General features: G+C 61.8%; 100 protein-coding genes (1 of these 100 running past the window's edge). 51 read left to right on the top strand and 49 right to left on the bottom strand.

Features of this window, described 5'->3' with window-relative positions:
• Positions 1-362: 362 nt before the first annotated feature.
• From lhpI to ADU59_RS20040, 7 genes are all read left to right on the top strand, one after another.
• Entirely contained in the window at positions 363-1,307 is a 945-nt protein-coding gene (gene lhpI, locus ADU59_RS20010) for a bifunctional Delta(1)-pyrroline-2-carboxylate/Delta(1)-piperideine-2-carboxylate reductase (protein ID WP_068955928.1), read from the top strand.
• Between the two features lie 141 nt (positions 1,308-1,448).
• A complete protein-coding gene (locus ADU59_RS20015; RefSeq protein WP_162493787.1) occupies positions 1,449-2,654 on the top strand; it encodes an ABC transporter substrate-binding protein in 1,206 nt (401 codons plus the stop codon).
• 61 nt (positions 2,655-2,715) lie between these two features.
• Positions 2,716-4,359 (top strand): ABC transporter permease, encoded by a 1,644-nt coding sequence (locus ADU59_RS20020; protein ID WP_068956190.1) that lies wholly within the window; start codon positions 2,716-2,718, stop codon positions 4,357-4,359.
• Entirely contained in the window at positions 4,360-5,025 is a 666-nt protein-coding gene (locus tag ADU59_RS20025) for an ATP-binding cassette domain-containing protein (RefSeq protein ID WP_068955930.1), read from the top strand.
• Positions 5,022-7,490: an ATP-dependent helicase HrpB gene (gene hrpB, locus ADU59_RS20030; RefSeq protein ID WP_068955931.1), complete on the top strand. Its 2,469-nt coding sequence runs from the start codon at positions 5,022-5,024 to the stop codon at positions 7,488-7,490. The genes ADU59_RS20025 and hrpB overlap by 4 nt, the downstream gene beginning before the upstream one ends.
• Before the next feature lie 13 nt (positions 7,491-7,503).
• Complete coding sequence (locus ADU59_RS20035; protein ID WP_425332040.1) at positions 7,504-8,826, top strand: ActS/PrrB/RegB family redox-sensitive histidine kinase; 1,323 nt, start codon at positions 7,504-7,506, stop codon at positions 8,824-8,826.
• Between the two features lie 78 nt (positions 8,827-8,904).
• Positions 8,905-9,489, top strand: a complete 585-nt coding sequence (locus tag ADU59_RS20040; protein ID WP_068955932.1) for an ActR/PrrA/RegA family redox response regulator transcription factor — start codon at positions 8,905-8,907, stop codon at positions 9,487-9,489.
• A 27-nt stretch (positions 9,490-9,516) separates the two neighbouring features.
• Here ADU59_RS20040 and ADU59_RS20045 read toward each other — a convergent pair whose 3' ends face one another.
• Entirely contained in the window at positions 9,517-10,050 is a 534-nt protein-coding gene (locus ADU59_RS20045; protein WP_068955933.1) for an MmcB family DNA repair protein, read from the bottom strand.
• Positions 10,051-10,231: 181 nt separating this feature from the next.
• On the opposite strand from ADU59_RS20045, the gene ADU59_RS20050 reads away from it, so the two are divergent.
• A complete protein-coding gene (locus tag ADU59_RS20050; RefSeq protein WP_068955934.1) occupies positions 10,232-10,894 on the top strand; it encodes a L,D-transpeptidase in 663 nt (220 codons plus the stop codon).
• Between the two features lie 819 nt (positions 10,895-11,713).
• Here the strand turns inward: ADU59_RS20050 and ADU59_RS20055 are convergent.
• Positions 11,714-13,888, bottom strand: coding sequence for a malate synthase G (locus tag ADU59_RS20055; protein WP_068956194.1), 2,175 nt, complete (start codon positions 13,886-13,888; stop codon positions 11,714-11,716).
• 109 nt (positions 13,889-13,997) lie between these two features.
• Positions 13,998-15,998 carry a hydantoinase/oxoprolinase N-terminal domain-containing protein gene (locus tag ADU59_RS20060; RefSeq protein ID WP_068956196.1) on the bottom strand — a complete coding sequence of 667 codons (2,001 nt, stop codon included), beginning with the start codon at positions 15,996-15,998 and terminating at the stop codon, positions 13,998-14,000.
• A gap of 143 nt (positions 15,999-16,141) precedes the next feature.
• Between ADU59_RS20060 and ADU59_RS20065 the strand changes: the two genes are divergently transcribed.
• Positions 16,142-16,750, top strand: a complete 609-nt coding sequence (locus ADU59_RS20065) for a hypothetical protein (protein ID WP_068955935.1) — start codon at positions 16,142-16,144, stop codon at positions 16,748-16,750.
• Here the strand turns inward: ADU59_RS20065 and ADU59_RS20070 are convergent.
• The 4 genes from ADU59_RS20070 to hslV form a co-directional block, all read right to left on the bottom strand.
• Complete coding sequence (locus tag ADU59_RS20070) at positions 16,713-18,107, bottom strand: cytochrome P450 (RefSeq protein WP_068955936.1); 1,395 nt, start codon at positions 18,105-18,107, stop codon at positions 16,713-16,715. The genes ADU59_RS20065 and ADU59_RS20070 overlap by 38 nt on opposite strands.
• 95 nt (positions 18,108-18,202) lie before the next feature.
• Positions 18,203-19,153: a DUF1402 family protein gene (locus tag ADU59_RS20075; RefSeq protein WP_068955937.1), complete on the bottom strand. Its 951-nt coding sequence runs from the start codon at positions 19,151-19,153 to the stop codon at positions 18,203-18,205.
• Positions 19,154-19,333: 180 nt separating this feature from the next.
• Entirely contained in the window at positions 19,334-20,641 is a 1,308-nt protein-coding gene (gene hslU, locus ADU59_RS20080; RefSeq protein ID WP_068955938.1) for an ATP-dependent protease ATPase subunit HslU, read from the bottom strand.
• A 45-nt stretch (positions 20,642-20,686) separates the two neighbouring features.
• The gene (gene hslV, locus ADU59_RS20085; RefSeq protein ID WP_068955939.1) at positions 20,687-21,211 is read right to left on the bottom strand and encodes an ATP-dependent protease subunit HslV; all 525 of its coding nucleotides are present in this window, start codon (positions 21,209-21,211) and stop codon (positions 20,687-20,689) included.
• 226 nt (positions 21,212-21,437) lie between these two features.
• Here hslV and hisB point away from each other — a divergent pair, with 226 nt between their 5' ends.
• From hisB to coaA, 7 genes are read left to right on the top strand one after another with little or no spacing between them, the layout of a single operon-like run.
• Positions 21,438-22,046 (top strand): imidazoleglycerol-phosphate dehydratase HisB, encoded by a 609-nt coding sequence (hisB, locus tag ADU59_RS20090; protein ID WP_068955940.1) that lies wholly within the window; start codon positions 21,438-21,440, stop codon positions 22,044-22,046.
• 27 nt (positions 22,047-22,073) lie between these two features.
• Positions 22,074-22,550, top strand: a complete 477-nt coding sequence (locus ADU59_RS20095) for a DUF2628 domain-containing protein (RefSeq protein ID WP_068955941.1) — start codon at positions 22,074-22,076, stop codon at positions 22,548-22,550.
• Entirely contained in the window at positions 22,550-23,200 is a 651-nt protein-coding gene (hisH, locus tag ADU59_RS20100; RefSeq protein WP_068955942.1) for an imidazole glycerol phosphate synthase subunit HisH, read from the top strand. The genes ADU59_RS20095 and hisH overlap by 1 nt, the downstream gene beginning before the upstream one ends.
• A 1-nt stretch (position 23,201) precedes the next feature.
• Positions 23,202-23,945, top strand: coding sequence for a 1-(5-phosphoribosyl)-5-[(5-phosphoribosylamino)methylideneamino]imidazole-4-carboxamide isomerase (hisA, locus tag ADU59_RS20105; RefSeq protein WP_068955943.1), 744 nt, complete (start codon positions 23,202-23,204; stop codon positions 23,943-23,945).
• Complete coding sequence (hisF, locus tag ADU59_RS20110; protein ID WP_068955944.1) at positions 23,942-24,718, top strand: imidazole glycerol phosphate synthase subunit HisF; 777 nt, start codon at positions 23,942-23,944, stop codon at positions 24,716-24,718. The genes hisA and hisF overlap by 4 nt, the downstream gene beginning before the upstream one ends.
• 19 nt (positions 24,719-24,737) lie before the next feature.
• The gene (locus tag ADU59_RS20115) at positions 24,738-25,052 is read left to right on the top strand and encodes a phosphoribosyl-ATP diphosphatase (RefSeq protein ID WP_068955945.1); all 315 of its coding nucleotides are present in this window, start codon (positions 24,738-24,740) and stop codon (positions 25,050-25,052) included.
• A gap of 6 nt (positions 25,053-25,058) precedes the next feature.
• On the top strand, positions 25,059-26,054 hold the full coding sequence (gene coaA, locus ADU59_RS20120) for a type I pantothenate kinase (protein ID WP_068955946.1): 996 nt from the start codon (positions 25,059-25,061) through the stop codon (positions 26,052-26,054).
• 3 nt (positions 26,055-26,057) lie between these two features.
• Here the strand turns inward: coaA and ADU59_RS20125 are convergent, their stop codons facing one another.
• From ADU59_RS20125 to ADU59_RS20145, 5 genes are all read right to left on the bottom strand, one after another.
• The gene (locus ADU59_RS20125; protein ID WP_068955947.1) at positions 26,058-26,669 is read right to left on the bottom strand and encodes an alpha-ketoglutarate-dependent dioxygenase AlkB family protein; all 612 of its coding nucleotides are present in this window, start codon (positions 26,667-26,669) and stop codon (positions 26,058-26,060) included.
• Positions 26,670-26,676: 7 nt separating this feature from the next.
• Positions 26,677-27,117 carry a hypothetical protein gene (locus ADU59_RS20130; protein ID WP_068955948.1) on the bottom strand — a complete coding sequence of 147 codons (441 nt, stop codon included), beginning with the start codon at positions 27,115-27,117 and terminating at the stop codon, positions 26,677-26,679.
• 2 nt (positions 27,118-27,119) lie between these two features.
• Positions 27,120-27,590, bottom strand: a complete 471-nt coding sequence (lysM, locus tag ADU59_RS20135) for a peptidoglycan-binding protein LysM (RefSeq protein WP_068955949.1) — start codon at positions 27,588-27,590, stop codon at positions 27,120-27,122.
• A gap of 87 nt (positions 27,591-27,677) precedes the next feature.
• On the bottom strand, positions 27,678-28,112 hold the full coding sequence (arfB, locus tag ADU59_RS20140; protein WP_068955950.1) for an alternative ribosome rescue aminoacyl-tRNA hydrolase ArfB: 435 nt from the start codon (positions 28,110-28,112) through the stop codon (positions 27,678-27,680).
• 139 nt (positions 28,113-28,251) lie between these two features.
• Positions 28,252-29,862, bottom strand: coding sequence for a phosphoenolpyruvate carboxykinase (locus ADU59_RS20145; RefSeq protein ID WP_068955951.1), 1,611 nt, complete (start codon positions 29,860-29,862; stop codon positions 28,252-28,254).
• 341 nt (positions 29,863-30,203) lie between these two features.
• On the opposite strand from ADU59_RS20145, the gene ADU59_RS20150 reads away from it, so the two are divergent.
• The 13 genes from ADU59_RS20150 (at position 30,204) to trxA (ending at position 48,158) form a co-directional block, all read left to right on the top strand.
• Entirely contained in the window at positions 30,204-30,935 is a 732-nt protein-coding gene (locus ADU59_RS20150; protein ID WP_193427096.1) for a response regulator transcription factor, read from the top strand.
• Between the two features lie 262 nt (positions 30,936-31,197).
• Positions 31,198-32,952: a sensor histidine kinase gene (locus tag ADU59_RS20155; RefSeq protein WP_244506472.1), complete on the top strand. Its 1,755-nt coding sequence runs from the start codon at positions 31,198-31,200 to the stop codon at positions 32,950-32,952.
• The gene (locus ADU59_RS20160) at positions 32,949-33,416 is read left to right on the top strand and encodes an HPr kinase/phosphorylase (RefSeq protein ID WP_068955954.1); all 468 of its coding nucleotides are present in this window, start codon (positions 32,949-32,951) and stop codon (positions 33,414-33,416) included. Before ADU59_RS20155 ends, ADU59_RS20160 begins: the two co-directional genes overlap by 4 nt.
• A 145-nt stretch (positions 33,417-33,561) precedes the next feature.
• Complete coding sequence (locus tag ADU59_RS20165; protein WP_068955955.1) at positions 33,562-33,963, top strand: PTS sugar transporter subunit IIA; 402 nt, start codon at positions 33,562-33,564, stop codon at positions 33,961-33,963.
• 13 nt (positions 33,964-33,976) lie between these two features.
• Entirely contained in the window at positions 33,977-34,249 is a 273-nt protein-coding gene (locus ADU59_RS20170; RefSeq protein WP_068955956.1) for an HPr family phosphocarrier protein, read from the top strand.
• A gap of 191 nt (positions 34,250-34,440) precedes the next feature.
• Complete coding sequence (ahcY, locus tag ADU59_RS20175) at positions 34,441-35,841, top strand: adenosylhomocysteinase (RefSeq protein WP_068955957.1); 1,401 nt, start codon at positions 34,441-34,443, stop codon at positions 35,839-35,841.
• Between the two features lie 40 nt (positions 35,842-35,881).
• The gene (locus tag ADU59_RS30700) at positions 35,882-36,130 is read left to right on the top strand and encodes a hypothetical protein (RefSeq protein ID WP_158515741.1); all 249 of its coding nucleotides are present in this window, start codon (positions 35,882-35,884) and stop codon (positions 36,128-36,130) included.
• Between the two features lie 117 nt (positions 36,131-36,247).
• On the top strand, positions 36,248-38,728 hold the full coding sequence (locus ADU59_RS20180; protein ID WP_068955958.1) for a sensor histidine kinase: 2,481 nt from the start codon (positions 36,248-36,250) through the stop codon (positions 38,726-38,728).
• Positions 38,728-40,218: a tRNA (adenosine(37)-N6)-threonylcarbamoyltransferase complex ATPase subunit type 1 TsaE gene (gene tsaE / locus ADU59_RS20185; RefSeq protein ID WP_068955959.1), complete on the top strand. Its 1,491-nt coding sequence runs from the start codon at positions 38,728-38,730 to the stop codon at positions 40,216-40,218. Before ADU59_RS20180 ends, tsaE begins: the two co-directional genes overlap by 1 nt.
• A gap of 42 nt (positions 40,219-40,260) precedes the next feature.
• Entirely contained in the window at positions 40,261-40,992 is a 732-nt protein-coding gene (locus ADU59_RS20190) for a nucleotidyltransferase family protein (protein WP_068955960.1), read from the top strand.
• A gap of 4 nt (positions 40,993-40,996) precedes the next feature.
• On the top strand, positions 40,997-44,188 hold the full coding sequence (gene addB / locus ADU59_RS20195; RefSeq protein WP_068955961.1) for a double-strand break repair protein AddB: 3,192 nt from the start codon (positions 40,997-40,999) through the stop codon (positions 44,186-44,188).
• Positions 44,178-47,744, top strand: coding sequence for a double-strand break repair helicase AddA (gene addA, locus ADU59_RS20200; protein ID WP_068955962.1), 3,567 nt, complete (start codon positions 44,178-44,180; stop codon positions 47,742-47,744). The genes addB and addA overlap by 11 nt, the downstream gene beginning before the upstream one ends.
• Before the next feature lie 90 nt (positions 47,745-47,834).
• Positions 47,835-48,158, top strand: coding sequence for a thioredoxin (gene trxA, locus ADU59_RS20205; RefSeq protein ID WP_068956198.1), 324 nt, complete (start codon positions 47,835-47,837; stop codon positions 48,156-48,158).
• A 60-nt stretch (positions 48,159-48,218) separates the two neighbouring features.
• On the opposite strand, the gene ADU59_RS20210 is transcribed toward trxA, so the two are convergent.
• The 6 genes from ADU59_RS20210 to ADU59_RS20235 all read right to left on the bottom strand — a co-directional run bounded on the left by ADU59_RS20210 (position 48,219) and on the right by ADU59_RS20235 (position 54,062).
• On the bottom strand, positions 48,219-48,848 hold the full coding sequence (locus tag ADU59_RS20210; protein ID WP_068955963.1) for a GNAT family N-acetyltransferase: 630 nt from the start codon (positions 48,846-48,848) through the stop codon (positions 48,219-48,221).
• A 37-nt stretch (positions 48,849-48,885) separates the two neighbouring features.
• Positions 48,886-50,229: a bifunctional folylpolyglutamate synthase/dihydrofolate synthase gene (locus ADU59_RS20215; protein ID WP_068955964.1), complete on the bottom strand. Its 1,344-nt coding sequence runs from the start codon at positions 50,227-50,229 to the stop codon at positions 48,886-48,888.
• Positions 50,230-50,349: 120 nt separating this feature from the next.
• Positions 50,350-51,264 (bottom strand): acetyl-CoA carboxylase, carboxyltransferase subunit beta, encoded by a 915-nt coding sequence (gene accD, locus ADU59_RS20220; RefSeq protein ID WP_068955965.1) that lies wholly within the window; start codon positions 51,262-51,264, stop codon positions 50,350-50,352.
• A 50-nt stretch (positions 51,265-51,314) separates the two neighbouring features.
• A complete protein-coding gene (trpA, locus tag ADU59_RS20225; RefSeq protein ID WP_068955966.1) occupies positions 51,315-52,154 on the bottom strand; it encodes a tryptophan synthase subunit alpha in 840 nt (279 codons plus the stop codon).
• A gap of 4 nt (positions 52,155-52,158) precedes the next feature.
• On the bottom strand, positions 52,159-53,379 hold the full coding sequence (gene trpB, locus ADU59_RS20230; RefSeq protein WP_068955967.1) for a tryptophan synthase subunit beta: 1,221 nt from the start codon (positions 53,377-53,379) through the stop codon (positions 52,159-52,161).
• A complete protein-coding gene (locus ADU59_RS20235) occupies positions 53,376-54,062 on the bottom strand; it encodes a phosphoribosylanthranilate isomerase (protein ID WP_068955968.1) in 687 nt (228 codons plus the stop codon). Before ADU59_RS20235 ends, trpB begins: the two co-directional genes overlap by 4 nt.
• A 133-nt stretch (positions 54,063-54,195) precedes the next feature.
• On the opposite strand from ADU59_RS20235, the gene ADU59_RS20240 reads away from it, so the two are divergent.
• Entirely contained in the window at positions 54,196-54,396 is a 201-nt protein-coding gene (locus ADU59_RS20240) for a YqaE/Pmp3 family membrane protein (RefSeq protein WP_068955969.1), read from the top strand.
• Between the two features lie 12 nt (positions 54,397-54,408).
• On the opposite strand, the gene ADU59_RS20245 is transcribed toward ADU59_RS20240, so the two are convergent.
• From ADU59_RS20245 to ADU59_RS20300, 11 genes are all read right to left on the bottom strand, one after another.
• Positions 54,409-55,167 carry a M48 family metallopeptidase gene (locus ADU59_RS20245; RefSeq protein WP_068955970.1) on the bottom strand — a complete coding sequence of 253 codons (759 nt, stop codon included), beginning with the start codon at positions 55,165-55,167 and terminating at the stop codon, positions 54,409-54,411.
• Positions 55,168-55,287: 120 nt separating this feature from the next.
• Positions 55,288-55,716: a DUF2852 domain-containing protein gene (locus ADU59_RS20250; RefSeq protein ID WP_068955971.1), complete on the bottom strand. Its 429-nt coding sequence runs from the start codon at positions 55,714-55,716 to the stop codon at positions 55,288-55,290.
• A gap of 144 nt (positions 55,717-55,860) precedes the next feature.
• The gene (gene phaZ / locus ADU59_RS20255; RefSeq protein WP_068955972.1) at positions 55,861-57,135 is read right to left on the bottom strand and encodes a polyhydroxyalkanoate depolymerase; all 1,275 of its coding nucleotides are present in this window, start codon (positions 57,133-57,135) and stop codon (positions 55,861-55,863) included.
• 212 nt (positions 57,136-57,347) lie between these two features.
• Positions 57,348-58,181: an amidohydrolase family protein gene (locus ADU59_RS20260; protein WP_068955973.1), complete on the bottom strand. Its 834-nt coding sequence runs from the start codon at positions 58,179-58,181 to the stop codon at positions 57,348-57,350.
• Complete coding sequence (locus tag ADU59_RS20265) at positions 58,178-59,197, bottom strand: zinc-binding alcohol dehydrogenase family protein (RefSeq protein WP_068955974.1); 1,020 nt, start codon at positions 59,195-59,197, stop codon at positions 58,178-58,180. Before ADU59_RS20265 ends, ADU59_RS20260 begins: the two co-directional genes overlap by 4 nt.
• Positions 59,198-59,242: 45 nt before the next feature.
• Positions 59,243-60,217, bottom strand: coding sequence for an ABC transporter permease (locus ADU59_RS20270; RefSeq protein ID WP_068955975.1), 975 nt, complete (start codon positions 60,215-60,217; stop codon positions 59,243-59,245).
• 43 nt (positions 60,218-60,260) lie between these two features.
• Positions 60,261-61,808, bottom strand: a complete 1,548-nt coding sequence (locus ADU59_RS20275; RefSeq protein ID WP_068955976.1) for a sugar ABC transporter ATP-binding protein — start codon at positions 61,806-61,808, stop codon at positions 60,261-60,263.
• A gap of 130 nt (positions 61,809-61,938) precedes the next feature.
• Positions 61,939-62,928, bottom strand: a complete 990-nt coding sequence (locus ADU59_RS20280; RefSeq protein WP_068955977.1) for an ABC transporter substrate-binding protein — start codon at positions 62,926-62,928, stop codon at positions 61,939-61,941.
• 239 nt (positions 62,929-63,167) lie between these two features.
• Positions 63,168-63,614, bottom strand: a complete 447-nt coding sequence (locus tag ADU59_RS20290; RefSeq protein ID WP_068955979.1) for an RbsD/FucU family protein — start codon at positions 63,612-63,614, stop codon at positions 63,168-63,170.
• Between the two features lie 30 nt (positions 63,615-63,644).
• Complete coding sequence (locus ADU59_RS20295; RefSeq protein ID WP_068955980.1) at positions 63,645-64,664, bottom strand: aldo/keto reductase; 1,020 nt, start codon at positions 64,662-64,664, stop codon at positions 63,645-63,647.
• Between the two features lie 31 nt (positions 64,665-64,695).
• A complete protein-coding gene (locus ADU59_RS20300) occupies positions 64,696-66,201 on the bottom strand; it encodes a UxaA family hydrolase (RefSeq protein WP_068955981.1) in 1,506 nt (501 codons plus the stop codon).
• A gap of 275 nt (positions 66,202-66,476) precedes the next feature.
• Between ADU59_RS20300 and ADU59_RS20305 the strand changes: the two genes are divergently transcribed.
• Positions 66,477-67,355 (top strand): GntR family transcriptional regulator, encoded by an 879-nt coding sequence (locus ADU59_RS20305; protein ID WP_068955982.1) that lies wholly within the window; start codon positions 66,477-66,479, stop codon positions 67,353-67,355.
• 29 nt (positions 67,356-67,384) lie between these two features.
• Here ADU59_RS20305 and ADU59_RS20310 read toward each other — a convergent pair whose 3' ends face one another.
• Positions 67,385-68,188: an aldolase/citrate lyase family protein gene (locus ADU59_RS20310; RefSeq protein ID WP_068955983.1), complete on the bottom strand. Its 804-nt coding sequence runs from the start codon at positions 68,186-68,188 to the stop codon at positions 67,385-67,387.
• Between the two features lie 113 nt (positions 68,189-68,301).
• Positions 68,302-69,756 carry an NADP-dependent succinate-semialdehyde dehydrogenase gene (gene gabD / locus ADU59_RS20315; protein WP_068956201.1) on the bottom strand — a complete coding sequence of 485 codons (1,455 nt, stop codon included), beginning with the start codon at positions 69,754-69,756 and terminating at the stop codon, positions 68,302-68,304.
• Between the two features lie 268 nt (positions 69,757-70,024).
• Here gabD and ADU59_RS20320 point away from each other — a divergent pair, with 268 nt between their 5' ends.
• Positions 70,025-70,627: a nitroreductase family protein gene (locus tag ADU59_RS20320; RefSeq protein ID WP_068955984.1), complete on the top strand. Its 603-nt coding sequence runs from the start codon at positions 70,025-70,027 to the stop codon at positions 70,625-70,627.
• An 88-nt stretch (positions 70,628-70,715) separates the two neighbouring features.
• Here ADU59_RS20320 and gyrB read toward each other — a convergent pair whose 3' ends face one another.
• The 5 genes from gyrB to ADU59_RS20345 all read right to left on the bottom strand — a co-directional run bounded on the left by gyrB (position 70,716) and on the right by ADU59_RS20345 (position 76,072).
• Positions 70,716-73,184 (bottom strand): DNA topoisomerase (ATP-hydrolyzing) subunit B, encoded by a 2,469-nt coding sequence (gyrB, locus tag ADU59_RS20325; RefSeq protein ID WP_425332038.1) that lies wholly within the window; start codon positions 73,182-73,184, stop codon positions 70,716-70,718.
• A gap of 117 nt (positions 73,185-73,301) precedes the next feature.
• Positions 73,302-73,676 (bottom strand): helix-turn-helix domain-containing protein, encoded by a 375-nt coding sequence (locus tag ADU59_RS20330; RefSeq protein ID WP_068955986.1) that lies wholly within the window; start codon positions 73,674-73,676, stop codon positions 73,302-73,304.
• The gene (locus tag ADU59_RS20335; protein WP_068955987.1) at positions 73,673-74,242 is read right to left on the bottom strand and encodes a Smr/MutS family protein; all 570 of its coding nucleotides are present in this window, start codon (positions 74,240-74,242) and stop codon (positions 73,673-73,675) included. Before ADU59_RS20335 ends, ADU59_RS20330 begins: the two co-directional genes overlap by 4 nt.
• Positions 74,235-75,344 carry a murein transglycosylase A gene (gene mltA, locus ADU59_RS20340; protein WP_068955988.1) on the bottom strand — a complete coding sequence of 370 codons (1,110 nt, stop codon included), beginning with the start codon at positions 75,342-75,344 and terminating at the stop codon, positions 74,235-74,237. Before mltA ends, ADU59_RS20335 begins: the two co-directional genes overlap by 8 nt.
• A gap of 29 nt (positions 75,345-75,373) precedes the next feature.
• Complete coding sequence (locus ADU59_RS20345; RefSeq protein WP_068955989.1) at positions 75,374-76,072, bottom strand: Tim44/TimA family putative adaptor protein; 699 nt, start codon at positions 76,070-76,072, stop codon at positions 75,374-75,376.
• 138 nt (positions 76,073-76,210) lie between these two features.
• Here ADU59_RS20345 and ADU59_RS20350 point away from each other — a divergent pair, with 138 nt between their 5' ends.
• Positions 76,211-76,738, top strand: a complete 528-nt coding sequence (locus ADU59_RS20350) for an FxsA family protein (protein ID WP_068955990.1) — start codon at positions 76,211-76,213, stop codon at positions 76,736-76,738.
• 79 nt (positions 76,739-76,817) lie between these two features.
• Entirely contained in the window at positions 76,818-77,306 is a 489-nt protein-coding gene (gene secB / locus ADU59_RS20355; protein ID WP_068955991.1) for a protein-export chaperone SecB, read from the top strand.
• A gap of 53 nt (positions 77,307-77,359) precedes the next feature.
• On the opposite strand, the gene dnaQ is transcribed toward secB, so the two are convergent.
• From dnaQ to ADU59_RS20380, 5 genes are read right to left on the bottom strand one after another with little or no spacing between them, the layout of a single operon-like run.
• On the bottom strand, positions 77,360-78,064 hold the full coding sequence (gene dnaQ, locus ADU59_RS20360; RefSeq protein ID WP_068956203.1) for a DNA polymerase III subunit epsilon: 705 nt from the start codon (positions 78,062-78,064) through the stop codon (positions 77,360-77,362).
• Complete coding sequence (gene coaE / locus ADU59_RS20365; protein ID WP_068955992.1) at positions 78,064-78,657, bottom strand: dephospho-CoA kinase; 594 nt, start codon at positions 78,655-78,657, stop codon at positions 78,064-78,066. The genes dnaQ and coaE overlap by 1 nt, the downstream gene beginning before the upstream one ends.
• Positions 78,654-79,514 carry a shikimate dehydrogenase gene (locus tag ADU59_RS20370; RefSeq protein WP_068955993.1) on the bottom strand — a complete coding sequence of 287 codons (861 nt, stop codon included), beginning with the start codon at positions 79,512-79,514 and terminating at the stop codon, positions 78,654-78,656. The genes coaE and ADU59_RS20370 overlap by 4 nt, the downstream gene beginning before the upstream one ends.
• Positions 79,507-80,106, bottom strand: a complete 600-nt coding sequence (locus ADU59_RS20375) for a Maf-like protein (protein ID WP_068955994.1) — start codon at positions 80,104-80,106, stop codon at positions 79,507-79,509. Before ADU59_RS20375 ends, ADU59_RS20370 begins: the two co-directional genes overlap by 8 nt.
• Positions 80,107-80,138: 32 nt before the next feature.
• Positions 80,139-80,963, bottom strand: a complete 825-nt coding sequence (locus tag ADU59_RS20380; RefSeq protein WP_068955995.1) for a pyruvate, water dikinase regulatory protein — start codon at positions 80,961-80,963, stop codon at positions 80,139-80,141.
• Positions 80,964-81,367: 404 nt separating this feature from the next.
• On the opposite strand from ADU59_RS20380, the gene hemE reads away from it, so the two are divergent.
• The 8 genes from hemE to ADU59_RS20420 all read left to right on the top strand — a co-directional run bounded on the left by hemE (position 81,368) and on the right by ADU59_RS20420 (position 90,246).
• Positions 81,368-82,402, top strand: a complete 1,035-nt coding sequence (hemE, locus tag ADU59_RS20385) for a uroporphyrinogen decarboxylase (RefSeq protein ID WP_068955996.1) — start codon at positions 81,368-81,370, stop codon at positions 82,400-82,402.
• Positions 82,399-82,938: a protoporphyrinogen oxidase HemJ gene (gene hemJ, locus ADU59_RS20390; RefSeq protein ID WP_068955997.1), complete on the top strand. Its 540-nt coding sequence runs from the start codon at positions 82,399-82,401 to the stop codon at positions 82,936-82,938. Before hemE ends, hemJ begins: the two co-directional genes overlap by 4 nt.
• Positions 82,939-83,150: 212 nt before the next feature.
• A complete protein-coding gene (gene rho, locus ADU59_RS20395; protein WP_099050890.1) occupies positions 83,151-84,416 on the top strand; it encodes a transcription termination factor Rho in 1,266 nt (421 codons plus the stop codon).
• A gap of 137 nt (positions 84,417-84,553) precedes the next feature.
• Positions 84,554-85,894: a tRNA uridine-5-carboxymethylaminomethyl(34) synthesis GTPase MnmE gene (mnmE, locus tag ADU59_RS20400; protein ID WP_068955998.1), complete on the top strand. Its 1,341-nt coding sequence runs from the start codon at positions 84,554-84,556 to the stop codon at positions 85,892-85,894.
• A gap of 91 nt (positions 85,895-85,985) precedes the next feature.
• Positions 85,986-87,869 carry a tRNA uridine-5-carboxymethylaminomethyl(34) synthesis enzyme MnmG gene (mnmG, locus tag ADU59_RS20405; protein ID WP_068955999.1) on the top strand — a complete coding sequence of 628 codons (1,884 nt, stop codon included), beginning with the start codon at positions 85,986-85,988 and terminating at the stop codon, positions 87,867-87,869.
• Positions 87,866-88,504 (top strand): 16S rRNA (guanine(527)-N(7))-methyltransferase RsmG, encoded by a 639-nt coding sequence (gene rsmG / locus ADU59_RS20410; protein ID WP_068956000.1) that lies wholly within the window; start codon positions 87,866-87,868, stop codon positions 88,502-88,504. Before mnmG ends, rsmG begins: the two co-directional genes overlap by 4 nt.
• A gap of 14 nt (positions 88,505-88,518) precedes the next feature.
• Positions 88,519-89,313 carry a ParA family protein gene (locus ADU59_RS20415; RefSeq protein WP_068956001.1) on the top strand — a complete coding sequence of 265 codons (795 nt, stop codon included), beginning with the start codon at positions 88,519-88,521 and terminating at the stop codon, positions 89,311-89,313.
• 45 nt (positions 89,314-89,358) lie between these two features.
• Entirely contained in the window at positions 89,359-90,246 is an 888-nt protein-coding gene (locus ADU59_RS20420) for a ParB/RepB/Spo0J family partition protein (RefSeq protein ID WP_068956002.1), read from the top strand.
• Positions 90,247-90,304: 58 nt separating this feature from the next.
• Here the strand turns inward: ADU59_RS20420 and holA are convergent, their stop codons facing one another.
• From holA to leuS, 3 genes are read right to left on the bottom strand one after another with little or no spacing between them, the layout of a single operon-like run.
• Positions 90,305-91,339 (bottom strand): DNA polymerase III subunit delta, encoded by a 1,035-nt coding sequence (gene holA, locus ADU59_RS20425; RefSeq protein WP_068956003.1) that lies wholly within the window; start codon positions 91,337-91,339, stop codon positions 90,305-90,307.
• 36 nt (positions 91,340-91,375) lie between these two features.
• Positions 91,376-91,912 (bottom strand): hypothetical protein, encoded by a 537-nt coding sequence (locus ADU59_RS20430; protein ID WP_068956004.1) that lies wholly within the window; start codon positions 91,910-91,912, stop codon positions 91,376-91,378.
• Complete coding sequence (gene leuS, locus ADU59_RS20435) at positions 91,899-94,529, bottom strand: leucine--tRNA ligase (protein WP_068956005.1); 2,631 nt, start codon at positions 94,527-94,529, stop codon at positions 91,899-91,901. The genes ADU59_RS20430 and leuS overlap by 14 nt, the downstream gene beginning before the upstream one ends.
• Before the next feature lie 223 nt (positions 94,530-94,752).
• On the opposite strand from leuS, the gene ADU59_RS20440 reads away from it, so the two are divergent.
• Both ADU59_RS20440 and ADU59_RS20445 read left to right on the top strand, forming a co-directional pair.
• Positions 94,753-95,412: a YggS family pyridoxal phosphate-dependent enzyme gene (locus ADU59_RS20440; protein WP_068956006.1), complete on the top strand. Its 660-nt coding sequence runs from the start codon at positions 94,753-94,755 to the stop codon at positions 95,410-95,412.
• Positions 95,413-95,514: 102 nt separating this feature from the next.
• Entirely contained in the window at positions 95,515-97,431 is a 1,917-nt protein-coding gene (locus ADU59_RS20445; RefSeq protein ID WP_068956007.1) for a propionyl-CoA synthetase, read from the top strand.
• Between the two features lie 224 nt (positions 97,432-97,655).
• On the opposite strand, the gene ADU59_RS20450 is transcribed toward ADU59_RS20445, so the two are convergent.
• Entirely contained in the window at positions 97,656-98,687 is a 1,032-nt protein-coding gene (locus ADU59_RS20450; protein ID WP_068956008.1) for a purine-nucleoside phosphorylase, read from the bottom strand.
• On the opposite strand from ADU59_RS20450, the gene ADU59_RS20455 reads away from it, so the two are divergent.
• Positions 98,686-98,880 (top strand): hypothetical protein, encoded by a 195-nt coding sequence (locus ADU59_RS20455; protein ID WP_068956009.1) that lies wholly within the window; start codon positions 98,686-98,688, stop codon positions 98,878-98,880. The genes ADU59_RS20450 and ADU59_RS20455 overlap by 2 nt on opposite strands.
• 133 nt (positions 98,881-99,013) lie before the next feature.
• On the opposite strand, the gene ADU59_RS20460 is transcribed toward ADU59_RS20455, so the two are convergent.
• Entirely contained in the window at positions 99,014-99,715 is a 702-nt protein-coding gene (locus ADU59_RS20460) for a DUF1013 domain-containing protein (RefSeq protein ID WP_068956010.1), read from the bottom strand.
• A 236-nt stretch (positions 99,716-99,951) separates the two neighbouring features.
• On the opposite strand from ADU59_RS20460, the gene acs reads away from it, so the two are divergent.
• Complete coding sequence (acs, locus tag ADU59_RS20465; RefSeq protein WP_068956011.1) at positions 99,952-101,901, top strand: acetate--CoA ligase; 1,950 nt, start codon at positions 99,952-99,954, stop codon at positions 101,899-101,901.
• A 198-nt stretch (positions 101,902-102,099) separates the two neighbouring features.
• Here the strand turns inward: acs and ADU59_RS20470 are convergent, their stop codons facing one another.
• Positions 102,100-102,348, bottom strand: a complete 249-nt coding sequence (locus tag ADU59_RS20470) for a DUF1674 domain-containing protein (protein WP_068956012.1) — start codon at positions 102,346-102,348, stop codon at positions 102,100-102,102.
• Between the two features lie 70 nt (positions 102,349-102,418).
• Between ADU59_RS20470 and htpX the strand changes: the two genes are divergently transcribed.
• The 4 genes from htpX (at position 102,419) to purH (ending at position 108,448) form a co-directional block, all read left to right on the top strand.
• Positions 102,419-103,378, top strand: a complete 960-nt coding sequence (gene htpX, locus ADU59_RS20475; RefSeq protein ID WP_068956013.1) for a zinc metalloprotease HtpX — start codon at positions 102,419-102,421, stop codon at positions 103,376-103,378.
• Positions 103,375-104,793 carry an RsmB/NOP family class I SAM-dependent RNA methyltransferase gene (locus ADU59_RS20480; RefSeq protein WP_068956014.1) on the top strand — a complete coding sequence of 473 codons (1,419 nt, stop codon included), beginning with the start codon at positions 103,375-103,377 and terminating at the stop codon, positions 104,791-104,793. The genes htpX and ADU59_RS20480 overlap by 4 nt, the downstream gene beginning before the upstream one ends.
• 229 nt (positions 104,794-105,022) lie before the next feature.
• Positions 105,023-106,708 carry a heparinase II/III family protein gene (locus ADU59_RS20485; protein WP_068956015.1) on the top strand — a complete coding sequence of 562 codons (1,686 nt, stop codon included), beginning with the start codon at positions 105,023-105,025 and terminating at the stop codon, positions 106,706-106,708.
• A 126-nt stretch (positions 106,709-106,834) separates the two neighbouring features.
• A complete protein-coding gene (gene purH / locus ADU59_RS20490; RefSeq protein ID WP_068956205.1) occupies positions 106,835-108,448 on the top strand; it encodes a bifunctional phosphoribosylaminoimidazolecarboxamide formyltransferase/IMP cyclohydrolase in 1,614 nt (537 codons plus the stop codon).
• Positions 108,449-108,643: 195 nt separating this feature from the next.
• Here the strand turns inward: purH and ADU59_RS20495 are convergent, their stop codons facing one another.
• Positions 108,644-110,032, bottom strand: coding sequence for an MFS transporter (locus ADU59_RS20495; protein WP_068956016.1), 1,389 nt, complete (start codon positions 110,030-110,032; stop codon positions 108,644-108,646).
• A gap of 42 nt (positions 110,033-110,074) precedes the next feature.
• Entirely contained in the window at positions 110,075-114,862 is a 4,788-nt protein-coding gene (locus ADU59_RS20500; protein ID WP_068956017.1) for an NAD-glutamate dehydrogenase, read from the bottom strand.
• 286 nt (positions 114,863-115,148) lie between these two features.
• Here ADU59_RS20500 and pdxY point away from each other — a divergent pair, with 286 nt between their 5' ends.
• Positions 115,149-115,343, top strand: partial view of a pyridoxal kinase PdxY gene (gene pdxY / locus ADU59_RS20505; protein ID WP_068956018.1) — the 5' portion only. 681 nt of this gene lie beyond the right edge of the window; the window shows 195 of its 876 coding nt (coding positions 1-195); it begins with the start codon at positions 115,149-115,151; the stop codon falls past the right edge of the window.

Here is a 115,343-nt window from a genome sequence, read left to right on the forward strand (position 1 = left end):
TCATAAGAAACTTCAGAGCGAGTTCGTCGGTCGCCAGCAGCGCCGCCGCCCTCGTTGGTGAGCGGTTTATAGGCGACACACCCGAAACAAGTCAACACAGAGTTTCAAGAAAAATGAAGTTTCTTATAAGCGACTGTTATTACTAGTGTATTTCAAATTCACCCGGAAAACACACCGAAGCCGCACAACAATCAACAAATTCCAGAAACAAAATCTTTCCCAAATGGTCAAAATCAGGAAAGGGGCGTTTGGACACAATTCACAGTCATGCGCGGGCCGCACGACATCACAACATCCCGTGCTTTTGCCGCCCACGAAACTCCTGCTAATGTCCACTGACCTTTATAGCATCGGAGATGGACATGCTGGTTCTGAATGAAGCCGAGACACGCGCGGCGCTACCCTGGAGCGACCTGATCGCGGCGCTCAGAACGATGTTTCGCGACGGCTGCGAGATGCCGGTGCGCCATCATCATGATGTCGCCGTTCTCGGCGAGGCTGCCGCCACCCTGCTTTTGATGCCCGCCTGGCAGCCGGGCAGCTATATCGGCGTCAAGATGGTCTCGGTGTTCCCCGGCAATACCGGCCGCGACCTGCCGGCGATCCATGGCAGCTATCTGCTGTCTTCCGGCAAGACCGGCCAGTTGCTGGCGATCATCGACGGGGCGGAGCTTACCGCGCGCCGCACCGCGGCGGCATCAGCGCTGGCGGCCGATTATCTCGCAGCCGGCGATGCACACCATATGCTGATGGTCGGCGCCGGTCGGCTGTCGCAGAACCTGATCGAGGCGCATGCTTCGGTCCGGCCGATTTCGCAAGTGACGATCTGGGCCCGCGACATCCGCAAGGCCGAGGCGACGGCGGCGCAGATCGACCTTCCCGGCATCTCCGTTTCCGTTGCCACCGATATCGAAGCGGCCGCCCGCACGGCCGACATCATTTCCTGCGCGACCCTGTCATTGAAACCGTTGATCCGTGGCGACTGGCTGAAGGCGGGGGCGCATCTCGATCTGGTCGGCGCCTTCAAACCGGGCATGCGCGAATCCGATGACCGGGCCGTCGAGCGCGCCACCCTGTTCGTCGATACCCGCGACGGCGCGCTCAGCGAAGGCGGCGACCTGGTTCAGCCGCTGCGTGCCGGGCTCATTACCCCCGGCTCGATCCGGGCGGACCTCGCGGAACTGACCGGCGGACGCCACCCGGGGCGCACGCAGCCCGGCGAAATCACCCTGTTCAAATCCGTGGGTGCCGCGCTTGAAGATCTGGCCGGTGCTATTCTTGCCTTTGAGCGCTCACCCCACGGCTGATGACCGTCACCGGAACGTGATGGCGGTTGACGGTGGACAGCGTTGACGGATCGCGGCCTTGGCTTAGGCTACCGGCATCGAGGGACAAATATGAGGGGGCGATCGCATATGATCCTATCGACACGACGGATGTTCATGACGATGGCGCTGCTGGCGCCGTTTGCGCTGCCGACTATCCGGCAGGCAGGCGCGACGGATGCGGCGGACTGGGACCGGGTGCTCATCGAAGCGCGTGGCGAGACCGTCTATTTCAATGCCTGGGGCGGATCGGACAACATCAATGCCTATATCCGGTGGGCCGGCGACGCGGTGAAGGCGCGCTACGGCGTCACGGTCGTGCAGGTCAAGCTCGACGATACGACCAAGGCCGTCTCGACGGTGCTCGCCGAAAAATCCGCCGGCCGCGATGCGAACGGCTCAGTCGATCTCATCTGGATCAACGGCGAGAATTTTGCCGCGATGAAGCGTCAGGGCCTGCTGTTTTCCCCGGACTGGGCAACGAAGCTGCCGAACTGGGGTCTCGTCGATATCGAGAACCAGCCGACGGTGACAACGGATTTCACCCTTCCGACCGAGGGGCTGGAAAGCCCGTGGGGAGCGGCCAGGCTGGTGTTCTTCTATGATGAAGCCCGCACCGCGAAAAAGAATCTGCCGGATTCGGCAAAAGACCTGCTCTCCTTTGCGAAAGCTCATCCTGGGCATTTCTCCTATCCGCAGCCGCCGGACTTCATCGGCTCGTCCTTTCTCAAACAGGTCCTGACCGAATTGATCGCCGACCGGGAGAAGCTGCAGAAACCGGTCGATGACGTGACCTTCAATCGGGATGTGGCGCCGCTGTTTGCCTATCTCGACCAGCTGCATCCGCTGCTGTGGCGCAAGGGCAAGGCTTTCCCGAAAAACTATCCGGACATGAAGCAGAAGCTGGCGGACGGCGAACTCGACATCATCTTTGCCTTCAATCCGGCCGAAGCTTCGGCCGGAATTGCCGCGGGTGAACTGCCCGACAGCGTCCGGTCCTTCGTGTTTTCGAAGGGAACGCTCGGCAATACGCATTTCGTCGGCATTCCCTACAATGCCAGTGCCAAGGCGGGCGCACTGGTGCTGGCCAATTTCCTTCTGTCGCCGGAAGCGCAGCTCAGAAAGCAGGATCCGAAGATCTGGGGCGACCCGACGGTGCTGGCGCTCGGCACGCTTGCGGACAAGGACAGGGCGGCATTCGCGGCGCTCGATCTCGGCGTCGCGACGTTGCCGCCGGAGAAGCTTGGCCCGGCACTGGCCGAGCCGCATCCGGACTGGATGACGCGCATCGAGGCGGAATGGATCAAGCGCTATGGGGCTGCGAACTGAGGACGGCCGACCGCAGGACAGGCGCGCAAACGTGACGCGCCGCTTCACGCTGTCCGGCTTCATGCTTGTCCTTCTCAGCCTGCCGGTTCTGGCGGGACTTGCCGGTACGATCGGGCCGGCTTTCGGATATTTGCCGGCGCTGGGCGGTGATCACCTTACCTTCGATCATTTTGCTGATCTCGCAGCCCAGCCTCATCTCATCCGCTCATCGCTGGTCAGCCTGGCAACCGGGCTCGTTGCGACAGGCGTTTCGGTCGTCATGGTCATGCTGTTCACGGCCGGATATGCCGGAACCCGGATGTTTTCGCGGGTCCAGCATCTGGTTTCACCGCTACTTGCCGTTCCGCATGCCGCCGCCGCCTTCGGGCTCGCCTTCCTCGTTGCGCCCTCGGGTTTTGTCATGCGGCTGCTGTCGCCGGGACTGACCGGCTATACCAGCCCGCCCGACTGGCCCGTGCCGCAGGATCCGCTGGGATTGACTGTCATGGCGGGGCTGGTCGTCAAGGAAATGCCGTTTCTCTTTCTGGTGACGCTGGCGGCCCTGCCACAGGTGCCGCTGGCGCAGATGCGGCAGCTTTCGGCAAGCCTTGGATACGGGCGCGTCCGGGGTTTTCTGATCGGTGTCTGGCCGCTTCTCTACCGGCAGATCCGCCTGCCGGTCTTTGCGGTGCTGGCCTATGCGAGTTCTGTCGTTGATGTGGCTGTGATCCTCGGGCCCGATCTGCCGGCGCCTTTGCCGGTGCGCATCACCGAATGGATCGCCAACAGCGACCTGCAGATGCGGTTCCTGGCCTCGGCGGGCGCGCTGCTTCAGCTCGTGTTGACGATCACGGCGATGGTATTCTGGCTCGTTGCGGAAAGGACAGGCGCCTTTGTTCTGAAACGGATCTCCGGATCGGGCATCCGCAAGTCCGAGGACCAGCTGATCCGTGGCATCGCCTGCGCTGCCATGACGGTATCGGCAGCACTCGTGTTTCTCGGTCTCGTAACGCTCTTCATCTGGTCGATTGCCGGTCTCTGGCCGTTTCCATCGTTGTTGCCGCACAGTGCGACGCTCAAACCCTGGATACGGGCCTTGCCGCAGGCCATTGGACCGATCATGACAGCGATCGGCCTTGCCGGCGCGTCGGCAGCGATCGCGCTGGTGCTGGCCATCGGCCTGTTGTGGCAAAAGAGCCTTCGCGCGGATGGTGCTCTGCGTGTCGTGCTCTATCTGCCGCTGATCGTGCCGCAACTCTGCTTCATGTTCGGCCTGCAGATTCTCGGCCTCGCGCTCGGCCTTGGCGCGTCGTTCGCGCTTCTGCTGTTCGTGCACCTGATTTTCGTGTTGCCCTATGTCGCCCTCTCCCTTTCACCGCCGTGGCAGGCATTCGACCGGCGCTATGAAACGGTGGCAGCGGGGCTCGGCAGGTCGCCGTTGCAGATCCTGCTTCATATTCGTCTGCCGATGCTGACGCGGGCGTGGCTCACCGCCTTTGCCGTCGGCTTTGCGGTTTCCGCCGGGCTCTATCTGCCAACGCTTCTGATCGGCGCCGGGCGGATCGTCACGATCACCACCGAGGCCGTGGCGCTATCGTCGGGCGGCGACCGACGCATGATCGGCGTCTATGCCCTGCTGCAGACCCTCATTCCCTTCGCCGGATTTCTGATTGCATCGCTGGTGCCGCACTTGCTATTCCGCCACCGGCGCGCGATGAGGATTTGAATGAAACCCGACGGCAAGACAGACGGCCTGCATCTGGAGGCGATTTCCATCCGCCTTCACGGTAGAACGCTGCTGTCGGTGTCGGCAATCGTCCGGCCCGGCGACGTTCTGACCATCATGGGGCCGTCCGGCTCCGGCAAATCGGCCCTGCTTGCCTCTCTCGGCGGCTTTCTCGATCCGGCCTTTTCGACCACCGGCCGCCTCTTGATTGACGGCAATGACCTGACCGGCGTTGCGGCGGAAAAGCGCGGCTGCGGCATGCTGTTTCAGGATCCCCTCTTGTTTCCCCATCTCTCGGTCGGCGGCAATCTCCTGTTCGGGTTGACGCCATCGATCGCAAAGCGCGACCAGCGCCGGCGCATGGTGGAGCAGGCGCTTGCCGACGTCGATCTCGGCGGCTTCTTCGAGCGAGATCCAGCCACGCTGTCCGGCGGGCAGAAAGCCAGAGTGGCGCTGCAACGGGTGCTGCTGTCGGCACCGCGTTTCCTGCTGCTCGACGAGCCTTTCTCCAAACTCGACACCGATCTGCGGCAACAGACACGCAGCCTGGTTTTCTCCAGGGCGAAATCCGCCGGCTTGCCGGTCGTTCTTGTGACGCATGACCAAGCCGACGCGGACGCAGCCGGCGGCAATGTCGTGGTGATCGGCGAGGAAACCAGCCCATGAGCGTGACGGACACACTGCCGGACCTGCCCGTCAAGGCGATTTTGCCGCAACTTGGCGAGGCTTTGGCACAGGCTCCGGCGGTCGTGCTCTCCGCGCCGCCCGGCGCCGGCAAGACGACGCTGGTACCGCTTTTCCTGCTGGATCAGCCCTGGCGCGGCGACGGCCGGATCATCCTGCTCGAGCCGCGCCGGCTCGCGGCCCGCGCGGCCGCTGCCCGCATGGCCAGCCTGCTTGGCGAAAATGTCGGAGAAACCGTTGGCTACCGCATGCGGCTCGACAGCCGGATATCGACAAAGACCCGCATCGAGGTGGTAACCGAAGGTGTGTTTGCCCGTATGCTGCTCGACGATCCGGAGCTTCCCAATGTTTCGGCCGTGCTGTTCGACGAATTTCATGAACGTTCGCTCGATGCCGATTTCGGATTGGCTTTGGCGCTCGACGTGCAGCAGGCGCTGCGCGACGATCTCAAGCTGATCGTGATGTCGGCGACGCTGGATGTCGGCCGCGTCGCGCAGCTTCTCGGCGGGGCACCCGTCATCGAAAGCCAGGGGCGCAGCTACCCGGTCGATGTTCGCTATCGGGAAAGACCGTCGGCCGAACGCGTCGAAGATGCCGTGACGCGCGCGATCGTCGAGGCGCATCGCGAGGAAACCGGCTCCATCCTCGCCTTCCTGCCGGGACAGGCGGAAATTACCCGCACGGCCGAACGGCTGGCGGGCCGGTTCGGCGCGGAGACCATCATCACGCCGCTGTTCGGCAATCTCAGCCAGAAGGAACAGGACGCCGCCATCCGGCCGGCCACGGCGGGGACGCGCAAGATCGTGCTGGCGACGTCGATCGCCGAGACGTCCATCACCATCGATGGCGTGCGGATCGTCATCGACAGCGGGCTTCAGCGGCTGCCGGCCTTCGAAGCCTCCACCGGAATTACCCGGCTGGAGACCGTGCGCGTGTCGCGTGCGTCCGCCGATCAGCGGGCGGGCCGGGCCGGACGCACAGAGCCCGGCATTGCCATTCGTCTCTGGCATCCGGGCCAGACGGCCGCCCTTCCCGCCTTCACCCCGCCGCAGATTCTCTCGACCGACCTGTCGGGCCTCGTGCTCGATCTTGCCCATTGGGGCGTCACCGATCCCGCCGGTCTTGCCTTTCTCGATCCGCCGCCCGTCACGACCTGGCAGGAAGCCAGGGCGCTGCTGGCCCAGCTTGGCGCCCTCGATGCCAATGGCGCATTGACGGCACGCGGAAAACAGATCCGCCAGCTGGCGTTGCCGCCGCGGCTTGCCGCCATGGCCGTTTCGGCGGCAGAGGACGGGCAGGCCTATGAAGCCTGTCTTTTAGCCGTGGTTCTGACCGAACAGGGTCTGGGCGGCAACAGCATCGATCTGGAAGATCGGCTGCGCCGCTTCAAGTCCGAGCGCGGCGACCGTGCCGATGCTTCACGCGGGCTTGCCCGGCGGATGGCCAAGGGTTTGAGCGCCGGCAAGGAGGCAGGCGACCCGGTCCAACCGGGCATTCTGTTGATGCAGGCATTTCCGGACCGGATCGCGCTGCAACGCGGCGGCCGCGGCCGGTTCGTCATGGCCAATGGACGCGGCGCAGAGCTGCCGGAGACCGAACGGCTGGCCGGCAGCGCGATGCTGGTCATCGCCGACCTCACCGGCCGTGCCGGCGGACAGCGCATTCTGGCCGCAGCCGAGATTTCCCGCGCCGATGTCGAAGCCCACATGCCGCAGGCGATCGTCCGGGAAGACCAGACCTTCTTCGACCGGTCGAGCCGGCAGGTCCGGGCACGGCGGGTCACGCGGCTCGGCGCCATCATTTTCGACGAGACACCGCTGCCCCGGCCAAAAGGTGAAGCATCGGCCCGCGCGCTGGCCGACGGTGTTCGCCAGCTTGGTCTTACGGCCCTTCCATTTTCGAAGGAAGCAGCACAATTGCGCGATCGGATCGGGTTTCTCCACCGCACGCTCGGCGATCCGTGGCCGGATATGTCGGATGACAGCCTGCTGGCACGGCTGGACGACTGGTTCGTGCCCTACCAGCGCGATACGCGCGGTATCGACGATATCAATGCGGGGAGCCTTTCCGAAGGCCTGCAGTCGCTGGTGCCGCATGACGTCGCCCGCGATCTCGCCCGTCTGGCACCAACCCATTTCGAAGCGCCGACCGGCCAGCGCCATCCGATCCGTTATGACAGCGACGAGCCGGTGCTGTCGATCCGTGTTCAGGAGCTGTTCGGGCTGAAGACGCATCCTTCGATTGGCGGCGGACGGCTGCCTTTGCTGCTGGAGCTGGTTTCGCCGGGCCACAAGCCGATGCAGACGACGCGCGACCTGCCCGGCTTCTGGGCAGGATCGTGGAAAGATGTCCGCGCCGACATGCGCGGCCGTTACCCCAAACATCCCTGGCCGGACGATCCGGCAAACGCACCGCCGACGACACGGGCAAAACCGCGTGGTACATGAGACGCCCATGACGATGACGACAGGAAACCGGATGACAGCGGCCGCACTCGACGGGGAAGAAGCCACCACAAGCCGCGTCCTGCGCCTGCAGACGATCGTGCGCCTGCGCTGGCTGGCGGTCGGCGGGCAATCGATCTCGGTGATGATCGTGGCCTTCTGGCTGCGGTTTCCGCTGCCGTTGCTGGCCTGCTGCTCGCTGATCTCCTTGCTCGCCTGGGTGAATGTCTATCTCACCATCCGCTATCCCCCGACCCACCGCCTGCAACCGCCGGCCGCCTTTGCGCTGTTCGGCATCGATCTTGCCCAACTGACCGCGCTGCTGTTCATCACCGGCGGCCTTGCCAATCCCTTCGCGCCGCTGGTCTGCGTGCCCGTCATTATCTCCTCCACCTCGCAGCCGAAATTGCACAGCATCGCGCTGGCGATCCTTGCCATCATCGGCATCACGGCACTGGCCTTTTCTCCCTTTCCCCTGCCCTGGTATCCGGGCGTGGTCCTGCTGGTGCCGACGATCCTGACCGCCGGCTTCTGGGTCGCCATCGTCTCGACCACGGCCTTTGCAGCCTTCTATACCTATCGTGTGTCACTGGAGGCGAGCGAACTGGCCGAAGCGCTGACGGCAACGGAGCTGGTGCTGCAGCGGGAAAAGCATCTCTCGCAGCTCGACGGGCTTGCCGCCGCCGCCGCGCATGAGCTCGGCACTCCGCTTGCGACCATCAGCGTCGTTGCCAAGGAAATGCAGCGCGAGCTTGGCGACGATCCGCGGTTCGGCGAAGACGTCCACCTGTTGCGCAGCCAGAGCGAACGCTGCCGGGATATCCTGCGGCGACTGACGACATTGTCCTCGGAAAACGAGGCGCATATGCGCCATCTGCCGCTGTCGTCGCTGATCGAGGAGGTGATGGCGCCGCATCGCGAGTTCGGCATCCAGATCCATCTGGTCGAACAGGGCAATCGCGCCACGGAACCGGTTGGCAACCGCAATGCCGGCATTCTCTATGGCCTCGGCAATCTGCTGGAAAACGCGGTGGACTATGCCAAGAACGAGGTGACGGTGACCGTCACCCATACGCCGGAGATCGTCTCGGTGATGATCGAGGATGACGGCGACGGTTACGCGCCCGATATTCTCAGCCGGATCGGCGAGCCCTATGTTACCAAGCGCCAGAAGGACGACAGCGCCGGCGGGCTGGGGCTGGGCTTGTTCATCGCCAAGACGCTTCTGGAGCGTTCGGGCGCAAAGCTGTCCTTCGAAAACGGCGGCCCGGAAAAGCCCGGCGCCCGCGTCAGCGTCGAATGGCCGCGCATTCTGATGGACACAAAACTGTCAAAATGACTTTACGGCATTTGGAAGCGAGACTATGCGAACTGACATAGAGTGCAAGAACAAGAGACCTGCACCGAGGATTGCGACATGACGGACAAACTCACCGAACAGCCGGACGCAGCAGTCGATGATGCCTCGTTGATCGGCGCCGATACCTCACTGCTGATCGTCGATGACGATGCGCCGTTCCTGCGCCGGCTTGCCCGCGCCATGGAAACGCGCGGCTTTACCGTCGATATCGCCGAATCGGTCGCCGAAGGTATCGCCAAGGCAAAGACCCGGCCGCCGAAACATGCGGTCGTTGATCTCAGACTCGGCGACGGTAGCGGTCTCGACGTCATCGAAGCGATCCGCGCCCGGCGCGATGATACCCGCATCATCATGCTGACCGGCTATGGCAATATCGCCACCGCCGTCAACGCGGTCAAGCTCGGCGCCGTCGACTACCTCGCCAAGCCCGCCGATGCCGACGATATCTTCGCAGCCCTGGTGCAGCGGGCCGGCGAACGCGCCGAGCCGCCGGAAAATCCGATGTCGGCCGATCGCGTCCGCTGGGAGCATATCCAGCGCGTCTATGAAATGTGCGAGCGCAACGTTTCGGAAACCGCCCGCCGGCTCAATATGCACCGCCGCACGCTGCAGCGCATCCTGGCCAAGCGCGCCCCCAAATAGGGTTCATCCCCCGATGACGGCGTTGGCTCAGCTTTCGCCGTCCAGCGAACCGGAGACGATCTCGCGCATATTCGGGCTGGTATCGCCTGCCCGGTCAGCCGACCATTCCGCCAGCATCAGCCGCTGAGCTGCGACACGGGCGAAATTGAGGGATACGGATTTGCGTGTCGCCGCCGGCAGCCGGTGTTCCGGCGCATCGCGGATCATCTCGGCGTCATAACCATCCGACAGCAGCAGCCCGCATTCTTCGGGAAAAATATCGAGCGGCACGCCGGCATGGGTGGCGAAGAACAGCCGGTCGGAATGGATGCGATAGTCCGGCCATTTCCGGTCGACGCGAAAATCCTCGATCGAGGTCTTGATCTCGACGATCCAGATCTCCCCTTTGGGCGAAAGCGAAATCAGATCGGCACGCCGTCCGCTCGCGAGCGTCAACTCGGGAAGCACCGCATGGCGCATCTCATGCAGGTAACGCTGTATGCCGCGGCGCACCATCATCGCGCGCTGCGACTGCCGCCCGTCGATCAAAGGACTATCGTTGTGGATAGAGAGAATCGCCATGCGTTAAACTCTGGCATAACGCCGCTTTTGTTGCAAAAAAACACTCCGTGGAGTTTTTGGAACGTCCTGCCGGAATGCTGCGCCGCATTCACTTGCAATCGGGATGGTAATCGAAAATAACCCATAATCACTGATGGTCGAGACGACCCAGATATTCTTAACTTCATTTTAAGAGACACCCATGCGCTTCCGCAATGCAGTTCTGCTGTGCAGCCTCGCGGCCACTCTCGTTTTGGCCAGCTGCTCCACAGCGCCGATCGCTCCCATCGGCGAAAAAGTCGCAACCAACCAGATCTTCTCCGACAGTTACGGCCCGATCGAAGATCACGGTTATGCCCTCCCGGCGATCCCGATCAACAAGGTCAACGAGCGTTTCCATCGCCAGATCGTCGACTATGCCACGGCTGAAAAGCCCGGCACGATCATCGTGAACACGCCGAACCGCTTCCTCTATTTCGTGCTGCCCGGCGGCAAGGCCGTTCGCTACGGCATCGGCGTCGGCAAGGCCGGCTTTGCCTGGGAAGGCCGCGCCTATGTGGCCTGGAAGCAGGAATGGCCGACCTGGCATCCGCCGAAGGAAATGGCCGTGCGCAAGCCGGACGTCGCCCAGTATGTCGAGAACGGCATGGGCCCGGGCCTGCGCAACCCGCTCGGCGCACGTGCCATGTATCTGTTCAACGACGAAGGCAAGGATACGCTGTTCCGTATCCACGGTTCTCCGGAATGGGCCTCGATCGGCACCGCGGCCTCGTCCGGCTGCATCCGCATGATCAACCAGGACATCATCGACCTCTACGCCCGCGTCCGTCCCGGCAAGAACACCCGCGTCATCGTTCAGCAGTAACGAGACCCGAGCGTTCATCGCAGAATCTTTCAGATCCCCGGCTTGTCCGGGGATTTTTGATTCAGATCGGGAACGTTCCGGCCGATCGACTCGCGCCCTTCGATGGCGCGGCACGGGTTCGCATGCGCACGACGGAAACCGCCTGCGGCTTTCAAAGAGCATGGAGAGCACACGCGGATGCGGAACCTCTCACAGTAATTTTAATGTGGCACCGCTTCCGCGTGGCCTTTGGCTTCTCTCGGGGCTTCCGGCCCCTACGAATGGCAACCCTTGTCCCGCTGCATCCCGGCATTTGCGCCAAGACTTGCATGGCTCAACCAAACCGCAGCCTGGAAGCCGCGGGGGAGACATTTTTGAAGCGGTTTCCCGCCCGGGCACCATCCCCCGTATCCCGGACCGCACGTTACGGCCATCGACACGGGCACCAACCTCCCCCTGCCCACGATCGTCTCGCGAAACACTCCGGTGGTGAAGGTGGGAATAGTATGGCCGCTCTTTTGGATGCGGGGAAAAACGGGGATGATTTTTTTGGAGGCATCATACTACCCCGTCATGCCTGTGCCCGTCACAGGCATCCAGCCACCGCGCGTCTGCGCAGTGAAGGATCACCTTATCCAAGGCTTAACGAATTCTCTGACCCGGCGGACGTCGGGTCGCTGGATGCCCGCCACAAAGGCGAGCATGAGGGAAATTGGGGAATGCGCTCCGTTCCCCTTGCCCGATCACCGGGGGATCAGCTCTCACCAGAGACGTTATGGCAGGTGTGAAGCTCCCGGAAACGGTCTATTTTTGCTGAAAAAGGGTTGCCGCTTCCGTCCATCAAACAGACACAGCCTGGCTTGCCTTCAGCTCCAGCCGGCGGCGGTGCAGGACCGGTTCGGTATAGCCGTTCGGCTGTTCGCGGCCCTTCAGCACCAGTTCGAGCGCCGCCTGGAAGGCGACGGAGCCGTCGAAATTACCGGCCATCGGCGTATAGGCCGGATCCCCGGCATTCTGGCCATCGACGACCGCTGCCATGCGCTTCATCGTCCCGACGATCTGCGCTTGCGTCACGACGCCATGATGCAGCCAGTTGGCCATGTGCTGGGCGGAGATGCGTAGGGTCGCGCGATCTTCCATCAGGCCGATATTGTTGATGTCGGGCACCTTGGAGCAGCCGACGCCCTGGTCGATCCAGCGGACGACGTAACCGAGAATGCCTTGGGCATTATTGTCGAGCTCGCGCTGAATTTCTTCCGCTGTCCAATTCGGGCGAGAAGCGACCGGCACCGACAGGATATCGCTGAGCTTTGCCCTCGCCCGGCTTTTCAAACTGGCCTGAACCTCGGCAACATCGACCTTGTGATAGTGCGTCGCGTGTAGTGTTGCCGCCGTCGGCGAAGGCACCCAGGCGGTGTTGGCGCCGGCCTTCGGATGGGCGATCTTCTGCTCCAGCATCGCCGCCATCAGATCGGGCATCGCCCACATGCCCTTGCCGATCTGCGCATGGCCGGACAGGCCGCATTGAAGGCCGATATCGACGTTCCAGTTCTCGTAGGCCGCAATCCAGGCGGCCTGCTTCATATCGCCCTTGCGGATCATCGGGCCTGCTTCCATCGAGGTGTGCATCTCGTCGCCGGTGCGATCGAGGAAGCCGGTATTGATGAAGACCACGCGCTCCCTGGCAGCGCGGATGCATTCCTTGAGATTGACCGTGGTGCGGCGTTCCTCGTCCATGATGCCCATCTTCATGGTGTTGGGCGCCATGCCCAGCGCTTCTTCGACGCGGCCGAAGATTTCCGAGGCGAAGGCGACCTCTTCCGGGCCGTGCATCTTCGGCTTGACGACATACATCGAGCCTTCGCGCGAATTCATCCGGCGGCCACCCGGACCGATATCGTAGAGCGCGATCAGGCCGGTGATCATCGCATCCATGATGCCTTCCGGAACTTCGTTGCCATCGCGGTCGAGAATGGCCGGATTGGTCATCAGGTGGCCGACATTGCGGATCAGCATCAGGGCGCGGCCCTTCAGCGAGATTTCCGATCCATCCGGCGCGGTAAAGCCGAAATCCGGATTGAGCCGGCGCGTAAAGGTCTTGCCGCCCTTGGTGATGTCCTCCTGCAGGTCGCCCTTCATCAGGCCAAGCCAGTTGCGATAGACGACGATCTTGTCCTGCGCATCGACGGCCGCGACCGAATCCTCGCAGTCCATGATCGCGGTGATCGCCGATTCGAGAATGACGTCGGAGATATGCGCCCGGTCATCCCTGCCGGTTGCCGTCGAGGCGTCGATGACGATCTCGATATGCAGGTTGTTCTTCTTCAAAAGCAGATGCGACGGGGATGCCTTGTCGCCACGATAGCCGGCAAACTGGCGGGGATCGGCGAGCTTGGCCGGACCTGATGCGGTCGAGATCGACAGGTTTTCACCGTCAATGGAAAATGCTGTGACATCACTCCAGCTGCCGGCCGACAGCGGCGCGCTCGCATCGAGAAAGCCGCGCGCCCAGGCGATGACCTTCTGGCCGCGAACCGGGTTATAGCCCCTGCCCTTCTCCGCACCACCGTCGTCGGCAATCGCATCGGTGCCATACAGCGCATCGTAGAGCGAACCCCAGCGGGCATTGGCGGCGTTGAGCGCATAACGCGCATTCATGACGGGCACGACGAGCTGCGGCCCGGCGATCGTGGCGATCTCGGGATCGACATTGCTGGTGGAAACGGAAAAATCCGGGCCTTCCGGCAGAAGATATCCGATCTCCTTCAGGAAACCTTCATAGACCGCCATATCAACGGGCGCACCGTTCTGCCGGTACCAGCTGTCGAGCTTTTCCTGCAGCGCGTCTCGCTTGGCCAAAAGATCGCGATTCTTCGGCGCGAGATCATGGACGATCTGGGAAAAGGCCGCGAAGAACCGGTCGGCATCGACTCCGGTACCGGGCAATGCCTCGCCGACGAGGAATGCATGCAGGTCCGCATCGATTCCCAGTCCATTCTTTTCAATCCGGCCCATGACCAACTCCATGAATTAACGCTTTAATATGAGAGGCCGCAGTCTCTCACGGTTTCATTCCCTGTCAATCCAGCGAAAATGCGAAGAATTATTTCCAGAAAAGAACAAATCAGCCGTGCGCCACGCGCGGACGGCCGCTGGCGATGGCGGTGAACCGGGCCTCGACCAGCTTGCGGCTGCCCTCGATATCCGGCGCATCAATCTCCTCGCGCATCATCACCGCCGGCTCATCGGCGCCGTTTGACCGGGCGGACGTCAGGGCCGCCATTTGCGCCCGCGCGCGCGCCGATGCGAACGCCGCGCCTTCATCAAGGAAGCGGCTGCTCGGTCCCGCGCCATTGACGATGAAGATCCCCTCTTCCGGCACCGTCACGAAGACGGTGACCGAGGCGCGCACCTGGCCGACGACCGCCCCCACCGCATTGGCAACACCGGCCTCCGGCGGGATGCGGGATTCAGCCCCCAGCATATCCGCAATAGCCGGATAATAAACCGGCGCGGAGGCGCCGAGACCTACCAATGGACGATCGAGAGACAGCGAGAAAGCAACGATCCCGGGTTCGCGTTTCAAGGCCCGGTCGACGGCCAGCGACACGGCCGGATCGATTGCCGCGCCGTCCTCCGCCAGGCAGGAGGAGAGAATAACCTCGGCGGACTGGCGGGTCAGGCGGGCGACGATCATGTCCGACAGAGCTTCGGCGGACGAGGCAATCGGCTTTCCCGATCCATCCTTCACCCGAGCGGCGAGTTCCGCCCCCAGCCGCGCCGCCGTTGCGTTCCACTGGTCCTGCCGTCCCAGCACATGCATGGCATCCGACGGTGTCAGGCCGCAGATATGCACGAGGCCACGCGCCACCAGCCTGTCCAGCGTCGCCTTTTGCAGCGTGCTGGTCAAAAGGCTCTCCAGCGCCACCGGCACCGCGCCGATCCGCTCGTACAAGGCCTGCTCCTGCGGCTGAAGTCCGCTTGCCAGATGATCCGGAAGCCCGGTGCGGACAGCAAAACGGCCGTCATGCCGCCCCCCATGCGCGGTGCGCAATTGCCGTTCGAGCACGGAAATAACCGCATCCGCATGCTGGAAGGCGGCAAGGCTCAATGGCAGAAACCGGCGCGGGCCGAGATCGATCCTCGCCTGCAGGCCGCGGTCGTTGATACGAACCTCCGAATCACCGCCAAGCCCGAAGGTGCGCATGGCGACCGCCTCGACCATGGTGCGGAATCCGCCGACGACGGCGCCTTCGCCGTCCAGCCGCGGGCGGCCCTGATCGAGCACGGCGACATCCGTGGTGGTGCCGCCGATATCGGAGACGACGGCATTGTCGAGGCCGGTCAGGTGCCGGGCGCCGACAAGGCTTGCTGCGGGGCCAGAGAGTATCGTCTCGATCGGCCGCAGCCGGGCCTCCGCTGCCGAAATCAGCGCGCCGTCGCCACGCACGACCATCATCGGCACATCGATGCCGCGCTGCTGGAGGAAGCCTTCGCAGGCACCGATCAGCCGATCGATCATCGACACGAGGCGAGCGTTCAGCAGGGTTGTCAGCGCCCGGCGCGGGCCGCCCAACTTGGAGGAAAGTTCGTGGCTGCAAGTGACTGGCAGGTGCGAGACATCGCGGATGCGGTCGCGCACCCGCTGTTCATGAGCCGGATTCCGTACGGCGAAATAACCGGCGACGGCGAAGGACGAGACTTGCGCCGAAAGCTGCGGCAGGGCCTCGTCGAGCGCCGTCATGTCGAGCGGCGTTTCGCCACCATGGACATTGTGCCCGCCCGGCAAAAAGATCACCGGATCGGAGCCCAGCGCCTCCTGTAAACCGTCACGCTTCAGGTCTTCCGGGCCAAAGCCGATCATCACGAGACCGGCGCGACCGCCCTGCCCCTCAACCAGCGCATTGGTCGCAAGCGTCGTCGACAGTGACACGAGGCTGATGGCGCCGGCCGGCACCTTTGCCTGCTCCAGCACCGCATCGACGGCACCGGCGATCCCGACGGAGAGATCGTGACGCGTGGTCAGCGCCTTCGCCTTGGCGACGACTCCTTCGGTCTCGCTGAAAAGAACCGCGTCGGTATAGGTACCGCCGGTGTCGATACCGAGGAGGAGATGGTCCGTCACAGCAAAGTCCATTCGGGCAGCGCCGGATACCCGGCTTCAAAGGATATGGACGAGGTGATATGACATCTTTCCGGGAAAGGCCATCGCTTCGCCGACATGCGTGTTCGGCCGGAGCGACAGCGCCGGCAGGGAGGATCAATCGCATGACCCGTTTCTCAATGCTCTTGCTGGCGCTTGCGGGCTGCGCTGCCCTCGCCGGCCCCGCATTGGCGCAGGACGCCGGAGACGAGGAAGACTACAAGCCGGTGCTTCCCGATGTGGCGATCTACAAGGCGATGCTCGACGCCAACAAGGTGAGCGGCTGGATCCAGTTCCGCAACTACGACGACAGGCAGCTGATCTATTTCACTGCGCTGCAGACGATGCATTGCCGCCTGTCGGAAATCCGCTATTCGATCAATTCCGATGCGCTCGACAAACGCTTTCCGCTCGGCGCCTGCAATCCGCAGATCCCGTTCAACCTGCCCGAGGATAGTACCAATAAATACATCTACATCTCGCTGCCGGCCGGAGAGGTGAAAACGCTGGCCATCCAGGCCGTCTGGGACGATGGCGCGGGCAGCGAGATCGTCGTCTACAAACCCTGCGAGGGCGTCGGTGACGCAACCTGTGCGGCGATCAAGACCATCAAGAAGCCGAAGAAGCAGCTGCAGGAGCCGGTGCCGTCGGATTCGCCGATCCGCGCCGTGCAATCGCAAACGCCGGGCAAGACCTTTACCGAGCCGTCACCCTCATCGGCAGCCCGCCCCTAGGCTGCGTGGTCAGCCGCTGCACCGGCCAGGGTTTTGTCTCCGGCGTCACGTCGAACCGGAACCGCTTCATCAGGACGCCGAGCGCGATCACCGCCTCCTGCAGCGCGAACGTCGCGCCGATGCAGATGCGCGGGCCTGCGCCGAACGGCAGGTACTGGAAGCGGTGCAGCTTGTCGCGATTTTCCGGCAGGAAACGTTCCGGCATGAAGGCGCGCGGCTTTTCCCAGTAGAGCGCATGGCGGTGCAGCGTCCAGGGCATGACCAGCACCGAGATGCCCTTGGGAATATCCACCCGCTCGCCCTCCGGCGAGGTCCAGGAATCCGCCCTGATCGCCGCCCGGTTGATCGAGGGCGCCGGCGGATAGAGCCGCATGGCCTCCTCGAAGGAGGCGCGCACATGCGGCATCAGATCCAGCCAGTCCACCGGTTCGGCTCCGCTCGACAGCACCGCGTCGATCTCCGCCTCCATGTTCTCGCGCACATGCGAGGAGTTGGCGACGCAATAGAGCGTCCAGGCGAGCGCCCGTGCCGTCGTCTCGTGTCCAGCACCGATGAAAGTCAGGATATTGTCGGCGATTTCGTCGGTCGAAAGACCCTGTGGCCGCTCCAGCTGCAACAGCAGGGTGAGGAAATCCTGCGGCGCCGCGTCCGGGTCCGAGCGCATCAGCGCCCGCCGCTGGTCCATGGTCTTGGCAACGATCGACTGGAACTCCGCCATCACCCTGGCGCCGCCGATGCGGGTCAGCCGCGGCACCCAGGACGGCGCCAGCATCAGGTCCATCGGATCGACGCGGCCCATCCGGTGCAGCAGCCGTTCGACGCTGTCGGCAAACCCCTCGGTCTCGGCGGCAATCTGCCCGGAAAACAGCGTCTCCGAGAGGATTTCATAGGTCAGCTCGGTCATGTCGTTGGCGATATTGACGATCGACCCCATGGTCGCCACTTCGTCGTACTTCGCAGTGTATTCCTCGGTCTTCGACAGCATCTTGGCGGCAAAGCCGCGCGCATGGCGCGGCGTGAATACCGGCGCCATGGCCTTGCGCGACCGCTTCCAGACCTCGCCCTCGGCCGTCAGCAGCCCGTCGCGCAGAATCGGCCGCAGAATGAGGCGCCGCACCTTCGACATCTCGTAATTGGCGGCATTCTCGACCAGAATGTAGCGGATGAGGTTCGGGTCGTTGACGATCAGGGTGCGCTGATTGACGAACTTGGTGTCGATCCAGGGCAATGTGTAGGAAGGCTCGCCCCAGAGCTCCAGCGGATTGCGCATCGCGGTGCGGATGATCTGGAGACGCGACGGCGGCACCGTGCGCGGGATCGGCGCGGGTGGTTCGAAAGGTTCGGGTCTCATGTCCATGGACTATCCTTCCGGGCGCCGCCGCAGGCGGGCGGCTCCAATGGCCAACCGTCGCATGGCCACCCTTGCATGAAGGTGTGGCTATTTCAGGAAAGCTAGAGAAGCGCCTTCAGTTCGGCCAGCTTGTCGTTGACCAGCCAGCCGTAATAATTTTCCTCGGGCCAAATTGTACCGCCGCCGTTATTTTTCGCCGCGAGTGCTGCGGCACGCTGGTCCGGGTTGCCGACATTGTAGAGCGTCGCGGTGATGCCGGGATTGTTGGAGATGTCCATGCCGGCGATCGACTTGTACGCGTCGATCGAGTGGCGGATCGCCGCCGCAACATAGGCAATCGACTGATCGGGATCCATGATCGCCTTGTAGACGCCGGCGGCATCCTTTTCATCCAGCGCTTCATAGCCGGACACGCGCGACACCGTATCGGTCAGCATCAGGGCTGTCAGCGGATTGAGCTGGCCAAGACCGAATGTCTGGCCGGCGTAAAACGGCTGGAAAAACACCGCGCTGAAACGGTTGTCGGGATAGGAATTGCCGGCAACGGTATGACCGCGGAAGACCGCGTCCCACACGTTTTCACGGCAGCTCCAGAGCGCATAGGAGCCCTTCTTGCCGGCGCATCTGGAAAACTCCGGACGCGCCACGAAATCGGCAACCGTCTCGCCCTCGTAGGCGAAACGGAAGCTGTCGCCGGCATAGGCGGCCGCCTTCACGTAATAGGACTGCAGCCGGTCATAGGCGTCGACATTGTAGGTATGCTCGCCGACGATGGCGCCGACGATATGGATCGGATCGATACCATAGGCGCGCGCCGTCGATTTGATCTTGCCCATCAGCTTGCCGTCGCTGGCAAGAAGATTGCGTACCTTCTCATATTTCGCATCGAAGGACGTCTTGCCCGCCTTGGTGCGCCGCAGCGACGCTCCCGGTACGTTCGGCTGCTCCTGGTACCGGTTCCCGGCGGGTACGACCCGAATGCCATCCGCCATGGCCGGACCGGTCACGAGAATCATTCCCGCGATAAGAAGCATATGAACGATGGCGCGCACGATCTGTTTCCTGTGAACCTGTCATGACTGGCTGGATGCGCCGGGACGCATGCGGCAAAATCGTGTCGGAATCATGCCCGGCACGGACACAGGCTTATCGCGTGCAGCCTCCAGACACAACCAAGGGCACCTGTCGCGTGACAGATGCCCTCTTTAACCTTTGAACCGCAGCGCCCGCCTTTACAGGATGTAGCGCGACAGGTCGGTATTGGCGGCGAGATCGCCGACATGCTTCTTCACGTATTCCGCATCGATCTTCAGCGATTCGCCGGACTTGTCCGGGGCCGCATAGGAGATCTCGTCGAGAACACGCTCCATCACCGTCTGCAGGCGCCGCGCGCCGATATTTTCGACGCTCGTATTGAGCATGACGGCGACATCGGCCAGTGCATCGAGCGCGTCGTCGGTGAAATCGAGACTGACGCCTTCGGTTTCCAGAAGCGCCTTGTACTGGCGGATCAGGCTGACTTCGGTTTCCGTCAGGATGCGGCGGAAGTCTTCCTTGGTCAGCGCCTTCAGCTCGACGCGGATCGGCAGGCGGCCCTGCAATTCCGGCAGGAGGTCCGAAGGCTTCGCGACATGGAAGGCGCCGGATGCGATGAACAGGATATGGTCGGTCTTGACCGGTCCATATTTGGTCGCAACCGTCGTGCCCTCGACCAGCGGCAGAAGATCGCGCTGCACGCCTTCACGTGAAACACCGGCCCCCATGCCGCCATCGCGCGCGGCGATCTTGTCGATCTCGTCGAGGAAGACGATGCCGTCGTTTTCGGCCGAGCGCACGGCCTCGCGCTGGATCTCGTCGTTGTCGAGCAGCTTGTCGGATTCGTCGTTGATCAGGATGCCGTAGCTCTCCTTGACCGTCGAGCGCACCTTCTTGGTGCGCGGGCCCATGGCCTTGCCGAACATTTCCGACAGATTGAGCACGCCGATATTGGCGCCCGGCATGCCGGGGATTTCGAAGCCGCCGCCGGGTGTCGCCGTATCGGCGATCTCGATGTCGATTTCCTTGTCGTCCAGTTCGTTGGCGCGCAGCTTCTTGCGGAAACTGTCACGCGTCGCAGGCGATGCGGTGGCGCCGACCAGCGCGTCAAGCACACGCTCCTCGGCGTTCAGATGCGCCTTGGCCTTGACGTCGGCGCGCTTCTTCTCGCGCACGAGACCGATGCCGACCTCGACGAGATCGCGGATGATCTGCTCGACATCGCGGCCGACATAGCCGACTTCGGTGAATTTCGTCGCTTCGACCTTGATGAAGGGCGCACCGGCCAGCTTGGCGAGGCGGCGGGAGATTTCCGTCTTGCCGACGCCGGTCGGTCCGATCATCAGAATATTCTTCGGCATCACTTCGTCGCGCAGCTCGTCATCGAGCTGCTGGCGGCGCCAGCGGTTGCGCAAGGCGATCGCGACAGCGCGTTTGGCATCGTGCTGGCCGATGATGAACCGGTCGAGCTCCGATACGATTTCACGGGGTGAAAATGTGGTCATGGTCTTCTTTCAAAAATACGCCGGTTACGCTGAACTGCTTCGCGGTTATGCGGCATCGATCTTTTCGACGATGATGTTGCCATTGGTATAGACGCAGATGTCGGCGGCAATTTCCATCGAGCGGCGGGCGATCTCTTCGGCCGTCTTGTCCGAATCCATCAGCGCCCGCGCGGCGGCGAAGGCATAGTTGCCGCCCGAACCGATGGCGATCGTGCCATGTTCGGGTTCAAGCACGTCGCCATTGCCGGTGATCGCCAGCGTGATCGACTTGTCGGCGACCAGCATCATCGCTTCCAGATTGCGCAGATACTTGTTGGTGCGCCAGTCCTTGGCAAGCTCGACGGCGGCGCGCATCAGCTGGTCCGGATATTGCTCGAGCTTGGCTTCGAGCCGCTCCAGAAGCGTAAACGCATCGGCGGTGGCGCCGGCAAATCCGGCGATCACCTCGCCCTTGCCAAGACGGCGCACCTTGCGGGCATTGCCCTTCATCACGGTCTGGCCGAGGCTCACCTGGCCATCACCTGCCATCACCACCTGTCCGCCCTTCCGGACGGTAATAATCGTTGTCATGAAAACTCACCTTGCCCGGCCGCCGGGCCCTTTCGAAGGGCCGGACGTCGGCCCTGTTGAAGCCTATGTAAGAGCGCTTTTGCAGATTGCAAATAGCCCACCATCCCGGTTCCCCGTGGTGCTTTGATCCGGCTGGGTTTCGCGCCCGCGAGAATCATGGCGGCAGTTCTGGATATTTCACCCACCGCCTGTTATGGAGCGGCTCTGTACCATTCTGGAGAACCTGATGGCCGACCAGCAACCCACCCGCACCGGCAGCGTTTCGCGCAAGACCAACGAAACCTCGGTGACCGTGTCCGTCAATATCGACGGCACCGGAACGTCGCGGATCTCGACCGGCGTCGGCTTTTTCGACCATATGCTGGAGCAGCTTTCCCGCCATTCGCTGATCGACATGGACATCGTCGCCGACGGCGACCGGCATGTGGACGATCATCACACGGTGGAAGACACGGGCATCGCCATCGGCCAGGCGCTTTCCAAGGCGCTCGGAGACCGGCGCGGCATCACCCGCTATGCCTCTCTCGATCTGGCCATGGACGAGACCATGACCCGCGCCGCCGTCGATGTCTCCGGCCGGCCGTTTCTCGTCTGGAACGTCGCCTTCTCGGCGCCCAAGATCGGCACCTTCGATACAGAACTGGTGCGCGAGTTTTTCCAGGCGCTCGCCCAGCACGGCGGCATCACGCTGCATGTGCAGAACATCTACGGCGCCAACAACCATCATATCTCCGAAACCTGCTTCAAGGCCGTTGCCCGCGTGCTTCGCACGGCAACAGAGATCGATCCGCGCCAGGCAGGCCGCGTTCCTTCGACCAAGGGAACGCTGGTCTGATCCGGCCTTTATTGAAAGTTGGCTGATATGGCCTCCTATCTGGTTCTGACATCTCCCGGCGCTCTGAAGAGCGACGAAAATGCACGGTTCATCGCCGACAAGTTTTCCTGGCTGGCCTTCGTCTTTCCGGCGATCTGGCTGCTGTTCCAGCGCCAATGGATTGCCGGCATTACCGTCGCCATCCTGCAAGGGCTCATCGCCTTTGCAATCCCCGAACCAAGCCTGGCGGGATTGCTGATCGAACTGGCTTTACGCCTGCTGGTTGCCCTGGAAGGCTCCGCCTTTATTGTCCAACGCCTGCAATCCAGAGGCTGGACGCTGCAGTCGATTGTCACCGCCGGCGACCTGGCCACCGCCGAAATGATCTATGACCACGCCACGGCCACCGATGGGACAACCGAAGGCGAAGCCATCTGGCAACCGCCGGTGCTGCCGGCTGCGGTAGCAAGGCCTGCCGATGGCCGCACGGCTGTCGGCCTGTTTGAAAATTATGGAGAACGCTGATGCGCGTTGCGATCATCGACTACGGATCCGGCAATCTGCGCTCGGCAACGAAAGCCTTCGAGCGCGCCGCGCGTGAAGCCGGCATCGACGCGGAGATCGAGCTCACCGACAAGGCCGATCGCGTCGCCAGCGCCGACCGCATCGTGCTGCCCGGCGTCGGCGCCTATGCCGATTGCCGCCGCGGTCTCGACGCCGTCGATGGCATGCAGCAGGCGCTGATCGACGCGGTGGAGACATCCGGCCGGCCGTTCCTCGGCATTTGCGTCGGCATGCAGCTGATGTCGTCACGCGGGCTGGAAAAGACCACCACGCAGGGGTTCGGCTGGATCAAGGGTGATGTCACGGAGATGGTCCCTTCCGATCCGGCGCTGAAAATCCCGCAGATCGGCTGGAACACGCTGGAGCTTGCCAAGCCGCATCCGCTGTTTTCCGGCATCAGGACCGGCGAGGACGGGCTGCATGCCTATTTTGTCCATTCCTATCATCTCGCCGTCGAAAATCCGGACGACCTGATCGCCACGACTACCTATGGCGGCGCGGTGACGGCATTCGTCGCCAGCGGCAACAGGGCCGGTGCGCAGTTCCATCCGGAAAAGAGCCAGACGCTCGGCCTCGCCCTCATTTCCAATTTCCTGTGCTGGAAGCCCTGACATGATCCTTTTTCCCGCCATCGACCTCAAAGACGGCCAGTGCGTTCGCCTCAAGCTTGGCGACATGGAGCAGGCGACCGTCTACAATCCCGACCCCGGCGCCCAAGCCAAGGCCTTCGAGGACCAGGGGTTCGAATGGCTGCATGTGGTCGATCTCAACGGTGCCTTTGCCGGCGAGACCGTCAATGGTGCTGCCGTCGATGCGATCCTGAAATCGACGAAAAACCCGGTGCAGCTCGGCGGCGGCATCCGCACACTCGATCATATCGAAAACTGGCTGTCGCGCGGCCTTGCCCGCGTCATTCTCGGCACCGTCGCGGTGCGCGATCCCGCGCTGGTGATCGAAGCCTGCCGGACATTCCCCGGCAAGGTCGCCGTCGGTATCGACGCCAAGGGCGGCAAGGTGGCGGTGGAAGGCTGGGCGGAAGCCTCCGAACTCGGCGTCATCGAACTGGCGCAGAAATTCGAGGGAGCCGGCGTTTCGGCGATTATCTATACCGACATCGACCGCGACGGCATCTTGACCGGCATCAACTGGGATTCGACGCTGGAGCTGGCCGATGCCGTCTCCATTCCCGTCATCGCCTCGGGCGGCCTTGCCTCGATGGACGACATCCGCCGCATGGTTCAGCCGGATGCGGCAAAGCTCGAAGGCGCGATTTCCGGCCGGGCGCTCTATGACGGGCGCATCGATCCGGCCGAAGCGCTGGCGCTCATTCGTGGCAGACAGGGAGAAGCGGCATGACCCTCAAAGCCCGCGTTATCCCCTGCCTCGACGTGAAAGACGGCCGTGTCGTCAAGGGTGTCAGCTTTCTCGATCTGATCGATGCCGGTGATCCCGTCGAATCGGCCAAGGCCTATGATGCCGCCGGTGCCGACGAGCTTTGTTTCCTCGATATCACGGCCTCCTCCGACAATCGCGACACGATCTTCGACGTCGTTGCCCGCACGGCCGACCACTGCTTCATGCCGCTGACCGTTGGCGGTGGCGTGCGCGCGGTCGCCGATATCCGCAAGCTGCTGCTCGCCGGTGCCGACAAGGTGTCGATCAATTCGGCGGCTGTCAGCAATCCGGATTTTGTCGCCGAAGCGGCCGACAAGTTCGGCAACCAGTGCATTGTCGTGTCGATCGATTCCAAGAAAGTGTCCAAGCCCGGTGAGGAAGACCGCTGGGAAATCTTCACCCATGGCGGCCGGCAGGCAACCGGCATCGATGCCGTGAGCTTTGCCGAGAAAATGGTGAAGCTCGGCGCCGGCGAGCTGCTTTTGACCTCGATGGATCGCGACGGCTCGAAGAGCGGCTACGATATCGCGCTGACCCGCACGATCGCCGATCGTGTGTCCGTGCCGGTCATCGCCTCGGGCGGCGTCGGGACGCTCGATCACATGGTCGAGGGCATTCGCGACGGCCACGCGACGGCGGTGCTGGCTGCCTCGATCTTCCATTTCGGCACCTATAGCATCGGCGAGGCCAAGCGCTATATGGCAGAGCATGGCATTGCCATGCGGCTCGACTGAGCGTGAGGACCTGAAGCTGATGAGCGATTTCACCCTTTCCGATCTCGAAGCGATCGTTGCTGCGCGGGCAAAGGCCTCGCCGGATGAATCCTGGACGGCCAAGCTGGTCGCGCATGGGCAGGCGAAAGCTGCCAAGAAGCTCGGGGAAGAGGCCGTCGAAACGGTGATCGCCGCCATCAGCAACGATCGCGCCAATCTCGTCGCGGAAAGTGCCGATCTGATCTATCATCTGATGGTCGTATTGAAAATTGCTGATATTCCGTTGCAGGATGTGATGAACGAGCTCGAGCGGCGCACCAGCCAGTCGGGGCTCCAGGAAAAGGCAAGCCGGTAGACGTTCATGACCATCGCCGCAAAAGACATCGCACCGGCCGATATTCCGGATCATTTCGACAACAAGGACTATTCGCCCTACCGTTTCTTCTCGGCGGAGGAATGGTCGCATTTCCGGGCCGACACGCCCCTGACGCTGACGGCGGACGAGGTGCACCGGCTGCGCTCGCTCAACGACCCGATCGATCTCAGCGAAGTGCGGCGCATCTACCTGTCGCTGTCGCGCCTGCTGTCGACGCATGTCGAATCCTCGCAGATGCTGTTTGCCCAGCGCCAGCGGTTCCTCAGCATGTCCAACGATGCGAAGACCCCCTTCGTCATCGGCATTGCCGGCTCGGTTGCCGTCGGCAAATCGACGACGGCGCGTATTCTGGCCGAGCTTCTGTCGCGCTGGCCGTCGAGCCCGAAGGTCGATCTCGTCACCACCGACGGTTTTCTCTATCCCAATGCGACCTTGCTGCGGGAAAACATGATGGACCGCAAGGGCTTTCCCGAGAGCTACGACATCGGCGCGCTGTTGCGCTTCCTGTCGGCGATCAAGGCCGGCCAGCCGAACGTCAAGGCGCCGTCCTACTCGCATTTGACCTATGACGTGCTGCCAGACCAGTTCCAGACCGTCGACCGGCCGGATATCCTGATCTTCGAAGGTATCAACGTGCTGCAATCGCGCAACCTGCCGGCCGATGGCAAGATCGTGCCGATGGTCTCGGATTTCTTCGATTTCTCGATCTATATCGATGCCGAGGAAAGCCTGATCCACACGTGGTATGTCAACCGCTTCATGCGCCTGCGCCAGACCGCCTTCCGCAACCCGGATTCCTTCTTCAAGCGCTATGCGGAGGTGAGCGAGGAGGAGGCCCTGACGATCGCCGAGGGGCTCTGGCAGAATATCAATCTGAAAAACCTGCGCCAGAACATCCTGCCGACACGGCCGCGCGCCGACCTGATCCTGCAGAAGGGGCCGAACCACCTCACCGAGACGGTGGCGCTGCGCAAACTCTGACGCTCACGCCGTGACGCGGCGAAGCGTCAGGTTGATGCGGCCGCCGTTCTTCAGAAGCGTCGAGGTGCCGGGATAAATTTTGTCGACGCCGTGAAAGGCAAGCCGACCCTCGCCGCCCAGCACGACGACATCGCCGCTCGACAGCTTGAACGACAGGGTGCCGTCGCTCCGCTCACGCCCGCCGACCCGAAACAGACAGCTGTCTCCGAGCGAAATCGACACAACCGGCGTTTCCAGATCCTGTTCGTCGCGGTCCTGATGCAGGCCCATGCGGGCATCATCCGCGTAGAAATTGACGAGGCAGGCTTCCGGCTGCTTCGAGGTTCCAGAGACCGTGCGCCAAATCTCGAGAAGCGCATCGGGGATTGCAGGCCAGGGATTGCCGGTGACCGGATGGAGCGGTTGATAGCGGTAGCCGCGCTCCTTGTCCGTGACCCAGCCAAGCGGACCGCAATTGGTCATGCGCACCGACATCGGCTTTCCGGTCTTCGGCATGGCCGGCACGAACAGCGGAGCCTGCGCCACGACAGCACGTATATGTTCGACCAGCGCTTCCTGCTTCTCGCGATCGAGAAAACCCGGAAGATGCCGGATCCCCTTTGGCAGCACCCGCATCGAAACGCTATTCCAGCCCGAGGATCGCCGGCGGCACGCCGTAGCGCTGCTGCCAACCGGCATAGCCGACATCGGTCGGGCCGACCATATGATCGATCAGATTCCAGCGGCCGGACTGGAAGCTCATCAGGCCATAGACCGTCAGCCCGTCCATCACGTCGGCGTCTCCGGCAAAGCCGGTTTCTTCCTGATCGATCACCCCGCCGCCCGGCCGCAACGGCTCAGCCTGGACGAAGGCCCAGTTGGGCGAGGCGCGGATGACCGTCACCACGAATTCGACGGGGCCGCTCATTTCCGCCTCGACGGCGGGGCGCAGGGTATCGAGGATCGCCGCACGCTCCGCCGAGCCCTTGGCGGGCTCGCGAAACGCCTGGCCCAGCGCAGGTCCGCTGAAAGCCGTCATCACGACGGCACAGAAAACCAGCAGACCCGCGCCAAGCCTTGTCATGATCAGGTCAGATCCGGAATACGCAGCACCTGGCCGGGATAGATCTTGTCCGGATGCGTCAGCATCGGCTTGTTGGCTTCGAAGATGGCGGTGTTCTTGGCACCCTTGCCCTTGCCATATTGGGCTTCGGCGATCTTCCAGAGATTGTCGCCCTTCTTCACCGTATAGAACACCGGGGTCTTTGCCGCCGCCGGCGTCGCGGTCGCAGTTTCGGCAACCTTGAGGTCCGATGCTTCGACCTTCGAAACGCCCAGCGTATTGCCGACGGCGACCACGGCCTTTTCGAAGGCCGACTGATCCTTCACGACACCGGTGAGCACGATCTTGTCGCCCTGGACCGCGACATCCACCTTGTCGGTCCCAAGATCATGGGAGGACAGTTCCTTTTTCACCGCTTCGACATCCGGCGCATCGTCATCGCCGCCGATGCCGAGCTTCTTGCCGGCATTCTTGATAAAGCTGAACAGACCCATGGCGCATCACTCCTTTTGCCAGTTTCTCCAACCCTAACAGAGTGCACTGACCGGGAAAAAACAAGGCCTGCGTGAAAATTGCAGGCCTTAATCGTTTTGCGGACGCCCGCGCATCTTCTTGACTTCGCCGCGTCCGGTCTTTTCCTTCAGCCGCCGCTCGATCGAACCCTTGGTCGGCTTGGTCTTGCGGCGCGGCGGCGGCGGCGGCTCGGCGGCCTTGAGAATCAGTTCCTTCAGCCGTTCGCGCGCATCCTCGCGGTTGCGCTCCTGGCTGCGGAAACGGCTGGCTTCGATCATCAGCACGCCGTCCTTGGAAACTTTCCGCCCGGCAAGCTTGATGGCGTTCGCGCGCACCCGCTCCGGCAAGGCGGGCGAGGCCTGAATACCGTAGAACAGCTGAACCGCCGTCGAGACCTTGTTGACGTTCTGCCCGCCCGGGCCGCCGGCCAGCACGAATTGCTCCGTCAGCTCCCAGCCGGCGATGACGATGCGGTCGTTGATGTAAAGCGGATCGCTGGCCATGTCGTTTCATCCTTCCTCCGCTCTATCTCACAGGATGGCGTGCTTGAAAACGCGGCAAGCCTCCGGCAACGCAAAAACCCGGCACTTTCGCGCCGGGTTTCACGTGAATCATGGTCCGCAACCCTCTGTGAGGGCTGAATTATTCGGCTGCGAGCTTCACACCGGGTGCCGCATCGAGCACGCTGCCGTCGACATGGCTTTCGAACTTGGCGAAGTTACCGACGAACATATCGACCAGCTTGCGGGCCTGCGCGTCATAAGCAGCGCCATCGCTCCAGGTCGAGCGCGGATCGAGGATGCTGCTGTCGACGCCGGGTACGGCGACCGGCACGGCAAAGCCGAAATTGCTATCCGTGCGGAAGTCGGCGGAGGCGAGCGAACCATCGAGCGCGGCGGCCAGAAGTGCCCGCGTCGCCTTGATCGGCATGCGGTGCCCGGTGCCGTAGGCGCCGCCGGTCCAGCCGGTGTTGACCAGCCAGCAGTTGACGCCATGCTCGGCGATCAGCGCCTTCAGCAGGTTGCCGTATTCGGACGGATGGCGCGGCATGAACGGTGCGCCGAAGCAGGTCGAGAAGGTCGCTTCCGGCTCCGTCACACCCTTTTCGGTGCCCGCAACCTTGGCGGTGTAGCCGGACAGGAAGTGATACATGGCCTGATCGGGGGTCAGACGGGCGATCGGCGGCATGACGCCGAAGGCATCGGCCGTCAGCATGATGATCGTGCCGGGATGTCCGGCCGTTCCGCTCTTGCTGGCATTGGGAATGAAGTCCAGCGGATAGGCGCAGCGGGTGTTTTCGGTCAGCGAACCGTCATTGAAGTCCGGCTGGCGGTTTTCATCGAGAACGACGTTTTCCAGCACCGTGCCGAAGCGGCGGGTGGTCGCGAAGATTTCCGGCTCGGCTTCCGCCGACAGCCGGATGGTCTTGGCATAGCAGCCGCCTTCGAAATTGAAGATGCCGTCCTCACCCCAGCCATGTTCGTCGTCGCCGATCAGCGTGCGCTTGGGATCGGCCGACAGCGTCGTCTTGCCGGTGCCCGAAAGGCCGAAGAAAACGGCTGCGTCGCCATCCGGACCGACATTGGCGGAGCAATGCATCGGCATCACCCGTTTGGCCGGCAGCAGATAGTTGAGCATGGTAAAGACGGCCTTCTTCATCTCGCCGGCATAGGACGTGCCGCCGATCAGGATGATGCCCTTGGTGAAGTTGCAGGCAATCACGGTCTCCGTGCGGCAACCGTGGCGGGCGGGATTACCCTTGAAATCCGGAAGATCGATAATCGTCAGCTTCGGCACGAAGGAGGCCAGCGCCGCCTTTTCCGGACGGATCAGCAGATTGCGGATGAACAGCGAGTGCCAGGCGAACTCGGTAATGACCCGCGTCGGCAGGGCGTTTTCCGCATCGGCGCCGCCGATCAGGTCCTGCGCATACAGCGATTTGCCCTTGGCGTGATCGAGCATGTCCTGATGCAGCACGGCGAAATGCTCCGGCGACATCGCATTGTTGTTGTCCCACCAGATCTCATCCGTGGTATTGTCATCGCGAACGACGAACTTGTCCTTCGGCGAGCGGCCGGTGTGCTGGCCCGTCAGGGCCCGCACGGCACCGTCCGCGGTCAGCTGCGCTTCGCTGCGGCGCAGGATTTCCTCATAGAGTTCAGCGGTGCCAAAGTTGTACCGAACCATGTCCAGGTTGGTGAAACCGATTGATTCCAGCCCAAGGGATGGGTTGCGAATGCCGAGTTCCTTCATGGTCCAGCTTTCCTCCGTGGTTTGCCGACAGAACATTGAATGTTAGCAACCATAAAAGGACAACGGCAAAAAGACAAGATTGCTGTCTTAAAAAATACAATGATTTCAGTATATTAATCGATTTAAAGGAAAATATCGCTTTTTTAATCGGTTGAATCGCGGCTTTTTGGATGATGTTTTTATGGCCAAACATGCCTCTTTGTGCCGGTCTCATTGCTTTTGCATTTTACTTCGCCACAATTTGTTCCACCTTTATACTCAAGAAACCCGTCGTACCGCAGCACAGGCCCGGACAATCGGGCTGGCCTCGGAGGCGCAGAGAAATGGTGGAGCCCTACACGATGCAGACGATTGCACTTGTCGATGACGACCGGAATATCCTCACCTCGGTGTCGATTGCACTGGAGGCGGAAGGCTACAAGGTCGAGACCTATACAGACGGTGCCTCGGCCCTCGACGGTCTTCTCGCCCGGCCGCCGCAGCTGGCGATCTTCGATATCAAGATGCCGCGCATGGACGGGATGGAGCTTCTGCGCCGCCTGCGCCAGAAGTCCGATATTCCGGTGATCTTCCTCACTTCCAAGGACGAGGAGATCGACGAGCTGTTCGGCCTGAAGATGGGCGCCGACGATTTCATCACCAAGCCGTTCTCACAGCGACTGCTGGTTGAGCGCGTCAAGGCGATCCTGCGCCGCTCGGCCAACCGCGAGGCCGCAGCCGCCGCCAACACTGCCGGCACCCCGAAGACGGCCGCCGACGTGCAGGCACGCTCGCTCGAGCGCGGCCAGCTGTCGATGGACCAGGAACGCCATACCTGCATGTGGAAGAACGAGCCGGTGACCCTGACGGTCACGGAATTCCTGATCCTGCATTCGCTGGCCCAGCGCCCCGGCGTGGTCAAGAGCCGCGATTCGCTGATGGATGCCGCCTATGACGAGCAGGTCTATGTCGACGACCGCACGATCGACAGCCACATCAAGCGGCTGCGCAAGAAGTTCAAGATGGTCGACAACGACTTCGACATGATCGAGACGCTCTACGGCGTCGGTTACCGGTTCCGCGAATCGGCCTGAGCTTGATCGATGGAGCCGATCTTGCATGCCCGCACCGGCATCGCACGAGACTCTGGGCGCAAGACTCTGGCATGGCCAGCGGCGGAGCTGTATGATAGGGCTCCGCGCCGAGGTGGATCGAAAAAGCGCGATCCCATCCTCATTGCCTTCGGGCGGACGGCAGCATGATCTGCCATTGAACGGCAGTCACATCTGCCATTGACATGCAGGAGCCGCGAAAGCGGGAGTTGAAGGCTTGGTCGAAGTCTTGCGAAACATCGATATGGATGACAGCGACGCGCGGCCGGCTTCCGGCCGCAAGTGGGCGCATCCCTTTACGTTGATTCGCCGCATCTTCGGCAACGCCGTCTTTTCCAGCCTGACGCGCCGCATCCTGTTCTTCAATCTTGTCGCGCTCGTCGTGCTTGTCGGCGGCATCATGTATCTCAACCAGTTCCGCGAGGGACTGATCGATGCCCGCGTCGAGAGCCTGTTGACGCAAGGCGAGATCATCGCCGGGGCGATCGCCGCCTCCGCCTCCGTCGATACCAACTCGATCACCATCGATCCGGAAAAACTGCTGGAGCTGCAGGCAGGCCAAAGCATCACGCCGCTGCCCAGCGACGAGGATCTCGAATTTCCAATCAATCAGGAACGGGTGGCGCCGGTTCTGAGGCGGCTGATCTCGCCGACCCGCACCCGCGCCCGCCTGTTCGATGCCGATGCCGACCTGCTGCTCGATTCCCGCCACCTTTACACCGGCGGCCAGGTGCTGCGTTTCGACCTGCCGCCGATCGAACCGGAAGCCGTCACTTGGTCGGAGCGGCTGAATTCCTGGTTCAACCGTGTCCTGCAGCCGGGCAACCTGCCGCTCTACAAGGAGCCGCCGGGCGGTAACGGCGCGATCTATCCCGAAGTCATGAACGCGCTGACCGGCGTGCGCGGCGCTGTCGTGCGCGTCACCGAAAAGGGCGAGCTGATCGTCTCGGTCGCCGTCCCCGTACAGCGGTTCCGCGCCGTTCTCGGCGTGCTGCTTCTGTCGACGCAGGCCGGCGATATCGACAAGATCGTCCATGCCGAACGCCTCGCCATCATCCGGGTCTTCGGCGTCGCGGCGCTCGTCAACGTCATCCTGTCGCTGCTGCTGTCGAGCACGATCGCCAATCCGCTGCGGCGCCTGTCCGCCGCTGCCATCCGCGTGCGCCGCGGCGGCGCCAAGGAGCGCGAGGAAATTCCGGATTTCTCCTCCCGCCAGGACGAGATCGGCAACCTGTCCGTTGCGCTGCGCGAAATGACTACGGCACTCTACGACCGCATCGCCGCGATCGAGAACTTTGCCGCCGATGTCAGCCACGAACTGAAGAACCCGCTGACCTCGCTGCGCAGCGCCGTCGAAACGCTGCCGCTCGCCCGCACGGACGATTCCAAGAAGCGGCTGATGGATGTCATCCAGCATGACGTGCGCCGTCTCGACCGGTTGATCAGCGATATTTCCGACGCGTCCCGGCTCGACGCCGAGCTTGCCCGCAGCGACGCCAAGGCCGTCGATCTGGAGAAGCTGCTCGGTGACCTCGTCGATATTTCCCGCCAGATCCGCAGCGGCAAGAAGGTGGTGCAGCTGAGCTTCGTCGTGGAGCGCAAAGACAATCCGAAGGCGCGCTTCGATGTCGGCGGCTATGAACTGCGCATCGGCCAGATCATCACCAATCTCATCGAGAATGCCCGTTCGTTCGTTCCGGACGAAGGCGGGCGCATCGTCCTGCGCCTGACCCGGACGCGCAGCCGCTGCATCATCTATATCGAGGACAACGGTCCCGGCATTCAGGCCGAGGATATCGATCGCATCTTCGAGCGCTTCTACACCGACCGGCCGGAGGGCGAGGATTTCGGCCAGAATTCCGGTCTCGGCCTGTCCATCTCCCGCCAGATCGCCGAGGCGCATGGCGGCTCGCTGAAGGCGGAGAACATGATGGACGCGGCCGGCAAGATCACCGGCGCCCGCTTCATCCTCTCGCTCCCGATCGAGAACCATTCGTGACGGGCCAGGCGGCCAACGTTCATGCCACTGCCGTGGTGCTTGGAACCCGCGGCTTCCTGTTCGTCGGCCCATCGGGTGCGGGCAAGACCACGCTGGCGCTCTCCTGCCTGACAGCGGCAAGGAATAGCGGGCTGTTTGCCGCCCTTGTTTCGGACGATCAGGTGCTGATCTCCATGCGCAACGGCAGGGCCGTCGCCCGCCGCCCCGCCTCGATCGCCGGGCTTGCCGAGATCCGCGGGGCCGGCATCGTTGCGGTCGAAAGCGTCCCGGCTGCGGTGATGGATTTTGCCATTCTGCCGGTCAAACCACCGTTTGAACCCCGCATGCCGCCGGAAAACGAGACGTTTCTGCTGCCTTCCGGCGATTTTTTACCGTTAAAACGTCTTCCTCTGGCAGAGGGCTTGAATTCCTTTGAAATTTTACGGCTTATTTTACCTCAAAATGCCGATTTTCAAGGACAATGATGCCTTTTGAGGCAGCAATTCTGGATTTTTAACTTGCACTTCGCCTTTTCCTTGCCAAGATGCACGCCCCAAAGGTGGACGAAATTGCTGCATTGCGATATCTGACCATCCTAAGATTTGCAGATGCAGTTGGAGCGAAGACACCATGATCGGACTTGTGCTTGTCACACACGGCAAGCTGGCTGAAGAGTTTCGTCATGCGCTGGAGCATGTCGTCGGTCCGCAAAAGTCAATCGAGACTGTCTGCATCGGTCCGGAAGATGACATGGATCAGCGCCGGCAGGATATTCTCCACGCGGTCCTTTCAGCCGACGAAGGCAATGGCGTCATCATCCTCACCGACATGTTCGGCGGCACGCCGTCCAATCTGGCGATCTCGGTGATGCAGAGCGGCACCGTCGAGGTCATTGCCGGCGTCAATCTTCCCATGCTGATCAAGCTGGCCGGTGTGCGCGGCGAAAGCGATATGGACAAGGCCCTCGTCGAAGCATCCGAAGCAGGCAGGAAATACATCAATGTCGCAAGCCGTGTCCTCAGTGGCAAATAGCGAGACGCCTGCAATGACGCTGTCCCGCGACCTGCTGATCGTCAACAAACGGGGGCTGCACGCCCGGGCGTCCGCCAAGTTCGTCCAGACGGTCGAAGGCTATGATGCCGAGATCCACGTCTCCAAGGACGGCATGACCGTTGGCGGCACCTCGATCATGGGCCTGATGATGTTGGCTGCCAGCACCGGCTGTTCGATCGCCGTCACCGCCAGCGGCCGTCAGGCGCTGGAAGCGCTCGATGCCCTCGATGCGCTGGTGGCCGACAAGTTCGGCGAAGAAATCTGATCTTTCCGCCCAATTCGCCCGAAGACATAAAGATATAAAGACCTCTTTATGTCCTGTTGCTCCTTTTCGCGTTTCCTGATAATTGAGGGACAAACTTCCCGCTGTCTGCGGGAAGCGCGAATTTCAGTGCGCCCTGCCCGGCCTGGCGAACGCGTCAGGCCTTCCTGCACGGCACCAGCCCGGAGACTTTCATGAGCACCAAGAACGACTATCTGGTTGCGGACATCGGCCTTGCCGATTTCGGCCGCAAGGAAATCACCATCGCCGAGACCGAAATGCCGGGCCTGATGGCCTGCCGCGAGGAATTCGGCACCACCAAGCCGCTGAAGGGTGCGCGCATCACCGGCTCGCTGCACATGACCATCCAGACGGCCGTGCTGATCGAGACGCTGGTTGCGCTTGGCGCCGAAGTCCGCTGGGCCTCCTGCAACATCTTCTCGACGCAGGACCATGCTGCCGCGGCCATCGCTGCCACCGGCGTTCCCGTCTTTGCGGTCAAGGGCGAAAGCCTGGAAGAATACTGGACCTACACGGACCAGATCTTCCAGTGGGCCGATGGCGGCGTTTCCAACATGATCCTCGATGACGGCGGCGACGCCACCATGTACATCCTGCTCGGCGCCCGCGCCGAAGCCGGCGAAGACGTTCTGTCGAAGCCTGAATCCGAGGAAGAAGAAATCCTCGTCGCCCAGATCAAGAAGCGCCTTGCCGCTTCGCCGGGCTGGTTCACCAAACAGCGCGATGCCATCAAGGGCGTGACGGAAGAAACCACCACCGGTGTCAACCGTCTCTACCAGCTGCATGCCAAGGGCCTGCTGCCCTTCCCGGCGATCAACGTTAACGATTCGGTTACCAAGTCGAAGTTCGACAACAAGTACGGCTGCAAGGAATCGCTGGTCGACGGTATCCGCCGCGGCACCGACGTGATGATGGCCGGCAAGGTTGCCGTCGTCTGCGGTTACGGCGATGTCGGCAAGGGTTCGGCCGCCTCGCTCTCCGGCGCCGGCGCCCGCGTCAAGGTGACGGAAGTCGATCCGATCTGCGCTCTGCAGGCCGCCATGGACGGGTATGAAGTCGTCCAGCTCGAAGACGTCGTCTCCTCCGCCGACATCTTCATCACCACGACCGGCAACAAGGACGTCATCCGCATGGACCACATGCGCGAGATGAAGGACATGGCGATCGTCGGCAATATCGGCCACTTCGACAACGAGATCCAGGTTTCCGCGCTGCGCAACCTGAAATGGACCAACGTCAAGCCGCAGGTCGACCTGATCGAATTCCCGAAGGGCAATCGCATGATCCTTCTGTCGGAAGGCCGCCTGCTCAACCTCGGCAATGCCACCGGCCATCCGTCCTTCGTCATGTCGGCTTCGTTCACCAACCAGACACTGGCGCAGATCGAACTGTTTACCAAGGGTGAGCAGTACGAAAAGGGCGTTCACATCCTGCCGAAGCACCTCGACGAAAAGGTCGCCCGTCTGCATCTGGCCAAGCTCGGCGCCAAGCTGACCGAACTTTCGCAGGAGCAGGCCAGCTATATCGGCGTGACGCCGCAGGGTCCGTTCAAGGCCGAACACTACCGGTACTGATCCTTACCCGGATAATCCACAACATATAGAGGCCGCGATCTTGACAAAAGATCGCGGCCTCTTTTTTTGCCTCGCCCTTCCCGACGATTCCCCGAAAGCGTATGTTTTTGGGACAATGATTCGTGACGAAGATGCGGAACAGACGCGTCGCGAATGGGGATGTCTTGCCGTTGAGGCGACAAACAGACGAAGACATGCCGGACTGCAATCGGAATTGAACGAGGCCTTGCTTTGGCGGGATTTCGATTTAGCACTGCGTGGCGATTTGCAACCGGACCAAAGATCTTGAACGGGGCTCGGCTGATAAGGTCGGGGCACGCTTCAAGGTGTTGAATACACAGATGATCATCCGTGATTCGGGTTTCCGGCGCGTTGATCCTCTGTGGTGCAAACGGGGAAGCACGCCATGAAAACAGAACCTTCAAAACGCGCCGGCGGCCGGATTCCGTCTCTGCTGCGCCGGTTCATGGCAAGCTCGGCGCTCGCGGCTCTGGCCGGGCCTGCGCTCGCGGCAACCGAAACCATGACGGCAGGCGGCATCTTCCGCTCCTCCGAAGTCGTGACCTTTTCCGTCCTGATCGGCATTATTTCGGCGGCGATGATCTCGGCCATCTGGCTGATCCGCCAGCGCGGCAATATCGAGAGCGAAAACCGGGAACTGAACACGGCGCTGGCCGACGCCAACCACCGGATCTCCCGCTTCCAGGCGCTGATCGCCGACAAGAACCGCCGCATCGTCGTCTGGGAAGGCCAGTCGAACAAGCCGGAATTCCTGGGCCAGCTGCCCCCCGAGACGGGCGCACCGCAGGACGACCGCGACTTTCTCGCCTTCGGGCGCTGGATCAAGTCGCAATCGGCCTCCGAGCTGGAGAAGGCCATCGAACTGCTGCGTTCGAACGCCCAGAGCTTCGATCTCGTCGTCGAAACCAACCGCAACGAGATCATCGAGGCACAGGGCCGCGTGTCCGGCGGCCGCGCCTTCGTCCGCTTTGTCGCCCTCAACAATCTGCGCGCCGAACTGGCCGAGGTGAAGATGGAGCGCGATCGCCTGCATGGCTCGCTTTCCAGCCTTCACACGCTGCTCGACGCCATCGATCTGCCCGTTTGGCAGCGCGGACCGGATGGCGCCATCCTGTGGGTCAACGAAGCCTATACCGAAGCCGTGGAAGCCGCCAACCCGGCCGCCGCGGTGAAGGAGAGCCGCGAACTTCTGGCGACCGTCGCACGCGAAAAGATCCGCGCGCTGAGCACGTATGATTCGCCCTATCGCGACAAGGTTTCCACCGTCGTGCGGGGAAACCGGACGTTCTTCGACGTGGTGGACGCCAAGAGCACCAGCGGCTCGGCGGGCATGGCGATCAATATCTCCGATGTGGAAGCGGTTCGAGAGGAATTGAACCGCACCTTGAAAAGCCATGCTGAAACGCTCGATCATCTGGCAACGCCCGTCGCTACTTTCGACGGCAGCCAGCGGCTGCAGTTCTACAACCAGGCCTTCCAGCGCCTGTGGGACCTCGACATGAGCTTCCTTGAGCGCAAGCCGGGCAACGGCGAGATCCTCGACAGGCTGCGTGCCGGCGGCAAGCTGCCGGAACAGCTGAACTGGAAGCAATGGAAAGATTCGGCGCTCGCCGTCTATCAGGCGATCGAGACGCAATCCGACCTCTGGCACCTGCCGAACGGCCAGACCCTGCGCGTCTTTGCAACCGCCCGCCCGCAAGGCGGCGCAACCTGGGTGTTCGAGAACCTGACCGAAAAGGTCGATCTGGAGATGCGCTACAACACGCTGGTTCAGGTTCAGGGCGAGACCATCGACCACCTGTCCGAGGGCGTGGCGGTATTCGGCCCCGATGGCCGCATCAAGCTGTCCAACCCCGCCTTTCGGGCACTTTGGGGCGTTACCGAGACCGAGGCCAAGCCCGGCACCCATATCCGCGCCATCGAGCAGGTCTGCGCGCCGTCCTATGACCAGCCGGACGGCTGGAAGCGGTTTTCGCACCTCATCACCAGTTTTGACGACGAGAGGCCGTCCTGCCAGGGGATACTTGAGCTGCGGACCGGCCTTATCCTCGATTTCGCCGTCATACCGCTGCCCAACGCCCAGACCATGCTGACCTTCGTCAACATCACCGACAGCGCAAGGGTCGAACGCGCGCTGACGGAAAAGAACGATGCGTTGCGCATGGCCGATCACCTGAAGAACGATTTCGTCCAGCACGTCTCCTATGAACTGCGCTCACCGCTGACCAATATCATCGGTTTTGCCGATCTCCTGAAGACGCCGGCCTTCGGTACGCTGACCGAGCGGCAGGCCGAATATGTCGACCATATCTCGACCTCGTCCTCGCTGCTTTTGACGATCGTCAACGACATCCTCGATCTTGCCACCGTCGACGCCGGTATCGTCGAGCTCGACCTGTCGGAAATCAACCTGACGGATTTCCTCGATGAAGTTGCCCTGCAAATGGCCGACAGGCTGCAGGAAAGCGCCGTCACGCTGCAGATCGACACGCCCGATATGCTCGGGCTGTTCGTTGCCGACCACCAGCGGCTGAAACAGATCCTCATCAAGCTTTTGACCAACGCCGCCAATTTTGCGCCCGACGGCAGCACGATCAGCCTGAAATGCCGCCGCGACGCCAGCGACTTCGTCTTCAGCGTCACCGACAACGGGGCCGGCATTCCCCAGGATATTCTCGATACGGTGTTCAACCGTTTCGAAAGCCATGGCCAGCACGGCGGCGCGGGCCTCGGCCTGTCCATCGTCGAAAGCTTCGTCAGTCTTCACCACGGCACCGTGTCGATCCGCAGCCGTGAAGGCGAAGGCACGGAAGTGACCTGCCGCATCCCCTCCGGCGATCTGCCGAGAATCGCCGCGGCGGAATAATGCAGGTGATCGCGCTCCCCCTCAAGGACGAGACAGCCACGATAGAACTCGGCGAGGATCTGGCGCTGGCGCTGAAGGCCGGCGACTGTCTCGCCCTCTCCGGCGACCTTGGCGCCGGCAAGTCGACCCTGGCCCGCGCCTTCCTGCGCGCCATGGCGGATGACGAGGCGTTGGAGGTGCCAAGCCCCACCTTCACGCTGGTGCAAAGCTACGATCTGCGCATTCCCGTCTCACATTTCGACCTCTACCGGTTGGCGGATGTCTCCGAACTTGACGAACTCGGCTTCGACGAGGCGTTATCCGACGGTATCTGCCTGGTGGAATGGCCGGAGAATGCCATGGCGGCGCTGCCGAAGACCCGGCTGACGGCCAGCTTTTCGCATCTCGGCGACGGGCGACAGCTGACAATTTCCGGCGATGCGTCGGCTCTGGCGCGGATCGAGCGCAGTCTTGCTATCCGGAATTTCCTGCGGGCGCGCGGATATGGAGAGGCCCGCCGCCGTCACCTCAGCGGCGATGCTTCGGCGCGTGCCTATGAGCGTATTCTTGTGCCCGGAGAACCGGCGCGGATCCTGATGGATTCGGCTCGCCACAAGCCCGGTCCGATTCTTCAGGATGGGAAATATTACCAGCAGCTGGCCCATCTGGCCGAGGATGTCATTCCTTTCGTCGCCATTGACCGCGATATCCGCGACAAGGGATTCTGCGCGCCGCAAGTCTTCGAAAGCGATCTCGACGCCGGCATCCTGCTGATCGAGGATCTCGGCAGCGACGGCGTTCTGGATACGGACGGACAGCCAATTGCCGAACGGTATCTTGAGAGCGTGCGTGTCCTGGCCCATCTGCATGCGCAGCCGGTCACCCGCGACATCGCGCTCTCGGCAACGGTCAGCCATCGCATCCCCGATTTCGATCGCACCGCGATGAAGATCGAAACCAGCCTGCTGATCGACTGGTACCTGCCTTGGAAGCGTGGGGAAAAAGCATCCGACGCGGAACGCACCCGCTATTTCGCCGTTTGGGATCACCTGATCGATCTGCTCGCCACATCGGAAAAAAAGCTGCTGCTGCGCGATTTCCATTCGCCGAACATCATCTGGCGCGGCGATCGCTCCGGCTTCGACCGCATCGGCATCATCGATTTCCAGGATGCGATGATCGGACCGACAGCCTATGACGTCGCCTCGATCACGCAGGATGCGCGGGTGACGATCGAGGCCGGTCTTCGCGACGAGATGCTTTCGCTCTATTGTTCCGAGCGCCATGTGCTCGGCACGTTTGACGAAGCCGCCTTCCGGCGCGACTGGCATCTGATGTCCGCCCAGCGCAACTGCAAGCTCGCCGGCATCTGGGTCCGGCTGATGCAGCGCGACGGCAAGCCTTTTTACATGAAGCATATGCCGCGGACATTTTCCTATCTTCAGGTGGCGCTCGAACACGAAGCGCTCGCGCCCTTGCGCGATTGGTGCATAAAGGCTGGAATCCTCTGAACCGAATCACCGGTTGACGAATCACGGGATCAGGGACTGTCCATGCCCATCAAGAACGCCATGGTGCTCGCCGCGGGGCTCGGCACCCGCCTGCGCCCCGTCACCGATACCATGCCGAAGCCGCTGGTCCCGATCGCGGGCAAGCCGATGATCGACTATGTGCTCGACCTCTTGGACGGCGCCGGCGTGGAGACGGCGGCGGTCAACGTCCATCATTTCGCCGACAGGATGGAAGCGCATCTGGCAAAACGAAGCCGGCCAGGGATCGTCATTTCCGACGAGCGGGCCGCGCTGATGAATTCCGGCGGCGGGCTCGCCAAGGGATTGAAACGGCTTCCCGAGGGGCCGGTTCTGGTGATGAATGCCGACCTTTTCTGGGTGGGTGAAAAGCCGGATGCGCCGACCAATCTGCAGCGGCTGGCCGCCTTCTTCGATCCGCAAACCATGGACATGGCGCTGCTTTGCGTGCGCAACGCGGACACGACCGGCCACAACGGCAAGCTGGATTTCTCGCTTGATACACAAGGGCGGCTTTCGCGCTACAAGGACGGCATGGAAAACCCTGTCGTCTATGCAGGCGCCATCGCCATGCACACCCGGCTTTTCGCCGATGCGCCGGACGATGCCTTCAATCTCAACATCTATTTCGATCGGGCGATTGCCAAAAACAGGCTGTTCGGCATCGTTCTCGAGGGCCACTGGCTGACGGTGGGCACCCCCGAGGCGATCGGCGAGGCCGAAGATACCATCCGCCGCTTCCAAGCAGGAGGCTGATGGCATGACGGACACCGTCTCCAACGTTTTCACCATTCCGCCCGGGCTTCCATTCCTGAAGACCGTGGTCGAAACGCTATGCTCCGGCGATCTGGTTCCCGGGTTTCGCTACGATGCGGCCGATCCCCTGTCGCTCGCCGGCGTAACGATCTTCGTGCCGACCCGCCGCTCAGCCCGCGTGCTGCGCTCGGAGCTGGTCGATTGCCTGGGCGGCCGTTCGGCGATCCTGCCGATGATCCGGGCACTCGGCGAAACCGATGACGACAGCGGCTTCTTCGACGCCGAGATTCCGGCGATCCTCGACCTCGCGCCGCCTTTGCCCAATACAGCCCGGCTGATCGAGCTTGGCCGGCTGATCCTGGCCTGGCGTAACCAGCTGCCAAAGGCGGTGCTCGACGTACATGCCGAAAGCCCGCTGATCGCGCCGGCCAGCCCCGCCGATGCGATCTGGCTGGCGCGCAACCTCTCCGAGATCATCGATGCGATGGAGACGGAGGAGCTGGATTGGGCTGCGCTCGACAATCTCGATGCCAACGACCATGCCCTGTGGTGGCAGCTGACGCTCGAATTCCTGAAGATTGCCAGCCTCTACTGGCCGGAACGGCTGGAAGAGCTGAAACAGTCCTCCCCTGCCCGCCATCGCAACGCCATCCTCGAAGCGGAAGCCCAGCGCATCGCCGACGGCAAGGTCACCGGGCCGATCATCATCGCCGGCTCGACGGGCTCCATCCCCGCGACAGCCAAGCTCATGGCTGCCGTGCAGAAGCTTCCCAACGGAACCATCGTGCTCCCCGGTCTCGACCGGACGATGAGCGACGCGGAATGGACGATGATCGCACCGGAAGCGGCAAAACTGACCGGCAGGCCCGATCCGGCAAGCCGCAGCCATCCGCAATACGGTTTCTTCCGCCTGCTGAACCGCATGGAAATCTCCCGGCATGACGTCGCGGTTCTCGGCGCCCCGGTGCCCGATCTCGACTATCGCGCAGAGCTGATCTCGCATGCCCTGCTGCCGGTCCAGGCGACCAGCAGCTGGACGGCGCTGCGCAGCGATGTCGATCCCTCCCGGCTTGCGGCGGCCTTTACCGACACGGCATTGATCGAAACCGCCAATGAGCGCGAGGAAGCAACCGCGATCGCCATTGCCCTGCGCCTCGCGCTTCACGACAGCGCCGAAAGCCAGGCAGCCCTGATCACCCCCGATCGCGACCTTGCCCGCCGCGTCGCTGCCGAACTGATGCGATTCGGCATCGAGGCCGACGATTCGGCCGGTACGCCACTGTCTTCCACCGGCCCCGGCAGCCTGACACGATTGCTGCTCGAGGCAGCTTTGCGGCCGGGCGACCCGGTTTCGGTCACCGCTCTGCTCAAACATCCGCTGGCCCGTTTCGGCCTGTCCGCCGAGGCGATGAGCGACGCGGCCATGACGCTGGAACTGATGGCCCTGCGTGGCGGCACCGGCAGCGCCGATATTTCGGAGCTTGAGGTTCTGCTCGACCAGACATTGCAGCGCGAAGCCGGCAAGAAGCATCTGCCGGAATGGCGCAGCCATATCGACGCGGACGCCATCGAAAGAGCGCGTGATCTTGCCCGGCGCATCGCCGCTGCTGCCGAACCGCTGGCCGGGACATTGGTGCGCCATCATAGAAGCGGCCGTGGCCTGACCGCGGCCCTGACGCTTGCCGAATGGGCGGAAAAAACCGGTGCGGCACTCGAAGCGGTGGCTATCGACGAGCACGATAACCTCGCCGGTCTCTGGTCGGGTGAAGCCGGCGAAGCACTGGCGACACTGTTGCGCTCCGTCATCGACACGGATGGCCAGCTGACGGCCGACGGGCCACAATGGAGCGATATCGTCGAGGCGCTTTCGGCAAGCGAATCAATCAAACCGCGCTCGATGCGCCATCCCCGCGTGTTCATTTTCGGCGCGCTCGAATCCCGCCTGCAGAGCGTCGATCTGGTGGTGCTCGGCGGCATGAACGAAGGCACCTGGCCGGGGCAGACGGCGAATGATCCGTTTCTGTCGCGGACGATGAAGACATCCATCGGCCTTGAGCCGCCGGAGCGGCGGATTGGCCAGCTGGCCCATGATTTCCAGATGGCCTGCGGCACACGCAGGCTGATCCTGACGCGGGCGATGCGCAAGGGCGCGACGCCGACCGTTGCCTCCCGCTGGCTGCAGCGGCTTCTGGCCGTCGGCGGCAAGGCATTTGCCGGCAAACTGCGCGACAACGGCCGGGATTATCAGCTTTGGGCCGGTATGCTCGATCAGGGCGTTATACAACCATTGGCCAAACGCCCCGAACCGAAACCACCGGCCGACCAGCAGCCGCGCAGCTATTCCTTCAGCGAGGTGAGCCGGCTGCGGCGCGATCCCTATGCCGTCTACGCCCGGCGGATCCTGCGCCTGCAACCGATCGATCCGTTCAACCGGGATCCCGGCGCTGCCGAGCGCGGTACGCTCTACCACAAGATCGTCGAGCGTTTCGTGCGTGCCGGACTGGATGCCGCATCGCCGCAAGCGCAAACGGAAATGAGCCGGATTCTCAACGAAGCTTTTGACGAACAGGCCCTGCCTGCCCATATCGATATTGTCTGGCGGCCGCGCTTTGCCGCCGTCGGTAAGGCCTTCATCGATTGGGAAATCGGCCGGCAGCCGGATATCCGCAAGAGTTTTACCGAACTCTATGCGTCGATGGAGCTCGGTGTTTCGGATATCAAGCTGACGGGCATCGCCGACCGCATCGATATTCTCGGCGACGGCAGCGCCGTGATCGTCGACTACAAGACGGGATCGACGCCTTCCATCAACGAGGCCCGCGCCCTGCTCGATCCGCAGCTTGCGCTGGAAGCCGCAGCCCTCAAGGCCGGTGCCTTCCAGAAGGCCGGGTCGAAACAGCCGCAATCGCTGCTCTATGTCCGCCTGAAGCCCGGCGAACGGTTTGCCGTTCAGGAGGTCAACAACGGGCATGCCAAGGCGCGCGCCAATGTCGAGACCAAGTCGGCCGATCAACTGGCCGAGGATTCGCTGAAGGAACTGACCGGGCTACTGGCTGCGCTGATGACCGGGAAATATGGTTTTGCCTCGCGGCTGATCGTGCAGAAGGAGCGCGATTACGGCGGCGAGTACGACCATCTGGCCCGTGTCGCCGAATGGGCGACAGCAGAAGGAGAGGAGGACGCCAATGAAGGATGACGATTTCGGCCCTCTCGATCCCTCGCCGCAGGCCTGGCTCGACTGGACGTCGGCCAAGCAGGCGCTCGCCTCCGATCCGGCGCGTTCCGCCTGGGTGTCGGCCAATGCCGGTTCCGGCAAGACACATGTGCTGACGCAACGCGTGATCCGGCTTCTGTTGTCCGGCTGCCGGCCCTCCGCCATCCTGTGCCTCACCTATACCAAGGCCGCCGCGTCGGAAATGTCGAACCGCGTCTTCGAGCGGCTGGCCGAATGGGTGACGCTCGACGACGACGCGCTGGATGACCGGATCGCCGCAATCGAGGGCGAAAGGCCGGATCTCCTCAAGCGTCAGGAGGCGCGACGGCTGTTTGCCCGCGCGCTGGAAACGCCGGGCGGGTTGAAGATCCAGACGATCCACGCCTTCTGCGAGGCGCTGCTGCACCAGTTCCCGCTCGAGGCCAATGTCGCCGGGCATTTCTCCGTTCTGGACGACCGCGCCTCCGCCACGCTTCTGGCCGATGCCCGCCGGGCACTTTTGACCGCGACCGCCAGCGAGGACGACCGCGAGCTGACGGAAGCCTTTGCCACCGTGCTCGATCTGGCCGACGATACCGGGCTGGAAAAGCTGCTGTCGGCGATCGTCGCAAACCGCACGCCCGTACAGGTCTTTCTGGACAGCGCGGGGCGAAAGGGCGGCATCGATCCGGCGCTCCGATCGGCTCTCGGTTTCGACCCGGATGAGACGACACAGACGGCATTAGCCGGATTCTGGCCTCTCACGGGTCTCAACGGCGCAGCGCTTGAACGCTATATCGGCATGGCGCAATCGGCCGGCGGAGCCAAGGTCACGGAGTTCGCCGAGGGCTTGCGTGTGGTCGCGAAGCTCACCGATCCGCTGCAGCGCTACACCGCGCTGACCGGGTTGTTCTTCACCCAGGCCGGCAAGCCGAGGGCGGATTCGGCCTTCCTGTCCAAAGCGATGCGCGACAAGGCGCCGGACCTGGAAGACCTTGTCACTGCGGCCCGCGATCACATTGTCGCCGCTACCGACCGCCTCAACCTCATTGCCATGTTCGAGGCGACCAAGGCCGCTCTCGTGCTCGCCGACCGGCTGAACGCCGACTACGAGGACATCAAGAAGAGCCGCAGCCAGCTGGATTTCGACGACCTGATCAACCGCACCGCGACGCTTTTGTCGCGCGGCGATGTCAGCCGCTGGATCCACTACAAGCTCGACCAGGGCATCGATCACATCCTCGTCGACGAGGCGCAGGATACCAGCCCGGTGCAGTGGACGATCATCCAGTCGCTGGCCGAGGATTTCTTTTCCGGCGAAACGGCACGCGGCGGCAACCGGACGATGTTTGCCGTCGGTGACGAGAAACAGTCGATCTATTCGTTCCAGGGCGCCCGTCCCGAGCGCTTTTCCGACGAGAGCATCGAGACCGAACGGCGGGTCCGCGACGGCGGCAAGGCCTTCAGTCCGATCCGGCTGCAGCTGTCCTTCCGCTCGACCGAAGACGTGCTGTCGGCCGTCGATACCGTGTTTGAAAATCCGGCTCATGCCCGCGGGCTCAGCGCCCGCAACGATGCCGTCGTGCACGCCTCCAACCGGATCGGCCATCCGGGGCTGGTCGAGGTCTGGGATGCGATCGCGCCAGCCGACAGTATCCAGGAGGACGACTGGACCGCCGCCTTCGACGCAACGCCCGAGGATGCGCCGGCCAATATCCTGGCGCAGCGCATCGCCTGCGTGCTTGCCGACTGGATCGGCCGGGAAACGGTGATCGAAAAGGGCGTCAAGCGGCCGATGCAGCCGGGCGATATCATCGTTCTCGTGCGCAAGCGCGATGCCTTCGTCAATGCGCTGACCCGCGCCCTGAAGACGCGCCGGAACATTCCCGTTGCCGGTGCCGACAGGCTGGTGCTGACCAATCATATCGCCGTGCAGGACCTGATGGCGCTCGGCCGATTCGTGCTTTTGCCGCAGGATGACCTGTCGCTGGCCGCCGTTCTCAAAAGCCCGCTGTTCGATCTCAACGAAGAGGATATCGCGGCACTCGCCATCGGCCGCCCGCAACCGGTCAGCGTCTGGCAGAACCTGCTGGATTTCGGCCGTGACGAGATCGGCCGCTATCACGCCGCCACGCAGAAGCTGCAGCGATACAGGACATTGTCGCGCAGCCTGCCCGTCCATGATTTTTATGCCTTGATCCTTGGCCATGACGGCGGCCGTGCCGCCTTTCTCGGAAGGCTTGGCAGCGAGGTCAGCGATATCCTCGACGAATTCCTGACCTTTGCGCTCGACCATGAGAAGAACGGGCTGCCGGGATTGCAGGCCTTTATTTCCGGACTGGAGATGGAAGCACCCACCGTCAAGCGCGAGCAGGACAAGGAGCGCAACGAGGTCCGCATCATGACGGTGCACGCCGCCAAGGGGCTGGAGGCACCTGTCGTCTTCCTCGTCGATGGCGGCGGCAAGGCCTTCAATTCGCAGCATGTCTCCGGCCTGCGCATGATCAAGCCGGACGACGGCCAGAACGCAATCCCGCTTCCGATCTGGCGGCCACCGGGTGCCGCCTCCAACACGCTGGTCGATGCGGACACGGACCGGCTGAAAATCGCGGCCGAAGAAGAATACCGCCGTCTGCTTTATGTCGGCATGACACGCGCGGCCGACCGGCTGATCGTCTGCGGCTATCAGGGCAAGCGCGCCAATCCCGACAGCTGGCATGCGATGGTGACCACCAGCCTCTCCGCCGACGACCGCGGCCGCAGCACGCCGATGACATTTTCAGCCGCCGATCAGGAATGGACAGGTTATCGCTGGCAGGTGTCCGCCATCGGCCGCGATCTCCAGACACAGGATACGGAAAACCAGACGGTGGAAGCACAGCGCACGGGCTTGCCGGCAGCGCTCTTGCAGCCGCTGCCGCCCCAAAAACATCTGCCGCGCCCGCTCAGCCCCTCCGGGGCTGGAGCCGTCATCGATGAAGAGGATACCGACACGATCGTCGGATCGGCGCTGTTTTCGCAAAAGCCCGGCGCCAACACGTCGCTGCTGCGCGGCGCGCTGCTGCACCGGTTCCTGCAGGTCCTGCCGTCGATCGCGCCGGAAGAGCGCCGGGCAGCGGCCGAACGGTACCTGCTGCGCTCCGTCCCGCGCTGGTCCGCGCCCGAGCGGCAGACCCTGACCCAATCAGTTCTCAACGTGATCGAGCACCCCGAGCTGGCTGCGCTGTTTTCCGAGACCAGCCGGGCGGAAGTGGCCGTGATGGGTACCCTGAAACTCGGCGCAAGGGATTTTGCCGTGTCGGGCCGCATCGACCGGCTGGCCGTCTCCGGAAACACCGTCATCATTGCCGATTTCAAGACCAACCGCGAAATCCCGGTGTCGCCGGAAGCGATCCCCTTCGTCTACCGGGCGCAGCTTGCCATTTATCGTGCCCTGCTGGAACCGCTTTATCCGGATCACACGTTTCAATGCGCGCTGATCTATACCGAAGGCCCATCGGTGCTGACATTGCCGCAGGCGATCCTCGACAGGAGCCTTGTGGACCTCGCGACAAAGTGAGATAGGATTGGCATTGAAAAGCTGACGCTCAACCATCACATGATGGGTAACCGTTCGAAGAACGCCGATTTCGAAACCAAGGAGCAGCCAATGGCTACCGTAAAAGTCGATACCTCCAATTTTCAGGACGAAGTCCTGAACTCCGTCGAGCCCGTCATCGTTGATTTCTGGGCCGAATGGTGTGGCCCGTGCAAGATGATCGCTCCGAGCCTGGAAGAAATTTCCGTTGAACTGGCCGGCAAGGTCAAGGTTGTCAAGGTCAACATCGACGAGAACCCGGAAATCGCCACCCAGTACGGCGTGCGCTCCATTCCGACGCTCGCCATGTTCAAGGCCGGCGAAGTAGCCGACATCAAGGTCGGTGCCGCGCCTAAGACAGCCCTGACCTCCTGGATTTCCAACGCTGCCGCGTAATTGAAATCCCAACTTGATTGAAAAAGCCCGGGAAACCGGGCTTTTTTCGTTTCTGCAAGGTCATTCGGTGCCGGAAGCAGGTTCCAGCAAGGGGACATGGGGTGCCGCGGTTTTCGGCAGCAAGCCCAATAGGCGCGGATCGTCGTGGATTTCGACCATCAGCTTATAGGGCTTGAAGCCGGAACGCTGGTAGAACCCGACAGCGGCCGGATGATCGAACGTGCAGGTGTGCAGCCAGAAGCGGTCGATCGGTTGCGCCCACGCTTTGGCGATTGCCTGGTTCATCAGGAAACGCCCGGTACCCTTGCCGATCGCATCCTTGACCAGGCCGAAATAGACGAGCTCGCATTCCCCCTGAACGCGAAAGTCGAGCTCCACCAGGCCGATATCGCGGGTGCCGTCGCGCAACGCGTAGGTCTCCACCGACGGGTCAGCGAGAATGTCGCGCACGGCGTCATCATCGATCTCCAGCATCGCCACCCACATCCAGTCTTCGCCGACCTCGCGAAACAGGCGCCGGTAGATGTCGAGATTCTGCGGGCCCAGGCGCACCAGGCTGAGCGGCGATTCCGGCAGGCCGCCCGTTTCCGGTGGCCGCCTGCGCATTTCCAGAAACGTCACCGCATTGGCAACCTTGCCGGATGGAACGGGCGAATAGCCTTCGGGCAATTCAGGATTGGTGTCGTTCATTCGTTTTCTCTGTTCAAAAATTGCGGATCTGGCCCGCTTATCGGGGCGGCGTGCCGTTATCGGCCAGAACATCGCCGACCAGATAGAGCGAGCCGCCGATCAGGATGCGGGGCGCGACCGGATCGCCATCGAACATGGCCGTGATCGCACCGAGCGCCTCGGCAACGGTCGAGACCGCTCCGGCCTCGAAACCGGCCGTCACCGCGTCGTCCGCCAGCGCAACGGCATCGATCCCGGCATCCGAGCCACGGATCGGCACCGTGAAGATCTGCTCGGCCAGCCCCTTGAACGCCTTGAAATAGCCGGCCGGATCCTTGGTGTTAATCATCCCGGTGATCAGGAACAGGGGGCGCGGATCGCGCTCCTCGAGATTGGCCATGGTTTCGGCGATGACCTGGCCCGCACCCGGATTGTGCCCGCCATCGACCCAGATTTCCGAACCTTTCGGCGCAAGGGATGCCAGTTTGCCTTCGGTCAACCGCTGCAACCGGCCCGGCCATTCGACCGTGACCAGCCCCTTGTCGATGACGGTATCGGAGATATCGAATCCGGCGGCCTTCACGGCCCGGATGGCGGCGGCGGCATTGGCATATTGATGGCGCCCCGGCAGGCGCGGCAAGGACAGATCAGCCAGGCCGAATTCGTCCTGATAGACCAGCCGGCCGAATTCCTCATGCGCCATGAAGTCCTGGCCATAGACCGATAGCGGGCAATTCAGCCGTTCGGCAATGGAGACGAGCACGTCGCGCGCCGTGTCTTCCTCCTGATGGCCGATCACCACCGGGCAGCCGCGTTTCATGATCCCGGCCTTTTCAGCCGCAATCAGTTCGACGCGATCACCCAGATAGGCCTGATGATCGAGCGAGATCGGCATGATGACGGAAACGGCGGGGGTCTTGATGACATTGGTCGCATCGAACCGGCCACCGAGGCCGACTTCGATGATCGCGACATCGGCCGGATGTTCGGCAAACAGCACGAAGGTGACCGCCGTCAGGATTTCGAACACGGTGATCTTCTGACCGCCATTGGCCTCGCCGACGCGGCGGACGGCATCCGCCAGAACCGCATCGCTGACCAGCGCGCCGCGTTCGCCCTTTTTGCCGATGCGATAACGCTCGTGCCAATTGACGAGATGCGGCGATGTATGGACGTGGACACTCAGACCGGAGGCTTCGAGGATCGCCCGGGAAAAGGCCGTCACCGAGCCCTTGCCGTTGGTGCCGGCCACGTGGATGACCGGCGGAAGCCTGTCCTGCGGATTGCCGAGTACGTCGAGCAGCCGGGTGATCCTGTCGAGCGACAGATCGAAGCCCTTGGGGTGCAGGGCCAGCAGCTTGTCGATTTCCTGCCCCGCCTCGCTGACCTGCGTCGTCGTCATCACCCGCTCCTCCAACCGCCGCTGGAGCGCTGAGCGCTCATCAAGCGCGCTCAGAACGCGCCAATTCCAAACCGTCTTATGCTTTCCAGGCGCCCGGACAATCCCGGGCGCACCCTGCGTTTAAGCGCTGGCTGCCATCGGCATCGCCGCAACAGCGGTGCTGCCATTGAGCTTGGCGGCATCCACCGGCTTCTTCATCAGGATCTTCAGGACGCGGGCAAGCGTATCGGGAATATCGTGGCGCTTGACGACCATGTCGATCATGCCATGCTCCATCAGATATTCCGACGTCTGGAAGCCTTCCGGCAGTTTTTCGCGGATGGTCTGCTCGATGACGCGCTTGCCGGCAAAGCAGATCTCGGCGCCCGGCTCGGCCAGATGCAGATCGCCCAGCATGGCATAGGATGCCGTCACGCCGCCGGTGGTCGGATTGGTCAGCACGACGATATAGGGAAGCCCCGCCTCTTTCAGCATCTGCACGGCGACCGTGGTGCGCGGCAGCTGCATCAGCGACAGGATGCCTTCCTGCATGCGGGCGCCGCCCGAGGCCGGGAAAATCACCAGCGGGCACTTTTCGGCAATTGCCCGTTCGAAAGCCTTGATGATCGCCTCGCCGGCGGCCATGCCGAGCGAGCCGCCCATGAAATTGAATTCATGCACGACGCCGACCAGCTTGACGCCGCGGCAACGGCCGACGCCGGCAACGATCGTATCTTCGAGATCGGTCTTGATCCGGCTGTCACGCAGACGATCGACATATTTCTTCGAATCGCGAAACTTCAGCGGGTCCTGCGCCACCTTCGGCTGCGGCAGGGCTTCATAGACGCCGTCATCGAACAGATCCTTCAACCGCGCCTTGGCCGGCATCTTCATATGGAAGCCGGAGGCGGGAATGACCCATTTGTTCTCTTCGAGATCGCGGTGAAACACCATCTCGCCGGTTTCCGGGCATTTGATCCAGAGATTTTCCGGAACTTCCCGTCGGCCGAGCATCGAGTTGATCTTCGGGCGAACGTAATTCGTGATCCAGTTCAAATCCAAACTCCTGAATAGTCAAAACCGGTCGTGGCCCAGAATATGGGCATTTATTCGGCCGCAACAAGCCTTGCGGAGCGAACGCCGGCGGAAAGGCCACGAACCAGCGTTTCCACGCCCGGCACCGTCGCCCCTGTCGATTTCCCGTCCTCGGTCAGGCTGGACGCCACCTGGTTGACGATGGCGGTGCCGACGACCACGCCATCGGCGGACGCACCGATGGCCCTTGCATGTTCCGCGGTCTTGACGCCGAAGCCGACGCAGACCGGCAGCTTCGTATGGCCCTTGATCCGCTGGACCGCACCGCCGACGACGGTTGGGTCCGGCAGGGCCGAGCCCGTAATGCCGTTCATTGAGACATAGTAGACGAAACCGGAGGTGTTTTCGAGAACCTTCGGCAAACGCTTGTCATCCGTCGTCGGGGTCGCCAGCCGGATGAAGTTGATATCCTTCTTCAAGGCCGGGATGCACAGTTCGTCATCCATTTCCGGCGGCAGGTCGACGACGATCAGGCCGTCGATGCCGGCGGCCAGCGCATCGTCGAGGAAACGTTCGACGCCGTAGATGTAGATCGGGTTGTAATAGCCCATCATGACGATCGGCGTGTCCTGGTCGCCTTCGCGGAAGCGGCGGGCAATTTCCAGGGTCTTGGCCAGTGTCTGACCGCCCTTCAGCGCCCGCTGGCCGGCCAGCTGGATCGCTGGGCCATCGGCCATCGGATCGGAAAAGGGCATGCCAAGCTCGATGATGTCGGAACCGGCCGACGGCAATGCCTTCATGATCGCCAGCGACGTGTCGAAATCCGGATCGCCCCCCATGAAATAGGTGACAAGCGCCGGGCGGCCTTCGGCGGCGAGATCGGCAAATCGTTTGTCCATGCGTGCGGTCATGCTGTTACAGTCCCATACCAAGAAGCTTGCCGACGGTGAAGATGTCCTTGTCGCCGCGGCCGGAGAGGTTCATCAGGATGATCTCGTCCTTGCCCATCTTCGGCGCACGCTTGATCACTTCGGCGATGGCGTGGCTCGGCTCCAGCGCCGGGATGATGCCCTCGAGGCGGGTCAGCAGCTGGAATGCCTCCAGCGCCTCATGGTCCATGATCGGCACATATTCGGCGCGGCCGATATCGGCGAGCCAGGAATGCTCCGGCCCGATGCCGGGATAATCGAGACCGGCCGAGATCGAATGGCCTTCCTTGATCTGGCCGTCGCCGTCCTGCAGCAGATAGGTGCGGTTGCCATGCAGTACGCCCGGCGAGCCCGCCGTGATCGACGCACAATGCTCATCGCCTTCCAGTCCCTTGCCGCCGGCTTCGACGCCGACAATCTTGACGGATTCGTCATCGAGGAACGGATGGAAGATGCCGATCGCATTCGATCCGCCGCCAACGGCCGCGATGACCAGATCCGGCAGGCGGCCTTCGGCCTCCAGCATCTGCTGCTTGGCTTCGATACCGATCACGGCCTGGAAGTCGCGGACCATTTCCGGATAGGGATGCGGACCGGCCGCGGTGCCGATCAGGTAATAGGTGTCGTCGACATTGGTGACCCAGTCGCGCAGGGCCTCGTTCATCGCGTCCTTCAGCGTACCGGAACCCGCCGTCACCGGCTTGACCTCGGCACCGAGCAGCTTCATGCGGAACACGTTCGGCGCCTGGCGCTCGACATCGGTTGCGCCCATATAGACGACGCAGGGAAGGCCGAAGCGGGCGGCAACAGTGGCAGACGCCACACCATGCTGTCCCGCGCCGGTTTCGGCGATGATACGGGTCTTGCCCATGCGCTTGGCCAAGAGAATCTGGCCGATGCAATTGTTGATCTTGTGCGAGCCCGTATGGTTCAGCTCTTCGCGCTTGAAATAGATCTTGGCGCCGCCCAGATGTTCGGTCAGGCGCTCGGCGAAATAGAGCGGGCTCGGGCGGCCGATATAATGGGCGCCGAGATTCTTGAGTTCCGCCTGGAATTCCGGATCGGTCTTGGCCTTGTCCCATTCGGCCTGCAGGTCGAGGATCAGCGGCATCAGGGTTTCAGCGACGAACCGGCCGCCGAAAATGCCGAACCGGCCGTCTTCGTCGGGACCGGACCGAAACGAGTTCAATTTTGGCGTCTCGTTCACTTGCTTCTCCCTGCCAAGCTTGCATCTTGCGCCATGGCCGCTTCCGCGCGGGCAACGGCATCGAAAAACTCTTCCATGCGCTTCAGATCCTTGACGCCGGGCGCGCTTTCGACGCCCGACGAAGTATCGATGGCCTTTGCGCCCGTGACCGAAAGGGCCTCGCCGATATTGTCCGCATTCAAACCACCGGAAAGCATGTAATCGACGCTTTCGTCAAGCGTATCGAGCAGGTTCCAGTCGAAAGACACACCATTGCCGCCGGGAAGGTCCGATCCCTTCGGCGGCTTGGCATCGAGCAGAAAGCGGTCGGCAATGCCGATATAGGGATCGATCCGCTTCAGATCATCGGCCTCGCGAATGGACAGCGCCTTGATGACAGGCAGACCATAGACGGCCTTGATCGTCAGCACCCGGTCCGGGCTTTCATTGCCGTGAAGCTGCAGAATATCCGGGGACAAGGCCGAGACGATCTCGTCGAGATCGTCATTGTCGGCATCGACGGTGACGGCGACGATCTTCGCCTTGCCGCGAATGCGCTCAGCCAGGCGGCCGGCATCGTCTGGCTCGATGTTGCGCGGGCTCTTCGGAAAGAAGATGAAACCCGTATAGCGCGCGCCGAGCGCGACAGCCCTGTCGACAGCCTCGCCGGTCTTCAACCCGCAAATTTTGACTTCCGTTTTCATGCAAAGCGACCTGACATGAAATGCCGCGTGAGTCGAGCTTAAAACACGGCAAACTACGGCGCAAACGCAGCTTCAACCATTGCTGATGCGAGGTCACGGACCCATATTATCCGGAACAAACACGGAGAACATCATGCGCCTTCTGCTTGCCATCATCCTGCCCTGGCTGCAATTTTTCACCATCGGCCGGCCGATTGCCGGCATCATCTGCCTGATCCTGCAGGTCACCCTGATTGGCTGGATTCCGGCGGCGATCTGGTCGGTCTATGCGCTGAGCCAGTACAAGACGGACGAGAAGATCCGGGAAGCGCTGGGCAACCAGTACCGGCGCTGAGCCGGGCTGCCATCAATCGAAGTCGATCGCGTGCAGCATGGTGCCGTTGCGCTTGAGCCAGCGCTTGGCGTCGTCCATCGCCGGGCAGAGCTCCTCGCACAGATCCCAGAAATCCGGCCCATGGTTCATCTCGCGCAGATGCGCCACCTCGTGGGCGGCGAGATAATCGATCACTTTCGGCGGCGCCATGACGATGCGCCAGGAGAAACTCAAGGCCCCATCGGCCGCGCAGGAGCCCCAGCGGCTGCGCGTATCCTTGAAGCTCAGCGACTTCACCTTACGGCCGACCATGCGGGCATGGATGGCGACCAGCCGCTCCAGATCCTTGCGGGCTTCCTTCTTCAAGAAATCCGCGATCCGGCGGCGCAAGTGTTCCTCAGCGCCACTGACAAGCAGCACCGGTTCGTCATCGACGATCACGGCCTCGGTCAGGCCACGCAGCTTGCCGGTGCGCTCGATCCGGTGCGCGACGCCGCGCAGCAGGATGGTGCCGCCCTCTTCCAGAACGCTTTCGCCGGAAAACCGCGCAAGCTTGGTCATCAGCCATCCCTGATGGCGATCGAGGAAGGCGTTGATCTCGCGTTCGGGCAATCCGGCCGGAATGGTCATTTTCAGGGCACGGCCGCCCGGCTCGATGCGCAGCGTCATGCGGGTGGCGCGGGCATTCTGGCGAATGGTCAGCGGCATGACCTTGCCCGCGACATCGATCGTCCGCATCACCGGTGGCGGCGGAGATTTGGGCTGACGCGACTTTCGAAGCAGGGAGAACATGACTGTCTTCATAACCGATTCGTTTGAAGGACGCATGATCCCGAACAAGCGGGACCACATCAAAAAGAAAAACCGGCACCTTTGCGGATGCCGGTTTTGTTTGTCTCTCCGATCGCCGGATCAGTGGGCCGGAAAGCCCGGAACCGAACCGGACCCGCCGGAATTGCGCTCGCGCATGAAGCGGTCGAAATCGTCCTGGTCCTTGGCACGGCGCAACTCGCGGACATAGTCGTCGAACTGCTGGCGCATTTCATCGAGCTTGCGGCGTTCCTCGTCGAGACGGGACAGTTCGGCATCGCGCCAGTCGTCGAAGGCAACGTTGCCGGTACCGAAGCCCGGACGGCCATAGCGCTGACCTTTGCGCTTGAAGGATGAGAAGATGCCATCAACGGTATCGTTGGCATCCTTCTTGAAGGATTTCAGCCGTTCGCCGAACAGGATATAGGCAAGCACGGCAAGCCCAAGCGGCCAGAAAACCACGAAACCGAGCACCATCATGGCAATGGTCGCGGGCGTCCAGTCCGGACGGATCAATGCAGATTGGTTCATGTTCAGAAGTCCTCGTTCAAAGTGGGCCTCTCTTCGGGCCCGCTTATTACGAGATGGGAAGGGGCTCGCCCCTCCGCAAGACAATTGTCCGCAGATTCCGGCAAGCCCCTGATATTGATCGATGAAATCGATACGAATTGCGGATCAGGCGGACTTTCCGCCCTTGATCACCCGGCGTACCGGCCGGGCACTGCGGGCATGCTCGCGCTGGAATGCGGTGATGCGCGGAGCGATTTCACGGCGGAAGCGCGATCCGTTGAAGACCCCGTAATGGCCGACATCCGGCTGCATGTAATGCATGCGCATATTGTCGGGAATATTCGGACAGATCGTCTGCGCCGCCTCCGTCTGGCCAACACCGGAAATATCGTCGTTCTCGCCCTCGACCGTCAGAAGCGCCACCTTGCGGATCGCAGCCGTATCCACCTTCTGTCCGCGATGCATCATCTCGCCCTTTGGAAGCGCATGCTTCATGAAGACGACATCGACGGTCTGCAGGTAGAACTCGGCGGTCAGATCCATCACCGCCATGTATTCATCGTAGAAATCGCGATGTTTTTCGGCGGCGTCGCCATCGTTCTTAACCAGATGCTCGAAGAAATCCTTCGTCGCCGTCAGGTGGCGGTCGAGATTCATCGACATGAAGCCGGAAAGCTGCAGGAAGCCCGGATAGACCGGACGCATGAAACCCAGCTGCGGAAACGGCACCGGCATGACGACATTGTCGCGGAACCATTCGATCGGCTTGTCCTTGGCGAGCTGGTTGACCGCCGTCGGATTGATGCGCGTGTCGATCGGCCCCCCCATCAGCGTCATGGAGGACGGCGACAGCGGGTCGTCATTGGCTTCCATCAGCGCCACGGCGGCAAGAACCGGCACGGCGGGCTGACAGACGGCGATCACATGGGTATCGGGCCCGAGGAAATGCAGCAGCTGGATGACATAGTCGATGTAGTCGTCGAGATCGAAAGTGCCTTCGGTCAGCGGCACCGTGCGGGCGTCGATCCAGTCGGTGATATAGACGTCCGACTGCGGCAGCAGCGCCTCGACCGTGCCGCGCAGCAGCGTGGCATAGTGGCCGGACATCGGCGCGACGATCAGCACCTTCGGATCGGCGGCCCTGCCCTTCGGCAATGCGCGTTCGAAATGGATGAGATTGCAGAACGGCTCGCGCCAGACGATGCGTTCCTGCACTGCGACCGGGCTGCCATCGATCAGCGTTTCGGCCAGGCCGAATTCCGGCTTGCCATAGCGGCGGGTCGTGCGTTCGAAGACTTCAAGGCCGGCCGCGGCGGCGCGGCCCATATAGGTATGGGAAATGGGGTTCAGCGGATTGGCATAGGCGAGCCGCATGGCATCGGCGGCGGCGCGCCACGGCGCCATCATCGCGTGATTGAGTTCATACAACTGGTAAAACATCGGAAGCGTTCTCCTTGTTACCGTAAACGACAACGCCGCTCCCAACCGGACGCAACCCTGCATTCTTGTTCTTGATGTCCGCAAGTAAGGCCGACACTAGCACTTTTCTTGTGCAACGCAATAAATATGCCTCACTCCCGGCGGGGCAAGCCCATCACGACTTTGGCACGGATGACTTGATACTCGGTAAAGACGTTTACACAGGCCTGCCTTCACAGATCGATCCCGTAGAAGCGGGCAGCCGTCGTGCAAAATACCGCATCGCGATCCGTGTCATCGAGACCGGCCAGCAATCTATGGGCGACCTCCCACCAGTCGCCGTAGCTCGCATCGAGATCAACCACCGGCCAATCGCTGCCGAACATGACGCGCTGTGGGCCGAAACTATCGAGCAGATGCGAAACATAGGGCTTCAGCCCCTCCGGCGACCAGCCTTGGCCGGCTTCGGTCACCAGCCCGGACAGCTTGACACAGACATTCGGACGGCGGGCAAGGGCTGCGATATCCACGCGCCACGGCTCGACCATGCCTTTGGCAATGAAGGGCTTTGCACCATGATCGACGACGATGGGCAGATCGGGCAGCCGGTCGGCCAGCGCTGCCACGACCGGCAGGTGACGCGGCTGGATGAGAGCGTCGAAACGCAGGCCAAGGCCCGGCAACATTTCCAGTGTGCGGACCGCCTCGGGTTGAAGGATGCAAAATGTATCTTCAATGCCCTGGAGCATCGGACGGATGCCCCTGAATTTCGGATTTCGCCGGAAGCGCTCGAGATCGGCATGCGCTGACGGCGACCACACATCCACCCAGCCAACGACGGCAGCGACCGTTTCCTCGCGCACGGCCAAGGCCAGCAGGAATTCGGTTTCCGCCAGGTTGGGCGCAGCCTGAACAAGGACCGTTTTGGTAATGCCGACGACGACCAGATGCGGCTTCAGGTCATCGGGCGTAAAATCGCGGTAGATCGGCGCAAGCTCGGGTGGCGGCCAGTCGTTGTGGCCGAGACCCAGGCTCCAGTAGTGCTGATGGGCATCGATCCGCGTCATGGCGATATTTTGACCACCGCCTTGATCAGTCCGGCTTTTTCATGTGCCCAGCGCGGCAGGTCGTTCGCCACATCGTCCAGCGTGGTGCGATGGGTGATCAGCGATTTGATCGGGACATGACCCGAGCGGATGGAGGCGGCCACGTGCTCGAAATCCTGCCGGGTCGCATTGCGGCTGCCGACCAGCATCATTTCGCGCTTGTGGAATTCCGGATCGGAAAAACGGATCTCGTCCTTGACGACACTGACGAAGACGAGGCAGCCGCCATGAGCGACGAAGGCGAAGGATTTCTCCATCGAACCGCCATAGCCGGTGGCATCGAAGACGACGTCGAAACCATCACCGTCCGTTGCCGACAGAACCGCTGCCAAAGCACCGTCCCCGGCCAATATGCCTTCGGCAAATCCCAGCCGGCTGGCGGCCATGTCCAGCCGCTCGGCGCTGGTATCCAGAAGTGTGACCCGATGGCCGGCGATGCGGGAGAAAAGCGCGGTTCCAAGGCCGATGGGTCCGGCACCGATGACCAATGCCCTTGATCCCGGCGGGGCGAGCGAGCGGCGCACAGCATGCGCGCCGATGGCGAGGAATTCGACAGTCGCTGCCTCTTCCAGCGAAAGACCGTCGGCCGGATAGAGATTGGCTTCGGGAACGAGGATTTCCTCGCAGAAGGCGCCGTCGGTATGGACGCCCAGCACCCTGATCGCCGTGCAGCAGTTGGGCTTGCCCTTCAGGCAGGCACCGCAGGTTCCGCAGGAAAGATAAGGGTTGACGATGACGGGCGTTCCCGGCGCCAGCGAAATTCCTTCGCCGGATTCAATTACCGTTGCCGAAATTTCGTGTCCCATGACCCGGGGATATTCGAGATAGGGGTGTTTGCCCTCGAAGATATGATAATCGGTGCCGCAGATACCGACATGGCTGACGGCCAGCCGCGCCCAACCTTTCGGCGGAGAACCCGGCGCGGGTCTGTCGATGATATCCAGGCGCCCGGGCTCCGGGCAGATCGCCGCTTTCATGGCAGGCTGTTCCTTGCAATCTTGTCCGCGACTGAGCGAAGGCGTCTAGCGCGAGCCACGGCGGCGCAACTGGTCGAAATAGACGATGACGATGATCAGGACGCCGGTGATGATCCGCTGCACGAAGGCGTTGACGTTGAGCAGATTGGCGCCGTTGTTGATCGTCGCCAGGATGAAGGCGCCGAGCAGCGGTCCGTGGACGGAGCCGACCGCACCGAACAGGCTGGTGCCGCCGATGACGGACGAGGCGATCGCCTGCAGTTCCCAGCCTTCTGCCTGGGTGGCGTTACCGATGCCGATGCGCGAGGCAAGCAGCAGGCCGACAAAGGCGGCGCAGGTGGAAGACAGGATGTAGGCGAGATAGATCGTCCGGTTGACATTGACGCCGGACAGACGCGCCGCCTCGCTGTTGGAACCGACGGCAAAGAGATAACGGCCCCAGCGGCTCAGGTGCAGGAAGATGTAGGCCGGTATCGCAACGACGATGACCATCCAGAACAGGCTGGGAATGCCGAGGAAATCGGCGCGCGAGAAATTGGTGAAAGCCTCGTTGCTGATCGAGATCGTCGAGCCGTTGGTGACGAGCAGGCCGATGCCGCGCAGGGAGGTCAGCGTCGCCAGCGTGATGATGAAGGCGGGAAGCCCCATGCGCACGATGCCGAAGGCATGGAAGGCGCCGATCAGCACGCCGACCAGAAGCGTGATCCCCATCGCCGGCCAGAGCGGCACGCCATGCGACAAAAGCCAGGCGACGGTGACGCTGGAGAAACCGACGACGGCGCCAACCGAAAGATCGATACCGGCGGTGATGATGACGAAGGTCTGTCCGACCGCGAGGATCGCCGTCATCGCCCCCTGACGCAGCAGGTTGCTGATGTTGTTGGCGGTCCAGAAGCTGGTGGTCGAAAGCCCGAGAAGCAGCCAGAGGAACAGCAAAAGCCCGAGAAGCGTCAGGCCGAACAGGATGTTCATGCCCTTCTTCGGGACCGGTGCGGTTTCCGTTGTGGTCTCAACGCTCATGACTTTCCTCCACGCATTTTCTTATTCGGTCTTTTCATCATGTTCACACGCCGATCGCCTGGGTCAGCACTTCCTCATGCGAGGCGCTGCGATAGGTATGGCTGGCGACGAGCTTGCCCTGGCGGAACACATGCAGCCGGTCGGAAAGCTCGTAGACCTCCGGCAGATAGGACGAGATCAGGATGATGCCGGCTCCCTGCTCCAACAGCCGGGCGAACAGCCGGTAGATTTCCGCCTTGGTGCCGACATCGACGCCGACGGTCGGCTCGTCGAAGATGAACAGCTTGGCGCCGTGGCTCAGCCATTTGCCGATGACGATCTTCTGCTGGTTGCCGCCGGACATGGCGGATGCCAGCACCCGGCGCGTCGGCGTCTTGATCTTCAGGTCATTGATTTGGCGGTCGGCATTGTCGGTTTCGCGGCGACGGTTGATGGTCAGCCCATTCGACAACCGGTCGAAGATCGGCAGATTGATGTTCATGCCGATCGGCAGATTGAGACAAAGGCCCTGATCACGACGGCTTTCCGGCGCCAGCGCAATGCCGAGATCCATTGCCACACGTTCGTTGCGGATCTTGACCGGATTGCCCTGCCAGACAATTTCGCCGGATGACACCGGCTGGCGGCCATAGAGACCGAGTGCAAATTCGCTGCGGCCGGCGCCGATCAGACCATAGAGCCCGACGATCTCGCCTGCCCGCACGGACAGCGACACATCCGTAAAGCCCGGACCGGACAGGCCGCGCGTCTCGACGATCGTACCGCCGATCGGCAACGTTTCTTTATGGTAGATCTGCTCGATGGTGCGGTTGATCATCATCGAGATCAGCTCGGCATCGTTGGTTTCGCCGATATTGCGCGTTCCGACATGAGTGCCGTCGCGCAGGACCGAAACCCGGTCGGCCAGCTCGAAAACCTCTTCCATGCGGTGGCTGATATAGACGATCGTCACGCCTTCGGCCTGTAGCCGGCGAATGAGACGGAACAGTTGCGCCGATTCCTGCCGTGTCAGGTAGGCGGTCGGCTCGTCGAAAATCAAAAACTGGGTACCGCGCATCGCCGCCCGCGCCGTCGCCACCAGCTGCTGCTGGCCGATCGTCAAGTCGCTGAGAAGGGCGGCAGCCGGCAGATTGAAGCCGAGATCGTTGAGTACGGCCTGCGCCGCGTCGGTCATGGCGCGTTTGCGCATCAGGCCGTTCTTGTTCATTTCGTCGCCGAGGAACATGTTGGCAGCGACACTCAGGTGCCGGCAGAGCACGACTTCCTGATGCACGGCATTGATGCCACGCGAAATCGCCTCGTTCGGAGTGGCAAGCTGCACGGCATCGCCGCACCAGAAGACCTCGCCGGAGGTTCGGCGGATAACACCGGTCAGAAGCTTGATCAGCGTCGATTTTCCGGCACCGTTTTCCCCGACGATGGCGTGGATTTCACCGGAAAGAAACGTGATGTTCGCCGGCTTCAAAGCCTCGACGGCACCGTATTTCTTCTGCAGGCCGCGCAATTCCAGGATCGGCTGGCCCTTCGCAACGGGATGCTTAGCAATCGCCGCGCCCTCGTGCCGGTGGCTGACGTCGTACAGTCCTGTCATGGCGGCTTTCCTCCCAGGCCCCGGAACCCATTTCAAACCAGAATTACCGGTCTGAAACGGGCTGGGATCGCATTCTGCGACGGGCGGCAGGGCCTTCCCCAAAGGGTGTTGCCCTGCCGCCTTGTCTCGATCAGTTGACCTTCGGGTTCAGAAGGGCATCAATCTTCGGATCGGCCATGTTGGCCTTGGTCACCAGGTTGGCGCCGGTATCGACATTGGCCTCGACCTTTTCCTTCTTGGAGGCGGCCAGCGCGGTTTTGATGCCGTCATAGCCCATGCGGTACGGGTCCTGCACGACGAGGCCGGCAAGAACGCCTTCCTTGAGGAAGCCGACCGTCTTTTCGTCGCTGTCGAAGCCGATGACCTTGATCTTGTCGCCGAGCTTGTTTTCAGCGATCGCCTGGCCAACGCCCTGCGCCATGATCAGGTTGGACGCGAACACGCCAACGAGGTTCGGATTGGCGGTGATCAGGTCGGTCATCATGTTGAGGCCGGTGGTGGCCTGACCGTCGGCATATTTGTCGGCAACGACCTTGAGGCCCGGATACTTGGCCGTGATCTGCTCGACGAAGCCGTTGTGACGCTGATCCAGCGAACCGACACCTGGCAGGCTGGTGATGATGGCGATGTCGCCCTCTTCCTTGCCGGTTGCTTCCTTGATGGCGGCGGCAAGACCGTCAGCAGCGATGCGGCCGCCCTGGGTGTTGTCGGTGGTCAGGAAGGACGTGAAGGCCTTGGAGTCGGCGCCGGAATCGATGCCGATGATCGGCACTGCCTTGGCAGCTTCGTCGATCGGCTTGCCGAGCGCCTTGAATTCCGTCGGCGAGATGACGACAGCGGCCGGTGCGCCGGCAACGGCATTTTCCAGAATGGTGATCTGGCCGTTGATGTCGGATTCCGACTGGGCACCGAGTTCCGGCACGTTGACGCCGAGATCCTTGCCGGCCGCGCGGGCGCCGGCCAGAACGATCTGCCAGTAGAACGACGTCGTATCCTTGACGATGATCGGAATGGTGACGTCGGCAGCATGCGATGTCATCGGCAGCATGGTTGCGAAGACGGCGGCGCCGGCCAGGCTGGTAAAGGCGCGACGCGACAGAATATGCTTCATAAGGGTCATGGTGTTGTTCTCCTCCAACAACGTCTTGTTCAGTTCTCCTCAGACCGGGCCGCAAGACGCAAACAGTTCGATCTTTTATCGATAAAAAACATTTTGCCTTGGCAAGCTATCTCAGCAATTTTGAAATTGCAAGCGGTCTGCGATGTCCTTGCGCATTGATTTCCTCCCAACGCCAAGTCTTTGTTTTTCATCACGAAGATGAACCGGTCCACCTCCATGGACCGGCAATCCGCGCCCATTCAGACGCGGTAGAGTTCCTGCGGATGCACGACACCCTTCTTCAGGATGATGTTTCCGTAGAGCCGAAATTCGGTTGTCGCGACGATATAGGCGGCCTTGCGCGAACGCTCGTAGAAGGCAAAGCGCTCGATCGGTACGACCTTGAAATCGCCTGCGAGTTTCTTGACCAGACTCTGGAACTTGACGCAGACATCCGGCACCGCCGCCGGATCACCGACAACCTCCATCCGCCAGGCGGATTCATCGACGAAGGTATCGAGCGGCATATGCGCCAGGATCGCCTCGGTGATCGCCAGCGCATCGACGCCATCGGCGCGCACGACCTTCGGCCCCATGGTGCTGGCCGGAAAATTGGCATCGGCGACAACGATCTCGTCCCCATGGCCCATCGTGCGGATTGCATGCAGCAGTTCCGGCCCGAGCAATGGATGTATTCCCTTCAGCATTCTATTTTCCTTTATCCGTTCAAAACCCGGCTAGACCCGGACGGCTTCCAGCCCCAGATCCGGCGCCACCAGCGTATGCGCTTCGTAGCCGCTGAAGTCATTCGGCTGCAAACGCGGCCGCGTCAATTCCATATTGCGGATCAGGCTCGACGGCTTGGCCGTTCCCAGTAGAACCGACGCAACCGCCGGGCTCTGAAGCGGAAACTGGATTGCGGGTGCGGCCAGGGGCAGCCCCTTTGAGCGGGCAATGGCCTCCATCGCCCTCACCTTGTCAAGAACGTCCGCAGTCGCCGGCATATAGTCGAAATGCGATCCTTCCACCGGACCGGTGGCCAGAATACCCGAATTGAAAACGCCGCCAACCACCAGCGAGGTTTTCTTCTTCTCGCAGAGCGGCAGCAATTCCGCCGTGGCGGTGCGATCCAGCAGCGTGTAACGCCCGGCGAGCAGGATACAGTCGATATCCGCCTCGCGCATCACATCCAGACAGACAGGCACCTCGTTGACGCCGAGACCATAGGCGGAAATGGCGCCGCTCGACTTCAGCTCCTCCAGCGCCTTGAGACCGCCGTCGAAAAGCTGGCGGAGATAGACGGCATTGCGTTCTGCGCCATGCGTGTAGACGCCGATGTCATGGACGAAGAGGATATCGATGCGGTTGAGACCAAGGCGGGCATAGCTGAACTCGACCGACCGCATGATACCGTCATAGGAATAATCGTAATCCGTCTCGAACGGCAGCGGATCGACGAAGCCGTAGCTCGGGACCTTGTCGTCTGCTACCGGCCGCTGCAGCCGGCCGACCTTGGTCGACAGCACCCAGCTGCCCTTGGGCTTGTCCCGCAGAAAATCCCCGACCCTTCGCTCGGCCAGGCCGAAACCGTACCACGGCGCGGTATCGATGAACCGCAGGCCCGCATCCCAGGCGGCCTCCAGCGTTTCCATCGCCGTCTCGCGTGGGCAGGCGCGGTACATTCCGCCGAGCGGCGCCGTACCGAAACTGTATTCGGTGACGGACAAATCCGTCTTGCCGATCTTTCGTGTCTGCATCACATCTCTCCTCCGCTCCGACAGCCTCCCGTCAGAGTGTCGCGCCCAGGTGCCAGGGCACGAATTCATTGTCGCCGTAGCCGAACAGCTCGCTCTTGGTCTTCTTGCCGGATGCCGTATCGATGATCAGGTCGAAGATCTCGCGGCCCATGCCGGCGATCGTCGCATCGCCGCTGGCGATCGTGCCGCAGTCGATATCCATGTCTTCTTCCATGGCGCGGTAGAGCGCCGTGTTGCTGGTCAGCTTGATCGACGGGCATGGGCGCGATCCGAAGCAGCTACCCCGGCCGGTGGTAAATGTGATCACATTGGCACCACCCGCCACCTGCCCCGTCGCCGACACCGGATCGTAACCGGGCGTATCCATGAAAACCAGCCCGTGCTCGGTCACCCGCTCGGCATAGTGATAGACCGCCGTCAGCGGCGAACGGCCGCCCTTGGCGACGGCGCCGAGCGATTTTTCCAGGATGGTCGTCAGGCCGCCACGCTTGTTGCCCGGCGAAGGATTGTTGTCGAGCGAGGCGCCATGCATGGCGACATAGTCTTCCCACCAGGTAATCAGTCCGTCGAGCTTCTGCGCCACGCTATCGTTGACCGCGCGGCTGCGCAGCAGATGCTCGGCGCCGTAGATTTCCGAGGTTTCCGACAGGATGGCCGTGCCGCCGGCGCCAGCGAGAATATCGACCGCGGCACCCAGCGCCGGATTGGCGGTGATGCCCGACAACCCGTCCGAGCCGCCGCATTGCAGGCCGACGATAATTTCGCTGACCGGGATCGGGACGCGCTTGGCGGTACCGATTTCCGCAGCGATCTCCTCAAGAACGCCCAACGCCCGGGCCACGGCGCGGCGTGAGCCGCCGGCATCCTGGATATTGAAATGGCGCTTTCCGGCGCCGGCGCCGGCCTGGCCGTAGAGCGTCAGCTGGTTGACCTCGCAACCGAGGCCGACCATCAGCACGCCACCGAAATTCACATGGCGGGTGTAACCGGCAAGGGTTCTGTGCAGGTTTTTCATGCCGTCGCCGGTCGAACTCATGCCGCAGCCCTGATCGTGGACGATCGGTACGAAACCGTCGATGCCGTCATAACGCGGCAGGATGGTCTTGTTGGCCTCCTCGGCAATGGCGCGACAGACCGTGGTGGAACAGTTGACGCTGGCGATGATGCCGATGAAATTGCGGGTCGCGGCGCGGCCGTCGGCACGGCGATAGCCCATGAAGGTGCGCGCCTTGTCGGCGGCGCTGGCTGCTTCCGGCGGCACCGGCGCGCCGATCGACAGCCGGTCCTGATCGAAAGCCAGGTTGTGCGAATGCACATGATCGCCGGCAGCGATCTCGATGGTCGCGCGGCCGATCGCCTGGCCGTATTTGACCACGGCTTCGCCGGCGTGAATGGGGCGGATGGCCACCTTGTGGCCCGGATCAATCTTTGCCGCGGCCCGGACGCCATCCGGCAATTGCCCACCCGGCTCGATAACGAGCGATGCGACGGCGACATTGTCTTCAGGCGACAGAACGATGAAGGAAGGTGCGGTCACCCTTGGTATCTCCCATGACGATTATTCAGGACGAGTGGTATCATCCATTTTTGTCTTTTATCCACAATAGACAGTTTGCCGTCAATGGGTATTATGCACACGCAGCCGGCGCAGCAAAAAGGCAACGGCCGCATCAAAAACAAAATCAGGGATCGATACAACCATGGAACTTCAAATGACCGGCGAAGACAGGATCGGGCAGACCGGATAGAGCAACGCGAAAATCACGCCCTTTCATCGGGATTGACAGAAACTCCTATCCGGTCGGCAAAATCATGGCGAAACAGAACACCGTCTTCAAGGACGCCTTCAACCGCTGCCTCAAGCTCTTGGCGGAAACCTCCGCGCTACCGTCCGAACCGGAGCTCGGCGCCACGCTCGGCGTCAGCCGCACCACCATCCGCGCTATCCTGACACGGATGGAAGAGCTGCAGCTGATCGCCTGGGACAAGCGGGCAAAAGTGGTCCTGCGCCAGCCAAAGGCGGAGGATTATTACCCGGCGGAAGAAACGGATTCACTCTCCGATATCATCGAGCGCAGCTTCATGCGCCGGATTCTGGCCGGCGGCGCCGAGCCCGGCATGCAGATCAACGAGCTGGAACTCGCCCGCGACATCGGCACCGGCACCACCAGCGTGCGCGAATTCCTGATCCGCTTCAGCCGCTTCGGACTGATCGAAAAACGGCCGAACAGTCACTGGATCCTCAAAGGCTTTACCCGCGAATTCGCGCTGGAACTGACGGAGGTGCGTGAAATGTTCGAACTGCGCTCGGCCGCAAGCTTTGCGGCACTGGCGCCCGATCATCCCGCCTGGGCCGATCTCGACCGGATCGAGGCCCTGCATCACGAGATTCTGGCCGATATCGACAATCGCTACCGGGAATTTTCGGAACTTGACGAGCGCTTCCATCTGCTGGTGCATACCTCGTCCAGCAACCGCTTCATCGTCGATTTCTACGATATCATCACCATCGTCTTCCACTATCACTACCAGTGGAACAAAACGAATGCGCGCGCGCGAAACGCCCGGGCGCTCGAAGAACATCTCGACTATATCGCCGCCCTTCGCTCCCGCGATCCGGTGCTGGTCGAAGCCGCCTGCCGCAGGCACCTGAAATCGGCGCGCGAAACGCTGCTGCAATCCATTCAATAGCCGGATTCAGACGTGATTGCTTGCGCTGATCAATAGCCGGAAACCGGTTTGACATCGCTCTTGCTACCGGACAGGAAATCCTCGCGCAGCCGTTCCGTGGCGCTGACGAGAAGCGTCACATCCGTCCCGATCGCCATGAAGGTCGCCCCCATGTCGCGGTACAGGCGGGCCTGATCAAGATCCAGCGTCATGATGCCGGCCGCCTTGCCGGCCTTCTTGATCCGTGCAAACGCGTCCCCGATGGCGGCCGTCACATCCGCATGTCCCGGTTGTCCGAGATGCCCCATATCGGCCGCGAGGTCGGACGGGCCGATGAAAAGCCCGTCGATGCCGTCAAGGGCTGCGATCTCATCAAGCGCTGCGAGACCGGCACGGCTTTCGATCTGGACGATCAGGCAGATTTCGGCGTTGGCCGTTTCGAGATAATCGCCGATCCGGCTGAACTGCGACGCCCGGCCAAGGGCAGCCCCCACCCCGCGCACGCCATGCGGCGGATAGCGCACGGCCCGCACCAGCGCCTGTGCCTGCTCGACGCTCTCTACCATCGGGATCAGCAGCGTCTGGGCGCCGGTATCGAGGATCTGCTTGATCATCCAGGTTTCGCCGACGGGAAGCCGGACTATCGGATGGCCGCCGGAGCGGCTGACCGCCTGTATCTGGGCCGACAGGAGCGGAATATCGTTCGGCGCATGCTCGCCGTCGATCAGCAGCCAGTCGTAACCGCTGCCGGAAACGATCTCGGCCGCATAGGGGCTGGCCAGCGCCACCCAGAGACCAAGCTGGAACCGGTCCGCACGGATCGCGGACTTGAAGAGGTTTTTCGGGGCTGGCATGGGTTCACTCCTTTGGGACGCCGATTTGTAGCGGCAGACGAAAAAACCGGCCAGAGCGAATCCGGCCGGTTTTCTTCACAGCCTGATTGGCAGATCAGGCCCCGATTTGTAAATCAGGCGATGCCGCCGAGGCAGACATATTTAATCTCGGTGAATTCCTCGATGCCGTATTTCGAGCCCTCACGGCCGAGGCCCGACAGCTTGACGCCGCCGAACGGCGCTTCCGCCGTCGAGATCAGCCCGGTATTGACACCAACCATGCCATATTCCAACGCTTCGGCCACCCGGAACACACGCGACAGATCCTTGGCATAGAAATAGGACGCCAGACCGAACTCGGTGTCGTTGGCCTGCTCAACGACATCCGCCTCATTGGTGAAGCGGAACAGCGGCGCCAGCGGCCCGAAGGTTTCTTCCTTCGCAACAGCCATGTCCCTGGTGACGTCGGCAAGGATCGTCGCTTCGAAGAAGGTACCGCCCAGCGCGTGCTTCTTGCCGCCCTGCAGGATGCGTGCGCCCTTGCCCACGGCATCGGCGATATGCTCCTCGACCTTGGCAAGCGCCGCCTTGTCGATCAGCGGGCCGAGGATGACACCTTCGTCGAAACCGTTGCCGGTCTTCAGCCGGCCGACGGCGGCGGAGAGCTTTTTGGCAAAGGCATCGTAGACGCCATCCTGCACATAGATGCGGTTGGCGCAGACGCAGGTCTGACCGTTGTTGCGATATTTGGCGATCAACGCGCCTTCAACGGCAGCATCGAGATCAGCATCGTCGAAAACGATGAACGGCGCATTGCCGCCGAGTTCGAGGCCGAGTTTCTTGATGGTCGGGGCGCTCTGCTTGTAAAGCTCCATGCCGATCTCGGTGGAGCCGGTGAAGGTGAGCTTGCGCACCGTCGGATTGGATGTCATTTCGCCGCCGATCGCCACCGCCGAGCCGGTAATGACGGAAAACAGGCCCTTCGGTAGGCCGGCGCGTTCGGCCAGAACCGCAATGGCGATGGCCGAGAACGGCGTCTGCGATGCAGGCTTGAGAACCATGGCGCAGCCGGCGGCAAAAGCGGGACCCGCCTTGCGGGTGATCATCGCATTGGGGAAATTCCACGGCGTAATCGCCGCGACCACACCGATCGGCTGTTTCATCACCATGATGCGCTTGTCGGGCTGGTGGCCGGGGATCATGTCGCCATAGATACGGCGGCCTTCCTCGGCGAACCATTCGATGAAGCTGGCGCCATAGACGATTTCGCCGGTAGCCTCGGCCAATGGCTTGCCCTGTTCCAGCGTCAGGATACGGCCGAGATCGTCCTTGTTCTCGATCATCAGCTCGTACCATTTGCGCAGGATGGCGCAGCGCTCCTTGGCGGTGCGGGCAGCCCAGCCCTTCTGGGCAATCCGGGCCGCCTCGATCGCCACCCTGGTTTCAGCCGCGCCCAGCTTCGGCACAAGACCGATGATTTCGCCGGTGGCAGGATTGTTCACCTCGATGGCATTTTTCGGATCGGCATCGATCCAGCTTTCACCGACAAGGGCTGCCTGGCGAAACAGCGAGGGGTCTTTCAAGGTCACGGTCATCAGCAGCCAATCCTTTGCTTGGAAAATCTACAGAACTTATACAACTTTTTTCTGCCGTTCGACAATGACCTGGAACGGCGTTTTCGCGCCGCCTTCCGTCATAGCCAATCGCATCCTTGCCGGTGCCGGCCGGACCGTTCGCTGTCGCCATATTGGAAACGGTCCATCTTCAAACCCGCGTCTATTGAAAGACTACCCGATCACTATATACGGACTTCGTCCGTTTTATCGAGCGTGCAATCTCCCAAGACAGGAATGTACCATGACAACCTCCAGCAACTACCGTCAGGCCGACTATCCCATCGAGCCGAGCTTTCTCAACCGTTGGTCACCGCGGGCTTTCACCGGCGAGACCATCTCCGAAACCGAGCTTCTGACCATCCTTGAAGCCGGGCGCTGGGCACCGTCGGCCTACAATTCGCAGCCGTGGCGTTTCGCCTATGCCCTTCGCGGCACCGAGCAGTGGGACAAGATCTTCCCGATCCTCAATGAATTCAACCAGGGCTGGGCGAAATCCGCTTCCGCACTGGTTATCTTCATTTCGAAAACGCACTTCACCGCACCGGGCGCTTCCGAAGCCGGCCTGTCCTATAGCCACAGCTTCGACACCGGCGCGGCCTGGGGTTCGATCGCCCATCAGGCCCAGCTTCTCGGTTTCCAGGCACATGGCATGACCGGCATTCATTTCGACAAGGCCATCGAAATCCTCGGCATTCCGGATGGCTACCGCGTCGAAGCTGCCGCGGCCATCGGCCGGCTGGGCGACAAGGCACAGCTGCCGGACTACCTGCAGGCCCGCGAAACGCCAAGCCCGCGCCGTCCGCTTTCGGAAGTCGCCTTCAACGGCACATTCATTGCCGACTAAGCTTTAAAAAAGAAAACCACGCCTTCCGGACGGGAGGCGTGGTTTTTCAATCGAATCACAATGCCGCAGCCGCGCGTTGCGCCAACGGTCAGACGTCGAGGTTGGCGACGCTCAGCGCGTTTTCCTGGATGAAGTCACGACGCGGCTCGACTTCATCGCCCATCAGGCGCGAGAACAGCCCGTCCGCATCGGTGGCATCGGGGACCCTCACCTGCAGCAGCGAGCGGACGTTCGGATCGAGCGTCGTTTCCCAGAGCTGTTCGGCATTCATCTCGCCCAGACCCTTGTAACGCTGCATCGTCAGGCCCTTGCGGCCGCTGGCGAAGATCGCGTCGAGAAGTGCGCGCGGACCGCTGATTTCGATCGTACCGTCCTTGCGCCTGAGAATTGGCGGGATGCCGTATATTTCCTTCAGCCGCGGGGTCATCTGGTCGATGTGGCGGGCATCCTGCGAGCCGATCAGCGCCATGTCGAGCGATGCGACTTCCTTGACGCCGCGCACCATGCGCTCAAACTTGAGGCCACCATCACCGGCAACCGCCACGATCCAGCCGCGCTCGGTTTCCTCGGCGATCAGGTCCAAACGCTTGGCAACATCCGCGGCCGTCGCTTCCGACTGGGCCTGATTGTTGTTGAGCTCCGGATTGAGCGCACCGGCGATTGCCGCCTGCTCGACGACGGAGCGGCTGTAACGCGAATGCAGGCCCTCGACCAGCGAACGCAGCCGCAATGCATCAACGATGACTTCGCGCAGATCCTGCCCGACCCGGACCTCGCCGGAGCCAAGCTCAAGCGACGCATCTTCCAGGCCCATGGAGATCAGATACTCTTCCAGCGCCTTTTCATCCTTGAGATATTGCGCAGATTTGCCGCGCGCCACCTTGTAGAGCGGCGGCTGGGCAATATAGAGGTGCCCGCGCTCGATCAGCTCCGGCATCTGCCGGAAGAAGAAGGTCAGAAGCAGCGTGCGAATATGGGCGCCGTCGACGTCAGCATCGGTCATGATGATGATCTTGTGATAGCGCAACTTTTCCGGATTGAACTCATCCTTGCCGATCGACGTGCCGAGCGCGGTGATCAGCGTGCCGATTTCCTGGCTCGACAGCATCTTGTCGAAGCGCGCCCGCTCGACATTGAGAATCTTGCCGCGCAGCGGCAGGATCGCCTGATTTTCACGCGAGCGGCCCTGTTTGGCCGAGCCGCCGGCGGAGTCCCCTTCCACCAGGAAGAGTTCGGATTTCGCCGGATCACGCTCGGAGCAGTCGGCCAGCTTGCCGGGAAGCGACGAGATGTCGAGCGCGCCCTTGCGGCGCGTCAGTTCGCGCGCCTTCTTGGCCGCCTCGCGTGCGGCCGCCGCTTCGATGACCTTGCCGACAAGGATCTTGGCGTCGCCCGGATGCTCTTCCAGCCAGGTGCTGAGTGCCTCGTTGACGAGGCTTTCGACCACCGGGCGAACCTCCGAGGAAACCAGCTTGTCCTTGGTCTGCGAGGAGAATTTCGGATCCGGAACCTTGACGGACAGAACAGCGGTGAGACCTTCGCGGCAATCTTCGCCGGTCAGCGTCACCTTTTCCTTCTTCATGATGCCGGAGCTGTCGCCATAGGAGATGATCTGGCGCGTCAGGCCGCCGCGGAAGCCGGCCATATGCGTGCCGCCGTCGCGCTGCGGGATGTTGTTGGTGAAGCAGAGGACATTTTCGTGATAGCTGTCGTTCCACCACATGGCGACTTCGACGGTGATGCCGTCCTTTTCGCCGCGAATGGCGACAGGGCGGGTGACCAGCGGCTTCTTCGACCGGTCGAGATAGGCGACGAAGGCTTCCAGACCGCCGTCATACATCATCTCTTCCTGGCGGACATCGGAATGGCGCTTGTCGGTCAGAACGATGCGGACGCCCGAATTCAGGAAGGCAAGCTCGCGCAGGCGGTGCTCCAGCGTTCCATAATCGAAATCGATCATCGTGAAGGTTTCTGTGCTCGGCAGGAAGGTGACTTCCGTGCCGGTCTCGCCGTTGCTGTCGCCGATGACCTTCAGGGGCGCATCGGCAACGCCATGGGTGAAGTTGATTTCGTGGATCTTGCCCTGGCGCTTGATCTTCAGCTGCAGCTTGACCGAGAGCGCGTTGACGACGGAAACGCCGACGCCGTGCAGACCGCCGGAGACCTTGTAGGAATTCTGGTCGAACTTGCCGCCCGCATGCAGCTGCGTCATGATCACTTCGGCGGCCGAAATGCCTTCGCCCGTATGGATATCCGTCGGGATACCGCGGCCGTTATCGGTCACCGTCACCGAGCCATCGGCATTCAGCGTCACCGTCACGATATCGGCATGGCCGGCCAGCGCTTCGTCGATCGCATTGTCCACGACTTCATAGACCATGTGATGCAGGCCGGAACCGTCGTCGGTGTCGCCGATATACATGCCAGGCCGCTTGCGGACGGCATCAAGGCCTTTGAGAACCTTGATGGAATCGGCGCCATATTCGGCGTTTGCGCCGGCTTCGGTTTCAGGCAAATCGGTCATTCGGCTATAGGTCTTTCCAGGTTCTGATGCCATGTCTTCGGAGATTGGATTCCGTGCGAATCACCCCTCGATGGCGCTCCCCGAATATAGGGATTTTGTCCATAGTTCCAAATCCCGTGCAGCCAGAAAACGGCAGAAATCAGGGGATCGTCAGAGTTCCTTATCAGGAAAGCGGGCTTTTTCCAAAACATCTTCCAGGATCCGGATGGTTTCGCCGGATAAGCTGCGGATGCGGCCGGCAAGCCGGTTGGCAAACGCCGTGTGCGTCGCCGGCAGGCCGGATGTATCGAGCACCACTTTCGGATCGGAAAGGGCCGCCAGGCCGAACAGGGCGTCGGCATCGTCCCAGATGACGTTGAAGTAGCCGGCCACCCGTTGCAGGAATTCGAAGCTCGGAGCACCGCGCTTGCCATGCTCCAGCGCCGAGAGATAGGCCGGCGACACGCCGATTGCCGCCGCCATCTGCTTTTGCGAAACGCCCTTCTGCCGCCGCAGCCGCCGCACCGCCTCGCCGAAGGGCGTCATGGCGTCATTCCTCTCGGCCGCGACAGCCGCACATAGAGCGCGCCGTCGCCGCCGTGATTGCGGGCGGCCGGCTCGTAGGAGGAAATCAGCATGCGGAATTCCGGCAGCGAGAACCACAGCGGCACCGCCCGTTTCAGCGCGCCGTCGCTGCCAAGCGAGGTTCCCTTGCCGGTAATGACAAGCACATGCCGCAGGCCGCGATCATAGGCCCGCATCAGGAAATGCAGCAGGAAACCATGCGCTTCGCTCTGGATCATGCCGTGCAGATCGATCCGCGCCTCGATTGCCAGATGGCCCTTGGCAAGCTTGCGCTTGACCGGCTTTTCGAGAGGATGGTGCACACGTGCCGTCTTTTTCGGCGCTTCCGGCGGAGCAGCGCCGAAGGCCTCGGCCAGCGACTTGCCTTCCTTGATCACCGGCATCGGCAGTTTTTCCGGCTGGGGCTCGGGTTTGGGCTCCTCGAACTCCGCAAGCTCGTCCATCCGCCCCGGCAGCGGGCGTGTGGTCCGGGCGACCTTGCCCCAGAGGATGCGGTCTTCGCTGGTCAGCTTCTTTGCCTTAGCCATGACCGTATCTTGCCGCCGCGGCCTTCGGAATGAAAATGAAAAAGTCGGCCGCGTTGCGCACCGCACCGGCCAGCCGCCCGGCCTCGTCACCGGATCCGGTGAAGATATCGCCGCGCGCCGGGCCAACGATGGCCGAGCCGGTATCGAGCGCCAGCATCAGCCGCCGGAAAGGCCGGCCGCCGTCGATCGAGGTCAGGCTGTCGCTGGAGATGAAGAAGGGAACGCCGAATGTATGGATAAGCCGATCGACGGCAAGCGAGCGGCCGGGCTCCAGCGCCACCTTGGCCGCCGCCACCGGTCCAAGACCGCTATCGTCAACCTCGGCTTCGCGGAAAAAGATGAAGGACCGGTTGTGCCAGAGCACCTCGTCGGCCTCGTCCGGATGATCGTCCAGCCATTGTTTGATCGTCTGCATCGAAACATCAGCGGCCTGGATCTTGCCGCGCTCGATCAAAAGCCTGCCGGTGGCCGAAAAATAATGACCGGTCTTGGCCGCATAGGTCACCCGCGTCATCGAACCATCGGGAAAGATTAGCCGGGCAGCGCCCTGAACATGGGCAAAGAAGACGTCGGTCTTCGATTTGGCATAGGCGATCTCCAGCCCCCGTCCGGCAAGATAGCCCGTTTCGATCGCCTTGCGGTCCGGATATTCGCCGATCACGCCGTCCTTGAGCTGGCCGAAAGCGAAGTAGGGATCCATGCCCTCGGGGCGATTGCTGTCGTCGATGTCGACGAGATCGTCCGGGCGGCGATAGAAAGGGAAGCGGAACGTCTCGTCCCGTTTGGCGCTGACAAGAACTTCGGGCTCGAAAAAAGCAGTGACGAAACCCGGCTGGCCGTCGTGACGGATAATCCTGAAGGGAACGAAATGATCTTCGAAGAAAGCCCGCGCAGAACCTCCGTCCAGCGCTTGCGCCTGTGCCGCCGCTGCATAGGCGGGCAACAGATCGGCAGTGGAAATTCCCAGCGACGCCGTCTTGTGCGGCTTGACCGTCGTGACCTGGCGGTGACAGCGCTCGAGGGCGGACAACAGCGGCAGTGGATTGTCGTCATGCCAACCGGGAAGGTCGGAAAAGCCGACCCGTTGCAAATCGAAATCCATTGCCGCCAGTCCCGTACTTTATGAGCCGATCAGTTTTCCGATTCCGTGGCGATCAGCTTCCAGTTCGGATCGCGCGAACGGATATCGCGGGAGAAGGTCCAGAGATCGTTGACCTCGGAAACAGCCTCGCCGTCGCCATCGACGATCGCACCGGCCTTGTCATAGGTCGCCGAAATCAGCTGGCTGAGGATACGCAGCGTGATGTTGGCTTCGCTGTCCTTGATCTCGGCATGCACCATGTCGGCCTTCTCGATGCCGACGAAGGTGGACTTGACCACCTCGCCCTTGCTTTCGCGCTCGGAAATGGCGGCATCGAATCCGTCATAGACGTCACGCGACAGGAGACCCTTGAGCGTCTTGCGGTCGCCGTCGGCAAAAGCCATGACGATCATCTCATAGGCCATCTTGGCACCGTTGACGAATTCCTTCGGATCGAAACCCGGATCGGCATCGGCCATCTGGCGCAGCGCGTCGTTCAGCGGCGTGCCTGCCTTGGTGAAGGCGTCGATCTCGGCATAGCGCGAAATCTCCTCACCGGCGCCGTCGCGGCGGGGCAATTGCACCACCTTGCCGGACGTTTCCGGCCCATCGGCCGCTTCGCGCGGCGAATAGGGATCGACCGGCGGACGTTCGTTGCCCGTCCTTTTGCCCAGAACACTGCGCAGTTGGAGGAATATGATCACCGCGGCGACCAGGAAAAACAATGTGATGAAGTCGAAAGAGCCCATTTCCACCCAGAACCGCTGTTAATATACCGTGCGATCATCCCATATAGTCTGCATGGCGCGATCATTCAAATGGCGATATCATTTCTTTGCAATTGCCGGTCCGGTTCGGTCCGGCGCTTTTCACCGTAAGTAGGCACCATGCGTTCTCTGACCATCCCGATTCTGTTTCTGCTGATGCCGCTGGCGGAGATCGCTACCTTCATTTTCGTCGGCCGCGAAGTCGGCGTCGGCATGACGCTGCTTCTGGTTCTGGCCAGCGCCATTGCCGGTGCCGTCCTTCTGCGCGTCCAGGGGCTGGGCGTGCTGAGAAATATCCAGCAGGCCTCGCAGGCCGGCAGCGATCCGGGGCACCAGCTGGTGCATGGGGTGATGATCGTGGTCGCCGCCTTCCTGCTGATCATTCCCGGCTTCATCAGCGACATCATCGGACTGCTTCTCTTCATCCCGGCCGTCAGGGATCTGGGCTGGTCGTTCCTCAAGAGCCGCCTGACCATCATCACGACAAGGGCCGCGGCCGGCGCGCGCGGATTTTCCCGTGGCCGTACCTCGAACTCCGAGACATCGCGCCACACCGGTTCGCCGGTCATCGACCTCGATGACGACGAGTTTTCCCGCACCGACGGCCGGGGCCGCACCGACCCGAACGAGCGCGACCGCCTCAAGTGAGCGGGCGGCACCGGGTTGTAAGCCCGGGTGCGAAATGCTAGATGGCCTCACCAAATTCAAGTCCGAAGGAAAAGGCCTTATGACCGATACCGCATCCCCGACCAACGGCGCTGCCGAGAGCCCGTCCCTGAACATTCTGGCTCAGTACATCAAGGACCTCTCGTTTGAAAATCCGGGTGCGCCGCGTTCGCTTCAGGCGCGCGACAAGGCTCCGGCGATCAACATCAATGTCAACGTCAATGCCAATCCGCTTTCGGATGCGGAATTCGACGTTATCCTGACGCTGAATGCCGAAGCCAAGGACGGCGACAAGATGCTGTTCAACGTCGAGCTTTCCTATGGCGGCGTCTTCCGCGTCACCGGCTTTCCGCAGGAACACATGCTGCCGCTGCTCTTCATCGAGTGCCCGCGCCTGCTCTTCCCGTTTGCCCGCCAGATCGTATCCGACGCGACGCGCAACGGCGGCTTCCCGCCGCTGATGATCGATCCGATCGATTTTGCCCAGATGTTCACCCAGCGCATGGCTGAGGAAAAGGTTCGTTCGCAGGTTTCCACGACCCCGAACTGATCCGGCTTTGCCTGCTATGATTGCTTCAATGCCCGGTCATCGACCGGGCATTTTCATTTGGCGGAACCGTATTTCCCCCAGATGGCCTTCTCGCCCATCTTGGCGACAAGCGCGGCATGGGCGTCGCGCTCCTGCTCGCTCAGCCGGGAGCCGAGCGGCTGCGGCCTTTGCCCGGCGACGACGATGACATCGTCCGTCTCCGTTGCCTGACCGCGACTGTCGCTGGACGACAGGCCAAGCGCCGTCTGCCGGCCGCCGATCAGCTCGATATAGACTTCGGCCAGCAGTTCGGAGTCGAGCAAGGCGCCGTGTTTGGTGCGGTGCGAATTGTCGACGCCATAGCGCCGGCAGAGTGCATCGAGCGAGTTCGGTCCCATCGGATGCTTGCGGCGGGCCAGCGCCAGCGTGTCGGTGACCAGATCATTGGTGATCGCCGGCAGGCCCAGCCGCGCGAATTCGGCGTTCATGAAACCCATGTCGAAGGTCGCATTGTGCGCCACCCAGCGGGCATCGCCGAAAAATGCCAACAGCTCATCGACGATGCCGGCAAAATTCGGCTTGTCCTTCAGCGACTCGTCCGAAATGCCATGAACCGCCAGCGCGTCGGGATGCACCTTGCGGTCGCCGGGATTGATATAGACATGGAACGACCGGCCGGTCGGAAAGTGATTGTCGAGCTCGATGCCACCGATTTCGATGACCCGGTCCAGCTTGTTGTCGAGACCTGTCGTTTCCGTATCGAAGATGATTTCGCGCATCATGGCCTCTTCTGGCTGGTGAGCCTGTGGACGATCGCCGACACCTGTTGACGGGCCGAATCAAGTCCATGGCCCGTATCGATGATGTAATCCGCTTTCGCACGTTTTTCATGATCGGGGACCTGCCGCGACAGGATGAGCGCGAATTTTTCCGCCGTCATCCCCGGCCTTTTCATCACCCGTTCTTTCTGGATCTGCGCATCGCAGCTGACGACGGCGACGGCATCGACCCTGTTTTGTGCCTTCGTTTCGAACAGCAACGGAATATCGAGCACGACAAGCGGTGCGCCGTTGGCGCTATGATGCTGGAGAAAGACCTTTTCCCTCTCGCGCACCAGAGGATGGACGATGGCTTCGAGCCTTGCAAACAGAGCGGGATTTTCCGCCAGTTGCCGCGACAGTTCGGAGCGATCGACCGCCCCGCCCTTTGTCGCTCCGGGGAATGCCGCTTCGATCGGTGCGACCGCCTCGCCCTGATAGAGAGAATGGACCACCGCGTCGGCATCATTCACCGGGATACCGATATCGGCGAACATCGCCGCCGTGGTCGATTTGCCCATTCCGATCGATCCGGTGAGGCCAAGGACGATCATGCGTGATGCGCCATGTCGTCGATGATGATCTGGCGCAATGCCGCGTCAACCGCCGGCCTTTTGCCAAACCATTTTTCAAAGCCGGGTGCGGCCTGATGCAGGAGCATGCCGAGACCATCGACGATGGCGAAGCCCTGCGCTTCGGCTTGCGCCAGGATCGGCGTTTTCAGCGGTACATAGACAATGTCCGTGACGATACTGCCGGCCTTCATGACAGTGAAGTCGATCTCAGGCACCGCCGCGCCGTCCATTCCCAGCGACGTGGTGTTGATGAACAGGCCTGCGTCTTTCATCACCTCGGAAAGAGCCGCCATCGGCTGCGCATGAACCGCCGGACCGAACCGGTCCGCCAGTTCCTGCGCCCGGGCGGCCGTGCGATTGACGACGTGGATGGTTTTGACGCCGCGGTCCCGCACCGCCTGGATCACCGCCCGGCTGGCGCCGCCGGCACCAAGGACGACCGCGGCCTGACAGCGATCCCATCCGGGCGCGCGCTCATCCAGATTGGCCGTGAAACCATGGCCGTCGGTGTTGGTCGCATGCACCAGGCCATCCTCCACCCACAAGGTGTTGGAAGCGCCGAGCTCGCCACTCAGGTCATCCGGGCGGTCGGAAAGGGTGAAGGCCAATTCCTTGTGCGGAATGGTGACATTGCCGCCGGCATAGCCGGATTGCCCGTTTTTCAGCGACGCGATGAAATCAGGAAACGCCTCGGGCGGCACTTCGCGGGCGCGATAGCTCCCCTGCAGGCCGAGCTGTTTCAGCCAGTATCCGTGGATCAGCGGCGAGCGCGAATGCTTGATCGGATAGCCCGTGACGAAGGCATGGTTAACAAATGTTTCACGTGAATCACGCATCGATCACCTGCAAGTCTCTCAATTTGGCAAGAAGTGGCAGCATCGGAAGTCCGAGGATGGTGAAGTAATCCCCCTCGATCGTCTCGAACAATTGGATGCCCTCGCCCTCCAGCTGATAGGCGCCGACGCTCAGGAGTGCCTTTTCCCCGACCCGGCGGAGATGCCCGTCGATGAACTCGGGGCTCAAAACCCGCACCGACATCCGGGCGGAGGACACATGCTTCCACAGCACCTCGTTTCCCTGGATCAGGACAATGGCGCTGTTGAGCTGGTGGACCTGGCCGGACAAAGAGAGCAGATGATCGCGCGCCTCATCCATGTCTTTCGGCTTGTGATAGACACGCGCGCCAAGCGACATGGTCTGATCGGAACCGATGATGATGTCGCCGGGAAAGGCCGTTGCAACATCCCGCGCCTTGGCTTCGGCGAGAATAAGCGCCACCTCCTGCGGTGAGGAACCCTGGCTCTCGATCCGGCTTTCGATCGCCCGCTCATCGATATCGGCAGCCCTTGCCTGAAAACGGATACCGGCATTTTCCAGAAGCATGCGCCGGAACGGGCTCGCCGAAGCGAGGACAAGAGAGCCTGCCATTGTCTTCATATCCTGATTGACTGGGTTCCGCCTTAGCGCAGCCGGGGCCGAAGGGCAACGATCGCAGCGGCGGTTTCCTCGATCGACCGGCGCGTCACGTCGATCGTCGGCCAGTTGTTGCGGGCACACAGCGCGCGCGCATATTTCAGTTCCTCGGTAATCGAGGCGCGGTCGACATAATCCTCGGCGCGAAAACTGTGGGACGCCGTCCCCAGCACGCGGTTCTGGCGCACCTGCGAAATCCGGTCGGCCGTTGCGATCAGGCCGACCACCAGCGGTTTCGTCGCTTCCATCAACCGCTCCGGCAGCGGCACGCCGGGCACGATCGGGATATTGGCGGTCTTGATGCCGCGATTGGCGAGATAGATGCTGGTCGGCGTTTTCGACGTCCGGCTGATCCCGATCAGCACCACATCCGCATCGTTGAAATCCGCCGGCAATTGCCCGTCGTCATGATCCATCGTGAAATTGAGCGCATCGATGCGTGCAAAATAATCGGCATCCATCACATGCTGCGCGCCGGACCGCCGGCGCGAGGTGGCGCCGAGATAGGACTGGAAGAGATCGATGATCGGCTCCAGCACCGAAACGCACGGCACGCCCATCTCCTTGCAGGTTACATCGATGATGTCGGCAAGTTCGCGATCGACGATCGTATAGAGCACGATCCCGGGGGCGCCGTCGATCTCGGCCATCACCTGCATCAGCTGTTTCCGGTTGCGGATCAGCGGATAGACATGCTCGAGCGCATGTGAGGACTGGAATTGCGCCGCCGCCGCCCTGCCCGCTGCGATCAGCGTTTCGCCGGTCGAATCGGAGATCAGGTGCAGGTGGAAATAGTTTTTCTGGTTCTCCACGCTATTCTCCGAGGGCTGTTGATAAACCGGGACAACGACAGCTAAGGACCGGCGGGTTTCAAAGGCAAGGGGAAAACCTGCGAGTTATTCACAATCTGGATTCCGGGGACCGGGATTCCGGGGGCATGTGGAGAAGACTCACGGAACGATGAATACCAAACCTTATCCACAAGCCGTCCACAACAAAGACGCGTTTGAGGCATCCGGTGAAGTACATGACTCCGAAAGCTTTTTTTCCTTTGTTCCCGCTCCAATCTGTCGCATGGCAAAAATGCTCCCGGGATTCTATGAAACAGCCCGGGATGTGGAAAAGAGTCGGACAGGGTTTAATCCTTGATAGTCACAGACTCTAAGAAATAGAATCCTTAGATATAGATATCTTTTAGAGTGGGAGAACGTGTCCGGTGACTGCGCAAAGCCGTAAGGTGCTACAGGTGTTGAAGGGTGAAACCCTCTCACCTCCCCCAATCTGGCTGATGCGTCAGGCCGGCCGATATCTTCCGGAATACCGGCAGACCCGCGCGAAGGCAGGCAGCTTTCTCGATCTCTGTTATTCGCCCGACATGGCTGTGGAAGTGACGCTGCAGCCAATCCGGCGTTACGGCTTTGATGCGGCCATTCTGTTTTCCGATATCCTCGTCATCCCCGATGCCCTGAAGCGCAATGTCCGCTTTGAAGAAGGGCATGGACCACGCATGGATCCGATCGATGTTTCGGAAATAGCCAAACTCGACATCGGACCGGTATCGGCCCATCTGAAACCCGTCATTGAAACCGTCGGCCGGTTGCGCCGGGAGCTGCCGGATGAAACGACGCTGCTCGGTTTCTGCGGAGCGCCGTGGACGGTGGCCACGTACATGATTGCCGGGCAGGGAACGCCGGACCAGGCGCCGGCACGGCTTTTTGCCTACCAGCACCCCGAAATGTTCGATCGGCTGCTGGCGGTGCTTGCTGAGGTCTCTGCCGACTATCTCGTCGAGCAGATCGATGCCGGTGCCGACGCGGTGCAGATCTTCGATTCCTGGGCGGGTGTTCTCGGTGAGGCGGAATTTCTCCGCTATGCCGTCAAGCCCGTTCGCCGGATGATCGACAGCGTTCGTGCCCGCCGGCCGGATGCGAAGATCATTGCCTTTGCCAAGGGCGCTGGAATTCTCCTGAAGGACTACCGGCAGAAAACCGGTGCGGATGCGATCGGCCTCGACTGGTCTGTGCCGCTGGCCTTTGCCGCCGAGCTTCAAAAGGACGGCCCGGTGCAGGGCAATCTCGATCCGATGCGGGTCGTGGCTGGCGGACAGGCGCTTGACGATGGCATCGATGCGATCCTGCAGGTGCTTGGAAACGGCCCGCTGATCTTCAATCTGGGGCACGGGATCACGCCGCAGGCTGATCCCGACCATGTCAGCCGCCTGGTCGAGCGGGTTCGCGGAGCGCGCCGATGACTGAGCGCCAGACCGATATCCGGCCCGGGAAAAAGGCCCGGGCCCGGGCGTTCATCGCGATTGGCCTGTTCGTAGCGCTTCTGGCCGGGCTGTTCATCTGGCAGCCGGACAATCTCTACCTCTGGATCAAGGCGCTGCATATCATCGCCGTGATGTCCTGGATGGCGGCCCTGCTCTACATGCCGCGGCTGTTCATCTACCATACGGATGCTGCACCCGGCTCGCAACAGTCGGAAACCTTCAAGATGATGGAAGAACGGCTTTTGAAGGTGATCATGAACCCGGCGATGATGATCACCTGGGTTCTGGGCCTCTATCTCGCCTGGAGCGTCTACGGCTTTCAGGGCGGATGGCTGCATGCCAAACTGCTGCTGGTGGTTCTGCTGACCGGTGTCCATGTGATGTTCAGCCGCGCGGTGCGGACATTTGCGCGGGATGAAAACACCCGCAGCGCCCGCTATTGGCGGCTGATGAACGAGGCACCCACCCTGCTGATGATCCTCATTGTCATCATGGCGGTGGTGAAACCCTTCTGATCGCGCAACCTCCGGCAAGGAAACTTTCGCTAATTACCGTAAACCCCTTGCGGCGCATCGTGTGAATCGCTATTTTCCCGCCATCTCCTCTTTCGTGGCATGTGTAAACGTTACGAGCCTGCCCTCTCCGCCGCAGCTCCCCTTACATCAAGCACGCCGATCTTCCATTCCGAATTCCCTTTCCTTACGATTTCCAAGTGTGGTCCCCCTTCATGGCTGAAATGAAGCTACAAGAACTGAAAAACAAAACTGCGACCGATCTGCTGGCTTTTGCCGAGTCGGTCGAAGTCGAGAACGCCAGTGTGATGCGCAAGCAGGAACTGATGTTCGCGATCCTGAAAATGCTGGCAAGCCAGGATGTCGAAATCATCGGCGAAGGCGTCGTCGAAGTGCTGCAGGACGGCTTTGGCTTCCTGCGCTCGGCCAATGCCAACTATCTGCCCGGTCCCGACGACATCTACATCTCGCCCTCGCAGATCCGCCGTTTTTCGCTGAAAACAGGCGATACCGTCGAAGGCCCGATCCGCGGACCGAAGGAAGGCGAACGCTATTTCGCGCTTCTCAAGGTCAACACGATCAATTTCGAAGATCCGGAAAAGATCCGCCACAAGGTCCATTTCGACAATCTGACGCCGCTCTATCCAAACGAGCGCTTCAAGATGGAACTCGAGGTTCCGACCTCGAAGGACCTGTCGGCCCGAGTCATCGACCTGATCGCCCCGCTCGGCAAGGGCCAGCGTGGCCTGATCGTGGCGCCGCCGCGTACCGGTAAGACTGTTCTCCTGCAGAACATCGCCCATTCTATCACTGCCAATCATCCGGAATGCTACCTGATCGTTCTTCTGATCGACGAGCGGCCGGAAGAAGTGACCGACATGCAGCGCTCGGTAAAGGGCGAAGTCGTATCCTCGACCTTCGACGAGCCGGCGACGCGCCACGTTCAGGTTGCCGAAATGGTCATAGAGAAGGCCAAGCGCCTGGTCGAACATGGCCGCGATGTCGTCATCCTGCTCGATTCGATCACCCGTCTCGGCCGCGCCTACAACACGGTCGTGCCGTCGTCGGGCAAGGTCCTGACCGGTGGTGTCGACGCCAACGCCCTGCAGCGCCCGAAGCGCTTCTTCGGTGCCGCGCGTAACATCGAGGAAGGTGGCTCGCTGACGATCATCGCCACCGCCCTGATCGATACCGGCAGCCGCATGGACGAAGTCATCTTCGAAGAGTTCAAGGGCACCGGCAACTCGGAAATCGTGCTCGACCGCAAGGTCGCCGACAAGCGCATCTTCCCGTCGATGGATATTCTCAAGTCCGGCACCCGCAAGGAAGACCTTCTGGTGCCGCGCCAGGATCTGCAGAAGATTTTCGTTCTGCGCCGTATCCTTGCGCCGATGGGAACGACCGATGCCATCGAGTTCCTGATCGACAAGCTGAAGCAGACAAAGACCAACGGCGATTTCTTCGATTCGATGAACACCTGATCGAAGCCGGTATTTTTGCGCGAAGCCCAGGTTCAGCCTGGGCTTTTGTGTTTTTGCCGGAAAATCATTAGCCGGATTCTTGTTCCGGAGTCCGGAAATTACAGGTACCCCTGCCCGCCACGATAAGGACCTTAGCGGTGAACCATCAAGCCCAGGCCACGTCTGATACGATCTACGCACTGTCATCAGGCTCATTGCCGGCGGGCGTGGCGGTGATCCGTATCAGCGGTCCGCATACGGGCAAGACGATCGAACAGTTGTGTGGCGCCCTGCCCGCGGCACGGACCGCTGTCCTGAGATCGATTCGCAATCGAAACGGTGAGGTTCTCGACCAGGGTCTCGTTCTCTTCTTTGCAGGGCCCGCATCGTTTACGGGTGAGGATTGCGCGGAATTGCAGGTTCATGGTGGGCGGGCCGTGGTGGACGCTATTCTGGCGGAGTTGGCAAGCCTGCCCGGTCTCAGGCATGCCGAGGCCGGTGAATTTTCGCGGCGAGCATTCCACAACGGCAAGCTCGATCTCGTCGAGATCGAAGGGCTTTCCGATCTGATCTCTGCCGAAACCGAAATGCAGCGGCGGCTGGCCCAGGAACATTCCAGCGGCAGGCTTTCGACCGTCTATCAGGGATGGGCGCGCAGGCTGACGCATGCAAGGGCGATGATCGAGGCCGAGCTTGACTTTGCCGACGAGGATGATGTTCCGGGCTCTGTCGCCGAGCGGATCTGGGCTGACATGCGGATGCTGAAGACGGAGATAGACGCCCATCTCGACGGCGCCGGCGTGGCGGAGATTATCCGGGACGGCCTGAAGATCGTGATCGCCGGCGAACCGAATGCCGGCAAATCGAGCCTGCTGAACCATCTCGCGCGCCGCGATATTGCCATCGTCACCGATATTGCCGGGACCACAAGAGACGTCCTGTCGGTCGACTTATCTTTAGCCGGATTCAATGTTCGATTGTTCGACACCGCGGGCCTTCGCGGGACGGAAGATCCGGTTGAACGGGAGGGCATCCGCCGCGCCTACATGACCATGGATCAGGCCGATGTCATTCTTCTTCTCGCTGATGCGCCGGATGGTTTTGCGCCTCTTGAAGATTATGACGGGGCGAAGCCGGTTATCCGTGTCGGCACCAAGATTGATCGGGACATGCTTTTGTGGGATAAGGCCGCTGTCGACGTTCTGATTTCGACGGTCACCGGTGCCGGCGTTGAGCAGCTGGTCGAGGTCTTGACGCGGTTCCTTCCCGATCTATCGGGGAAAAGCGCATTGTCTTTGCCGACGCGTAAAAGGCATGTGAGCTGTTTGCAGCAGGCCAGCGCAGCGATTGAGATGAGTTTGACGCAATTTAATAGCGGACTTGATATTCAGGCCGAATATCTGCGTCAGGCCGGCGATGCGCTTGGACGGATTACCGGGCGCATTGATGTCGAGGATTTGCTTGACGTCATCTTTTCGGAATTCTGCATCGGAAAATAGATGCAACCGGCAATACAACGTTGGCGAGTCTCGTTGCATGTTTCACGTGAAACGATTCGCTTTCGAAATGCCGTGATGGAGACGGTTTGATATGTTCGACTATGATGTCATAGTTATTGGCGGCGGCCATGCCGGCTGCGAAGCAGCGAGCGCCGCCGCGCGGATGGGCGCAAAAACCGCTCTGGTGACGCACAAGCGCGACACGATCGGCGTCATGTCCTGCAATCCTGCAATCGGTGGCCTTGGAAAAGGTCACCTCGTTCGCGAGATCGATGCGATGGACGGATTGATGGGCCGCGTTGCCGATGCTGCTGGCATCCAGTTTCGCCTTCTGAACCGCCGGAAAGGTCCGGCTGTGCGCGGGCCGCGAACCCAGGCGGATCGGAAATTGTACCGCCTGGCGATGCAGGCTGAGATCCAAGCGATCGAAGGTCTCGACGTGATCGAGGGCGATGCCTTTGATCTCCAGTTGCAACAAGGCCGCGTGAACGGTGTCGTTCTTGCTGATGGACGGGCCCTCTCCTGTGGTGCAGTGGTCCTGACAACCGGGACCTTTCTGCGCGGTCTTATTCATATCGGCAATCGGAAGATCCCGGCCGGCCGCGTTGGCGAGGATCCGTCCCTGGGACTATCCGGAACGCTGGAGCGTTTCGGGTTGCGGCTCGGCCGCCTGAAGACGGGTACGCCTGCGCGCCTCGATGGCAAGACCATCGATTGGCAATCCGTCGGCCGGCAGGGGGCCGATGAGGATCCTGTTCCCTTTTCCTTCATGACGGATCGCATCGTCAATCGTCAGATCGAATGTGGTGTTACCCGGACAACGGACGCAACGCATAAAATCATCTCCGATAACCTGAACAAGTCGGCGATGTATTCCGGGCAGATCGAGGGTGTTGGCCCGCGCTATTGCCCCTCGATCGAAGACAAGATTGTCAAGTTCGGTGAACGGGACGGGCATCAGATCTTTCTGGAGCCGGAAGGACTGGATGACGACACGGTCTATCCGAATGGAATTTCCACCTCGCTGCCGGAAGATGTCCAGCAGGCCTTCATCCGAACTATCCCCGGTTTGGAGAACGTCACGATCCTGCAGCCGGGCTACGCCATCGAGTATGACCACGTGGATCCCCGGGAACTGTCCGCCTCACTGCAGGCGCGGAAAATTCCAGGACTGTTTCTCGCCGGCCAGATCAATGGCACGACGGGTTATGAGGAAGCCGGCGCTCAGGGTCTGGTCGCCGGTTTGAACGCCGCCCTCCTCTGCGCTGGCAATACAGCGTATGAATTCAGCCGTACCAATTCTTATATCGGCGTGATGATCGATGATTTGACCTCCCGGGGAGTCGCGGAACCGTACCGGATGTTTACATCCCGGGCGGAATATCGCCTGTCTCTGCGGGCCGACAATGCGGATGTGCGTTTGACACCCGAAGCGATCGCTCTGGGCTGTGTATCGGCGGACCGTGCAGCCAGGTTCACCCAATGGGTCGATGATATCGATTCGAACCGGCAATTGCTGAAATCACTGACGGTAACGCCGACGGAAGGACGCACGCACGGCCTCAAGCTGAATCTCGATGGTCAGCGGCGCTCGGCGTTCGAGCTTCTGTCCTACGCGGAGCATTCCGTTCAGTCGTTGAGCGACGTATGGCCGGAGCTGGCTGCTATGGATGGCAAACTGGCGGAAGCACTGGAGATCGATGCCACCTATGCTGTTTATATGGACCGGCAGGCTGCGGATATCGCCGGTGTTCAGCGTGAGGAAAGCCGTCTTATCCCCGATGATTTCGCATTCGATTTGCTGTCCGGTCTCTCGAATGAATTGAAACAGAAGCTGAAGGCTGCTAAGCCGCGCAATCTGGCGCAGGCGATGAAGGTTGATGGCATTACGCCATCGGCTATCTCTCTCATTCTTGCGCATATCCGCAAAGCTGATCACACTCCAGCGACGTATCCGAAACAGGCGATTCAATGATTGCGAGTCCTTCCCGTGAGCTGAACGGATTGCGTGTTTCACGTGAAACGTCGGACAGGCTTGAGCACTTCGCCACCCTGTTTCAGAAGTGGGCCAAATCCATCAATCTGGTGGCGCCCTCGACACTCTCCGATCTGTGGCAACGCCACATCGCGGACAGTGCGCAGATTTTTCAGCTATTTCCGGGCCCGAAACGATGGGTGGATCTGGGCAGCGGCGGCGGTTTCCCCGGGATTATCACGGCAATCTTCCTGGCGGAGCTGGGGGACGGCTGGGTGCATCTGGTTGAAAGCAACAACAAGAAGGCTGCCTTTCTGCGCGTCGCGCTGAACGAGACCGGCGCACGTGGGTCCGTGCATCCGATTCGCATCGAGGACGCGGTCAGTGTCATCCCAAAATGCGATGCCATATCCGCCCGCGCGCTGGCGGATCTCGGTTTGCTGCTCGATTATTGCGCTCCCTGGATGACTGCAGCCAACAAACCGCGGGCATTCTTCCACAAAGGCCGGGATTATCAGCAGGAAGTCGATAAAGCCGTTGGTCGCTTTCAGTTTGATCTGGTAAAACATCGAAGCGTCGTCGAGCCGGACTCCGTGGTTCTCGAAATCGCACATCTTTCGCGGAAAATTCAATAACGGCGGATTGCGGCATGACAGGCGAAAAAAACCGGATCATCACGATTGCAAACCAAAAGGGCGGCGTGGGAAAGACCACGACGGCCATCAACCTTGCAACCGCTTTGGCCGCCATCGGCGAAAAGGTTCTGATCGTCGATCTCGATCCGCAGGGCAATGCCAGCACGGGGCTGGGCATCCAGCGCCGCGACCGCAGGCTATCGTCCTATGAGTTGATGATCGGGTCGCACAATATCGCCGATATTGTCCAGGATACCGTTGTTCCCAATCTTTCGATCGTGCCGTCGACGATGGATCTTCTGGGCGTGGAAATGGAGATTTCCAGCGCCGGCGATCGGGTCTTCCGGCTTCGCAAGGCGCTCGCCTCCCCCGAGGCGCTGGCTTACTCCTACGTCCTGGTCGATTGCCCGCCGTCCTTCAATCTCCTGACCATGAACGCGATGGCGGCAGCCCATTCGGTTCTCGTGCCGCTCCAGTGCGAATTCTTCGCGCTGGAAGGTTTGAGCCAGTTGCTCGAGACCGTCGATCAGGTTCGCCGGACCGTCAATCCGACCCTGGATATTCAAGGCATCGTGTTGACGATGTTTGATTCCCGCAACAATCTGGCGCAACAGGTCGTCAACGATGTTCGCACCCATCTGGGCGAAAAGGTGTATCATACGCTGATCCCGCGCAATGTGCGGGTGTCGGAGGCGCCGTCCTATGGCAAGCCGGCGATCCTGTATGATCTGAAATGTGCCGGCAGCCAGGCCTATCTTCAACTGGCATCCGAGGTGATCCAGCGCGAAAGACTGCGGAAGGCAGCCTGAGCGGCAATCGATTCGACATCGTAACGATAAGTGTGAGTACAGGCGATGAATGACGACAATTCGAGACGAAGACTGGGCCGTGGTCTGGCTGCGCTGATCGGTGAGATGGACCAGCCTTTGCAGGCCAGCAGTCCTGTTGCTCCCGTCAATGCCGACCGGCGTATTCCGATCGAGTTTGTCGCCCGTAACCCGCGCAATCCGCGCAGGACATTCGATGAAGCCGAGCTGCAGGATCTGGCCAGCTCCATCCGCCAGCACGGCATCGTACAGCCGGTCGTCGTTCGCACCATCGCAGACGAACGTTACGAGATTATTGCAGGCGAACGGCGCTGGCGTGCGGCCCAACTGGCAGGCTTTACCGATATCCCGGTCATTGTCCGCGACGTCGATGACCGGACGGCGCTGGAGATCGCGATCGTTGAAAACGTTCAACGATCGGACCTTAATCCGCTGGAAGAAGCGCTGGGCTACGACCAGCTGATTGCCGAACACGGCTACACGCAGAACGATCTCGGCGAAATCATCGGCAAGAGCCGCAGTCATGTCGCCAATAGCCTGCGTCTTTTGAAACTGCCGGAGCCCGTCCGCGACATGCTGTCATCCGGCACGCTGTCGGCCGGTCATGCGCGTGCGCTTATTCCAACGTCCGATCCGGTGACGCTCGCACGTTCGATCATCGCCAAGGGCTTGTCCGTGCGCGATACCGAACGTCTGGCGCAGAACGATATCCGCGCCCAGAACGATCCGAATTACGGCAAGCCCTCCCCCAAGGAAGAAAAAGACGCCGATACGCTGGCGCTGGAGCGCACGCTCTCCGATAGCCTGGGGCTCGACGTGACGGTCAATCATAAGGCATCCGGCGGGCAGCTGCGGATTTCCTATAAAACGCTTGATCAGCTCGAAGAAATCTGCCGGCTGCTGGAACGCCGCTAATATCGATTCGGACTCGAAATAATCAGAAAAAACGCAGCGATATCAGAGGGATGTCGCTCTATCTGCGTGCCGATTGCAGGGTAATCGCCAGCAAGGTCTGCATGGCGATGCTGTCTTCCAGGCTTTGCCGTGCGCGGCTCTGGAAGATTGCCGTCTGCAGGCGGCCAAGTTCGCGCCGGATGGCCGGCAGCGTCCAGGTTTTCAAGGCAGCTTCGATCAGGGGCTTGCGGCGGAAGTGAAGATGTCGGCCCATTGTGGCCACGACCTGCGTCGGTTGCTGCCGCTTGTCGTCCATTTCCGCCCGCATCACATCCAGCAACTGAAACTGTTTCAGGCAGGCCTGCAGCACAAGGAAGATCGCCGTCTTCGATGCGGTGATCTTGCGAATGGCATGCTGAAGACCGTCGGCATCGCCCTTGAGAACGGCATCGATGGCATCATCGACGGAGACGGCGCTGGCATCGCCGACGATCTCCAGCACATGTTCTTCCTCGATCATCGCCATGCCCCGGCAATAGAGCGCCAGCTTGCGGATCTCGTTGCGCGAGGCGATCCGGTCGCCGCCCAGCGCTTCGTTCAGCCGCTCGCGCGCCGCCGGTGAGATACGCAGGCCCTCCTGGCCAAGCTCCTGATCGATGAGGCCGTTCAGCGCTCTTGCGTCGTCGCTGTAGCAGGCAATCGCGCTGACGGCGCGGCTGGTTTCGCCGATCTTGCGGACGCCGGTCCCCTTTTTCAGATCGCCGGCCTCGATAATGACATAGCTTGCTTCCGGCGGTGCCTGCGAAAGCACGGTGAGGCTGTCGACAAGCGTCTTCTCCGTGCCGGATGCGCGGATCCAGACGAGCTTCTCGCCGCCGAAAAGACCGATCGTATTGACTTCGTCGAGCAGACGCCCCGGGCTTTGCTGCAGGTCGGAGCCGTCGAGCTTGATCAGCGAGAAGGGATCATCCAAGGCAACGCCGCTCTTGGCGGCGATCTGGCCGGCGCGCTCGGAAACAAGCCCGCGATCGGGTCCGTAGACCAGATAGAGGCGATGGTCGCGCAGCGGCCGCTGGAGGAACGACTCGAATTCATGCGATTTGATTTCGGTCATTCCGCCACCTCATGCTCACCTGTCGCCGGGGATCGCTCAGCGGCCGAGCGCTGCTGCGATATCGGCGCGGATGATTTCGGCAAGCTCCTTGGCGGCGCGCTTTTCGCCGTCCTTGATGGCGCGCAGCTTGGCGAATTCCTGCTGCGGGAAATCGACCAGCGCCACGGCGCTGCGATTGCCGGAGCGAACGGTTTCACCGGTGTCGACGCGCGTCAGATTGTAATCGCCCATCACGACGATGCGGCCGGCGCCGGCGGTATCGGTCGTATTGTCGCCGCTCACGCGCTGGTCATAGAGTACACCCGTCACCGTGCTGGTGACATTCAGCGCCATCCTGTATTCCGGTTTGGCTGGTTCGCCCGCGCCACCCGAGGTCAGGAAGATCAGCGCGTTGCGCACCTCCTGCTCGACGCGGTCGCTGGCTTCGGAAATCTCGATCGAGGCCAGCGCCTTTGCGGTTTTGCCCTGCGGTCCGTCCGAATAGAGCGGCTTGACCTGGCAGCCTGCAAGGGCGGCAAGGGCACCGAAAGCCAGAAGCTGCGCGTATCTTTGAGCTTTTTCAGACAACGACATTCACGATCCTCTGCGGCACGACGATGATCTTCTTCGGGCTTTGTCCGTTCAACGCAGTCTTGACGGGCTCGAGTGCCAGGACGGCGCTCTCGATCGCAGTCTGATCCGCATCGCGCGCAATTGTCAAATCGGCGCGCTTCTTGCCATTGATCTGTACCGGCATCGTCACTTCGTTCTCGGCCACCAGCGCTTCGCTGTAGACCGGCCAGGCCGTCTGGGCAACCAGACCCGTACCGCCGATCTCCTGCCAGCATTGCTCGGCCAGATGCGGCATCATCGGCGCAACCAGGGTAATCAGGATCGACACGGCATCCTTGACGGCGGCGGTGGTCGCCTGGTCGGCGGTTCCCGCGGCCACTTGCGTCAGCGGGCTGGAAAGCGCGTTGACGAGCTCGTAAAGCCGCGCCACGGCCTTGTTGAAGGCCAGCTTGTCGTAGTCGGCCTGCACGGCCTTCAGCGTCTTGTGGGCCAGCTGCGAGATTGCCAGCGCCGGGCCACCGGTGGCCGGCTGTGCTGCCGTTGCCTTCAGCGCGTCGGATGCTTCGGAGATCAGCCGCCACAGGCGCTGGACGAAGCGGTGCGCCCCTTCGACGCCGGCTTCCGACCAGATGACATCGCGGTCCGGCGGGGAATCGGAGAGAACGAAGAAGCGGGCGGTATCGGCGCCGTAGGAGGCGATGATATCGTCGGGATCGACGACGTTCTTCTTCGATTTCGACATTTTCTCGATCGAGCCGATCGCCACCGGTTCGCCGGTTTCGATCAGGCTTGCCTGCCGTTTGCCATCGGTTTCGACGATGACGATTTCGGCCGGCGTCACCCATTCGCGCTGGGCGCCCTCGCCGCGGCTGTAGGTTTCATGCACGACCATGCCCTGCGTGAACAGGCCCTTGAAGGGCTCGTCGAGACCCGCATGGCCGGTGGCTTTCATGGCCCGGGTAAAGAAGCGCGAATAGAGCAGATGCAGGATCGCGTGCTCGATACCGCCGATATACTGGTCGACTGGCAGCCAATGATCGACAGCGGCCGGATTGGTCGGTGTCTTTTCCCAAGGGGCGGTGAAACGGGCAAAATACCAGGACGAGTCGACGAACGTGTCCATCGTATCGGTTTCACGCCGCGCGTCCTTGCCGCATTGCGGGCAGGCAACGTGGCGCCAGGTCGGATGGCGGTCCAGCGGATTGCCCGGCTTGTCGAACGTCACGTCGTCGGGCAGCTTGACCGGCAGATCGGCCTTCGGCACGGCAACGACACCGCAATCGTCGCAATGGATCACCGGGATCGGGCAGCCCCAGTAGCGCTGGCGGGAAATACCCCAGTCGCGCAGGCGGAAATTGACCTTGCGCTCGGCCTGCGGCGCATCGCCGAGCGATGTCTGCTCCAGGGTGGAGGCAACCTTGGCGAAGGCCTCCTCGATCGTCAGACCGTCGAGGAACCGCGAATTGATCATCACGCCGTCGCCGCCATAGGCCTCATCGCCAATGGCAAAGCTTGCCGCGTCGCCGTCTTTCGGCATGACCACGGCGATAACCGGCAGATCGTATTTGCGGGCGAAGTCGAGGTCGCGCTGGTCGCCGGAAGGGCAGCCGAAAATCGCGCCGGTGCCATAGTCCATCAGCACGAAATTGGCGACATAAACCGGCAGCTCCCAGCTCGGATCGAGCGGATGCCTGACCCGGATTCCGGTGTCGATGCCCTTCTTCTCAGCCGTCTCCAGTGCCGCCAGCGATGTGCCGGCCCGACGGGTCTCCTCGCAGAAGTCCGCGATTTCATTGCTGTGCCGTGAAGCTTCACGTGCCAGCGGATGATCGGCGGCGATCGCCAGGAAGGACGCGCCAAACAGCGTATCCGGCCGTGTCGTATAGACCGCGACTTCCGTTGCCTCGCCGGCCTTGTCGTTCGGCACGATCTCCCAGCGGATGGTCAGCCCTTCCGAGCGGCCGATCCAGTTCTTCTGCATCAGCCGGACCTTTTCCGGCCACTGGTCCAGCGTGTCGAGCGAATCGAGCAGGTCCTGGTTGAAATCGGTGATGCGGAAGAACCATTGGGTCAGTTCGCGCTGTTCGACCAGCGCGCCCGAGCGCCAGCCGCGCCCGTCGATCACCTGTTCATTGGCCAGAACCGTGTTGTCGACCGGATCCCAGTTGACCTTCGACTGCTTGCGGTAGACCAGCCCCTTTTCCAGGAAATCCAGAAACAGGTGCTGCTGATGCTGATAATATTCGACGTCGCAGGTGGCGAATTCGCGTGACCAGTCGAGCGACAGGCCCATGACCTTCAGCTGCGCCTTCATCGAAGCGATGTTCTGATAGGTCCAGGAGGCCGGATGGACGCCGCGCTCCATGGCGGCATTTTCCGCCGGCATGCCGAAGGCATCCCAGCCCATCGGATGCAGCACGTTGTAGCCACGAGCCCGCTTGTAGCGGGCAACGACGTCGCCCATCGCGTAGTTGCGCACATGCCCCATATGGATCCGGCCCGACGGATAGGGAAACATCTCGAGCACGTAGTATTTTTCGCGCGGATCGTCGTTGTCGGTGGTGAAGACGTTCTTCTGGTCCCATTCCTGTTGCCAGCGGGGTTCAGCATCGCGCGGATTGTAACGTTCGGTAGCCATATGATCGATGTTCCGGAAATGTGGGCGAGGGGAAATCAGCCCCTCCAATATTTGGCGTGACCTTCACCATGAAACAAGCGTAGCGTCAAGTTTTGGAAGGCTTTGCGGCAAAAACTTTGACGCATTTGACCGGCGCTTGCCGATTGCGGCTTGGCAGTCGCGCTTTGTTTGACTATTGCGCCACAAGGGTTTTCCCGCCTGATTTTGGATGGAGACGATGGCGATGCGCGTCGAAGAGCAGTTGAACGATGTCCTGAGCCGGATTCGCGATGGCGAAGCCGCGGCGAACCGCAAGACCGGTTCGGTGTCGCTGGTGGCCGTGTCGAAAACGTTCGATGCCGAGACGATCCGTCCTGCCATCGCTGCCGGTCAGCGGGTGTTCGGCGAAAACCGGGTGCAGGAGGCGCAAGGCAAGTGGCCGGCGCTGAAAGCGGAAACATCCGGCATCGAACTGCATCTGATCGGGCCGCTGCAATCCAACAAGGCGGCCGATGCCGTGGCGCTGTTCGATGTCATCGAGACGATCGACCGCGAAAAGATCGCCCGTGCCGTCGCGGCAGAAATCACCCGGCAGGGCAAGCCGGTTCGTCTCTATGTTCAGGTCAATACCGGGCTTGAGCCGCAGAAGGCCGGCATCGCGCCGGATGATACGCTGGCTTTCGTCACCCTTTGCCGGGAAACCATCGGCATTTCCGTGGAAGGCCTGATGTGCATTCCGCCGGCGGACGAAAATCCCGGCCCGCATTTCGCGCTGCTTGCAAAGCTTGCCGAACGCTGCGGGCTGACGAAACTCTCCATGGGCATGTCCGGCGATTTCGATGTCGCCGTCCAGTTCGGTGCGACGAGCGTACGTGTCGGCTCCGCTATTTTCGGAACGCGCTGACGCATGTCCTAACGCTTTCGTCTGGCTTCTCTGCGCCCCGCCAATCTCCTATGCTCCGCCTCGGAGGCCGGTTCGTCCGGTATGGGAGTGGAGGAGACGGCTATGGCGAGCAGCTATTCCGAGGTTTACGACGCGTGGAAACAGGATCCGGATGGCTTCTGGGCCGAAGCGGCGCGGGAGATCGACTGGTTCCGGCCATTCGATCGGGTTTTTGATCCGCAGTTGGGCGTCTATGGCCGCTGGTTTCCCGGTGGTGAAACCAATACCTGCTTCAATTGCCTGGATCGTCACGTTGCTTCGGGCCGGGCCGGCCAGGATGCGCTGATCTATGACAGCCCGGTCACCGGCACGGTCGAGCACTGGACCTATGGCGCCATGCTCGACGAGGTCGTGGCACTCGCGGCCGTCTATCGCGATCTGGGGATCGGCAAGGGCGACCGGATCGTCATCTATATGCCGATGATCCCGCAGGCTGTGTTTGCCATGCTGGCCGCTGCCAGGATCGGCGCTGTCCATTCCGTGGTTTTCGGCGGTTTCGCGGCAAGCGAGCTGGCGACGCGGATAACCGACAGCGCGGCAAAGCTGGTGGTGACGGCCAGCTGCGGCATCGAGGCCGGGCGCACCATCGCCTATAAACCGCTGCTCGATGCAGCGATCGGGATGAGCCGGCACAAGCCGGCGCATTGCCTCGTGTTCCAGCGGCAAGCCCTCAAGGCCGATCTGCAGACTGGCCGGGATATCGATTTCGCCTTGGCCGTCGCCGCAGCCAGGGAACGCGGCGCGCAAGCCCCCTGCACGCCGGTTCTGGCCACCGATCCGCTCTATATCCTCTATACGTCGGGAACGACCGGCCAGCCGAAAGGCGTGGTGCGCGACAATGGCGGCCATATGGTCGCGCTCACATGGTCCATGCGGCATTTCTTCGGCACCAGGCCGGGAGAGGTCTTCTGGGCGGCCTCCGATATCGGCTGGGTCGTCGGCCATTGTTATATCGTCTACGGACCGTTGCTGAACGGCAGCACGGCAATTCTCTACGAGGGCAAGCCGGTGGGCACGCCGGATGCCGGGGCCTATTGGCGGGTGATCGCGCAGCATGGTGTCACCACGCTGTTCACCGCGCCGACAGCCTTTCGCGCCATCCGCAAGGAGGATCCGCAGGGCGATCTGATCGGCGGTTATGACCTTTCGGGTTTCAGGGCGCTTTTTCTGGCAGGCGAGCGCGCCGATCCGGATACGGTCGGCTGGGCGGAGGCAAAGCTCGGTGTTCCCGTCATCGACAACTGGTGGCAGACCGAAACGGGCTGGCCGGTTGCCGGAAATCCGATCGGGCTTGGGCTTTTGCCGGTCAAATATGGCTCGGCGGCGGTGCCTCTGCCCGGATACGACGTCCAGGTGCTTGACGATGCCGGCCATCCCGTCGGGCCCGGAACGCTGGGCAATGTGGTGATCAAGCTGCCCCTGCCGCCCGGATGCCTGCCGACATTCTGGAACGCGGATGAACGCTTTCGCGAGGCCTGCCTGTCCGAATTTCCCGGCTACTACCGCACCGCCGATGCCGGCTATATCGATGAAGACGGTTATATCTTCATCATGTCGCGCACCGATGACATCATCAACGTTGCCGGCCATCGTCTCTCCACCGGTTCGATGGAGGAGGTTTGTGCCAGTCACGCGGATGTGGCGGAATGTGCGGTTATCGGTATCGCCGATCCGATCAAGGGCCAGGTGCCCGCCGGATTTCTGGTGATCAACGCCAATGTTTCCCGTGAAACGTCGGATATCGAGCAAGAGGTCATCGGTCTTGTTCGCGAACGGATCGGACCCGTTGCCGCCTTCAAGACGGCGATCTGCGTCCAGCGTCTGCCAAAGACGCGGTCGGGCAAGATCTTGCGCGGCACGATGCAGAAGATCGCCGACCGCGAAAGCTGGAAGATGCCGGCAACGATCGACGATCCGGCGGTGCTCGATGAAATTGCTGCGGTGCTGCAGGCGCGGGGCATAGGGATCTCCAGCCGGTAAAGAACGACCCTTAGCCGGAGTCCCACGTGGCAGCCGAAAAACGGCCGCGCAATTTCAGCACGGGCGCCGGTCGCGGCTGTGACGAGGGGCAACCTTCGACGGCCGGGATTTAGACATCGGAGAGAAGGGGGAGGTTGCCACTGTTCGTTCGTGGCAGACCTCGCATCGCTTGATCGCCGCCATGCCCGGTCGCCCGTGGGGCGGTCGGGGATAGCGCGGCTGTCTTAGTTGTTGGGCACGCCTTTCGACCAGGCCGGCCAATCGGTGATGACGGCATTCGCGAATGTCGAGCCGACACGGTAGGCATTGGCCGTGGAGGGAAGAAAGCCGCCGGATTCCGCCGACAGGGATTCCGCCGCCGTCTGCCCCGGCGCCTCGCGGTCGAAATTGGAGGCGGTGCGCAGCAGGGCAATCCGGTCGAAATCGAGGAGCCCGGCATCGGCGCCCCGGCGCAGTGCGGTCAGCGAGGCATTGTCCTCCATCTGGGTGGTGCAGTAATTCGCCTTGCCGTCGGTCACCAGAGATGCCCATTGCTGCATGCCCTCGGCAATCTTCGAGCCATGCCAGTAGGTGTCGATCGAGACCGTGTCGCAGATCGCAACGATCGGGGCGCTGCTGCCCGGACCTGCCGGATAGGTGGCGCGGTAGGCTTTTGCCTTGTCGCTATCGGCGAGCTCAACCGTCTTCGTCAACGCGAACGCTTTTTCGAGCAGCGCTTCGTTGAGCTTGTAGACCTCGGTCCCCGCCCCCCACTTGGCTTTTTCGCCCGGATGTTTGGCGCCCAGCGCGATCATGCCGTTTGGCCAGTCGGAGGGGATCTGGCGCGGGTCGATGTCGTGCCGCAGCCCGCCGTCGATGGCATAGCGTGCCCAGAGCGCAGAGCCGAGTGTTGCGTCATTCGGATCGACGCCGGCAATGCCCGCGATCAGGACATAGGTCTGCCTGAAATCGAACAGGCCGCTGTAGAGCACAGCCGATACGGAACTTGCGGCATTGGCAAAGCCCATGGCGGTGGTCATGACGCAGAGGCCCTCAGTGTCGCAGGCGACGTCCGGGTATTCCTTCGAAAGGCCCGGAACCTTGATCTTCGTTTCGAGCTTGCGCCCTTCGATCCAGGGTTTGGCCTCTTCGCCGAACATGGTGACGACGAGAACCTTTGGCGCAACGACATCTGCGGCGAGGGCCATTGTGGCCGTGGAGAGAACAGCCGAGGCCACGGCTGCGATGGGGGCGAGAATGGAAAGGAGGCGAGGCATGCGGGATTCCTGGATTTGGCATGAAGAGGACTTGGGCATGAAGGGAAACGATTTGCCCGATTGGCGGGGCAGACCGATGCAGCGAACGAAGCAAGATTCGCGCCAGCCATCCTTCCCGATCGGTGGATCGATCGCAAGCCTGCATAAGGCGGCAAAGCTGAACCGCGCCGGCGATCGTTGCGGATCTGCTTGATGGCCCCAAGGCAGATTGCCGCTTCAACCGGCAGAACTTGCCTTTACCGCGCTCAATGGGCGTGCCCGCGTTTGACAATAAAAAACCCGGATCAGCCGATCCGGGTTTTGCAGTCGGGAACGATGTGTTCCGATCAGTAGGCGTCGTCTTCGTCCTCGTCCTTGCGGTCGGACTTGAGGGCCTTGAGCTTGGAGAAAACGGCGTCGGCGTCGATTTCCTTTTCTTCCTCACGCTCGTAGGAGAACGGCAGCTTTTCGGTTTCCCGCGAGGCTTCCAGCGTCGCGCCGAGTTCGGCGGCGGTCGGCAGTGGGCGGCCCTTGGAGGCGCGTTCGACTTCGAGGTCGAGGTCGATCTGGGTGCACAGGCCAAGCGTGACCGGGTCCATTGCCGTCAGGTTGGTCGAATTCCAGTGGGTGCGCTCGCGGATCTGCTCGATCGTCGACTTGGTGGTGCCGACGAGACGCGAGATCTGGGCGTCCTTCAGTTCCGGATGGTTGCGCACCAGCCAGAGGATGGCGTTCGGGCGGTCCTGGCGCTTGGAAACCGGGGTGTAGCGCGGGCCCTTGCGCTTGTTGTCCGGCACGCGAACCTTCGGCTCGGAAATCTTCAGCTTGTGGTTCGGGTTGCCCTCGGCGCGGGCGATTTCGTCGCGCGACAGCTGGCCGGTGGCGATCGGGTCGAGGCCCTTGATGCCCTGCGCCGATTCACCGTCGGCGATTGCCTTGACTTCCAGCGGGTGCAGCTTGCAGAACGTGGCGATCTGTTCGAACGACAGGGCCGTGTTGTCAACAAGCCATACGGCCGTCGCTTTGGGCATAAGCAGTTGTTGAGCCATGGATATAGTCCTTCTGTCCGTCCGCGCCGGTGTCGCGGGCCGTGGGGTGTAACCACTTTAATTTCCGGGAAATTAGCGCCTCTATACCTGCGTCGTCGCAGAAATGCAATTCTTCTTGAAGAAATGACCTTTTGTCTAATGGACGCCGTGCCTTGACCTGATATGTATGGCGCCCGAAGTGGGTGCGCGCGAGGAGATGTGCCGCCTGAAACGGCCTGTACAGGGAGGAAATTCGAATGTCCGTGAAAACCTATCCGGTGCTGGAACCAGCCAAGCAACGCGCTCTCATCGACGACGCGACCTATCAGGCGTGGTACCGGCAGAGTGTCGCCGATCCTGAAGGTTTCTGGGGCGAGCACGGCAAGCGGATCGACTGGTTCACGCCCTATACCAAGGTCAAGAATACCTCTTTCGAGGGCGACGTTTCGATCAAGTGGTTCGAGGATGGCGTCACCAACGTCTCCACCAATTGCATCGACCGGCATCTGGAAAAGCGCGGCGACCAGGTGGCGATCATCTGGGAAGGCGACAATCCCTATGACGACAAGAAGATCACCTATCGCGAACTCTACGAACATGTCTGCCGCCTCGCCAATGTGCTGAAGGCAAACGGCGTTCAACAGGGTGACCGCGTCACCATCTACATGCCGATGATCCCGGAAGCGGCCTATGCGATGCTCGCCTGCGCCCGCATCGGCGCCGTGCATTCCATCGTGTTCGGCGGTTTTTCGCCGGATGCACTGGCCGGACGCATCGTCGATTGCCAGTCCACCTTCGTCATCACCGCCGACGAGGGCCTGCGCGGCGGCAAGCCGATCCCGCTGAAGGCCAACACCGATCAGGCGATCGAAATTGCCGGGCGCGGTGGTGTCGAGGTCAAGTCCGTCGTCGTCGTCCGCCGTACCGGCGGCAAGGTCAATTGGTTCTCCGAGCGCGACATCTGGTATCATCAGGCTGTCGCGACCGTGGAAGCCGATTGTCCGCCGGCGAAGATGAAGGCGGAGGATCCGCTGTTCATCCTCTACACGTCCGGCTCGACCGGAAAACCGAAGGGTGTGCTGCACACGACGGGCGGTTACCTCGTCTATGCCTCGATGACCCACCAATATGTCTTCGATTATCACGATGGCGATATCTACTGGTGCACCGCCGATGTCGGCTGGGTCACCGGCCATTCCTATATCGTCTATGGTCCGCTCGCCAATGGCGCCACGACGCTGATGTTCGAGGGCGTGCCGACCTATCCGGATGCCGGCCGTCTCTGGGACGTGGTCGACAAGCACAAGGTCAATATCTTCTATACCGCGCCGACCGCCATCCGCGCGCTGATGGGCCAGGGCGATGCCTTCGTCACGCGCTCGTCGCGCACGTCGTTGCGCACGCTGGGCTCGGTCGGCGAGCCGATCAATCCGGAAGCCTGGGAATGGTACTATCATATCGTCGGCGAGGACCGCTGCCCGGTGGTCGATACCTGGTGGCAGACGGAAACCGGCGGCATCCTGATCACCCCCCTGCCCGGCGCCACGGCCCTGAAGCCGGGTTCGGCCACCCGCCCCTTCTTCGGCGTGCAGCCGCAGCTGGTCGATGCCGAAGGCAAGGTTCTGGACGGTGCCGCCGACGGCAATCTCTGCATCACCGACAGCTGGCCGGGCCAGATGCGCACGGTCTACGGCGACCACGAGCGCTTCATCCAGACCTATTTCGCCACCTACAAGGGCAAATATTTCACCGGCGACGGCTGCCGCCGGGATGAGGACGGCTATTACTGGATCACCGGCCGTGTCGATGACGTGCTGAATGTCTCCGGTCACCGCATGGGCACGGCCGAAGTCGAATCGGCGCTGGTCAGCCATGATGCGGTCTCCGAAGCTGCTGTCGTCGGCTATCCGCACGATATCAAGGGACAGGGCATCTATTGCTATGTGACGCTGATGGTTGGTCAGACCGGTTCGGACGATCTGCGCAAGGCGCTGATCACCCATGTCCGCAAGGAAATCGGCGCCATCGCCTCGCCCGACAAGATCCAGTTTGCCCCCGGCCTGCCGAAAACCCGCTCCGGCAAGATCATGCGCCGCATCCTGCGCAAGATCGCCGAGGACGATTTCGGCGCACTGGGCGACACCTCGACGCTTGCCGATCCGGCGGTTGTCGATGACCTGATCGCCAATCGGCAGAACAGGAAATAATAGGCTGAACGCCGAGCCATTCGACAGCGGAATGGCTCGGGTTGTTGACCGGGATAAGCAAGTCTTCGCTTCGCGTCCGCCGTCATAGGGCGAGACATAGCCCGCTCCGACGCAGTTCTTGAGCCGGATTCTGGTGAGAGAAACATCGGTGAAAGAAAGTACACCGGCCAGCAGGCGACCTAAATAGGAATAATTTCCTTAGAAATCGATCGCCCGGCCGTTGATCTCCCAGTCACCGAAGCGGACCGGTTCGGCCCCGCCGCGTCCGCCCAGTTCTTCCGGCAGGTTCAGCGGCTGCTGTGCCTTTCGGCGTTCCTCGGCTTCCGCCAGGGCCCGCCGCGCCGCCGGCGAAAGAGGCTTGCGCGGCTCGACGGCCGCATTGTCATTGTCGTTCTGCATGCGAATTTCCGCGAAAATGTTGAAGAAAGCGCCGAATATCCCCATCATATAGGAAACCCGCGTCGAAGCGAAACCCGTGATTCACGTGAAACGTTGGCAAACCCTTGGAGATTGACTGATGAACCTCATGCGCACTGCCATGCTTCTGGCCTTCATGACCGCATTGTTCATGGCGGTCGGTTTCCTGATCGGCGGCAGGGGCGGCATGATGATCGCGCTGGTCATCGCTGCCGGGATGAATTTCTTTTCTTACTGGAATTCCGACAGCATGGTGCTGCGCATGTACCGCGCCCAGGAGGTCGATGAGCGCACGGCGCCGGAATATTACGGCATCGTCCGCGATCTCGCCCGAAATGCCGGTCTGCCGATGCCCAAGGTCTATGTCATCGACAATCCGCAGCCGAATGCCTTTGCCACGGGCCGCAATCCGGAAAATGCCGCCGTTGCCGCTTCCACGGGCCTGTTGCAGGCTCTTTCCTACGATGAGGTTGCCGGTGTGATGGCGCATGAACTGGCGCATGTGCAAAACCGCGACACGCTGACAATGACCCTGACCGCGACCTTGGCCGGTGCGATCTCGATGCTCGGCAATTTCGCCTTCTTCTTTGGCGGCAATCGCGAAAACAACAATCCGCTCGGTTTCATCGGCGTGCTGGTGGCGATGATCGTCGCGCCGTTTGCGGCGATGATCGTGCAGATGGCCGTCAGCCGCACGCGTGAATATTCCGCCGACCGGCGCGGCGCCGAGATCTGTGGCAAGCCTTTGGCGCTGGCCTCCGCGCTGGCCAAGATCTCCAATTTCGCCCATCAGGTGCCGAATGACGAGGCCGAGCGCAATCCGGCCACCGCCCATATGTTCATCATCAATCCGCTGTCGGGCGAGCGCATGGACAGTCTGTTTTCCACCCATCCGGCCACGGAAAACCGCATCGCCGCCCTTCAGCAGATGGCAGCAGAGATGCAACCGGTCTCGACGCCGCCGGTCAGGGCTGATAATCCGGTGCGCAAATCGCGCTCCGTGCCGCCGACAGGCTGGGGTCGCGGTGGTTCGCAACCACCGAAAGGTCCCTGGTCTTGACGTCCGACGACAATAAAAACGATTCGAATCCGAAACGAAACAACCGCCCGGCCCGCACCCGCGGGCAAGGCCAGGACAATCCGGCCTTTGAGCGCAGCGACAAGCCCGGCATCCGGGCCCGCCAGGCGGCGGCCAAGATGCTGGCGGCCGTGGTTGACCGCAAGACCTCGCTGGACGGCATGCTGGATGCCGGCAATGGCAATCCGGTCTATCGCGAACTGAACGAGGCCGACCGCGCGCTTGTTCGCGCAATCCTGAACTCGGCATTGCGGCAATTGCCGCGTATCGAGGCGATGATCGGCTCGCTGCTGCAGAATCCGTTGCCGGAAGGCGCCCGCGCGCTCGATCATGTTCTGACGGTTGCCGCCGCGCAGATCCTCTATCTCGATATTCCCGATCATTCCGCCGTCGACCTCGCGGTCGAGCAGGCGCAGATCGATCCGCGCAACAAGCGTTTCGCCAGCCTCGTCAATGCCGTCCTTCGCCGCATGTCGCGCGAAAAGCAGGATCTGCTCGACAATGTCGGCGAAAAAATTCCGGCGATCCCGGCCTGGTTTCACAAGCGCCTGGTCGCCTATTACGGTGCCGATGAGGCGGCCCGCATCGCTGACGCGCTTTTGACACCGGCGGCCATCGATCTAACCGTCAAATCGGATGCCAAGGGTTGGGCAGAGCGCCTGAACGGCCGCCTGCTGCCGACCGGCTCCATCCGTCTGGCCGGCTTTTCCGGCGCGGTTCCGGCTCTTTCGGGCTTCGACGACGGCGAATGGTGGGTGCAGGATGCCGCCGCCGCCCTTCCTGCAAAGCTTTTCGGCTCGCTCACGGGAAAGCGCGTGGTCGATCTCTGCGCTGCGCCGGGCGGGAAAACCGCGCAGCTCATTCTGGCCGGGGCCGATGTCACGGCGCTGGACCAGTCGGCAAGCCGCCTGAAGCGTCTTCAGGGCAATCTCGCCCGTCTGGGGCTGGAAGCGGCGACGCAGGAAATCAACATGGCCGATTTCCGCACGCAAGAGCTGTTCGACGCCGCGCTGCTGGATGCGCCCTGCTCCTCGACCGGCACGATCCGCCGCCATCCCGATGTCCTGTGGACCAAGGGACCGGAGGATATCGAGAAACTGGCCGTGCTGCAGGAAAAGCTGCTGCGCCATGCGCTGACGCTGGTCAAGCCGGATGGTCTCGTGGTCTTTTCCAATTGCTCGCTTGACAAGCGCGAGGGCGAAGAGGTGACCGAGCGCGTTCTTGCTGGCGGCAATTGCGAACGTGTGGCCATCGATCCCGCACAGTGGCCGGGGCTGGAGAGTGCCGTCACCTCGCTTGGCGAGTTCCGCACCACGCCGGCGATGATCCCGCCACAGGATGGTTTTTCCGGCGGTCTCGATGGTTTCTATGCCGTCGTCCTGCGCCGCAAGGCCTGAAGGGCACCGTTGTTCCCACACTGTTTTCGGTCGTCAACAGGCCAATTTCGCGCGTCAATTGACGCATCGGGTGCATTTGCCTAACAATACCAAGGCGATTCATAAAAGTTTAACGACTTTTCAGGCGCGATCGTCGTCCTGTTGGTATCTGGTGCGGACAGCAGTCATTCCGGTTTTCGATGCGGCATGAGGCCCGGTCCGGGAGTAGGGAGACGCGCAGGCGTCGAAAATGCAGATTTCAGACCGGCAAAGGCTTCTCTATCTCTATCTGCGTGAGGGCTGGCGCCGGTTCTCGCGCCGGCTTGCCTTGGGCCGCAACACCGCGTTCCGTTTCACCGGCACCACGCCCGATCGCCTGATCGTTGCGCCGACGGACCTGCGCGCGGTCGATCCCTTCGTTGCCGAGGAAATCCTGCAGGGCCGCTTTCCGCTGGCCGGCCGCGTGCTCGACACCGAGGGCGAATCCCCTTTCGAGATGGATCTTCCATCGCAGGAATTCGGCGTGCGGCTGCATTCCTTCGGCTGGGTCCGCCATATGCGGTCGGTCAAGGACGAGGAAGCCTTCGCGCAGCTGCGCCATATCGTCAACGACTGGATCGTGACGCATGGCCGCTATATCGGCGGCATCGCCTGGGAAGCGGATATCCTGTCGCAGCGGCTGATTGCCTGGCTTTCGCATTCGCCGATCATCCTGCGCAATGCCGAGCATGCCTTCTATCGCCGTTTCCTCAAAAGCCTGGCCTTCCAGGTGCGTTACCTGCGCCATATCACCGATACCACCTGCGACGGCGAAGCGCGGCTGCGGGCGCGGATCGCGCTGGCCATGGCGTCGGTCGCCATGCCGGCGTCTGAATCGACGATCCGCAAGGCGGCGCGCAATCTCGATCAGGAACTTGACCGGCAGATCCTGGCCGATGGCGGTCACAGCTCGCGCAATCCGCGCACCGGGCTGGAGCTGCTGATCGATCTGCTGCCGCTGCGTCAGACCTATGTCAATCTCGGCCATGACGTTCCGGCCAAGCTCATTCCCTGCATCGACCGGATGTATCCGGCCTTGCGCTTCTTCCGTCACGAAGGCGGCGAACTGGCTTTGTTCAATGGCGCCACCTCGACGCTCGCCAACGAGCTGATGGCCGTCCTGCGCTATGACGAGACCGCCGGGGCACCGTTCAAGGCGCTGCCGCATATCCAGTACGAACGGCTGGCGCACAACAATGTCGTCGTCATCATCGATACCGGCAAGCCGCTTTCGCCGGAACTGTCGCGAACGGCGCATGCCGGTTGCCTGTCGTTCGAGATGTCGTCCGGCCGCCACCGGTTCGTCATCAATTCCGGATCGCCGAAGTTTGCCGGCGAACGATACCGCCAGCTGGCGCGTCTGACGGCGGCGCATTCGACCGTGACGGTCAACGATCGCTCGTCGTCGCGCCTGTCGCAGTCGCAGTTCCTCGGCCCCATCGTCACCGGCGGCATTTCGAAGGTCACTGTGCGCCGCGTGGAACGGGACGGTCAGCCGGATGCCGTTATTGCCAGCCATGACGGCTATGCCCAGGCATTCGGGCTGATGCACGAGCGCGATATCGGCATCAACGGTCTGGGCAATACGGTGCGCGGCCGCGACCGGCTGTTCCAGCCGGATGGCAGCGAACCGGCAGACACCAATACGGCCGTCGCCGTTGCGCGGTTTCATATCCACCCGGCGATCAATATCCGCCAGCACAGCGCCCATGAGGTCTATCTGAGCGCTCCGGACGGTGAAGTCTGGCTGTTTACCTGCCGCGACAGCGAGGTGGTGGTCGAGGAAGACATCTTTTTTGCCGACCCCTCGGGTGTGCGCAAGACCTCCCAGCTGACGGTGACCTTTGCGGCGGCCTCGCAACCCGAAATCCAGTGGATTTTTTCACGCGAAGCGTGACAATCGGCCGGGTAAGACGCTCTTCGCCGTGACTCCGGTTTCTTCACGGGGAAAGCTGTGTTAACGGCAGGCGGACATTTGCCGGAAGCCCCTCCCGATATCCGGCGCCTACCAAGGAGCTTGATGATGGCTGTCGCCTCCAAGAAAATTCCCGCCCCGGATCAGGTCACTGTCCGCACCGCCCTTCTCTCGGTTTCCGACAAGACCGGCATCGTCGATCTGGCGCGCGCGCTGCATCAGAAGGGCGTTCATCTGGTGTCGACCGGCGGCACCCACAAGGCGCTTGCCGATGCCGGCCTGCCTGTCACCGACGTGTCCGAGATTACCGGCTTTCCGGAGGTCATGGACGGCCGGGTCAAGACCCTGCATCCGGGCGTTCATGGCGGTCTTCTGGCAATCCGCGACGATGAGGACCATGTCCAGGCGATGACGACGCACGGTATTACCGGCATCGATCTGGCCGTCATCAATCTCTATCCGTTCGAGGATGTCCGCGCCAAGGGCGGCGATTATCCGACGACGGTGGAGAATATCGACATCGGCGGCCCGGCGATGATCCGCGCCTCGGCCAAGAACCACGCCTATGTCACCGTCATCACCGATGCATCCGACTATACGGCGCTGCTGACCGAGCTTGGCACGGGAGCTGCGACTTCCTTCGCCTTCCGCCAGAAGATGGCGGCCAAGGCCTATGCCCGCACGGCAGCCTATGACACCGCCATTTCCGGCTGGTTTGCCGAGGTGCTGGATACGCCGATGCCGCTCCACCGCACCATCGGCGGTGTCCTGAAGGAAGAGATGCGCTACGGCGAAAATCCGCATCAGAAAGCCGGATTCTACATCACCGGCGAGAACCGTCCCGGCGTTGCCACCGCGACCCTTTTGCAGGGCAAGCAGCTCTCCTACAACAATATCAACGACACCGACGCCGCCTTCGAGCTGGTGGCCGAGTTTCCGGCCGCAAAGTCGCCGGCCGTCGCCATCATCAAGCATGCCAATCCTTGCGGCGTCGCCACCGGCTCGACCCTGCTCGAGGCCTATGAGCGGGCGCTCGCCTGCGATTCGACCTCCGCTTTCGGCGGCATCATCGCGCTGAACCAGGAACTCGACGGCGCCACGGCCGAAGAAATCGTCAAGCTGTTCACCGAGGTCATCATTGCCCCGTCGGTCAGCGACATCGCCAAGACCGTCATCGCCGGCAAGCCCAATCTGCGCCTGCTGGTGACGGGCGCCCTGCCCGATCCGCGCGTGCCGGGCCTGACGGCAAAGACGGTCGCCGGCGGCCTGCTGGTGCAGACCCGCGACAATGGCATGGTCGAGGACCTGGAGCTGAAGGTCGTCACCAAGCGTGCGCCGACGGCGCAGGAACTGGAAGACATGAAGTTCGCCTTCAAGGTGGCAAAACACGTGAAATCCAACGCCGTCGTCTATGCCAAGGACGGCCAGACCGTCGGCATCGGCGCCGGCCAGATGAGCCGTGTCGATTCCGCTCGTATCGCCGGCCTGAAAGCCGAGGAAGCGGCACGGGCGCTTGGCCTGCCCGCGCCGCTGACGCATGGTTCGGCCGTCGCATCGGAAGCCTTCCTGCCGTTTGCAGATGGCCTCTTGTCGATGATTGCGGCCGGCGCCACCGCCGTCATCCAGCCGGGCGGCTCGATGCGCGACCCGGACGTGATCGCCGCCGCCGACGAGGCCGGTGTTGCCATGGTGTTTACGGGCATGCGCCACTTCCGGCATTGAAGACGGATCGCTCGAGCGGATACTCATGAGACTGCTAGCAAGGGAGCTGATGGCACTGGGCGCCAAGCTCCCCCTCCGTCATGGTCGGGCTTGACCCGACCATCCATGCGCCCAGAAAAATGGATCCTCGGGTCAAGCCCGAGGATGACCGGACAGTTCACAAAACGCGTCAAACAAACGACCGCTTTGCTTGCCTTATACCGGCCTGTTTGCCGGATAAGGAGTGCGGATCAGGATCAGCAGCCCCACCGCCAGAAACACCACCAGCGCCATCATGCCGATGCGGGCCGAGCCTGATATCAAGGTGACGGTGGCGACGGATGCGGGGGCGAGGAACGTCGTCGCCCGTCCGGACAGGGCATAGATGCCGAAATAGCGGCCCGCTTCATCGGCACTGACGCTGCGCGCCAGATAGGAACGCGACGACGCCTGCACCGGGCCGAAGGCGATGCCGACCAGCAGGCCGAAGACGATATAGGCCTTTTCCGCTGCCGTGCCGAACAGTCCGCCGGCGTCTGCGGTCGAAAGCTGCAGCAATCCGAACAGCGTATAGCCCGGACCGGTGGAGACGATCCCCAGTGTTGCGATGGTCAGGCAGATCAGGCTGGCGGTGACGATCACCTTCGAGCCGAGTTTCGCATCGAGCCGGCTGGCATAGAGGCAGCCGCCAATGGCAACGACGTTGAGAATGATGCCGTAGACGCCGAGCTCGACCGTCTGCCAGGCGAACATGCTGGCCGCGAACGTGCCGCCAAGCGCCAGGAGGCCGTTGACGCCGTCCTGAAAGATCATCCGGGCGATGAGAAAACGCAGGATGCCGGAGCGCTGCCGCAGTTCCCCGATCGTGTGCCGCAGCTCGGTAATGCCGGCGCGTACTGCGGTCGCGGCCGGCATGGTCGCCTTGTGCGCGTCGGGCGTGAACAGGAACATCGGCAGGATGAAGACCAGGTACCAGACGGCAGAGATTGGCCCGGTGATGCGGGCGTCGGCGCCGGTTGCCGGATCAAGGCCGAACAGCGGGTCCGATCCGAGAATTGTTTTGCCGGATTCCGGGCTGCCGGCCAGAAGCGTCACGACGGCGATCAGAACGATCATGCCGCCGAGATAGCCGAGCCCCCAGGCCATGTTGGAAATCCGGCCGATCTGGCTTTCGCTGACCAGCCGCGGCATCATCGAATCATTGAAAACGATGGAAAATTCCGCCGCGATCGACGCCAGGATGATGAAGATGAACGGGTAGATCAGCGACGATCCCGGCACTGCGTACCAGAGCAGCGCCAGTGATACGATCTTGATGACGGCGAAGAAGGCGATCCAGGGCTTGCGGGCGCCGGTCTGGTCGGCGATCGAGCCGAGCACCGGTGACAGCACCGCGATGACGATGCCGGAGATGGTCAGCGTATAGCCCCACATCGCCTGCCCGTGGGCGGGATCGTCGGTGAGCCGGGACACGAAATAGGGGCCGAAGATGAAGGTGATGATCACCGTGAAGAACGGCTGGGCTGCCCAGTCGAACAGCATCCAGCCGCCAAGGCCGGCGCGCGATACCTTTGGCTCGTCGCCTGCCTCTGCCGTGATGCTCACCTGATTCTCCCCTGTCTGTTCGCCCGTCCGGAGCAAACAGTGTCACCTCGCCCTGTTCTGTGCAAGGTCGCTGAGCAGACCGGCGGCAACGGTGATCTTGGCCAGCGTCGTTTCGCCCTTCTCGGTCAGCTGGGTCAGCTGGTCGGTAATGCGGTTGACCCGCTCGCGGTCGCTGTCCTGCCAGGCAAGCACGGGATTCTTCTCCGATTTCTGATCGGCCAGCGCCGTAATGGTAATGTCGCGCCTGGCATTGGCGATATCGCTGATGCTGCGCGACAGCGCCATGGCCTCATATTGTTCCGTTGCCGAAACGCGCTCGGCCGCCGCCAGCAGCCGGGCGATGCGCAGGTGCTGGGTGACGCCGAAATAGCTCTGTGCCGTGCGCGCCAGCGTCACGCCGGTATCGGCGGAAATCTGCATGATCTCCGGCACCAGCGTCATCAGGAACAGTCCGGCCACCTCGTCGGCCAGGGCCTGCGGCACGTCGCGCTCGACGAAATAGGCGGCTTTCTGCCGCGCCTCTTCCGCCGCATCGTCGGGTATGGAGGAATGCAGGCTCGGCTTCAGCTTCGCCAGCGCCTGGCGCAGCTTGTCCACCGCCTCGCCAAGCGGCCCGGTGATCGCCCGTGTCCGCAGCGCCCGTTCGGTGACGACGGCGAAGATGCGGCCTGCCTCCTGATAGAGCTCGTTCTGCACCTGTCCACTGACGATGTTGTCGAGCGCATCGATTTCGCCATGGATGCGCGGCAGGTCGTAGCCGTCGCGGGCCAGGACCGCGGCTTTCACCACATCGGCCGGCATGAAGCCCGTCTGGTCGATCAGTGTGCTGACGAAGGCCGGGCCGCCGCGATTGATGACGTCATTGGCCAGAACCGTGGCGATGATCTCGCGCCGCAGCCGGTGCTCGTTGATGTCGCTCGCATGCGCCTTGTGCATTTTCGCCGGGAAGTAGTCCCGCAGCGTTGCCAGCAGATAGGGATCATCCGGCAGGTCGCTGGCAACGATCTCGTCGAACAGCACGATCTTGGCATAGGAGAGCAGCACGCCGATCTCGGCGCGTGTCAGCGCCTTGCCGCTCTGGTAGCGTTCGCTGAGCGCGATGTCGTTCGGCAGCACCTCCACCTTGCGGTTGAGATGTCCGTCCGCTTCCAGCCGGGTCATCAGCCGGGTAAGCGCCGTCCGGTTGCCGGCGCCCAGCATTTCGGTGAGCGAAATCGAGAGAGACTGTTCGTAGTTGTTGCGCAGGACCAGCGCTGCCACTTCATCCGTCATCGAGGCGAGCAGCGTGTTGCGCTTGGCCCGTGTCAGGCGGCCGTCGCGCATGGCGGACGCCAGCGCAATCTTGATATTGACCTCGAAGTCGGAGGAGTTGACGCCGGCCGAATTGTCGATGGCGTCGGAATTGCAGCGTCCGCCCTTCAGCCCGAAGCCGATGCGGCCGCGCTGGGTGACGCCGAGATTGGCACCCTCGCCGATCACCCTGGCGCCGACCTCGTCGGCGGTAATGCGGATCGGATCGTTGGCGCGGTCGCCGACGTCGGCATCCGTCTCGGTGGCGGCGCGGATATAGGTGCCGATGCCGCCGAACCAGAGCAGGTCGACCGGGCTTTTGAGGATCGCCGTCATGATTTCGAATGGCGTCGCCTGGCTCTTCTCCAGGCCGATCGCTGCCATCGCCTGCGGCGTCAGCGTTACCGATTTCTCCGTGCGCGGAATGATCATGCCACCCTTGGACAGCGTGGTGCGGTCATAGTCCTGCCAGCTGGAGCGCGGCAGGTTGAACATGCGCTTGCGCTCGGCAAAGGATTTTTCGATATCCGGATCCGGATCGATGATGATGTCGCGGTGGTCGAAGGCGGCGATCAGCCGGATCTTCTCCGATAGCAGCATGCCGTTGCCGAACACGTCGCCCGACATATCGCCGACGCCGACAACGCTGAACGGCGTCGTCTGGATATCGATATCCATCTCGCGGAAATGCCGCTTGACGGTTTCCCAGGCGCCGCGCGCGGTGATGCCCATCTTCTTGTGGTCGTAGCCGGCCGAGCCGCCGGAGGCAAAGGCGTCGTCCAGCCAGAATCCGGCTTCCTGCGCCAGGCCGTTGGCGGTGTCGGAGAAGGTCGCGGTGCCCTTGTCGGCGGCGACGACGAAATAGGGGTCGTCACCATCGAGCCGCAGCGTATCGGCCGGCGGCACGACGTCTTGGCCGACGATATTGTCGGTGATCGACAAGAGCGTGCGGATATAGGTCCTGTAGGCCTCGGTGCCGGCCTTGAAAATCTCGTCGCGGGTGCCGCCCACCGGCAGCTGCTTCGGAAAGAATCCGCCCTTGGCGCCGACGGGCACGATCACGGCATTCTTGACCTGCTGCGCCTTGACGAGGCCGAGCACTTCGGTGCGATAGTCCTGCGACCGGTCCGACCAGCGAAGCCCGCCGCGCGCCACCTTGCCGAAGCGCAGGTGCACGCCCTCGACCTCGGTGCCGTAGACGAAGATCTCGCGGAACGGCCGCGGTTCAGGCAGTCCATCCAGCAGTTTCGGGTCGAGCTTGAAGGCCAGCATCGCCTTCGGATTGCCATTGGCATCGCGCTGGAAATAGTTGGTGCGCAGGGTTGCCTGCACGGCGTTGACGTAGCGGCGCAGGATCTGGTCCTCGTCGAGGCTCGGCACATCGTTCAATGCCTGCTCGATCGCCGCTCCCAGTGCTGCCGTGCGCTTCGTCTTCGGCTTGTCCTCGAGCGCCGGGTCCATCCGGGTGACGAACAGCTTGAAGATATCGGACGCGATCGCCGGATACTTGTTCAGCGTCTCGGCGAGATAGCCCTGCGAATAGGTGATGCCGGTCTGGCGCAGATACCGCGCATAGGCGCGCAGCACCGTCACTTCGCGGGCGGTGAGGCCCGAGAGCAGGATCAGCCGGTTGAAGCTGTCATCCTCGATCAGGCCGTTCCAGGCGGCGAGATAGGCCTCTTCCAGCATCGGTCCGGTCTTGTCGAGATTGAGCACATGTCCGTCGCGGTGGATCAGCTCCATATCGTGCAGGACGACAAGGCGCTGCCCGCCCTTGGCATCCGTCACGCCGATATCGTGGGTCTGCTCGCTGATCACCCGGAAGCCGAGATTTTCGAGCAGCGGAACGCGATGCGACAGGGACACCGGCTCGCCGGCATGGAAAATCTTCAGCTCCAGCGATTCCGGGCCCTTGCCGCGCTTCTGGTAGAAGGCGATCCGGATCCGGTCTGTCGCGGAGCAGGCGGCGATATCGTCGAGATCGGCATAGGCTTCAGTGGGTGTGAATGCGGCCTGATAGGCTTCGTTGACGCTGATGGCGACGCCGTCATGGCGGGCAAGCAGGTTGAACCGGTCGATCCAGCGGGTGACGATATCGCGCACGGCGTCTTCCAGCTTTGCCTGCGGCACACGCGGCGTCTTGCCGCCCGATCGTCCGATGATGAAATGCACGCGCGCCAGGCCACCTTCCGGAAAGGCGGGGTAATAGGCCGAGACGCGGCCGTCATAGACGGTTTTCAGATAGAGGCCGATCTTCTCGCGCACGTCGGAATCATATTGTTCGCGCGGCACGTAGACGATGACGGAGACGAAACGATCGAAATGGTCGATGCGCGGCAGAACCCGGATTCGCGGCCGGTCGGCCAGTTCGTTGATCTGCTCGCAGAAGGTTGCCAGAAGGCCGACATCGATCTGGAACAGGTCGTCGCGCGGGTAGGATTCCAGCGTATTGGTCAGCATCTTGCCGGAATGGCTCTGCGGATCGAAGCCGAAATGATCGACGATCTTCTCCACCTTGAAGCGCAAAAGCGGAATGTCCGCCGCCGGCCTTGTATAGGCGCTGAAGGTGAACAGGCCGACGATGCGCAGCTCGCCGGTGACATTGCCCGCTTCGTCGAACCGCTTGATGCCGATGTAATCCATATAGGCGCGGCGGTGCACCACGGATTTGACATTGGCCTTGGTGACGATCAGCAGATCCGGTCCGTCGAGGAAGGCGAGGATTTCCGGCGTCGTCAGCACGGCGTCCTTGCCCTGGCGCAGCACGCGCACGTCGGGATTGGAGAGAAGACCGAGGCCGCGGCCCCTGCCGCGCTCGACCACGGCGTTGTCGCCCTTGCCGGAATAGGTGTATTCGCGCATGCCGAGGAAGGTGAAATTGTTGTCGCGCAGCCAGCGCAGGAAGGCCAGCGCCTCGTCGCGGTCGCCCTTCTTGCGGCTGGGCGCGTGGTTTTCCAGCTCGCTCATCGCCTGGTCGAGCAGAACCGTCATCTGGCTCCAGTCGCCGACGGTCTGGTGAACCTGCGCGAGGACCTTGCCGACCCGCTCCTTCAGGTCTTCGGCTTCCGCCGATGTCAGCCTGGAGAGATGGATCTGGATATGGCTGATCCGGTTTTCGGGATCGCTTTTTTCTTCCGGGTCGAAGATCTTAGCCGGCTTGCCGGGCACAAGTACCAGAATGGGATGCACGGCAAGATGAATGTCGCGATGGGTGCTGGTCACCTCGCCCATGATCGAATCGTAGAGAAACGGCATGTTGCGGTCGGTCACCGACAGGATCGAAACGTCGGTATCATTCGGTGCGATGCCATCGACGGATTCGACGGATATCACCGGCCGGTCGCTTTCGCTGTGGCTGATCTCCTTCAGCGCGTGAGCGGCGGTCAGCGCCAGCATCGCCGGCGTATAGGCATCGAGATCGTCATGGCTGGCGCGGCGGAAAAGGATCTCGGGGGAGAGCATCTTCAAGCCAAGCTCCTTGGCGGCTTCGCTCACCGCTTCGAAATGCCTGTCCTTTTTCGGATTGTATTTGGCGCCCATGACCGTCTCTCCCTGCAATCACCAATTCGGCCGAACCTAACAGAAGAATGGGCGTTGGCGATTGTTTTTGTGGCCGTTTTTCGTTTGGTTTGATCAAATTCGGAATGGATTCATGAAAATTTCAGCGAAAATTGGCCGATTTTGGAATTAAATCGGTTATATTCGTTTATTCTGCCCTGCTTATCGATGTGGCGGAAAAAGGCACTTTTTGATCTTTTGGCAGCCGCAGTTGACAGCGGCATGACTGTCGGGCGATCTGGGCTGTCGAAACAGCGGAAAATCATCCATGTCCGAGCCTGCCCCCGGCGCCGTCATCGTCATTTCAAGCCATGTGATTCGCGGGTCCGTCGGCAATCGTGCCGCGGTGTTTGCGCTCGAGACACTGGGCTATCCGGTCTGGGCCGTGCCGACGGTCATCCTGCCGTGGCATCCGGGGCATGGGCCATCGACGCGGGTGACGGTCGGCGAGGCCGATTTCAAC

The organism is Pararhizobium polonicum, assembly GCF_001687365.1.
GTDB classification, from domain to species: Bacteria; Pseudomonadota; Alphaproteobacteria; order Rhizobiales; family Rhizobiaceae; genus Pararhizobium; species Pararhizobium polonicum.

Bases quoted from the DNA above. Each gene is read 5' to 3' on its own strand.
- ADU59_RS20180 (WP_068955958.1), top strand. From the start codon at position 36,248: ATGAAAACAGAACCTTCAAAACGCGCCGGCGGCCGGATTCCGTCTCTG.
- ADU59_RS20370 (WP_068955993.1), bottom strand. From the start codon at position 79,514: ATGCGTGATTCACGTGAAACATTTGTTAACCATGCCTTCGTCACGGGC.
- ADU59_RS20065 (WP_068955935.1), top strand. From the start codon at position 16,142: ATGACCCGTTTCTCAATGCTCTTGCTGGCGCTTGCGGGCTGCGCTGCC.
- ADU59_RS20040 (WP_068955932.1), top strand. From the start codon at position 8,905: ATGACGGACAAACTCACCGAACAGCCGGACGCAGCAGTCGATGATGCC.
- hslV (WP_068955939.1), bottom strand. From the start codon at position 21,211: ATGACAACGATTATTACCGTCCGGAAGGGCGGACAGGTGGTGATGGCA.
- ADU59_RS20470 (WP_068956012.1), bottom strand. From the start codon at position 102,348: ATGATGGGGATATTCGGCGCTTTCTTCAACATTTTCGCGGAAATTCGC.
- ADU59_RS20035 (WP_425332040.1), top strand. From the start codon at position 7,504: ATGACGACAGGAAACCGGATGACAGCGGCCGCACTCGACGGGGAAGAA.
- hisH (WP_068955942.1), top strand. From the start codon at position 22,550: ATGCGCGTTGCGATCATCGACTACGGATCCGGCAATCTGCGCTCGGCA.
- holA (WP_068956003.1), bottom strand. From the start codon at position 91,339: ATGACCGAAATCAAATCGCATGAATTCGAGTCGTTCCTCCAGCGGCCG.
- ADU59_RS20155 (WP_244506472.1), top strand. From the start codon at position 31,198: ATGGATGACAGCGACGCGCGGCCGGCTTCCGGCCGCAAGTGGGCGCAT.
- hisF (WP_068955944.1), top strand. From the start codon at position 23,942: ATGACCCTCAAAGCCCGCGTTATCCCCTGCCTCGACGTGAAAGACGGC.
- ADU59_RS20055 (WP_068956194.1), bottom strand. From the start codon at position 13,888: ATGGGCCGGATTGAAAAGAATGGACTGGGAATCGATGCGGACCTGCAT.
- hrpB (WP_068955931.1), top strand. From the start codon at position 5,022: ATGAGCGTGACGGACACACTGCCGGACCTGCCCGTCAAGGCGATTTTG.
- trpA (WP_068955966.1), bottom strand. From the start codon at position 52,154: ATGACCGCACGCATGGACAAACGATTTGCCGATCTCGCCGCCGAAGGC.
- rsmG (WP_068956000.1), top strand. From the start codon at position 87,866: ATGATTGCGAGTCCTTCCCGTGAGCTGAACGGATTGCGTGTTTCACGT.
- mnmG (WP_068955999.1), top strand. From the start codon at position 85,986: ATGTTCGACTATGATGTCATAGTTATTGGCGGCGGCCATGCCGGCTGC.
- arfB (WP_068955950.1), bottom strand. From the start codon at position 28,112: ATGGCCAGCGATCCGCTTTACATCAACGACCGCATCGTCATCGCCGGC.
- ADU59_RS20290 (WP_068955979.1), bottom strand. From the start codon at position 63,614: ATGCTGAAGGGAATACATCCATTGCTCGGGCCGGAACTGCTGCATGCA.
- hslU (WP_068955938.1), bottom strand. From the start codon at position 20,641: ATGACCACATTTTCACCCCGTGAAATCGTATCGGAGCTCGACCGGTTC.
- ADU59_RS20345 (WP_068955989.1), bottom strand. From the start codon at position 76,072: ATGGGCTCTTTCGACTTCATCACATTGTTTTTCCTGGTCGCCGCGGTG.
- ADU59_RS20305 (WP_068955982.1), top strand. From the start codon at position 66,477: ATGGCGAAACAGAACACCGTCTTCAAGGACGCCTTCAACCGCTGCCTC.
- ADU59_RS20145 (WP_068955951.1), bottom strand. From the start codon at position 29,862: ATGAAGGAACTCGGCATTCGCAACCCATCCCTTGGGCTGGAATCAATC.
- ADU59_RS20460 (WP_068956010.1), bottom strand. From the start codon at position 99,715: ATGGCTCAACAACTGCTTATGCCCAAAGCGACGGCCGTATGGCTTGTT.
- coaE (WP_068955992.1), bottom strand. From the start codon at position 78,657: ATGATCGTCCTTGGCCTCACCGGATCGATCGGAATGGGCAAATCGACC.
- ADU59_RS20190 (WP_068955960.1), top strand. From the start codon at position 40,261: ATGCCCATCAAGAACGCCATGGTGCTCGCCGCGGGGCTCGGCACCCGC.
- hisA (WP_068955943.1), top strand. From the start codon at position 23,202: ATGATCCTTTTTCCCGCCATCGACCTCAAAGACGGCCAGTGCGTTCGC.
- ADU59_RS20150 (WP_193427096.1), top strand. From the start codon at position 30,204: ATGCAGACGATTGCACTTGTCGATGACGACCGGAATATCCTCACCTCG.
- ADU59_RS20310 (WP_068955983.1), bottom strand. From the start codon at position 68,188: ATGCCAGCCCCGAAAAACCTCTTCAAGTCCGCGATCCGTGCGGACCGG.
- ADU59_RS20320 (WP_068955984.1), top strand. From the start codon at position 70,025: ATGACAACCTCCAGCAACTACCGTCAGGCCGACTATCCCATCGAGCCG.
- addA (WP_068955962.1), top strand. From the start codon at position 44,178: ATGAAGGATGACGATTTCGGCCCTCTCGATCCCTCGCCGCAGGCCTGG.
- ADU59_RS20235 (WP_068955968.1), bottom strand. From the start codon at position 54,062: ATGAAAACGGAAGTCAAAATTTGCGGGTTGAAGACCGGCGAGGCTGTC.
- ADU59_RS20450 (WP_068956008.1), bottom strand. From the start codon at position 98,687: ATGCCTCGCCTCCTTTCCATTCTCGCCCCCATCGCAGCCGTGGCCTCG.
- ADU59_RS20275 (WP_068955976.1), bottom strand. From the start codon at position 61,808: ATGACAGGACTGTACGACGTCAGCCACCGGCACGAGGGCGCGGCGATT.
- addB (WP_068955961.1), top strand. From the start codon at position 40,997: ATGACGGACACCGTCTCCAACGTTTTCACCATTCCGCCCGGGCTTCCA.
- ADU59_RS20500 (WP_068956017.1), bottom strand. From the start codon at position 114,862: ATGGGCGCCAAATACAATCCGAAAAAGGACAGGCATTTCGAAGCGGTG.
- ADU59_RS20240 (WP_068955969.1), top strand. From the start codon at position 54,196: ATGCGCCTTCTGCTTGCCATCATCCTGCCCTGGCTGCAATTTTTCACC.
- ADU59_RS20440 (WP_068956006.1), top strand. From the start codon at position 94,753: ATGCGCGTCGAAGAGCAGTTGAACGATGTCCTGAGCCGGATTCGCGAT.
- ADU59_RS20350 (WP_068955990.1), top strand. From the start codon at position 76,211: ATGCGTTCTCTGACCATCCCGATTCTGTTTCTGCTGATGCCGCTGGCG.
- ADU59_RS20295 (WP_068955980.1), bottom strand. From the start codon at position 64,664: ATGCAGACACGAAAGATCGGCAAGACGGATTTGTCCGTCACCGAATAC.
- ADU59_RS20260 (WP_068955973.1), bottom strand. From the start codon at position 58,181: ATGACGCGGATCGATGCCCATCAGCACTACTGGAGCCTGGGTCTCGGC.
- ADU59_RS20455 (WP_068956009.1), top strand. From the start codon at position 98,686: ATGCGGGATTCCTGGATTTGGCATGAAGAGGACTTGGGCATGAAGGGA.
- ADU59_RS20020 (WP_068956190.1), top strand. From the start codon at position 2,716: ATGCTTGTCCTTCTCAGCCTGCCGGTTCTGGCGGGACTTGCCGGTACG.
- rho (WP_099050890.1), top strand. From the start codon at position 83,151: ATGGCTGAAATGAAGCTACAAGAACTGAAAAACAAAACTGCGACCGAT.
- hemJ (WP_068955997.1), top strand. From the start codon at position 82,399: ATGACTGAGCGCCAGACCGATATCCGGCCCGGGAAAAAGGCCCGGGCC.
- ADU59_RS20375 (WP_068955994.1), bottom strand. From the start codon at position 80,106: ATGGCAGGCTCTCTTGTCCTCGCTTCGGCGAGCCCGTTCCGGCGCATG.
- acs (WP_068956011.1), top strand. From the start codon at position 99,952: ATGTCCGTGAAAACCTATCCGGTGCTGGAACCAGCCAAGCAACGCGCT.
- ADU59_RS20250 (WP_068955971.1), bottom strand. From the start codon at position 55,716: ATGAACCAATCTGCATTGATCCGTCCGGACTGGACGCCCGCGACCATT.
- htpX (WP_068956013.1), top strand. From the start codon at position 102,419: ATGAACCTCATGCGCACTGCCATGCTTCTGGCCTTCATGACCGCATTG.
- ADU59_RS20415 (WP_068956001.1), top strand. From the start codon at position 88,519: ATGACAGGCGAAAAAAACCGGATCATCACGATTGCAAACCAAAAGGGC.
- hisB (WP_068955940.1), top strand. From the start codon at position 21,438: ATGGCCGACCAGCAACCCACCCGCACCGGCAGCGTTTCGCGCAAGACC.
- ADU59_RS20050 (WP_068955934.1), top strand. From the start codon at position 10,232: ATGCGCTTCCGCAATGCAGTTCTGCTGTGCAGCCTCGCGGCCACTCTC.
- ADU59_RS20265 (WP_068955974.1), bottom strand. From the start codon at position 59,197: ATGAAAGCGGCGATCTGCCCGGAGCCCGGGCGCCTGGATATCATCGAC.
- lysM (WP_068955949.1), bottom strand. From the start codon at position 27,590: ATGGGTCTGTTCAGCTTTATCAAGAATGCCGGCAAGAAGCTCGGCATC.
- purH (WP_068956205.1), top strand. From the start codon at position 106,835: ATGGCTGTCGCCTCCAAGAAAATTCCCGCCCCGGATCAGGTCACTGTC.
- ADU59_RS20335 (WP_068955987.1), bottom strand. From the start codon at position 74,242: ATGGCTAAGGCAAAGAAGCTGACCAGCGAAGACCGCATCCTCTGGGGC.
- coaA (WP_068955946.1), top strand. From the start codon at position 25,059: ATGACCATCGCCGCAAAAGACATCGCACCGGCCGATATTCCGGATCAT.
- ADU59_RS20015 (WP_162493787.1), top strand. From the start codon at position 1,449: ATGGCGCTGCTGGCGCCGTTTGCGCTGCCGACTATCCGGCAGGCAGGC.
- ADU59_RS20420 (WP_068956002.1), top strand. From the start codon at position 89,359: ATGAATGACGACAATTCGAGACGAAGACTGGGCCGTGGTCTGGCTGCG.
- secB (WP_068955991.1), top strand. From the start codon at position 76,818: ATGACCGATACCGCATCCCCGACCAACGGCGCTGCCGAGAGCCCGTCC.
- tsaE (WP_068955959.1), top strand. From the start codon at position 38,728: ATGCAGGTGATCGCGCTCCCCCTCAAGGACGAGACAGCCACGATAGAA.
- ADU59_RS20330 (WP_068955986.1), bottom strand. From the start codon at position 73,676: ATGACGCCCTTCGGCGAGGCGGTGCGGCGGCTGCGGCGGCAGAAGGGC.
- ADU59_RS20170 (WP_068955956.1), top strand. From the start codon at position 33,977: ATGACGCTGTCCCGCGACCTGCTGATCGTCAACAAACGGGGGCTGCAC.
- mltA (WP_068955988.1), bottom strand. From the start codon at position 75,344: ATGGATTTCGATTTGCAACGGGTCGGCTTTTCCGACCTTCCCGGTTGG.
- ADU59_RS20165 (WP_068955955.1), top strand. From the start codon at position 33,562: ATGATCGGACTTGTGCTTGTCACACACGGCAAGCTGGCTGAAGAGTTT.
- ADU59_RS20270 (WP_068955975.1), bottom strand. From the start codon at position 60,217: ATGAGCGTTGAGACCACAACGGAAACCGCACCGGTCCCGAAGAAGGGC.
- ADU59_RS20280 (WP_068955977.1), bottom strand. From the start codon at position 62,928: ATGACCCTTATGAAGCATATTCTGTCGCGTCGCGCCTTTACCAGCCTG.
- ADU59_RS20210 (WP_068955963.1), bottom strand. From the start codon at position 48,848: ATGAACGACACCAATCCTGAATTGCCCGAAGGCTATTCGCCCGTTCCA.
- ADU59_RS20025 (WP_068955930.1), top strand. From the start codon at position 4,360: ATGAAACCCGACGGCAAGACAGACGGCCTGCATCTGGAGGCGATTTCC.
- lhpI (WP_068955928.1), top strand. From the start codon at position 363: ATGCTGGTTCTGAATGAAGCCGAGACACGCGCGGCGCTACCCTGGAGC.
- ADU59_RS20485 (WP_068956015.1), top strand. From the start codon at position 105,023: ATGCAGATTTCAGACCGGCAAAGGCTTCTCTATCTCTATCTGCGTGAG.
- ADU59_RS20125 (WP_068955947.1), bottom strand. From the start codon at position 26,669: ATGCGGGTGCTGCCAAAGGGGATCCGGCATCTTCCGGGTTTTCTCGAT.
- gyrB (WP_425332038.1), bottom strand. From the start codon at position 73,184: ATGGCATCAGAACCTGGAAAGACCTATAGCCGAATGACCGATTTGCCT.
- dnaQ (WP_068956203.1), bottom strand. From the start codon at position 78,064: ATGCGCGAAATCATCTTCGATACGGAAACGACAGGTCTCGACAACAAG.
- ADU59_RS20115 (WP_068955945.1), top strand. From the start codon at position 24,738: ATGAGCGATTTCACCCTTTCCGATCTCGAAGCGATCGTTGCTGCGCGG.
- ADU59_RS20245 (WP_068955970.1), bottom strand. From the start codon at position 55,167: ATGTTCTCCCTGCTTCGAAAGTCGCGTCAGCCCAAATCTCCGCCGCCA.
- ADU59_RS20070 (WP_068955936.1), bottom strand. From the start codon at position 18,107: ATGGACATGAGACCCGAACCTTTCGAACCACCCGCGCCGATCCCGCGC.
- leuS (WP_068956005.1), bottom strand. From the start codon at position 94,529: ATGGCTACCGAACGTTACAATCCGCGCGATGCTGAACCCCGCTGGCAA.
- ADU59_RS20095 (WP_068955941.1), top strand. From the start codon at position 22,074: ATGGCCTCCTATCTGGTTCTGACATCTCCCGGCGCTCTGAAGAGCGAC.
- ADU59_RS20430 (WP_068956004.1), bottom strand. From the start codon at position 91,912: ATGTCGTTGTCTGAAAAAGCTCAAAGATACGCGCAGCTTCTGGCTTTC.
- trxA (WP_068956198.1), top strand. From the start codon at position 47,835: ATGGCTACCGTAAAAGTCGATACCTCCAATTTTCAGGACGAAGTCCTG.
- ADU59_RS20130 (WP_068955948.1), bottom strand. From the start codon at position 27,117: ATGACAAGGCTTGGCGCGGGTCTGCTGGTTTTCTGTGCCGTCGTGATG.
- phaZ (WP_068955972.1), bottom strand. From the start codon at position 57,135: ATGTTTTACCAGTTGTATGAACTCAATCACGCGATGATGGCGCCGTGG.
- ADU59_RS20445 (WP_068956007.1), top strand. From the start codon at position 95,515: ATGGCGAGCAGCTATTCCGAGGTTTACGACGCGTGGAAACAGGATCCG.
- ahcY (WP_068955957.1), top strand. From the start codon at position 34,441: ATGAGCACCAAGAACGACTATCTGGTTGCGGACATCGGCCTTGCCGAT.
- ADU59_RS20215 (WP_068955964.1), bottom strand. From the start codon at position 50,229: ATGACGACGACGCAGGTCAGCGAGGCGGGGCAGGAAATCGACAAGCTG.
- ADU59_RS20045 (WP_068955933.1), bottom strand. From the start codon at position 10,050: ATGGCGATTCTCTCTATCCACAACGATAGTCCTTTGATCGACGGGCGG.